The organism is Bacteroides luti (genome assembly GCF_900128905.1).
GTDB lineage: Bacteria > Bacteroidota > Bacteroidia > Bacteroidales > Bacteroidaceae > Bacteroides > Bacteroides luti.
On record NZ_FQTV01000013.1, the window covers coordinates 1 to 115,343 of the forward strand.

A 115,343-nucleotide genomic window follows, 5' to 3' on the forward strand; every position below is an offset into this window, starting at 1 on the left:
ATTATATTATACAAAAAACTTGAAGAAGTTTTGTTTTATCAGAGTTCTTTAGGAACTATAACGATACGTCCTTTCAACTAAATTGCAAAAGAACCGATTGGGTTTACAGTTTCTGTGGATATTACTAGAACTGATTTACAATATTATTCTTATTCCTAAGCCAACTTGATATTTACTATTCACCAATATTTAATATTTATTGGCCTATGAATCTGATCCATTGGTCAATGGATTTTGATTGTTGGTGAATAATAGCTTGCCAATATAAAATGATATATAGGCTAAAAACAGATCAGGGAACTGTGTTTGAATTATTTCAACGCAGTTCCCTGATAATCTTTAGATTAACCTTATGAGGTTATTCAGGACAATATGTTTAATATTAATATCCTGGATTTTGCTCTAATTTACCATCTTTGTTTAAGTCAATTTCTGTCTTTGGAATAGGCCAGAGATTTTGTATTTTATCCGTGTTGCTAATAGCATAACTAGCTTCAAGTGATGCATTAGATAATGGATTGTTTGTCGCAATAAAGTCTTTATTCATAGCGGCACGTTTTTGTAATTGTCCGGTACGCATTAAAGTATAACGACGATTTTCTTCTCCGATTAATTCACGTGCACGTTCATCAAGAATAAAATCAATGTTTATTTGTGAAGCAGAAACCTGTCCCAGAGTAGGGCTTCCAAAGGCACGGGTACGAAGTACGTTGATTGCAGCAGCAGCTTCAGCTGTTTTATTTAGACCCAAATAAGCTTCAGCTAATAATAGATATGTTTCGCCAAAACGCATCATAGGAACATCGTGTATTGCTGTATAACCAAATGTATCATTTGGATCAAAGCAATTCCACTTAGTACAGTAAGGAGGTAATTTAAAGATAGAGTCGTTTACTGCATCTGTTCCTTTAAACTTTACACCGTTTACATAAAAATCGCGGTGAATATTTGCCTGAGAGTTACGAATATCCCCTGCCTGGTAAAGATTCAACATTCGGCTGCTCAAACGCATACGAGCCAAACCACGTCCACCTAAAGAATCACATAATACTAGACCTTTACTTGAATATTGATAATAAGCAGCAACCCAGCAACGGCGTTGTTGGAAAGAGCCAGACTGGCCACCAGTTACAGTATTGTTATTCTCACTTTCATAATTCCAGATGATTTCCTTATTACCTTGCTTACGGCGCATATATCCCTGAACAAACATGTCATGATAGAAATCGCTATAACTTAATCCTGAACGTAGAGATGTATTTAAGGCAAATTTACCAGAGCTTATAATTGTGTTGCAAGCATCAACTGCTTTTTGGTATTCTTTAGTACGAATATAAACTTCTGCTAATAATTGATTAGCTGAATACTTATTTACGCGACTGCCATTTTTAACAGCATCAGGTTCAGGTAAATTTGTTGTTGCATAAGTTAAATCTGCAACAATCTGTGCATTAACTTCGTTTAAAGTGGCACGGGTGTAATCTACTTTAGCTGTAGTTACAGGCTTTAATGACAATGGAACACCCCCAAAGAATACGGCTAACTGATCGTAACACCAAGCACGCATAAAGCATGCTTCTGCTTTATAGAGCGTATTATCGCTCTCACTTGCAGTTGAAATTCCAGATTCTACATTATCTATAATTACGTTAGTAGCATTAATAATATTATATAATTGTCTCCAGTATACTTGTGGAGCAGAAGCATCAGCTGTAAGTTTTTCATATTTGTACATTGGTAGTTCTATTCCCTGATATTGTGCCGGATCGCAAACATCAGTACCAACCTGGAATACGCATGGAAATCCTTGATCGTTGCTGTATGATTGGATTAAACTGAAATCGTAATACATACCAAGTGCCAAGGCATTCATACCTTTTGAATCAGTTAATGTTGCAGCTGTATAATTAGACATTGGAGTTTCGTCCAGATAGTCACTGCTACATGATGTAACAGCCATCATTGTTAAACCGGCCAATGCTAGTGATATATAATTCTTTTTCATAGTTTTTTTATTATTTAAGTGTCACGTTAATACCAATTACAAAACTCTTAGTTAGAGGGTAGTTATCTTCCCAGGTTCCGGAACCACGATTTGAGAAACTAGCTTCAGGATCCCAACCTACCCATGATGTCCAAGTATGAAGGTTACGTCCACTTCCATAAATAGTTAGTGATCCTAAACCAAATTTGCTGATTGCACTTTCATTGAAAGTATAACTTAATGTGATATCTTTTAAACGTGTATAACTGGCTTTGCGTGAGTAGCCATATCCGTAAGTATTAGTATATGTCAGACGAGGATATTCATTATTCATGTTTTCTGATGTCCAGTAACCGAATATGGCAGGAGTATTAATACGCCATGTTTCATCATAAGTTCTGATGTCAGTATTGCTCTTCATCATACCTTGAGCTGTTTGTACAAACACGCTCAGTGACCAGTTTTTATATGTAAATTTGTTGGTTAACCCACCTGTCCACTTCGGATCTCTTTGTCCTAGAATCTGTTTATCATCTGAAGTGATTTTACCATCTTTATTTGTATCTTCAAATTTAATATCACCAGCAACTGCAGTGTTATCCCAACCTTTGTTTAATCCGGCTTTAATTTCACTTTCTTGCCAGATACCTAGCATTTTATAGTCGTAAGAAACGTAAATTGGATGACCAATAAACTTAGCATTACCTATATCGTCTTTTTTATCTCCATAAAGGTCAATTATCTTGTTTTTATTAGTTGCAAAGATGAATGAAGTTTCCCAATTGAAATCTTTAGTTACAATATTACGTGTAGTCACTGTTGCTTCTAAACCAATATTCTGAGTTTTACCTAAATTTTGATATACGCTTGAATAACCAGTAACTTTAGGCAAGTTGCGCTCTAAAAGTAATCCAGAAGTATTTGACTTATAAAATTCAAGATTACCAGAAATTCTGCTCTTTAAGAATCCAAAATCCAAACCTATATTTGCACTTTTTGTTGTTTCCCATTCCAAATCACCATTTCCTAATGTGTTAGGATATATAGCTGTTAATGTTTTACCATCCATTGCTATACTTGCTGCGTTATTTTTTGATATTGTTCTATAAATAGGGATAGCTTCGTTACCAGACTTACCATAAGAAAGGCGTAGTTTCAAATTATCCAGCCAATAAAATTTCTTCATAAATTGTTCATTGGCAATATTCCAGCCTAACGCAACAGAAGGGAATGTACCATATTTAGATGTGTTTGCCCCAAATACAGATGAACCGTCGCGACGTACTGTAAATGTGAATAAATAGCGACTGTCATAAGAATAGTTCAAACGTCCCATGTAGCTGGTTGCAGCATAACGATCTGCATATGAAGAAGTTGTTTGAGTTGTTCCTCCATCTAAATAATTATATCCCAGTAAATCATTTACAAAACCTACTGCCTTAGCTGTTGTAGTCAGATAATTTCTGCTTTGTGCACTATACAAACCTGTTAAATCAAAATGATGCCTGTTGATATCTTTAGAATAAGTAAAGATGTTTTCAATAGTATAAGCATTTGTTTCAGTATTAGTTGTATATGCTGTACCATTCTTATCGTAAGATGCCAAACCTGCATAGCTTGAAGTTCTGGTTGGAAGGTAGTTATAACCAATATTTAAACGATATTTTAAACCATTAAGTGGCTTGAATATTTTGCCGAAGTTTAATTCTACATAACCATTCCCGTTTATGTTAACACTACGTCTTACGGCTTTTTTATTGTATTGGCAGAAAGGAGATGTGTACATTTCCTCTGGAGACATTGGTAATGTATTGTAAGTACCATCCTCATTATATTCCTGACCGTAAGGACTCATTGCAATACCATACAAAAAGTTAACACGGCCGCCATCTTTATTATGAGCTGCCAAATAAGCATTTGTTCCGATAGTTAAGTAGTCTGTTACATTAACATCAAAGTTCATACGGAAACTGTAGCGTTTGTATTGGTAACCTTTTAATATACCTTTCTGGTTTAGGTATTCACCTGATACGAAATACTTCATATTGTCAGTACCACCACTTAAACTTACATTGTGATCCTGATTAATACCTGTTTGTGAAATTTCGTCTAGCCAGTCAGTTTCTTTTCCTGCATTATAATTAGCAACTTCAGCCTGATTAGGAACTGGGGTTCCGCTTAATACTGTACCAGTTTTTTGGAACATGTAATCTTTATATTTCTGAACATATTCCTCACCTGTACGCATATTCAACTTATGAGCGTAATCTTCGATACCTGCATAACCATTATAACGAATAGTGGGTTTGCCTGTTTTACCACGTTTGGTTGTAATCAAGATAACACCATTTGCACCATTAGTACCATAAATTGCTACAGCCGATGCATCTTTCAATATTTCCATTCTTTCAATATCGTTCGGGTTGATATCTGATAGAGAACCACCACTTTTACTGATAGGCACACCATCAACAACAACATAAGGATCTGTGTTTGCATTGATGGAGTTTTTACCACGAATAACAGTTGAAGGACCATCACCCGGTATAGATGAACCTTGAGTTACAATAACACCAGCCGTTGCACCTTCCAATGCTTGCATTATATTAGATACCGGAAGTTTTGATAATCGGTCTTTGTTTACAGAAGTTACAGAACCTGTAACATCCGACTTTTTCTGAGTACCGTAACCTACTACAACAACTTCTTCTAATTCTCTGGAATTTTCATCCATAAGAACTACAAGGTCGGTTTGGTTACCTACAGCTAGTTCTTTTCCGTTATACCCTACAAAAGAAAATACAAGAGTTGCGTTTTTACCAATGCTAAGTGAAAATTCACCATTTAAATCTGTTATTGATCCTGTTGAGGAGCCCTTTACTAAAACAGAACATCCGATGAGCGGATCATTCGTTTTACTGTCTTTTACTACTCCTTTGATGGTCCGGTTCTGTGCCATAAGGCTAAACGGAGTTAGCAACATCAAAACGAGTAAGACAAGAATAGACTTTGACAGTCTGTCTTTACTAAGATAAACTTGATACATGTTTCTCATTTTTTAATTGATTTTTGGTTATTAAAGTCTGATGACTTGATGCAAATGTATTCTGAATTGTTAATTTCTGTATCCACAATTCAGCCAAATAACTCTATTTTTAGTGCAAAACCGATATTTTTGCCCTAAAATGATAATTAATTTAACATTTTGGCTGTGGGATTAGTAATTTATTGCATGATCTTTTGGAAAATCATTTCCGCTCCATGCTCGCTTTGAAGTCCAGTCCATAGGTGCGTCACTCCAGAATGGGTGAGAAGCCGGTAAACCTAAAGGTAAGAAAGCAAGTGAAGTAATATACATACTTCCATTGTTTGTATACCAGTCGGCTATGTTAGGCTGACTTTGAGTGAAACCAATACGTAGATATCCTTTTTCATTGAAATTTTTTCCGGAATCGAACATGTTGTGCATAACTGCTGTGAGTGCAGCACGAACTTGTCCGTTGCTTAATTCTGCCGGCAGTTGTTCTTTCCATGCCAATTGTGCTAATGGTTGGAATACTCCCATACGATAAGGTATTGAACGTCCAAAAACAGGGTAGGTACCTTCCGGAGAAATTAATCTTTCAAGTATCTGACTGTATTTCTGCATTCTCTTTAGTGCTATTTCGTATTGCTGAGTCGTTGCAATATTATTCTTTTTTAAATCGAGCATTACTTTTAAGCAGTCTACATACATCGGTTGAATTACGTAGCTATTGTAATAATCGAAAGCAAAGCTTGTTCCGTCACTATACCAGCTATCGCCTACATACCATTCTTCTATTTTTCTAAGAGCAGAATGGATACGGTAATAATCTGGCTGAGCATTTGCTTTGGCTAAAAAGCATTCTATAGTAGAAGAGAATAATAACCAGTTTGTGTATGGTGGATCTACACGGCGCAATTGTTGGAATTCTGCAATATAGCGTTGCTTGGTTGTTTCATCCAATGGTAGCCATAATTGATCGTAAGCACGTAGAAAACTTTGAGCCACATAGGCAGCATCAACTAAAGGCTGTCCTTCTTTTCTCCATAACAAGTAGTCAGCACTTTGAGGATCAACAGCATTTTTGTAACTAGCCAAAGCCCATTCACGTAATTGCTTGCGTCGCTGTCCTTCTGTTGTATTATCATCTGGCAGTGACAGCCATGGAGCAACTCCGGCCATCAGTCGTCCGAAACACTCCATATAAGTAACTCTCTTATCTCTGCCATCCCAGGTTGGGCTGACTTCGACCTGCATTTCTTCACTTAACTTTCCATTACTCATAGCCTTTAATACAGGCGATGCTATTTTATATAAGGTATTAGCCCAATATTCGCGATCGTGATTTACACCTAAATATCTGGCCATTTCACAAGAAGCCAATAAGAATGCTCCGACTCCGAAGTTGGAGGTAGAGTTTTTATCAACGACTTGTCCCGGAATTGCTCTGTCACCAATAGGTTGAACATATCCAATCTTTCCATTCGATTGCATAGCTACTTTTGATAAATAATTCCAGGCTTTTTTGCAAACAGGGCCAAAGGTGTCATTATCTAAATATCCGTTATTAATACCCCATAGCAATCCGTAAGTCATTAATGCAGTGCCACTGGTTTCTGGTCCCGGAGCAAAACTTGCATCGTATAAACTACGTGTCCAGTAACCTTCAGGTTGTTGGCATGCAGCTAAGGAAGAAGCCATTTTTTTGAATTTCTTTACGAAGAAATCGTGATGTTTATAGTCTTTTGGTAAATCTTTCAGCACTTTTGCCAGTCCGGCTATAACCCAGCCATCTCCACGTGCCCAGAAATCTTTTTTATCATTACCACTTTTATGTTTTGGATATACATAACGAGCGTCGCGATAGTAAAGTCCTTCTTTTTCATCATACATTAATGAATCGCAATAAAGCGTATATTCATATAGCTTATCAAGATATTGTTTATTATTGGTTATTCTATATAATTTTGTCATAACCGGCATTACCATATAAAGACCATCTGCCCACCACCAATAATCTTTTCTGGCAGTGCTCATTTCATATTCCATGACCTGTCTTGCTCTGGCTATTTTTCTAGGATCGGGATCTGCTGTATAAAGGTCACAGAATGTTTGAAAACAAACCTGATAATCGCCAAATAATACATATTCATTGCTTTCTCCATAAGTCAACTTCCATTCTGATTTATTATCAGATTTAGCACCTTTCCATTCATTGTGCTGAGCCCAGGCTTCTGAATAATTTTTGTATTCAGCAGTTCCGGTAAGAAAGTAAGCTTCCATATTTCCGGTATGATAAACTGCATTATCCCAAAAAGCTCGACCATGTTCCGGATTCTGTTTTTGCCAGTAACGGTTTACTTTGTGAATGATTTTAATAACTTCTTCTTGTTCCGTAGTTTTGTTGGTAAATGAAACTAGTAGTAACGCGGCGAACGGTAATACCAATTTAAACAATTTATTCATAGTATATAATTTAATAAATTTCATTAGATGCAAAGTTGCGCTTATAATTATTAAAGGAAGGAGAAAATACACTCATTTTGGTCTAAAAAGATTTCATTGGTACTTTTTTATACCTAAAATAATTGTTTGAAAGAAGGTATAATGTTTACTTTGCTACAAAGAATCTTTTAGCATGAAAACATCTAGTTACTTTAGTATCTCATTATTGGTAATCTTTTTATTTCTCTCTCTAAGTGTATTTTCACAGAAGGAATCAAAGACCGTTTTATCATTTGCACAAATATCAACCACACAAGGATTGCCAACCAATGAAGTGCATTGTATCTATCAAGATAAGCAAGGCTTTATTTGGATAGGAACAAATAGTGGTCTTTGCCAGTATGATGGAGCACAGTTAAAGGTTGTAAAAGATAATCTTTCCAATCCAGGATTACCTATTAATAATTATATAAGATGTATTGTTGAAGATGATCAGCAACAATTATGGATAGGAACAAATGATGGTATTACAATTCTGCATAAACGTACTGGTATAATAGAAAAACTAAAACTTGAGAATTTTAATAATGTTGTAGTAACGCGTATATTGATAACAAGCAATAAACGCTATTTAATAGGTACCGAACAAGGATTGTACGAATATATACCTTCGAATAAGCAGCTAATTCATTTGAACAGACTGCGTACTGGAAATGTGTTTGCTAATGGATTGTCTGTTATGGATTTAATGGAAGATTCTAAGAAGAATGTTTGGATTGGAACTTGGGGAAATGGGTATTATCGTTTAAGTTTATCTACCAATAGATTCTTTTCATATCCTCAGTTAAATGCCAGAAATTCAGCTTTTTCTATTTTTGAGGATAGCAAGCATCGTATATGGATTGGTTCATGGGGATATGGTCTTTTTCTATTACAGAATCCATATGATTCACAAAAAACTAAAAGTATAAATTTTAGTGCTACAGGAACATCTGATGCAATTTGCAGTAACTCAATCTATGACATAGGTGAAGATAAAAATAATCATGAAGTTTGGTTAGCTACCAGAAATGGGCTGAGCGTAATTCATGAGGTGGGTAAAAAGTTCTATTTTCAAAATTATTCTCCTAATAATACAGCTACATCTATATCATATAATGATATAAGCACAATTCTTTGTGACGGTGAAGGAATGATGTGGCTGGGAACGCAAGGAGGAGGAATTAATACAACAGTAACACAGACTTCGCCTTTTGCATATCATAAAATAGAAACTGAAAAAAGTAGTTTTTCTTCCATTCGCTGTTTGTTTGTTGATAAAAAAGGTATTATATGGATGGGATTAGGTAGTGCAGGTTTTTATCAATATAATAGGAATACGGGCGTTTATACACATAACCGTCAGTTGCCGGATTTTAAAATGTTGAATGAAATACCGACTGTAAATTCAATTGTACAATCAAAAAGAGATGGGTCAATATGGATTGGAACTCACGGAACAGGAGTCATAATATACTATCCTAATAAGCCTTCAGGGCAACGCATTATTAATTATAATCAAAATAACCTCAGCACCCTTCCGCACGGATGTGTTTTTTCAATGTTGGAAGATAAAAGTTATAACTTTTGGTTAGGGACTAAGGGGGGATTATGTATATGTACTCCAAACGGAAAAAGTGTTGGATTTGCTTCTACTAAAATAGATAATATACCTCTTAATACATTTGCTATTGTTTCAATTATTCAAAGACGTTCCGGGGAAATATGGCTTGGAACAAGTAATGGTGGAATTTTGAGAGCTATTGGTAGTTTAAAACAATTAGATAAGTTGCGTTTTATAAATTATACTCCCGTAAAAAAGAACTTGAATAATATTTCAATTCTTTGCCTTTTTGAAGATAGTAAACGAAGACTTTGGGCTGGAACAGATGGGGGAGGATTGAGCTTATTTGATGAGAAGAAGAATATGTTTATACCGGTTCATGATACCTTTAATTTACCAGGTGATGCTATTTTTAGTATTCAAGAGGATAAACAGCATAATTTGTGGATGAGTTCTAACGCCGGATTGATAAAACTGATTGTTCCAGATAATCTTAATGAAGTTAGTTATCGATTGTACACCAGACATGATGGATTGCAGGATAATCTTTTTAATCGGAATGCATCATTTGTAACAGGTAATGGAGAAATGTTTTTTGGCGGAAATCGTGGATTTAATAGTTTCTTTCCCGAGCAAGTTACAGTGAAAGAATATTTCCCGTCTTTTGTTATTAAGGATATTAAGTTATTGAATGTATCGTGGGCTTCTTTGCCTGAAAAAGAACGTTATAAGATTTCATCAATAGCTCCATCTTATACTAAGAAAATTCAATTGAATTATAAACAAAATGATTTTAGTATAGAATTTGCCACACTAGGTTTCACTGATTCACCAAGTTTTAAATATTCCTATAAATTGGAAGGATATGATTCTAAATGGCAGTATACAGAAAATCAAAATTTTGCCCACTACAATAATTTACCTTCTGGTACTTACCATTTTAAACTCAGATCAACTAATGCAAATGGTATTTGGAATAAAGAGGTAAAAACACTTGAGATTGAAATATTACCGGCTCCCTGGGAAACATGGTGGGCTTATTGTCTCTATATTCTCTTTGCTGCTTTTATTGCTTATCGAATTATCAGTCAATTAAATAAGCGGATTCGTGATAAGAATGTTGCTGAGTTGAAAGAACTGGAACGTGCTAAGATGGAAGAATTAAATCATTCCAAACTTCAGTTCTTTACTAATATTACCCATGAATTACTTACACCATTAACGGTTATTTCTGCTGCTGTAGACGAATTGAAGCTATCTATGCCTAAAGGAGAGGAGACTTATCAGGTTATTACAAATAATACAAACCGATTGATCAGATTGATTCAGCAGATTCTTGAATTTAGAAAAGCAGAATCAGGAAACTTGAAACTAAAGGTTCAGCAAGGAGATCTTGCTCTATTTATTACAAATAATGTGAATAGTTTTTTCCCGTTGATGAAAAAGAAAAAGATTCATTGTTCTGTAATATGTACTCCAGAACATCTGAATGGCTATTTTGACTGTGATAAGTTGGATAAGATAATTTATAATCTTCTTTCTAATGCAGCAAAATATAATCAACCAGGAAAAACAGTACTTGTTGAATTGACTTATAAACCTGAAATTCAACATGCGGTTATATCTGTTAAGGATAATGGAGATGGAATAAGCCCGGATAAAGTCAACCAATTATTTAAACGCTTTTATGAAGGTGATTATCGTAAATTTAATACCATAGGTACTGGAATTGGATTATCGCTCACTAAAGATTTGGTTCAATTACATGAAGGAACTATATCTGTAAGTAGCGAGGAAGGAAAAGGTTGTGAATTTATTGTTTCAATTCCGATTTGCCGGGACGCTTATAAGGAACATCAGATTGATGACTCTACTACTATTTATACAGCTCCACCAATGGAAGCTGATAAAGAAGATGAAAGCATTGTGGAAGAGAAAACAAGAGATTATTCTTTATTGCTGATTGAAGATGACGAAGATTTATTGAACCTTATGGTTAAGCTATTGAGCGTTAGCTATAATGTATACACAGCAATGTCTGGGAAAGAAGGGCTTAATATGCTCGAACAAGAGAATATTGATTTGGTGGTTTCTGACATTATGATGCCGGAAATGGATGGAATTGAGTTTTGTAAAGCTGTAAAAACTAATTTGAACACATCACATATTCCCATTATTATATTGACAGCCAAAACAAGGGAAGAGGATCGTGTGCTTGCTTATGAATCGGGTGCGAATGGATTTATAACCAAACCTTTCTCTCTGAGTGTGCTTCATGCTAAAATAAAGAACTTGCTTAAGGATAAGGAACGCGCAAATTATGATTTTAAAAAGCAACTGGTTTTTGAAGTGAAAGAACTGAATTATACAGATATTGATGAAAAATTTCTGAGTGAAGCTGTGGAATGTGTAAATAAGCATTTGGACAATCCGGATTTTGATCAGGAGCAGTTTGCAATTGCAATGAATGTAAGTAAATCTACCCTTTACCGTAAATTGAAATCTCTTACAGGGCTCAATACAACTGCATTTATCAGAAATATTCGTATTAAAGCTGCTTGTAGAATTATGGATGAAAAAAAGAATATACGTATTTCTGATTTAGCTTATGCAGTAGGTTATAATGATCCAAAATATTTTGCAGTTTGTTTTAAAAAGGAATTTGGAATGCAGCCTTCAGAATATATGGAAAAATATATTTCTCCAACAGTTTAAAGATTGCTCTGTATTCTAAAAACTAATTGGCATATTGACTATGTTCAATATGCTTCATTTAAATGTTGGGATGAAGATAAATGGCTGCCAGATTAAGATATGTAGAAAAGAAAATCCCCCAGAAATTAATATTCCTGAGGGATCTTTTAATGCTTTATCGAATAAATAAAGTCGGCTGATTACTCAGCAGCAGGAGCTTCTTCTACAGCAGGAGCAGCTTCTTCAGCAGCTGGTGCAGCAGCGGCAGCTTCAGCAGCAAGTTCTGCAGCTTTCTTTTCTGCTAATACTTGAGCTTTTGCTTCATTGATTTTCTTTTCAGCATCTAAGCGTGCTTTAGCTTCAGCTTTAGCAGCTTCATCGTTCTTAGCTTTCAATGCAGCAAGACCGTTTTCTTTGTTGCCTTTCCAAGCTTCGAATTTAGCATCAGCTTCAGCTTCACCAAATGCGCCCTTAGCAACACCACCAAGTAGGTGCTTTTTCATGTAAACTCCTTCACGAGAAAGAATATTACGAACTGTGTCAGTAGGTTGAGCTCCTGTAAGAACCCAATATAATGCACGGTCGAAATCCAAATCTATTGTTGCAGGATCGGTGTTAGGGTTGTAAGAACCGATTTTTTCAATAAACTTACCATCACGTGGTGCTCTGCTGTCCGCAATAACAATCTGATAGAACGCGTAGCTCTTGCGACCGCGTCTTTGCAATCTGATCTTTGTTGCCATTTTAAATAATGTTTTTTAATTAATGATTTGAATTAATGCTAGTATCTCGTACTAGCGGGCGCAAAGTTAACTCTTTTGTTTTGAATGACAAAGAGTTCGAAAAAAATAATCACCAAAAAGAATAAATCCTTTTGGTGATTATTATGTATAAATACCGATTGTGATATTAAATCAAACGTTCGATATTAGTTTTATAACTCACGAAGCCATTTTTCCAATTCTTCAGTCCACTGACGTTTGTATTTGAAGTTATCACGGAATCCCCATCCATGACCTCCAATAGGATAAATATGCATTGAGGCAGAAACTTTGTTCTTTAAGAGTGCAAGATAGTAGTTTACTCCATTTTGTGGAGGAACTGCTCCATCATCATTCGAAAGAGCTATAAAAGCTTTAGGAGTTTCGGGAGTTACTTGCAATTCATTTGAATATAATGTTTCCAACTCTTTGCTCGGATTCTTTCCTATCAGATTTTCACGTGACCCTCCATGAGTGTATGTTTTATCCATTGTAATAACAGGATAAAGCAATATTTGAAAATCCGGGCGAGTCTCAGCAGTGAAGTGTGTAGCTAAAGTAGAAGCTAAATGACCACCTGCAGAAGCTCCCATAATTCCTACTTTATGGGTGTCTATGCCCCATTCTGAAGCATGTTGGCGAACAATAGTAATAGCTTGTTTTGCATCCGAGATAGGTACTTCATTGTGACCATTAGGCATACGATACTTTAAAACTATATATGTTATTCCCTGAGCATTAAACCACGGAGCCATGTCATGTCCTTCGTGATCCATAGCTAAGCGAGAGTAACCACCTCCAGGACACATAATAATGGCTTTGCCATTACCATTTTTTGCCTGATAAACAGTAATAGTAGGAGAGACTACGTTGCTAATACGGTTTTTTTCATTTTCCTGTTCAGTCCCTTTTAACTCATTAGAATTTGGTGCGCCATTTGGCCATAGTGGTAACTCTATTGGTTTTTGAGCAAAGAGAGCTGTTGTTGCAGTCAGCATCACTGTCAATAGTAGTTTTTTCATGTTTATTTTAAATTTGAAGATTTGTGCATTGTAGCTTTTACAAAATAAACGATCAATACAAAATAAGCGATGATAGAAACAACTTCCGACCATGAATTAGACAGCCATTCTTCATTTACAAGGTTTACTCCGCAGAAACGGATACCTGCGCTGATAACTCCCATTAAAGCACCACCGGCTATGAATCCGGAAGCAAGAAGAGTTCCTTTTTCTCTGCGTTCTGAATTTATAGCATCATCATTTGAACGAGTTGTAACATACCAATTGATAGCTCCACCTACTAAAAGTGGAATATTCAATTCTAATGGAATAAACATACCTAATGCAAATGCTAGTGCTGGTATTCCGCAAAGTGTAAGAACAATAGCAAGAACTGCTCCAATTCCGTAAAGTATCCATGGAGCACCAACGCCATTCATTAATGGTTCAATCACTGCAGCCATAGCGTTAGCTTGTGGAGCTGCAAGCTGACCGCTTGAGAATCCATAAGTTTTATTCAATATAATCATTACACCACCTACAGTTGCAGCGGATACGATTGTTCCTAAAAACTTCCATGTTTCTTGTTTTGCAGGAGTTGTTCCAAGCCAGTAACCAATTTTTAAGTCCGTAATAAAACCACCGGCCATAGACAATGCGGTACAAACTACACCACCCATAACTAAAGCAGCAACCATACCCGAAGGACCTTTTAAACCAACAGCAACCATTACTACAGAGGCTAAGATAAGAGTCATCAATGTCATTCCTGAAACAGGGTTTGTTCCAACAATAGCAATAGCATTAGCTGCTACTGTAGTGAAAAGGAAAGTAATTCCTGCTACAAGAAGAATGGCGACTATACATTGATAAATATTTCCTTGCATTACGTCAAAGAAGAAAAATAAAAAGACTAAAGCTATTGTGAGAATAGAGCCAATAGCAATAACCTTCATTGACAAATCGCGTTGTGTACGGGGAATGTTTGCTTCTACGTCACTGTTTCCACCCATTTCTTTAGCAGCAAGTCCTACAGCACTTTTAATAATTCCCCATGATCTGATTATTCCTATAATTCCAGCCATAGCGATACCACCAATACCAATGCTTTTTGCATAGTATTTAAAGATTAGTTCAGGACTCATCATTCCTACAGTTGTAGTAATATCAGGATTCCACATATTAAGAACACTATCTCCCCATATTAAAGAAATACCAGGTATAATAACCCACCAAACAGCAAGTGAACCAAAACAAATGATTGCAGCATACTTTAGTCCGATTATATAACCTAAACCAAGTACGGCTGCACCGGTATTAACCTTAAATACCAATTTGGCCTTATCGGCAATCATTTCACCAAAACCAGTAACACGAGTCGTGAAGTTTTCGTTCCACCATCCGAAAGTAGCAACAATAAAGTCGTATAATCCACCTACCAAACTGGCTATCAAAAGAGGTTTAGCCTGGTTACCACTTTTCTCTCCTGAAACAAGAACCTGAGTAGTAGCAGTTGCTTCCGGAAAAGGATATTTTCCATGCATCTCTTGTACGAAATATTTTCGGAATGGAATTAGGAATAAGATTCCAAGTACGCCTCCTAAAAGAGAACTGACAAAAACTTGAAGAAAACTAACAGACATTTCAGGGTATTTTGCCTGAAGTATATATAATGCAGGCAGAGTAAAAATTGCGCCGGCTACAATAACTCCGGAACTGGCTCCGATAGATTGAATAATCACATTTTCACCTAAAGCATTTTTCCTTTTTGCAGCACTTGAAACTCCAACAGCAATAATAGCAATTGGAATAGCAGCTTCAAATACCTGTCCAACTTTAAGCCCAAGATAGGCCGCTGCAGCTGAAAAGAGAATAGCCATGGCAACACCCCACATCACTGACCATGGAGTAACTTCCTTATACTGTTTATCAGGAGACATTAATGGGTTGTAAACTTCACCCGATTTAAGTTCTCTGAATGCATTTTCGGGCAATCCCGTTAATTTTTCGTCTTCTTCGTGTTTCATATTTAATAAATTGTTTTTTTATTGAACTTCAAAGAAACAAAAAATATCAATTATATGCAATTCTGAGTTTAACTAAAGTGTATTTAAATACAAAAAGAGGCCACTACTGTTTTGTATCGTAGTAACCTCTTTTCATTTACAAATTATAAATAGTCAGACTAGTCTATTTTATCTCAATAACTCGTTGAGCTTTCTTTTCTTCCTCTGGAGTTCTTTTCGGTATATTAATCGTTAGTACCCCATTATCCATTGCTGCTCCGATTTTATCTTTTACAACATTGTCAGGAAGATACATTGTTTGTTGGAATTTAGTGTAAGAGAATTCTCGTCTCAGATAACGGCTTTCCTTGTTTTCTTCTTTGTTTTCTTGCTTCTTCTCCATGGAAACAATCAGCTGATTGTCTTCATCTATTCTGATGTTGAAATCTTCTTTTGTCATTCCTGGAGCAGCAACTTCTACTTTGTATTCGCTCTCAGTCTCAATTACATTGATAGCGGGAGCAGTAGCGCTTGATTTGACCATCCAGTTGTTGTCGAATAAGTCATTAAATACGTCAGGTAACCAATTTTGAGATCTTCTAACAGGCATCATAATTTTAATCTCCTATCTTTTAAAAGTTAAACATTAAATCTATAATGAACTGGGTTTTTTTTGAACTCAATTTCACTAAATAAATAACAATGTTCATGCCAAGATGGTTTACTGCATATTTGTCTCTTTACGCTGACAAAATTTCTTTTCAAACTGGCTTCTAATGTCAATTTTTCCTATTGTTTAAAAGATAGGAATCTCAAGAACCTGGTTCGCGAGAATAAGTAATTTAGGAGTAATGGAACTGTTAAGCCGATAATAGAATAAAAGATCCAGAAAATATTATTTCGCCAGGATATTACCGGATGGCATCCAATCAATAATGGGTCAAGGCCATAATATGCTATTTTTATATAACTGACAATTTTATAACTCAGAATACTGAGTACTATAATGGGCATTGTGTTGTTTCCCAGATATAAAAGAGATTTCTTTATAGTTAAATACGCAATGTTGTTACTCTTTCTGCAATCAAACCATGACGAAAATTTGTATGTCATAACCCATCCCAGAATTGCGGGTATAAATGTTCCTAAGTACAACTTTAATTTGGGATTAGACGCTAATGAAGTAGGATTTATATATGAGATTATACAAACTAGAAAAAATGACGATATTAATATTGCATTATCATATTTTAGATTCTCATTTATTCTAGAATTACGAAATATAAAACCTACTCCAAAATAGAATATACCATATATCTCTCTGATTCCGCCTTGAGGTATGTATGGAAGCTTAATTCTCCATAAAGACATTATAAATCCGGATATAAATGCAATTAAGCAAATCAATAGAGCTGTATTCGTATTCCTCAAATTAAATAGCTTTTTGATAAGATAAAAAAGAAGGCAAAATAAGATGCTTGATATAAACAATGCACGTAAGAACCAAAATGTGCCTAAAAATGTTTGTTCATAGTCGCCCATGCTGGTTATTATGTTGAACGCCTTCTTTAGAATATCCTCAAAACTAAATAATTCTGAACGACCAAAACGAGCATTTAAAATATTTGCTTTAAAAAATATGTTATGCAAGAAAAGAAATATCAGGCTCCATTTTACAAATGGTAAATACAACCCTTTAAACCTCTTTTTAATAAATAGGAATTTATCATCTGTATACTTTGTAGAAAAGAAATAGCCAGAAGCAATAAAGAATAAAGGCATATGAAAGCTATAAATAAAACGGCCCATAAAAGCAGGACAAGCTGAATGCCCTATTACCATTAATATTATACCAATACCTTTACAAATACTGATTGTATTGTTTTTCATCCCTGTTCTTTAAAAGGTAATGATATTATTTTCTGTCAAGCTTAAATCTGATTCTAAATTTACCTTCTGAATAATCTGTGCTAATTATTTTAAACGTTCCAATTTCAGATGTATTTTCTACGTGAAGACCAATGCAGGCACAAATGTCATAGTCGCCAACATATACTAATCTTAATGTTTCGCTCGCATCTTCGGGTAATTTGCTCAGGTCTACACATGCCGGAACCTCCTGACGAGATACAAAAACACTTGTAATTGGAAGATTTTGATTTATGACTTCATTTACTCTCTTTTCTATTTCATCAATTTTATCAGCAGTAGGAGCTTCATTTAAAAAATAATCGCACTTACTTTTTTTCTTTTCTATATGGTTGGTTCTTGACCTTTCGCAGCCAAACATTCTTATCATTGTTTGATTTAGTATATGCTCTGCAGAATGCATTGGCGGAAATTCGGTTTTGTTATGCTCGTTTAATATTGATTCTTCCATTTCTAATATTGTTTTTGCAAAGATACTATTTTTTAGGAATGGAGAATGGAACTTTAAAGTACTTCTTATTTTTCAAATGCAAAGTCCTTTAATGCTTCAAGTTCTTTTGCAATTTGAGTTTCCCATTCTTTTTGTTTAATTGGGTTACAGCCAGAATTGGTATCTAATGTATACTCACTTTTTCGATTGACGAATTTAGTCATAAGTTGGTGATCTAACTCTTTTATTGCTTCTGTTCCGGAAATTATTGTCTTTCGGTTATCCCGCAAGGCTTTTCTGAATTCACGAGCGTAGATTTCGCATAAATCGAATAGTGTTTGCTGAAATATCAAAGTTTCTTTTATATTTGCTGTTGTATCAATCTGAGATGCTGATTTTATCATATAGTTAAGAACTCTTTTATTGAAGTTCTTAGTAAGGAAATTAAATCCGTTTATGTGATATTCTGTTGAGAATTGAGCCGAACTAACTTCTTTTCCACTACTCTTTATGCCAAAATCATCCACCGTAAGTTTCTTTGTAGCACTCCAGTATATTAAGTTTTTGTCTGTTGATTTTTGAGCAAATGTTATACTTGAGTATGTAAATAATAAAATTAGTGTAAATAGCTTGTTGGTATTAATGTTTTTCATTCTGATATATAATTAAAAAGTAGTCTTTATTCAGAAGAACAAAATTAGTAAAATAATGTATCATTTTTTATTTTTAAGCTATAAAAATCTATGGTATTATTATTTCGGCCTGGTGAAGCTAATAGAAAAATATTAGAAAAAACATTTTTATCTGCTACATCTACCACTAAAATTCTTGAAACTATTATAAGCAGGACTTTTCAGCTAGTGGCAGATGTTTTGATGAGCATTGTTATCTGCTACTAGCATCTTTTGTTTACCACCATTTTCAGTGAACTTTGATTTTAAAGATTATAGGCTATTGTTGGGGGAGATTTGAAGAATATGCAAAAAAAAAAGGAGTCACGCCTGACTCCAACCTTTGTTAACCTTAAATCTAATACTATGAAAAACACACTGCAAATGTACGGAGTTTTGCGATATCTCCAAAAGTTTAGGCTATAAAAGTATGTTTTATAACACGATTTAATATTTCTATTCTAAAATGTTAATAAGAAACTACCCAAATGAACAAGATTACATGCGTTTTGAACGGAAATAATAGTGAATATCCATAATAAATATTTTTCTTTGTAGCTGCAAAAACGACTAATATATAGTCAGATATTATATTTAAAAGTAAAACAACTGTTAACCGATGAAAATAAAACTACTTATCACTTTGTGTTTATGCATCTCTTTTATGTCGTTTATAACTCTTCATGGCGAAAATAGATATAAAGCTATCTATAGCGGCATTCCTTTGTTTGACCAAAATAACAAAGAAGTGAATGCTCATGGAGCCTGTATTGTGAAGGAAGGAAATAAATATTATTTATTTGGAGAATATCATACCGATACTAGTAATGCATTTACCGGTTTTAGTTGTTATTCATCCTCCAATTTAACGGATTGGAAATTCGAAAAGATAGTTTTGCCATTGCAGGCAGATGGTTTGTTGGGACCTGATAGAATAGGAGAACGTGTTAAAGTAATGAGATGTCCTTCTACGGGAGAATACGTAATGTTCATGCATACGGATAATCTGAAATACAGTGATCCTCATGTGGGATATGCCACTTGTAAAACAATCAATGGCAACTATGAATTTAAAGGAGAATTGTTACATAATGGCAAATATCTGAAGAAATGGGATTTAGGAACTTTTCAGGATAATGATGGAAAAGGATACTTGCTTACTCACGAAGGATTTATTTATGAATTAGCTTCTGATTATAAATCGGTAAATCAGATTGTTGTATCTGAAGCTATTCATGGAGGAGAAGCTCCGGCTATGTTTAAAAAGAATGGAACCTATTTCTGGCTTTTTTCAGATAAAACCAGTTGGGAACGGAATGATAATTACTATTTAACGGCTCAATCAATTAAAGGTCCATGGATAAAAAGAGGATTCTTTGCACCAAAAGGTTCATTAACGTGGAATTCTCAGTCTACCTTTGTATTACCTATCGTTTATGGAAACGATACTTTACACTTATATATGGGCGATCGCTGGTCGTTTCCAAAACAAGGTTCTGCGGCGACTTATGTTTGGCAACCCATCTCTATATGCGGCGACGAAATTTCTATACCTGCATTTCGTGAAAGCTGGCAAATGGATAAGTCTATGCCCGGTTGGTCTGCGATTGATATTAAAAGAAAGTCGATAAAAGAAAAATGTATTGTTGAGCAAGGCATCTGGAAAGCGATCAATGGTTGTCAAAAATCAAAAGAAAAAGGTGCAATAATTAGTTATTCTTTTAAAGGAAAACAGATTGGTATAAAGGCACTATCAGGTAAAACAAGTGGTTACGCAAGAATTTCAATTAAGAACGATAAAAACAAAGAAATTATAAATTCCATTATTGATTTTTATAGCAAGTACGAATATTCATCACAGAAATTTTTAAGTCCGATATTGAAGTCAGGGAATTATACCCTCAGTATTGAAGTTTTGGGAGAGCATCCGGCATGGAGCGATAAAAGAAAGGCTGATTATGGAAGTACAGATAATTATGTTATGATTGAAGATGTTTACACGATAGACTAAAAATTACTAATTATGAAAAAACTAATATTATTTGTTTCATGGCTTGCAATTTTTAATAGCCTGCATGCTGCAGACAATGAAGTGTATGTGGCTAAATACAAGAATGATAAAGCTTGTGCCATAAGTTATACTTTTGATGATGGACTAAAGGAGCATTATACACTAGCTGCTCCTGGCTTGGAAAAACTGGGCTTTAGAGGAACTTTTTGGGTAAATGGATTAAGTGTTGAAACAAATGGTGACACAGATAATTCTAATGTTTCCTGGGAAGAATTAAAAGAGATGAGTAAAAAGGGACATGAAATATCTAATCATGGATGGTCTCACAAAAATCTGACGAAAATAACTTTAGAGGAAGCTGCAGTCGAAATAGAGAAAAATGATAGTATAATTAGTGCTAATTTAGGTTTTGTACCACGTACTTTTTGTTATCCTTATAATGCCCGAAATGAAGAAGTATTAGAGATAGCCTCTAAAAACAGAGTTGACACTCGTACAAAACAGATTGCTGTTGGTGGACATTCTACTCCCGAAAAACTGGATCAATGGATAAATGAATTGTTGAATACCGGCGAGTGGGGTGTGGGCATGACGCATGGTATTACTTATGGTTATGATGCATTTAATGATTCAATAGTTTTGTGGAATCATCTCAGAAAGGTGAAATCTATGGAAGATAGAATCTGGGTAGGAACTTTTCTTGAAGTTGCTTCATACATTAAAGAGAGAGACAATATAAAAATAAAGGTATTGGAGGGGAAGAAACAACTGCAAATTATCCCTGAACTGCAAATGGATAAGAACTTATTTACAGAATCGCTGACTTTGGTTGTAAAAAGAGAGGGACTAAAGAGTGTTGAAGTGAAGCAAGGTAAGAAAAAGCTTTCAGCCCATATATTTCCTGATAAAGTGATGTTTGATTTTAATCCATATTCAGGACCAATACAAGTGAAATTTAAAATATAACCAGAGTTTAAATTATTATTGTTATGCCTCCTTTATCAAAAGTCTATTTGATAAGGGAGGCTTTTTTTATGATATGATTGTTTGCTACATAGAATCTATTTAGGTGTAATTTGAGTATGTGCAAAAAAAAAGGAGTCACGCCTGACTCCAACCTTTGTTAACCTTAAATCTAATACTATGAAAAACACGTTGCAAAGATACGGCTTTTGAGGAAAACTCCAAGCGGTTTTGCTTTAAAAGTATGTTTTATAACATGATTTAATACTTCTATGCGTAAATGTTTAATAGTGCAAACAGGTATAATATACATTTAAATATTGCATTACCTTTTATAAGTCCTTCCATTTTAGATAACAAAAATACTATCTTTGTTTTATAAGTTTTTCTGATACATTAATTTAAATAATATGGGTATGAGTAAATTGAAAGTATTAAATGTTGTTTTAGCGGTTGTATTATTAATATTAATCATTCTAACACTTTTTTGTATGAAGCAGGATGGGAAAACAGAAGCAAGTGCCTCTGGTAGTAGAAAGTCGGCAATTGAAATTATTCATAAGCGAACCAGTGTAAGAGACTATACAGAGAAAAAAGTTACTAGAGATCAGTTGGAAACTCTTGTTCGTGCCGGTATGGCTGCTCCAACGGCTATGAATAAACAGCCATGGTTGTTTGTTGCAATAGACGATAAAGAGCTTCTAAATTCTTTGGGTGCAGTGTTGCCTTACGGTAAAATGCTTTTAAAATCTACTGCTGCTATTATTGTTTGCGGAGATATGAATAAAGTACTAGATGGTCATGGTAAAGAGATGTGGATACAAGACTGTTCTGCTGCATCTGAAAATATTTTGTTGGCTGCAACAGATTTGGGCCTTGGTGCTGTTTGGACGGGAGTTTATCCTTCTGAAGATCGTGTTTCTGCCGTAAAAAAGGTGCTAAATTTATCTGAAAATCTTATCCCTTTAAATGTTATTCCTGTTGGATATCCTGCCGGAGATACAAATCCTAAAGATAAATGGAAAACTGAAAATTTACATTGGAATAAATGGTAATTAATTTCTCTGAAGGTGTTTTTGGAATATATGCAAAAAAAAAGGAGTCACGCCTGACTCCAACCTTTGTTAACCTTAAATCTAATACTATGAAAAACACATTGCAAATGTACGGCTTTTCAGATAATCTCCAAATAATTCTGCTATAAAAGTATGCTTAATAACATGATTTGATATTTGGGTATTCTAAATGTTTAATTAAGTGAAATTTTAGAACTTCTCCGGATTATAATATTATGTTGTACAAAACAATTAATTCTTCTGTACAAAAGAATTAATTGTTTTGTACAGAAGATTGCATTCTTTTGTACAAGGATTTAATAATGTATAACCGGTGGTTAAAATAGAGAATAGGGAAATTAGCAGATTATATCTATCTTTGCAAAAAAGTAACCGCTTTTATTAGTCAGTATTTACCTCAAAAAACAAAATTTAGAATGTCATTTGAAGCAACCAAAAGAGAGTGGAGCGAACTCTATACCTTTTTTCGCCTCCTTAGTGATGGGCAGGTTTTTGCCGGTTCACCACAAGTGAAAAAGAGAGAGGACGCGTGTCTTCCTATTGCATTAATTCAACGTGAGGAACATGATGGTACCCGGAAATATTTTATAGACAATGAAGATATTCACATCGTTGGAGAAAAAATAGATAAGGTAATTCCTCGTGAAACGTTTGGAGGTGTTGCTAATGCTATATTAGACGGTATGAAAACTTCTTCTGAAGATCTTGTTACATCCCCCGATGGAGTGGAGGAGTTTCTGGATGGAGTATCTATTTTTGATTTAGAAGCTCGTACAGACGATCGTACTGATTTCTATATTGCCTTCTATCACGTTGATTCTCCTTTGGTTGGTTTCAATGTTCGTTCGCGAATGAGCATTATGAATCCAATTTTGGATGGAGGACGGACGGCCAATTTGAAATTTGAGCAAACGGGAATTAAGTTTGCTAACCCGATGATTAATAATGTGAATGCGCTGGAAACGCCGAATGTTGTTGCCGATAGAATGTTGCTTATTGAGCGTTTGGGCGGTGTTTTAAAATATGCAGACGTGGCCGATAAAGTGTTTCGCTGTAATCTCTTGATGATTGATCTTCATTTTCCTAGAATGATTGCCGAAATGCTTCGTATTATGCAGATTGAGGGTATTACAAAGGTTTCTGAATTGGTTGATTGTATCAAGGAGATTAATCCTTTGAAAATAAAAGAGGACTTAATTGTAAAAAATGGCTTTTATGAATACAAAATGAAGCAATTCCTTGTGGCTTTGGCTTTAGGCATGCGTCCTGCTAAGATTTATACCGGAGAAGATTCTGCAGTATCAGGAATTTTACTTGTTACCGGGAGTGGAGAGGTGCTTTGTTATCAAAAGTCGGATAAAAAGGTCTTTGAAGATTTTCTGTATCTTAATTCCCGATTGGAAAAAGGATCCACTGAAAAGGATAAATATGGTTTTATGGAAAAAGAAAATGGCCTTGTTTACTTTAAACTAAATCTCAAGATTGGATTAACAAAACGATAAACTGATTTTATCATCTAACTAACTTGTATTAGGTGATCTTAGCATAAAAATGCTGCCTTTAAATTATTTTTCCGATGGGGAATTAGTTAAAGGCAGCATTTCTTTATTTTATTCTGAGTTGAGATAGGATTGCTTATAGAATGAATTTTAATATCTTTCCGCTCATCCCATCTACAAACGTTTCTGTTGGTTGGTAGGGGAGAAGACTTAGTTTTTCTTCTTTTCCTGAAAGTAATTCATTGGCTACGTATATGTCTTTCTGAGGAATCTGCAGAAAATCAAAAGCGTGACTTGGAATATTAATAGAAACTTTAGCTGATTGCTTATCGAAATTGGCTATAATCAACAAAAGTTCATTATCCTGCTTCCTGAAAAAAACATATTGTTTATGCACGTTGAAGTCTGGTTTTCCAAAGTTTACATACATAAGATCAAAGAATTGTCCTTGATAAATAGCTTTTTCCTGGTTACACAGATTTAATAACTTGCTATAAAAAGATTGCAATTGCTTTTGTTTGTTTGTGAGAAACTCACCGTCAAACTTATCATTGTTTCTCCATTTTCTTATAGTCTCAATGCTCCAGTAATCAAAAATAGAAGTTCTTCCGTCTTTTCCGCTGAATCCTTCCTCGTCCATTCCGTGCTCACCCAATTCTTGTCCGAAGTAGATCATTACAGGATTGGTATTCATACATGCAGCAACCATCATGGCCGGAATTCCTTTAAAGCCATCTCCTGCAAGGAAGTTGGAGGCCAGTCGTTGTTCGTCATGGTTTTCCATGAAATTAAGCATCTGCTTTTCTATACCTCCCAGGTTTTGCCAGCAGCGGGTAATATCAGATGCCGATTTGTAACCACATGCTACATCACGAAGTGTTTCGTAAAGACCAACTTTATCGTATAGATAGTTAAACCCTCCGTTAAAAAGGTAGTTATGATACTCCCATGGATTATAGACTTCCGCAATAAAGATAATTGAAGGATATTTGTATCTGACTTGAGCAATAGCCCATTTCCAGAATTCTACCGGCACCATCTCTGCCATGTCGCAGCGAAACCCATCAATTCCTTTAGATGCCCAGAATAAAAGAATATCCAACATTTTTATCCAGGTATCGGGTACGGGATAAAAATGTTTGGTTCCTCCGTTGGCATAGTCAATGCCATAATTTAATTTCACTGTCTCGTACCAGTCGTTACTACCGGGGTATGCATCAAACTTATCATTCCCGGTTGCTTTAGCTGGAAATTCATAATAAGCTTTCGAAGCACCATCTTTCAGATCGAACTGACCACTGAATACAGTTTGAGGCATATAATAAAAATTATTATATGGACTAAATGCATTCTCCGTGTTATCTTTTTCTCCTAAATCCTGTACATGCTTAGGCTTTGCATCAGAGTGATATTGTCTGGCTACATGATTAGGAACGAAATCAATAATAAATTTCAGATTAGCCTGATGAGTGCGTTTAACCAATGCTTCAAATTCTTTCATGCGGTTAGGTACATCATCTGCCAAATCCGGATCTACATCATAATAATCCTTTATTGCATAGGGAGAGCCTGCTTTGCCCTTTACAACTGCCGGATGGTCGGGGTGGATATTGAATTTGCTATAATCGGTTTTAGTGGCATGTTCAATAATTCCTGTATACCAGATATGGGTTATTCCCAACTTCTTTATTTCGCTTAATGCTTTATCTGTAAAATCAGAGAATTTTCCACATCCATTTTCTTCAATGGATCCGTTTTTGATGCAATGACTGTTATTGTTGCCGAATAAGCGAGAGAATATTTGATAAATTATTATTTTATTTCTTTCGTTTTCCATATTGTTCCTTTTTCTTGAATGAACTTATTCAGGACTTCGTTTCCTACAGCATATCCCTGTTTGAATATCTCTTCTGCTTTTTCTAATTCACGGTTGCTATATCCTTTCAGGCCATAAGGTTCAATCAATAAATCGCTGTTTTCTCTATCAGGAAAAGTATTTGCCCTAAACATGAAGTGATACGACCGTAGGGCTATATTTACAATGTTCATTTTATATTTCCCTGCAATCAGAGGGCTGACATTGATTGCGATAACCTTTTCACACTCTTTGCGAATAGTAGAAACCGGCAGATTTTTTAAAACTCCTCCGTCTACATAATTAATTCCATCGATATTGACGGGGGCAAACATAACAGGCATGCAACAAGATGCAGCAACCAATTCGGCAATATTTCCTTTGCGGAATTGCACACTTTTGCCATGGTCTAAATCTGTAGCTGTAATGACAAGTGGTATTTCCATATCTTCCAGCCTTTTATGTTTTAGATTTGTATTTAGAAAGTCTTTGAAATCATCTAATTTGAAGAATCCGTTGATAGTTAAGGCCCAACTGGTTAAATCCATAAATTTGTAACCATTAAATTTTTCAACGGCTTGGTAAGGTTCGTATCCATCAGCGTAGAAGACTCCGGCAAGTGACCCTGCACTAACGCCTGAAATAATATCAGGTTTTATATCGTGTTCCAGCAAAGCTTGCATAACTCCCAAATGAGCGAACCCTTTTATAAATCCACCACTGAGGGCATAACCTATCCTGTGCGGCTTATTAGTCTGGAAATTATTATATTCTGCCATCTCTTTGTCTTGCTAAATAAGTTGCTACGAAATTACTAAATAATTTGATTGCTATATACGAAAAGAGGCCGGATTTTTTCAAGTCCGGCCTCTTTCTTATAATTTAAATTTGTTATGCTAATCCGTGAGCATTAACTGATGGTTCAATTTTTTTGATTAATCCTTGAAGAACAGCTCCTGGGCCGCATTCTGTGAAATCGGTTGCGCCGTCTGCTACCATGTTCTTTACAGTCTGTGTCCAACGTACCGGAGCAGTAAGTTGTGCAATCAGATTTTCTTTAATCTGTGCAGGATCTGTCTGTGGAAGAGCGTTCACATTTTGGTAAACAGGACAAGTAGGAGTGTGGAAATCTGTACTGTTGATTGCAGCTGCAAGTTCAACTTTAGCAGGATTCATCAGAGGAGAGTGGAATGCACCACCAACCTTTAATGGAAGAGCACGTTTAGCTCCGGCTGCTTTCATTAATTCGCAAGCTTTTTCGATACCAGCAATTGAACCTGAAATTACAATCTGTCCAGGACAATTATAGTTTGCCGCAACACATACTTCGTCTTCAATTGAAGCACAAATTTCTTCAACCTTTTCATCAGCCAATGCAATGATAGCAGCCATTGTTGATGGAGCAGCTTCGCAAGCTTTTTGCATAGCCATTGCACGAGCGTAAACCAATTTAACGCCATCTTCGAAAGAAAGAGCGCCAGCTACAACTAATGCAGAAAATTCTCCAAGTGAATGACCGGCTGTCATTTCAGGTTTTGTATCATCGTTTTTGCATAATGCAGAGATGACAGAATGAAGGAAAACTGCCGGTTGAGTAACTTTTGTCTGACGAAGATCTTCATCAGTTCCTTCAAACATAATATCCGTAATGCGATATCCCAGGATATCATTTGCTTTTTCAAAAAGTTCTTTAGCTAATGCTGAGCTTTCATATAGGTCTTTTCCCATGCCCACAAATTGAGCACCCTGACCTGGAAATACAAATGCTTTCATACTATTTTTGTTTTATGTTTATGAATAACGGCCGCAAAGGTAATGATAATTTTGGTTATAAATGAAACTATTCTCTTATTTTCATTCTGATTGTGAGTGAATAAGTTACTTTACCCCGAATAGTATTTCTTGAAATATTGTTTGTTTCTATATGACAATAGATTTGCCTTTATTTTATTAAAGTGAGTAATGATGAAGAATATAGCTCAGATTTAGTAGCAGATGGTTGAGAAATGGTGGTAGATAAACCGTTGATTATTTTTATCTGCTACAATTCAATTCGTTAGTTATCAGTGTTATAATTCAATTTAGTGGCAGATGTGGAGATCTTTTTGAAAAAGAAGTTTTTATTCAGCTCTGAATTTATCAAAAGGTGGTCTTCTCTTGGATGATATAAATTAAAAAAGGTAGATAAAGTCTATGCTTTATCTACCTTTAGTATATTTTTTAGTTGAAATTATGCTTTTGGAAGAGCTTCTTTAACAACCATCTGACGGCCTTCAAATTCAGCACCGTTTAATTCTTTAATAACGTTTTCAGCTTCAGCTTGATCAGGCATTTCTGCGAAAGCAAAACCTTTAGATCTGCGAGTTTCGCGATCGATGATCAATTTAACTGAGTTTACTGTTCCATACTCTTCTAATACTTGACTAAGATCTGATTCTTTAACCTTGTAGTTTAGGTTACCAATGTAAATATTCATACGAATAAAAATTAAAATAAATAAATTAAAAATTGAAACAATGTAAGTTTTGAAAGATCCGTTTCGTCATTTAAAAATACCCGTAAATAAACGTGATAATTAATAATAGAAGAATGAGAACAATGCAAACTATCTCTTGTTTGTGGGTACAAAGGAAAGAATTTATTTTTAATATCAAACTATAAATGTAGCTTTTTTTTCAAACAAGTTTGGTTTTATATTATTTTAACAATAATAAGCTGAAATGGAAATTGTTTAATTATGAAAAATATAAATTTGATAGATTGAGTAACGACTCCTTTGTTAAATTAAAAAAGGTAGATAAAGCATTACGCAATATCTACCTTTAGTATATTAATGTAGCTGTTATGCTCTTGGGAGAGCTTCTTTAACAACCATTTGACGACCTTCGTATTCTGCGCCGTTTAATTCCTTAATAACGTTTTCAGCTTCAGCTTGGTTTTCCATTTCAGCAAAAGCGAAACCTTTAGATCTGCGAGTGTCGCGATCGATGATTAGCTTAACTGAATTAACTGTTCCATACTCTTCTAAGACTTGATTAAGATCTGATTCTTTAACCTTATAACTAAGGTTGCCAATGTAAATATTCATACGAATAAAAATTAAAATAAATAAATTAAAAATTGAAACGATGTAAGTTTTAAAAGATCTGTTTCGTCATTAGAATATGCCTGAGAATATCAGGTAAATTTTATAGAAGATTGAGAACGATATCAACTTTGTATTGTTTATGTGTGCAAAGTAACGCATTTATTTCTGAAAACAAACTATGAATGTGTTTTTATTTTTCAAAAAAAGGAGTTTTTGTGTTCTATTCACAAATCTTATAAGAAAGACAAATAAAAATTTGCCTTTCTTATGTTTTAGTTCTAATTCGATATTTCCATTATTATTGATCTGATCTTAAAATACAATAAGTATTCCTTTTGAATAGATTTAGTAGATCGTTGGAAGTCTTTATTTATGGGAGTAGATAGTAAATCGTACAATATACAATTACTATAGGTGAAATACATATTGTAATTATTACAATAAAGTTATTTTTCATATTGTATTTATTATGATATTTACAATGCTGATAAATAAATGGTTATGAAGCATTGAAAATTTTATAAATTAGTTTGGAAGAATAAAAAATAGCCTTATATTTGCAACGCTTAAATAAATATTATGGAACGCGATATTGATATAGATAAGTTAGTAAATCCACATGTCTCAGTAGACTGTGTATTGATAGGGTTTGATGGAGAACAACTAAAAGTCTTGTTAGTAAAACAAGTAGGGCAGGAGTCTGTAAATGGATATACAGATATGAAACTTCCCGGTAGCTTGATTTATGAAGACGAAGACTTAGATGAAGCTGCTCAGCGTGTTCTTTATGAATTGACAGGACTTAAAAATGTTAATTTACTTCAATTTAGAGCTTTTGGCTCAAAAAACAGAACACATAATCCTAAAGATGTTAGATGGCTGGAACGCTTTCATCAATTAAAAAGTAAGATTGAACGCATTGTTACAATTGCTTATCTTTCTATGGTTAAGATTGATAAGAAACTCGAAAATCTTTCAGATAAATATCAGGCAGAATGGATGGAAATAAAGGATCTTAAAATTCTTGCTTTTGACCATAATCAGATAATCTCTGAAGCTATAACTTTTATTCGTCAGTACGTGGAAGCAAATCCATCTGTATTGTTTGATTTGTTACCTCGTAAATTTACTGCATCCGAACTACGTGTTTTATATGAACTCGTATATGATAAAACATTTGATGTTCGGAATTTCCATAAGAAGATTGCAATGATGGAATACGTTGTTCCACTTCAGGAACGTCAGACTGGTGTTCCTCACAGAGCAGCACGTTATTATAAGTTTGATCGGAAAATTTATAATAAACTTCATGTTACAACAAAGTCTTTTAGTAAGTAATTACCTTAATATATTAATACTTTATAATTATGTTTTTATTAGGATATGACATTGGAAGCTCGTCTGTAAAGGCTAGTTTAGTAAATGCAGAAACTGGAAAATGTGTTTCTACTGCTTTTTACCCAAAAACAGAGATGAATATTATAGCTGTTAAAGCTGGTTGGGCGGAACAAGATCCTCAGGCTTGGTGGGAAAATCTGAAATTAGCTACCAAAACTATTATGGATGAATCCGGAATTAGTGCCGCTGAAATTAAAGCTATTGGTATTTCTTATCAGATGCATGGGCTGGTTTGTGTAGATAAAGATCAGAATGTATTGCGCCCAGCGATTATTTGGTGTGATTCTCGTGCAGTTCCTTATGGACAAAAAGCTTTTGAAGTATTAGGAGAGGAGAAATGTCTTTCTCATTTGCTTAATTCACCGGGCAATTTTACAGCTTCTAAATTGGCTTGGATCAAAGCTAACGAACCAAAAATATATGAGCAGATTTACAAAATAATGCTTCCAGGTGATTATATTGCTATGAAGCTGAGTGGAGAAATTTGCACTACGGTTTCAGGCCTTTCTGAAGGTATGTTCTGGGATTTCAAGCAAAATAGTATTGCTGGCTTCCTGATGGATTATTATGGTTTTGATTCTTCTTTAATTGCAGATATCAAGCCTACTTTCTCAAATCAAGGAGAAGTGAATGCAGTTGCAGCTAAAGAACTTGGATTGAAAGAAGGAACTCCAATTACATATCGTGCCGGAGATCAACCTAATAATGCACTTTCTCTGAATGTCTTTAATCCGGGCGAGATTGCCTCAACAGCTGGAACCTCAGGTGTTGTATATGGCGTTAATGGAGAGGTTAACTATGATCCACAATCTCGTGTAAATACATTTGCTCATGTAAATCACACTGAAGAACAAACTCGTTTAGGGGTATTGCTTTGTATTAACGGAACCGGAATTCTCAATTCATGGGTGAAAAAGAATATAGCTCCCGAAGGTATTTCGTATAATGAAATGAATGTTTTGGCGTCGAAAGCTCCAATTGGGAGTGGAGGTATAAGTATTCTTCCTTTTGGAAACGGTGCTGAACGTATGCTGGGCAATAAGGAAATAGGCTGTTCAATCCGTGGGTTAAACTTTAATACACATGGCAAACATCATATAGCTCGTGCTGCTCAGGAAGGAATTGTTTTTTCTTTTAAATATGGTATTGAGATTATGGAAAAGATGGGTATTCCTGTTAAGAAGATCCATGCAGGTCATGCCAATATGTTCTTAAGTTCTATCTTCCGCGATACACTTGCCGGAGTAACCGGTGCTACAATTGAATTATATGATACAGATGGTTCGGTAGGTGCAGCTAAGGGTGCCGGTATTGGAGCAGGTATCTATAAAGATAATAATGAAGCTTTTGCAACTCTTGATAAACTGGATGTAATTGAACCTAATATTGCAAAAAGTCAGGAATATGCAGATGCATATAATCAATGGAAATACAGACTTGAAAAGTCTATGTCTAAATAATAATATAAAAACAACAAAAATTTTAAATCAAGAGTATTATGGCAACTAAAGAGTATTTTCCTGGTATAGGAAAGATTAAATTTGAAGGTAAAGAAAGTAAAAATCCAATGGCATTCCGTTATTATGATGCTGAAAAAGTAGTTAACGGAAAGAAAATGAAAGACTGGTTAAAGTTTGCTATGGCTTGGTGGCATACACTTTGTGCAGAAGGTGGCGACCAGTTTGGTGGTGGAACAAAGCAATTCCCTTGGAATGGTGCTTCTTCTGCAGTTGAAGCTGCAAAGTATAAATTAGATGCTGGTTTTGAATTTATGCAGAAATGCGGTATTGAATATTACTGTTTTCACGATACTGACTTAGTTGATCCTAGTGATGATATTGCTGAATATGAGGCAAATATGAAAGCTATTGTTGCTTACGCAAAAGAAAAACAAGCTGAAACTGGTATCAAACTATTGTGGGGTACTGCTAATGTATTCTCTCATGCACGTTATATGAATGGTGCTGCTACAAATCCTAACTTTGACGTTGTAGCTCGTGCTGCTGTTCAGATTAAAAATGCTATTGATGCAACTATCGAATTAGGTGGTACAAATTATGTATTCTGGGGAGGACGTGAAGGTTACATGTCTTTACTGAATACTGATCAAAAACGTGAAAAAGAGCATTTGGCAATGATGTTGACTAAAGCTCGTGACTATGCTCGTGCTAAAGGCTTCAAAGGTACATTCCTAATCGAACCAAAACCAATGGAACCAATGAAGCATCAATATGATGTTGATACAGAAACTGTTATTGGATTCTTGAAGGCTCATGGATTGGAAAATGATTTCAAAGTAAATATTGAAGTTAACCACGCTACATTGGCTGGTCATACTTTTGAACACGAATTGGCTTGCGCTGTAGATGCTGGCATGTTAGGTTCAATTGATGCTAACCGCGGTGATGCTCAGAATGGTTGGGATACTGACCAATTCCCAATTGATAACTTTGAATTGATTCAGGCTATGATGCAGATTATCCGTAATGGTGGTCTTGGTAATGGTGGAACAAACTTCGATGCTAAAACTCGTCGTAACTCTACAGACTTGGAAGATATCTTTATTGCTCACATCAGCGGTATGGATGCTTTTGCTCGTGCACTTGAAAATGCATCAGCTTTATTAAATGAATCTCCTATCTGTAACATGGTTAAAGAACGTTATGCTTCTTTTGATGGTGGCAAAGGTAAAGAATTCGAAGCTGGTAACCTTTCTTTGGAAGATCTTCATGCTTATGCTGTTGCTAAAGGTGAACCTACACAGGTTAGTGGAAAACAAGAATTGTATGAAGCAATCGTAAATATGTATTGCTAGTATTTTTTGCTCATAAAAAATAATATTCCGGTATGCTGGAGGACGCTTTTCTCTGGCATATCGGTTCTCTCATTTTAGGTTAATTTATTTCTAATTCTATTATAATAAAAAACATATGTCATCAAAAACAAAGCAAACAGGGATATATCTTGCGCTGCTAACCTTGGTAGCAACACTTGGCGGTTTGTTGTTCGGTTATGATACTGCTGTAGTTAATGGAGCCGAAAAATCATTAGTTGATTTCTTCATCAGCAAAATTACAACCGATCATGCATACGCAGTGAGCATGATTACTCAGTATAAATTATTGGTAAGTACTGTTGTTGTACTGGTACTTGCTATTCTTTCCTCGCAAATATTAAAACTAGTCGGCAAAACTAAAGGAGGTATTACTGTTGCTGTTCTTTTTGTTGCAGCAATAATCTGGATTATTAATTATGTATCTGAAGCTGTACCAACAGATGCTGCTCTTCTTCAGGATACTGCAGATTCTATTAAAGGATTTGTAATCTCCAGTGCATTAGTAGGCTGTATTATCGGAGGTTCTATTTCCGGATTTGTGTCTAATTCATTGGGACGTAAAAAAGGTCTTTTTATTTGTGCATTAGCTTTCTGTGTTTCTGCAATTGGTGCATGGAATCCTGACGGATTTAATTTTTTCTTTATACAGGATGCTTATTCATTTGTGATTTATCGTATTATCGGAGGTCTGGGTGTAGGTCTGGCTTCTGCTCTTTCTCCAATGTACATAGCAGAAATAGCTCCGGCTGAAAGTCGTGGTAAATTGGTTTCTTTCAACCAGTTCGCTATTATCTTTGGTATGTTGGTTATTTATTTTGTAAATTACTTTATTGCTAAATCTGGCGATGCTCAATGGTTAACTGAAACAGGCTGGCGCTGGATGTTCTTCTCTGGAGTAATTCCTGCTGGTATTTTCTTTATCTTGTTATTCTTCGTTCCGGAAACTCCACGTTTCCTTATTATGAAAGGAAAAGATGAAAAAGCTCTTGCTGTTTTGTCTAATATTGTAGGTGAAGAAAAAGCGATAGCTGAAATTGCTGAAATTAAAGAAACTCTTCATGAAAAGAGTTCTCCATGGTTATCTTACGGTTGGGCTGTGATTGTTATTGGCATATTACTTTCTGTATTCCAACAGTTTGTAGGTATTAACGTGGTTCTTTATTATGCAGGTAACATTTTCCGTAACATGGGATTTGATACTAGCTCTTCTTTATTGCAAACAATTGTTGTTGGTGTTGTGAACCTGACCTTTACTTGTGTAGCAATTGTTAAGGTTGACAAGTTTGGTCGTAAACCATTAATGATTATTGGTGCCTTAGGCATGGCTATAAGTATGATTCTTCTTGGAATGACTTTCTATTTCCAGACAGTTGGCCTGGTTTCATTGATTCTGATGCTTATCTATACAGCTGCTTTTGCAATGAGCTGGGGACCTGTAACATGGGTATTATTATCTGAAATATTCCCTAATTCCATTCGTGGTGCTATGTCTATAGCTGTAGCAGCACAATGGTTGGCTAACCTTATTGTTTCATGGACATTTCCGATATTGAACGATAACAAAGGTCTTACAGAAATGTTCCACCAGGGATTTGCTTACTGGATTTATGGTATAATGGGATTATTGGCTGCATTCTTTGTTTGGAAGTTTTTACCTGAAACAAAAGGAAAGACTTTGGAAGAAATTGAAAAGTTCTGGAAAAAATAATATTTCTTCTACTATAACCTATTGGGCGAGGCAATTAAATATTGCTTCGCCTTTTTTATAGTAGTTAATATTCGAGGATTTTTTCTAAAATAGTTTTACCTTTGCGTAACGATTAAAAGACATCACTTAAGATTATGACAAAGAAGATTGTATTACTCGGTTCCGGAGAGTTAGGAAAAGAGTTTGTAATTTCAGCTCAGCGCAAAGGACAATATATTGTGGCTTGCGATTCGTATGCCGGAGCACCAGCTATGCAGGTAGCCGACGAGTGTGAAGTATTTGATATGCTTGATGGAGATGCATTGGAGCGTGTTATCAAGAAGCATCAACCAGATATTATTGTTCCGGAAATTGAAGCTATTCGAACTGAACGTCTTTATGATTTCGAGAAACAAGGAATACAGGTTGTTCCTAGTGCTCGCGCTGTAAACTTTACAATGAACCGTAAGGCAATCCGTGATTTAGCAGCAAAAGAACTTGGTTTGAAAACAGCTAAGTATTTCTACGCAACTACTTTGGAAGAGCTTAAAGAAGCAGCTGATAAGATTGGTTTCCCATGCGTGGTTAAACCTCTAATGTCGTCTTCTGGTAAAGGACAGTCTTTGGTTAGATCGACAGAAGAACTCGATCATGCCTGGGAGTATGGTTGCAGTGGAAGCCGCGGTGATATAAAAGAATTAATAATTGAGGAATTTATTAAATTCGATAGTGAAATTACTTTGTTGACTGTTACTCAGAAAAATAGACCAACTCTATTCTGTCCACCAATAGGTCATGTACAGAAAGGTGGCGATTATCGTGAAAGTTTCCAGCCTGCACATATAGATCCAGCTCATTTAAAAGAGGCTGAAGATATGGCTGAGAAAGTAACCAAGGCATTGACCGGTGCCGGACTTTGGGGTGTTGAATTTTTCCTTAGCCATGAGAATGGTGTATATTTCTCCGAATTATCTCCTCGTCCGCATGATACTGGTATGGTAACATTGGCCGGTACACAAAATCTAAATGAATTCGAACTTCACCTCCGTGCTGTACTTGGTCTGCCAATTCCTGGAATTAAGCAGGAAAGAGTGGGGGTAAGTGCTGTTATTCTTTCTCCTATTGCCAGTAAAGAAGCACCTCGATATAAAGGTTTGGAAGATGTAGCGAAAGAAGAAGATACTTATCTTCGTATATTTGGTAAGCCATTTACAAAGGTTAATCGCCGTATGGGAGTAGTGTTATGTTATGCTCCGTTAGGATCTGACTTAGATAAACTTAGAGATAAAGCGAAAGATATTGCTTCCAGAGTAGAAGTATATTAATTTAAACCTGATATATTAAAAATCCCTTGTACAAAAGAATGTAATCTTTTGTACAAGGGATTTATTTCTTTTGTACAGAAGAATTAATTCTTTTGTACAATATATATAAAACCTTCCTTTGTATTTTTTAGATTCTTCTCGTTTTTTATATTTTCTTCTTTTATTGAACATCTTGTCTTTATTTTTTGTTAAATATCAAATGATTATTTAACAATGAAAAGCTATATGACAAATAAATCTGATATAGGATTAATAGGTCTTGCAGTGATGGGAGAAAATCTTGCATTGAACATAGAGAGTAAAGAATGGCGAGTTTCAGTATACAATCGCACGGTAGCGGGTGTGGAAGAAGGTGTTGTTGAAGGCTTTGTATCTGGACGTGCTCATGGGAAAAAGATTATGGGCTTTAATAATATAGAAGATTTTGTGAATTCTATATCTCAGCCTCGCAAAATAATGTTGATGGTGCGTGCCGGTAATCCCGTAGATGAATTAATGGAGCAGCTCTATCCATTTCTTTCTCCGGGAGATATATTGATTGATGGAGGTAATTCTAATTTTGAAGACACTGCAAGAAGAGTCAGAGAATCAGAAGCAAAAGACATTTATTTCATAGGTGCCGGTGTTTCGGGTGGTGAAGAAGGGGCTTTGCATGGTGCATCAATTATGCCTGGAGGGTCAGCCGGTGCCTGGTTTGAGGTAAGACCTATTCTTCAGAGTATAGCAGCAAAAGCCGAAGATGGTTCTCCTTGCTGCGAATGGATTGGGCCGGGCGGTTCTGGACACTTTGTGAAAATGATTCATAATGGCATTGAATATGGCGATATGCAGTTAATTTCCGAAGCATACTTTATAATGAAGCACTTATTAGAGGCTTCAAATGAAGAAATGGCTGCTTATTTTGAAACCTGGAATGAAGGAAAACTCAAGAGCTTCTTAATAGAAATTACATCTAAAATATTAAAATATAAAGATGCTGGTGGTGATTATCTGATCGATAAAATTTTGGATACTGCGGGACAGAAGGGAACAGGAAAATGGTCGGTTATTAATGCCATGGAATTAGAAATGCCACTAAACCTTATTGCGACCGCTGTTTTTGAGAGAAATCTTTCGGCCAGAAAAGAACTTCGTATGGAGGCTTCAAGTATATATCACAGAGAAGCTTCTCAAAAAACATATTTGGCTGAGGAACTGATTAAAGAAATATATAGTTCTCTATATGCATCCAAATTAGTCTCCTATGCTCAAGGATTTAATGTGCTGAAATATGCTTCTGATAAATATGGATGGAGATTGAATTTGGCCTCTATAGCACGGCTTTGGAGAGGAGGATGTATTATTCGTTCTGCATTCTTAAATGAAATTGCCAAAGCATTTGAAGAGGATAGACATCTGTCTAATTTGCTTCTAGCCCCTTATTTCAAAGACGAAATTGTATCGGCGTTACCTTTCTGGAAACGATTGGTTGCAGTAGCTGCTAAAGAAGAATTACCAGTGCCTGCATTTTCATCTGCTCTTAATTACTTTTATTCTTTGACAACCAATAATCTACCTGCAAATTTAGTACAGGCGCAACGAGACTACTTTGGCGCACATACCTTTGAAAGAATAGATTTGCCAAGAGGTGTTTTTATGCATGAGAATTGGATTGGAAAAGCAAACAGTACTAAGTCTGGAAATTATATTATATAATAAATGTTGAGCTATGGATAAACCTAAGAGTATGATAATGGTTATTTTTGGAGCATCAGGTGACTTGACTCGTCGTAAATTGATGCCTGCTCTTTATTTGTTGTATAAACTCAAAAAACTACCAGTAAATTTTGCAGTTTTAGGTGTTGCACGCACTCAATATACGGATGAAGAGTATCGTGAACGTATTAATTTACAGTTGCATCGTTTTTTAAAAGCTGAAGATTTAAATGAATCTCTGATTGATTCTTTTGTTAATATGTTGCATTATTTTTCAATGGATCCGTCTAATCCTAACGACTATTTGCATTTACAACCCAAACTTTTGGAACTTGATACTAAGATCGAAAGTGGAGAGCATTATCTATATTATCTTGCAACTCCACCTTCATTATATGGAGTTATTCCTCAGTATTTAAAGAATGTAGGATTGAATTTGGATAAAGGTGTGAGGGGGAAGAAGCGTATTGTTGTTGAAAAACCTTTTGGATATAATCTTGATTCAGCTCTAGAACTTAATAATGTTTATTATAAGGATGCATTTCGGGAAGATCAAATTTTTCGAATAGATCATTATTTAGGAAAAGAGACTGTACAAAATATTATGGCTCTTCGTTTTGCCAATAGTATTTTCGAACCTGTATGGAATAGAAATTATATTGATCATATTGAAATTACCGCTGTAGAAAATATGGGAGTTGAACAAAGAGGAGGGTATTTTGATGAGACGGGTACTTTACGTGATATGGTTCAAAATCATCTTATTCAACTAGTAGCCATTACTGCTATGGAACCTCCTATGGCTTTTAATGAAGATAGTTTTCGTGATGAGGTGGCTAAAGTATATCAATCTCTAACACCATTAACTGAAAAAGATATGCATGAGCATATTGTTCGTGGACAATACGTAGCTTCAGAAAACAAAAAGGGATATCGTGAAGAAAAGGATGTAGATCCATTATCCAGAACTGAAACTTATGTTGCCATGAAACTGGGTATTAGTAATTGGCGATGGAATAGTGTACCATTTTATATTCGTACAGGAAAGCAAATGCCGACTAAGGTTAGTGAAATCATTGTCCACTTCAAGCCTACTCCTTTTTTGTTATTTAATTGCTCGGATAAACAATGTCCTACAGCGAATCAGTTAATTATTCGTATTTTGCCAGATGAAGGGATAGTACTGAAGTTTACAATGAAAGTACCTGGAGCAGGATTTGAAGTAAAGCAAGTTGCTATGGATTTTAGCTATAAAAGTTTAGGTTCTCTTCCTTCAGAAGATGCTTATGTTCGCCTTATTGAAGATTGTATGATAGGAGATCCAACATTATTTACTCGAAGTGATGCTGTAGAAGCAAGTTGGAGGTTTTTTACACCTGTACTGAATTTTTGGGAAACACATCCTGAAATACCAGTCTATGGTTATCCAGCTGGAACTTGGGGGCCTAAAGAATCTGAAGCTATGATGCAGGAACATGGAGTACAGTGGATTAATCCTTGTAAAAACTTAACAAATACTGATTTGTATTGTGAACTTTAATAATTTGAAATGATAAAAGTAAATAGTTTCTCTTCTTCTCTGGAAGCGGCTCATGCCTTAACAAGAGCTATTTTGTATCAGATAAATATTTCTGGTACAAAAAACTTTCATTTGGCAATATCAGGTGGAACTACTCCTGTTGGGTTGTTTCGACTTTGGGCTGAAGATTATAAAAACACTATACCTTGGAGTAGAATACATCTTTATTGGGTAGATGAACGATGTGTTCCTCCCGAGAGTCCTGATAGCAATTATGGAATGACTAAACGCGTATTACTTGATAAAGTCACAATTCCTATTATGCAAATTCACCCTATTCATGGAGAAGATACTCCTGAAATAGAAGCAAAGCGGTATTCTTTTTTAGTAGAAAATTTATTAATAAAGGAGAATTTGTGTCCAGTTTTTGATTGTATTCTCTTGGGAATAGGTACTGATGGACATACCTCTTCTTTATTTACTGGCCAGAATAATTTATTAAATTCGCCTGAAATTTATGCTGTAAGTATTCATCCTCAAACAAGACAAAAACGCATAGCTTTAACAGGTTTGCCAATTCTTCATGCAAAGAAGGTTTTCTTTTATGCTTTAGGCAAGAATAAATCAGATATTTTAAAAGAGGTAATTAAAGGTAATGATAACTATCCTGCAGGTTATATTGTATCTAGGATAGCTGATTCAGAATTGTTCACAGATATTCTATAACCGTATAAAAAAGAATATTCCCCGTACCTGACCTCTGTCAGACGGGGAATATACAAAAACTAAACTAGACTTAACTAAACTAAACTATTCTATATTGAGTTCTCGCAACTCCTTAACTGAAACGGAAAAATCCGTGTGATTTTTGACGCGTTTTAGAACTAATTCTCCAACTTTTTGTGCGTCTTCCCGGCTTTTAAAAGCTTTCTCTTCAGAAATAGCCGGAATAAATGGTTGATCGATCAATATTCGATTTCCCTCTTTTATTTGATAACCATATCCGCCTTTCACACTTACAACTTCTAATAATATTTCTTTTCGATTCTTAGACGAATCTTTTGATTTAACTATAGAAAAAATAGTAAGAATGGCGAGTATACTTATAATTGTATAAAGAATTATATTCTTAGTCTTCTTCTTTTTCATATGGTAATAATTCCCACATATCGTCAAAATACAGACTGCTACTACCTCCTGTTACAACAAATCCTTTTGTTCCAGTTGAGAATCCAACAGCACCAGCACGAGCCGATCCTTTAAATGGAGTGTAGTCATCGTCGCTATCTCCTGACCAAAGATCTGTAGCAGGATCATAGATCCAATAATCTGTTTTAAGTGAACCAGATGTACCTGTAGTCAAAAAGGCTTTGCCGTCGATGACAAATGTCACAGCTCTTTCACGAGCAATACCTGCATAATTATCATCATAATCTTCTTTATCATTGTTATCAGCAATGTCTCTTAAAGCAGTCCAAGTTCCTTTTGATGGATCAAATTTCCAGAAGTCATCACAGTAAGAACCGTTAGATTGACCACCTACTACATAAGCAATATTGTTAATTACGAATGCACTACCTCCACGGCGTTTTTGTCCACTAAAGCTATTCATTCCGTTAGTGCCATCCATAATTTCCCATTTGTCATTTACAGGATCGTAACGATAAAAATCTTTCAAATAGTTTTTATCATATCCAGTACCTACATAACCATAATTCCCAATTGAGAATGATAATGCATAATATCTGCCCGAACCTGCGAAATCAGCTTTCTGTGTCCATTTATTTGATGTTGGATCATATTCCCATGTATCTTTTAGATATGTATTCCCATTGTATCCAGTGGTAATATAACCTTTACCATTTACAGAAAAACCTACAGCAGCGTTTCTTGCAGCACTTTCAGGTAAACTAGCTCTCTGAGTCCAGCTGTTTGATGATACATTGTATCTCCAAAGGTCGTTTAAACGTTCGTCACCATCGTATCCGCAACAAACATATCCGTCTCCATCAATCATAAATGAAGCGGCATCATTTCTTGCCACGCCATCAAAATCAGAACGTTGTTCCCATACACCTTGAGTATATGTGCTCTCGCTAGTGCAAGAAGAGAAAGTCAAAGCGGCGAAACAACTTATCAATAATAGTTTTTTCATCTTTTTTAAATACAATAATACATTCATAATGTTGTTAATTCTATATTTATTTCTGCGGCCAAAAGTAGTTTCATCGATACTCTTAAACAAAATTAATCGACGAAATGGGAAATTTTATCGTCAAATCGAATAATATTATCGATAAAAGACGTAAATTGCGAACGTTTTCACAAATAGGAATAATTTATACTATTATGGGTGAAATAACCTGTTTGGTCGATTGTATTTTATTTATATAGGTTTTGCTATTTTTTTTGCACTAAAATACTTTTAGAAGTGAATATGAAAAAGATACTTTTTTTGATTTCGTTACTTTCGTTACTGTTTTGTATATCTTGTCGAAATGAGTCATCAACTTTAGGAGAAGAGTGGGTTGACAGTGATTTGAAAAATGTTATGACAGATACTTGTACAGTGAGATTAAGTACAGTTTTCCTGGATTCCATTAATACATCGAATAAGAATGTTGCTCAACTAGGTTATTACAGTGATGACACATGGGGGAAAATATCAGCCTCTGCTTATATTGAATATTCTCCGGCAACTTTTACTCCTAATGAAAAATACACATATAGATTTGACTCTCTTACTATTTCTATGAAATGTAATGGAGATTATTTAGGTGATACACTTTCACAAGTAAAAGTTCATTTGCATGAGTTGACAGAGAACTTGGTTTTAGATACATATACAAAGTATTTATATAGTAATTCTTCTTTCTCTTATAATCCAGAGCCATTTTCTACTATAAAAATACAACCAACTCCTAAAGCAAAGAAGACTTTAGAGTATAGACTTTCTGATGATTTAGGGAAAACGTGGTTTAATAAAATATTATCAAAATCTGATGATTTTAAAAATTCAGATGACTTTAGGCATTATTTTAAAGGTATTGCTTTTGTCCCAGACGAGGCTAGCAATAAGTCTATTATGGGATTTGGAATAAGTGATTCCAGTATGTATATTACTTTATATTATCATGAAATTGGTCAAGAATCAGTTAAGGGCACTGTTAAATTTGTTCCTACTACTCCTAATTTTAATAAAGTAAAGCATGATCGTACAGGTACTCCACTTCAGAATTTTAATCATAAATTAACTGAAATAGTTTCTGACAAAATGTCTAATATGTCTTATGTTCAGGGCTTAACAGGATTATATACGAAAATTGAGTTTCCCTACTTAAATAATTTGTTAGAGGCAGGAAAAATGGTTAGCATTGAATCAGCAAAGCTTTTTTTATACCCTGTAAAGGGATCTTATGGGCTTAATAATCCTTTGCCGTCTTCTTTAGCTCTTTATCAATCTAATGAAAACAATGTTACAGAAGATCAGATAAAAGATTTATTGGGATCTTCAGTTCAAACAGGTAGTCTTATAACTGACGATGCACTTCATGAAAATACATATTATTCTTTTGATGTTACAAGCTTTTTGCAGAGTAATTTAGGAAAGGTTGGTTATAATATAAAGAATCTGCAACTTGTTTTACCTGAAAGTAAGATAAATACATCTTACCAAAGTGTTATCTTTGGCGATATGAAGCATCCTCAAAGTAATGTGAAGTTGTCTGTTCTTTATAAGGTTTATAAAACGAATTAATATTGAATTAATAAAAATGAATACTTCTAGAATACTTTTATTTTCTTTATTTATATCTCTTTTTCTCAATGTCTCTGCGCAAAATAGTACGAATTCTCCTTCTTCGATGTTTGGTATAGGCGATATTACTGTTGGAGAAGCTGGAAAGTATGTTGGTATGGGTGGAGTTGGGATAGCTCTTCGTTCTGATAATTTTCTAAATGGTTTAAATCCGTCTGCTTTAACTGCGATGGATAGTGCAAAGTTTGTTTACGAAGCTGGAGCTAATGTCTCATTTGAAAAATATACAACTAGAGGAAGAAGCTCATCTTCTGTTACCGGTAACATTCGTAATTTGGGTATTGGTTTTAGAGTTATACCTTCATGGTATGCTGCTGCTGGTTTAGCTCCCCTTAGTAGTATGGGATATGCTATTACTGTTGATCAACCAGTTGAAGGAACAGAAGGAACTATTTCTTCTTTGTTTGAAGGAAATGGTGGATTGTCAAAAGTGTACTTATCTAACGCATTTAAATTTTCAAAGAATTTTTCTTTAGGGTTTAATCTTTCTTATATAATGGGTAGCACAACTCAGTCTGAAGTGCAAGGAAATACATCAATTAAAGATATTTCTTACAAAAAAGCATTTTATGCAGATTTCGGTTTGCAATATAATATTGCTTTGAATAAAAAATGGAATATGAACTTTGGTGGTGTGTATGGTTATAAACAACAATTAAGTCTTAATAACGATCGAACTGTAATTAATTCATCGAGTAGTGAGACCTTGACAGAGAAATTACATCCAAAATCTCAATTCTTGCCACAATACTTTGGAGGTGGTATTGCTTTAAATAATAAAAGGTTGACATTATCAGCTGATTATAAATTTACTCAGTGGTCTGTGATGGTATCTGATAATTCATCTGTTTCGTATTGTGATCAGCACGCCCTTAATATAGGAGCAGATTTGCTTTCTGGTGAGTCTTTCACTAACCCATGGCATTATATGATCGGGGCTGGAGTTTCAAATTCCTACGTTGTTCTTAAAAATAAGAAACCTATGAACTATCACGTTAGTGCTGGTTTAGGTATTCCTGTAATGACTGGTAATTTGGTTTCTTTTGGAGTTAAATATGAGAGTCAGGCTGGAGCAGGTACGAATGTTCAAAAGAATCAAATGTTTTCATTCTTCTTAAACTTGACATTTGCAGAGCGAACTCCTCGTTCAAAAATATATTAAAACATAGACTTTAAAGGTCTTTTAATAGAATCGCGCAGTTTTGCATTTTGGCAAAATTGCGCGTTTCTATTAATGTTTGCCAATGATTTTCAAACTCATGATCTTTATCAATCTTAAAATCTTCCGAACCATTAGTGTCTATTCGATTGAGAAGTAGTTCGATATTAATTTTATTTATATCAATTGATGGCTGAAATAAAATATTTTCGCTTTTTGTATCTTCAGCAACCTCATGGATTAGATTTATTTCTTGTAGAAGACTCAGAATTTGATGAGTCAGTTTAATTGGTATTTTATATTCCAAAGATATTTCTTCTGCGCTGTATGGTTTTTCTCCTTTTTCAAACCGCTTACAGATTAATGACATAATAAGTATTGAAATAAAATCTCTATATCTTCTGCTTATATTTTTAGTGTCTTTTTCGAAGTTAAAGTTTTTGATATTTTGACCTGCGTATGTAAGTTCTGCTCCGAAAAGTATAATTGTCCATGAAATCTGAAGCCATAATATAAAGAGCGGTATTGCTGCAAAGCTACCATAAATTGCATTGTATTTTGTTACAGATATCTGTCCGCTAATATATAGAAACTGAAAAGCTTGATAAGCTGTTCCGGCAATAATTCCAGAAAATAGGGCGTGTTTGAATTTAACTTTGGTGTTCGGTATAAAAATAAAAAGCGCTGTAAACATAAGCCAGGTTAGTGCGAATGGAATAGTTCTCACTAAAAACTTTAAAATAGGAGCAAGCATAACAAAGCTTTCCATGCTTTTTAGCATTGTACTCGTAAAAATGGAGAGACCTCCCGATACAACGATTAATATAGGTAAAAGCAAAAACATTGAAAAGTAATCCGTGATTTTTCTATATAATGTTCGTTGTTTTTTTACTTGCCAGATATTATTAAATGTAAGTTCTATATTGGCAGTTAAATTAACAACAGTCCAAAGTAAGAGGACTAAACCTACCCCTACAAATATTCCACTTTTTGTTTGTTTTAAGTAAGAATCAACAAAACCCAGTATAGTTCCAGTTGCTGTTTCCTGACTGCTTAAACTGCTTCTTATCTGTTCCTCCATCATATTGTCAAATCCAAATCCACGGGCTATGGCAAATAAAATAGCTAAAAGAGGAACTATTGAAAGAAGTGTGCTGTATGTTAGTGCAGAAGCTTTGTCGGTTAAACGATCTGTAGTAAAACGACGTACTGCGAGAATTATCGTTTTTACAATATTATAGAGAGAAAATTTTGTATGAGTTACTTCTGCTTCTGAAACCCGCCAGATGTCATAAGTAATAAAATTGAAGAATGCTTTTATTTTCTTATTCATAGCTTTAATCCGTAGTTATCAAAGTTCATAAAAAAGAAAAAAGCAGTCGACCTATAAGCCGAGTTCTGTTCTTTAAATGTAAACAAATAAAGCGTTTGTCATTTATCTGGACTTAATGTCACCATTAAGTTCTAGCGGTCTACCCTCCGGCTGGGGCGAGCAGCCCTCAATAGCGTCGGTTTACATGACCTTACAACTCCTAAGACGTACGGCTCCCGTGTTGCCACAAGGACCGGTAGGCTCTTACCCTGCCTTCTCACCCTTACCTCTCCGAAAAGAGGCGGTTATTTTCTTCTACGTTACTCTACCCTCGCGGACAGCTTTCTGTTAGGAAGTAGGATGCTCTATGTTGCCCGGACTTTCCTCCCGTACAAATAATGTACGTGCGACAAACCGGTCGGCTGCTTTTATTTTGCAAAAATAACGAAAATATTTGAGAAGTCAGCTCTAATCGTTTTATATTTTGCTTCATATTTATTTCTTTTTAATTCATCTCTCACTCCCTTACTGCTATTATTCAATTATTTGTAAATCAGTATTATAGGAGGTGAGGGTAGCATTCTGAACTATTACAAGAACCCTCACCAAATGGTGTTACCCTCACCTTTTCGATCTCTATTAGTCATTTTTAAATGAGAAATTTTGCTGGAATTGCATACCTTGCTCTTATTTTCTTAGTTTTCGAAATGTACGAAACAGCAAAAAATGATTCGAAAAAGTGAGGGATGCTCTGAAAAGTGATGGTTAATTGATGGTAAAGTGAGGGATGAAATTATAGGAATTACTTTTTATGAGTCAATTAATCATTTAGTTACATGCAAAGAAGTGAGGGAGTGATGGACTTTTTAAAAAAAGTCTGGCGTGAGTTTTTAAAACCATTCAAGAATAAATTTCAGCCATTCACTAATGGATTTTATTTATTGGGGAATAATTTGTGTAATTTGCTTTAGATAGATAATTGCAAATTGAATATTATAATTAATCATTTAATATTTTTATTAAGACCCGGGTCTCAATAGAGTTTAGACCCGGATCTAAAACATTTTAGACCCCCATCTAAAAAAGGTTTAGATGGGGGTCTAAATTAAAATGATACATCAAAAATTTAAATCTTAAAAAAACTAATAAAATGTATCTGTTAATAAAAATAATAATACCTTTGTGTATTAAGATAATCTTTTAATGCTTCTTAAAATGAAAAAACGTATACTTCTGTTTCTCATTTTATTTGCTGGAGTTGTAATGTGCAATTACACTTTTGCTAAAGACCTTCCCAAACGTATAAAAAAGGTGATAGAAACCGTTGAACAAAAGTATGCTCCTGATAGGCGGAATGTTGTTTTTGATCTTGAAGTAAAAAAGAAAAGAAAGACACTTACGTTATATGGTTCAACTTCGATACCAGAAGCGAAAGCAGAGCTTATTTCTCTATTACTCGAAAAGAAGTATAAGATTGTAGATAACTTTAGATTGTTGCCCGATAGTATTTTAGGTGATAAGGTATATGGGGTAGTAAATGTATCTGTTGCTAATCTCCGCAAGAAAGTTAGTTTTGCTAGTGAAATGATGACTCAAGCATTATTGGGTACTCCCGTGAAGATACTGCAAGAAGATGAATGGTACAGAGTACAGACTCCTGATAATTATATAACCTGGGTGAACTCATCTAGTATTATTCCTATGAATAAAACAGAGTATAATTCCTGGAATGCATCTAATAAGATTGTTGTAACGTCTCATTATGGGTTTACTTTTGAAAAACCTGATTTGAACTCTCAAACAGTATCTGATGTTGTTAGTGGCAACATGTTAAAATGTGAAGGTGAGGAGAGAGGCTTTTATAAAGTCTCATATCCTGATGGAAGAATAGCCTATTTACCAAAATCTGCAGGAATGCCAGAAAGTCAATGGGTAAATAGAGATAAGATAAATGCTGATAGCATAATAAAAACAGGGATGACATTTATGGGAATTCCTTATATGTGGGGTGGAATGTCTGCCAAAGCAATGGATTGCAGTGGTTTTGTAAAAATGGTTATGTTTCTTAATGGGATTATTCTGCCTCGTGACGCATCTCAAATGGCTTATGTAGGAGAAAGAATAGACATTAGTAATGGATTTGAAAACCTGAAGCCTGGAGATTTATTGTTTTTTGGACGAAAAGCAACCGCGGAACAAAAAGAACGAGTAATACATGTGGCTATATATATAGGTAATCAGAAATTTATTCACTCGCAAGGATATGTACATATAAGCAGCTTCAATCCGGATGATAAAGACTTTGATCAATATAATCTTAATAGATTATTAAGTGCAGGTCGAATTCTTGGTCATATTGGAACAGCGGATATCAGTACTCTTAAATCTAATCCATTTTATCAACCTCAATAATAACCAAGACTTATGAGTCAGGACAGAAGACAATTTATAAAGACAGCCGCATTAGCTGCTATCGGCTCCGGGGTAGCTATGCAAGGTGCACTAGCCGGTGAATCAATTAACTCTATTTTTTCAATTAATAAACATTCTCATTCAGGTAAGATGAAACTAACTTTTCGCCCATATGATTTAAAACTGAAACATGTTTTCACTGTTGCAACTTATTCCCGGACAACTACGCCGGATGTACAAGTAGAGATTGAATATGATGGAGTTATAGGTTACGGTGAAGCATCTATGCCTCCTTATTTGGGAGAGTCTGTAGAGTCTGTTATGGCTTTCCTTAAAAAAGTAAATCTCGAACAGTTTAATGATCCTTTCCAATTGGAAGATATATTGGCTTATGTAGATGGTGTTATGCCGGGAAATACGGCAGCGAAGGCATCTGTTGATATTGCACTTCACGATCTGGTAGGAAAATTATTAAATGCACCATGGTATAAGATATGGGGACTTGATAAAGAGAAAGCGCCTTCTACAACATATACTATTGGCATTGATACCGCAGAAGTTGTTAAAGAAAAGACACTAGAGGTTGCAGATAAATTTAATATCCTTAAAGTTAAGCTTGGACGTGAAAATGATAAAGAGATAATTAATGCTATTCGTTCAGTAAGTCAGTTGCCTATTGCTGTCGATGCAAATCAGGGCTGGAAAGATAAATATCATGCTTTGGATATGATTCAATGGCTGAAAGAACAAGGCATTGTAATGGTTGAGCAACCCATGCCGAAAGCTCAGCTTGATGATATTGCCTGGGTTACTCAACAAAGTCCACTTCCTATCTTTGCAGATGAATCTCTTCAGCGATTGAGTGATGTTGCAAAATTAAAAGGTGTTTTTACCGGTATCAATATAAAATTAATGAAATGTACCGGAATGCGCGAAGCCTGGAAGATGGTTACGTTAGGAAAAGCTTTAGGTATGAGAATTATGGTAGGATGTATGACTGAAACATCTTGTGCTGTTTCGGCAGCTGCGCAATTCTCACCTGCTGTTGATTTTGCAGATTTGGATGGTAATCTTCTTATTTCTAATGATCTCTTTAAAGGGATGGAAGTTGTAAAAGGTAAGATAACCTTAAATGATCTTCCGGGTATTGGAATAAAAAAACTATAGATGTATGAAGAAAGCATGTTGGCTGAGCTTATGTGGTATGTTTTTGTTTACAGGGTGTATTTCATATTCTGAATCTATGGCTGGTTTTGAACAAGAAAAGATGAATCGTACCCGAATTGATTTTTCTAAAAACAGAGATCAGGTCATTGATTATATTCGTAAATATATCCCCAATGTCAGTGATGAACAAATGCTTAAATGGGAAAATGAGAAATCACTTGAGTGTATGACTATTGATGGGAAAAAGATGTATTTCTATAATGCAGCACCAAATCTTTTTCGTATCAATAAAGAAGCTATTGCTATAAAAATTGCAAAAGATGGTATAACGGAAGATGGTAAAGATAGAGTGAATTCATCTCATGTGCCTTTAGTTGTGAGTGCGGTTAAGGCGAAAAAAGAAAATATTGTTCTTCCGGTAAAAATGCATGTAAAATATTCATTGACAGTTCAGTCTAATGCTGTTCCCGAAGGAGAAATAATTCGATGCTGGTTACCTTATCCTCGTACAGATCAGCCTCGCCAAACCAATCTGAAACTATTCAATACTAGTGAAAGTAAATATCTTATAGCTCCTGTTAAGTACAAGCATTCTACAATATACATGGAGAAAAAACAAGAAAAAGATAAGCCTACAACTTTTTCTGTGGAATATGAGTATACTTCATCTGCGGAATGGCATCACTTGAAGCCGGAAGATATATTGCCCTATAAAAAGAATACTTCCATATATAAGAAATATACCAGTGAAAGAGAGAAACATATTCTTTTTACTCCACGTATAAAAGAACTTGCCACACAAATAGTGGGTAATGAACAGAATCCACTTTTGAAAGTCAAGAAGATATATGAGTGGATTAATCAGATTCCATGGGCATCGGCACGGGAATATTCTACTCTTGATAATATTCCGGAATATGTGCTCGATAATAAACACGGTGATTGTGGCCAAGTGAGCTTGCTCTTTATTACCCTGGCCCGTTACTGTGGTATTCCTGCAAAGTTTCAAAGTGGATTTATGATGCATCCTGGGGGTAAGAATATGCACGATTGGGCTCAGGTTTATTTTGAAGGAGTAGGGTGGGTACCTGTTGATCAATCCTTTGGATTATTTCCTTCAAAGAATCAGGATGAAAAATATTTCTTTATGACCGGTATAGATTCATATCGTATGATTGTAAATGATGACTATTCCAATTCACTTTTTCCTGCAAAAAAATACCCTCGAAGCGAAACTGTTGATTTTCAACGTGGAGAGGTTGAGTGGAGGAAAGGTAACCTTTATTTTGATAAATGGAAATGGAATTTAGAAATTGAATATATGAAATAACTTTTGTCATCCTCTTTTTGTCACCTTTCTCATCTAACGAATGTAAATTTGTCAGTCCCTGTCGTTAAGTGCTGTTAAGTGCGTTATTTCTCTGTTAAAAGATAGCAAAAATGCATGACATGTTGAATAATTGACTGATTTTTGTTGTTAATTTAACGTCGATAAAGTTAAACACAAACGAGATATTAACAAATTTAATAGTTAGAATAATATGAAACAGAAAACGAAAAACATCTTAGGTTTAGGACTTGTGATCGCTCTCAGTTCTGGAGTTGCAGCAGTAACAACTTATTCTCTTGTTGCTCCTAAAAAAGCAAACATGGCATTTGAGGAAATGTTTCCGCAGAACCCTAATGTTCATCGTGCCAGCTTCAATGCTTCTGATGCTGCACCAGTCGATTTTACTTTTGCAGCAGAGAATTCGGTTCATGCTGTTGTTCACATAAAATCAACAATCAATGCGAAAACTACAACTGTAGATGTGCAAGATCCTTTTAGTGATTTCTTTGGAGATTTCTTCGGAAATGGTAATGGCGGACGTCAGCAAAGACAAGTGCAACAACCTCCTAAAGTTGGTATTGGTTCTGGTGTAATCATCTCAAACGATGGATATATCGTTACTAATAATCACGTAATAGATAATAGTGATATAATTACAGTGACTCTTAATGATAAACGAGAATTTAAGGCTCGATTGATTGGCGCTGATGCTGCGACAGATTTAGCTTTGATTAAAATTGAAGGAAAAGATTTCCCAACTCTTCCAGTTGGTAATTCTGATGACTTAAAGGTTGGTGAATGGGTGCTTGCTGTAGGCAATCCTTTGAATTTATCTTCTACAGTAACAGCTGGTATTGTTAGTGCAAAAGCTCGCAACCTTGGCATGGGAGGTGGAGGCATTGAATCCTTCATACAGACTGATGCTGCGATTAATCAAGGTAATAGTGGTGGCGCTTTGGTAAATACACGTGGAGAATTAGTGGGAATTAATTCGGCTATTTATTCTCCAACAGGATCTTATGCAGGTTATGGATTTGCTATTCCAACTACAATAATGAAAAAAGTGGTTGCCGACCTTAAAGAATATGGTACGGTTCAACGTGCTTTGTTAGGTGTCAGAGGTGGTGATAATAGTGCAGAACTCGCAAAGGAAAAAGATTTGGGTGTAATTAATGGAGTGTATGTTGATGAAGTTACAGATGGAGGCTCTGCTGCTGATGCTGGTTTGAAAGCAAAAGATGTTATTGTAGCTATCAATGGAAAAGATATAAAATCGATGGCTGAATTGCAGGAAACAATTACGCGTTTCACTCCGGGAACTAATATCAAGGTAAAAGTTGTTAGAGATAAAAAGGAAAAAACATTTGATGTAACTTTGAAGAACTCACAAGGAAATACCAAAGTTGTGAAAAATGCAGATATGGATATTTTGGGTGCAGCTTTCAGAGAATTACCTAATGATTTAAAAGAGCAGCTAAAACTTACTTACGGATTAGAAGTTACAGGTGTACAAGGTGGTAAAATGAAAGATGCAGGGATAACTAAAGGATTCATTATTTTAAAGGTAAATGGTCAGCCAGTTAAAACTACAGCAGAATTTGAAGATTTGTTTAAAGCAGCTACACAGTCGCCAGAGCAAGTGCTCTTTATGACTGGAATGTTTCCTTCAGGAAAGCGTGCTAATTACGCTGTTGATCTATCAACGAAATAGTATAAACTTAAAAATATAGGCTATTTACACAGATTTGAAATGATTTTATTAAATTATGAACAAATCTGTGTAATCTTCGTTTTTATACTATAAAAAAATAAAATAGCTTTATATATTTCGTTAAATATGAATATTTTGTTGTAACTTTGTCCCTCCAAATTTGTTTTATAAGCATGAGACAATTAAAGATTACCAAAAGTATCACTAACAGGGAGAGCGCTTCTCTTGATAAGTATCTTCAGGAAATCGGTCGTGAGGACTTGATTACTGTAGAAGAAGAAGTAGAACTAGCCCAACGTATTCGTAAGGGAGACCGTGTAGCATTAGAAAAACTGACACGAGCAAATCTCCGTTTCGTCGTATCAGTAGCTAAACAGTACCAAAACCAAGGTTTGAGTTTGCCCGACTTAATTAATGAAGGCAATTTAGGACTGATTAAAGCAGCTGAAAAGTTTGATGAAACGCGAGGTTTTAAGTTTATCAGTTATGCTGTGTGGTGGATTCGTCAATCTATTCTTCAGGCTTTAGCTGAACAATCTCGTATTGTTCGTCTTCCTCTTAACCAGGTTGGCTCTCTAAATAAAATTAGTAAAGCCTTCTCTAAGTTTGAGCAAGAAAATGAGCGTAAGCCTTCACCTGAAGAACTGGCAGATGAACTTGATATTCCGGTAGACAAAATCTCAGATACATTGAAAGTGTCAGGAAGACATATTTCTGTAGATGCACCTTTTGTTGAAGGAGAAGATAACAGTCTTTTGGATGTGTTGGTCAATGACGATTCACCTATGGCGGATCGCTCTCTGGTTAATGAATCTCTTGCCAAAGAAATTGATAGAGCACTTTCTACGTTAACCGACAGAGAAAAGGAGATTATCCAAATGTTCTTCGGTATTGAAACGCAGGAAATGACGTTAGAAGAAATCGGCGATAAATTTGGCCTCACACGTGAGCGCGTTCGTCAGATTAAAGAAAAAGCTATTAGACGATTAAGACAGAATTCGCGTAGTAAATTGCTCAAATCCTATTTAGGATAAGTAGAAAAATCAATTTCTGAGAAAAAGTATATAGAGCCGGTTAACCAAAAGGTTGCCCGGCTTTATTTTTATCATATTTTTACTTTGGTGTTTTGTGCTTTTCGTTATCTTTGTGTCGAACAATAATAAAAAAACTTATCTATGAAATTTATAAAAACTGTATTACCTGCAATTTTGTTGCTATGTGTGCTCTCATCGTTCTCTTTATTAAAGAAAACTCAGCCAGTTTATGCATTTGGTATTTCTGCTTCTTTCACAGATTCAATAGTTTACTATACTGAAATTCAGGTCTTGGATAGTGTAAGTCTTACTTCAGAAGGCTTTCTTCCTAAAAGGGAAGCATATAGCTATCAACTTAAAAACTATCTTGAAAATAAAGGAGAAGCAAATCGCACATGTATGATCTATTTTTCGGATAGTCAGAAAAAAATAGCCAGTGAATTTGATAAGATTTCTGGTAAATACAAAAAAAATAAAACAGTTTCTTTCAAGAAAATAGAAAAGAATGACTTTCAATTTAAAAAACCAGAGGAATAATTAATTCTTCATTATATTTGTTATCATGAAAAAGCTGTTTCTACTATTATTAGGCATAATTGTATTTAGTGCTTGTCATCATGATGATGACCCAACTCCTAGTGCGATAAATAATCGTACTGTGTTAGTTTATATGGTTGCAGATAATAACCTTACATCAAATGTTGAAGCTAATATCGACAGTATGATGTCTGGATATAAAACAGCTGAAGTAACAGGAAATCTGTTAATCTATCTTGATGATTCAGGTAAAACTCCTGTTATATATAAACTTAAAAAGAGTAGTAATGGTACTGTAACCAAAGAAACGGTCAAATCTTACTCTGAACAGAATTCATTAGATGTTTCTGTAATGAAAAGTGTTTTATCTGATGTCTATACATCTTATCCAGCTGATAGTTATGGGCTAGTTCTTTGGTCACATGGAAAAAGTTGGGTACCTTCTCAGTATGAGACTATTTCAACTAAGTGGTTTGGTCAGGATCAATCAACAACAACTCAAGGAGATGAAACTAATTATATGGATATTCCTGATTTAGCTGATGCACTGTCTGGAGCCCCTCATCTTGACTTTATCATGTTCGATGCTTGTAATATGAGTTGTGTTGAAGTTGCTTATGAATTGAAGGATCATACAGATTATCTGATAGCTTCTCCTACGGAAGTTATTTCCGATGGTTTTCCTTATGCTCAGATTATAGAACCAATGTTTAGTATAAATAAAAATTATCAAAAGATAGCATCAAGCTTTTATGATTATTACAATGCAATGAGTGGAGAATATAAATCAGCAACCATTGCAATGACTAAATGTAGTGAAATGAATAATCTAGCTACGGCAACAAACAAAATCATTGGAGCTCATGCTTCTGTAGTAAGCACTTTTGTGTCTAGTGGCATTCAGTTATATGATAGAGAAAATAGTGTAAATAATCATTTTGCATACGACTTTGGACATTTTATTGAAAGCATTGCAACTCCTAGCGAGTGGACTGCTTTTCAAAAACAACTAGACGCTACAGTAGTTTATAAAAAAACAACTGATTATTTTATTAATTTAAAAATTGATTCCAATCATTTTAGTGGCATTGGAGCATATATCCCTAAGGCAGCTCAACCTAAAATATATAGTAGTTTTTTTAAATCTCTTTCCTGGTATAATGCGGCTGGTTGGAATCAAGTTAGCTGGTATTGGGAATAAAGTCTGTTGACTTTTTAGATAAAGATTAAATTTAGTATATAATGCAAAAACTTCTTTCACTCCCTCCTAATTTAGTAGATTGTTTTCACGAAATAGAAGGAGCGGATTATAAAGATTGGTTCTGTACATCAGATCCAATTGGAGCTAAATTAGGTTCTGGCGGAGGAACTACCTGGCTATTGACAGAATGCCAAAAGAAGAATGCTCCGGAAGCTAATTTCACTCAGTGGATATCTCAGGAAAAACGTATATTACTTCATGCAGGAGGGCAAAGTCGCCGGTTACCTGGTTATGCTCCTTCTGGTAAAATATTAACTCCAATTCCTGTTTTCAGATGGGAGAGAGGGCAAAAGCTAAAACAAAATCTACTTTCACTTCAATTGCCTCTTTATGAACAAATAATGAAGAAGGCGCCAGATTCTTTGCATACACTAATTGCGAGTGGAGATGTTTATATCCGTTCTGAAAAAACACTGCAACCTATTCCCGAAGCTGATGTAGTTTGTTATGGATTATGGGTTGATCCATCTTTGGCAACTCATCATGGTGTGTTTGTTTCTGACAGAAAGAAACCTGATCAGCTTGATTTTATGCTTCAGAAACCATCACTTGAAGAACTTGGCTCGTTGGCTAAAACGCACATGTTCCTGATGGATATTGGTATCTGGATATTAAGTGACCGCGCTGTTGAATTACTTATGAAACGTTCTTGCACAGCTGACGGTAAAGAACTTAAATATTACGATCTTTATACAGACTTTGGTTTGGCATTGGGTGATAATCCCCGTATAAAAGATGAAGATTTAAATTCTCTTTCTGTGGCTATTCTTCCTCTTCCTGGTGGAGAGTTTTACCACTACGGAACCAGTAAGGAACTTATATCTTCTACTTTGGCTGTTCAGAATCTGGTTCGAGATCAGCGGGAGATTATGCAGCGAAAGGTAAAACCTCATCCTGCCATGTTTGTTCAGAATGCCGGGATTGGAATTCAACTCACTGCCGATAATTCAGAATTGTGGGTCGAAAATAGCCATATTGGTAAACAATGGGCTTTGACTCATCAGCATATAATTACCGGAGTTCCGGAAAATGATTGGGAAATGAAACTCCCTGCTGGTGTTTGTGTTGACGTTGTTCCAATGGGTGAAATAGATTATGCCGCCCGCGCTTATGGATTGAATGATGCATTTAAAGGTGCGCTTGCTAATAAGGAAACCTTATTTATGGGAATTCCATTTATTGAATGGTTATCTGCTAGAGGTATGCAAATTGACGAAGCAACTTTTGGACGGACAGACGATCTTCAGGCTGCTAAGTTATTTCCTGTTTGCCATAACAAAGAAGAACTTGGAAAGGTATTCCGCTGGATGATATTTGAACCTGAATTTGCAGAAGGAAAGCAAATATGGAAACAAGCTCTTAGACTTTCTGCCGACGAACTTTCTGCAAAGGCTAATTTAAAGAGACTTTATGCACAACGCGAGACTTTTAGAAAGAAAAACTGGTCGGCATTAGCTGCTAATTACGATAAAAGTGTATTTTATCAGCTAAATCTGGCAGATGCAGCATCCGAATTTGCAAAACAACAGATTGCTTTACCGGAACTTCTAGGAGAAGATGCTCCATTAATGACACGAATTCATAACCAAATGTTCCGGGCACGTGCATTACAATTACAGAATAAAGAATATAAAGCTGAAGAACAAAGAGCATTTGCTCTGCTTCGTGAAGGGTTAATTGGCTCATTGTCTGAGAAAAAACAGCAGCCAGTTATGAATGTATATCCCGATCAGATTGTATGGAGCCGCAGTCCGGTTCGTATTGATCTGGCAGGCGGTTGGACTGATACACCTCCTTATTGCCTTTATTCAGGAGGAAATGTAGTAAATATTGCCATAGAACTCAATGGACAACCTCCTTTACAGGTTTATGTAAAGCCAAGCAAAGAATATAAAATAATACTTCGTTCAATTGATTTAGGAGCAATGGAAGTTGTTACCACATACGAAGAACTAAATGATTTTGCTAAGGTAGGTTCACCTTTCTCTATTCCTAAAGCAGCCCTTACTTTAGCAGGATTTAGTCCGGTATTTGCTTCTAAAACTTATAAAACATTAGAAGATCAGTTAAAGGAATTCGGATCGGGTATTGAAGTTACTTTGCTTGCTGCCATTCCTGCCGGATCTGGTTTAGGAACAAGTTCCATTCTTGCTTCTACAGTGCTTGGTGCTGTTTCTGATTTCTGCGGACTGGCTTGGGATAAGAATGAAATTTGTAAGCGTACATTGGTTTTGGAGCAATTGCTTACTACCGGTGGTGGTTGGCAAGACCAATACGGAGGAGTGCTTCACGGTGTGAAACTGCTGCAGACTAATAAGGGTTTTGATCAATCTCCTTTAGTTCGTTGGTTGCCCGATTATATATTTAATAATCCGGAATATAAACCCTGTCACTTGCTTTATTATACAGGTATTACCCGTACGGCAAAGGGCATTCTTTCAGAGATTGTTTGCGGTATGTTCCTTAATTCTACTGAGCATCTTACATTGCTTAGTGAAATGAAAGCGCATGCACTCGATACTTATGAAGCTATTCAGAGAGGTAATTTCGAAGAAATGGCTGCGTTAGTTGGCAAGACATGGAACCAGAACAAAGCATTGGATTCTGGTACTAATCCTCCGGCTGTAGAAGCTATTATCAATTTAATAAAGGATTATACTTTAGGATATAAACTTCCCGGAGCTGGAGGTGGTGGCTATCTTTATATTATTGCCAAAGATCCGAAAGCAGCATTGAAGATCCGAGATATTCTCAATGAGCATCAGCCGAATCCGAATGCTAGATTTGTGGAAATGACTCTTTCAAATAAGGGATTGCAGGTTAGCCGCTCTTAATTTGAATTACACTTATTAACGACGAAGAAGCTGTAGGAAAAGCAAAATTAAGTTTCAGAGAACTGAATATTTGAAAATTCATTCAGAAGAGGATTGGAAATAAAGACATAAAAAAATGGGGTGATCACTTTTTGAAGTGCACCCCATTTTTTATTTATATCTTACAGAGATTCCGGAAATAATGAATTTGTGCTTCATTGATTCTGTAAAATGATGCAAGTAATTGCTAAAATTGTATTTTGTTTATCATTTAGTCCTTAATTCTTTTGCAAAGTAAAGCGGTCAATGTCCGGCGCCCAGCCAAAGCTATTTCCCATACGAATAATATTATTGCCAATTTCCAGATTGACCGGAACAGTTACGGAGTTTATTTTATCTGCACTGCCAGCATTCAAATTTCCTATTTCAGTTATCTTTCCATTTACTGAAAGTTCCAGCTTTCTGTTATCTCCGCAACTATAGAAGATAGTCATATCATATTCTCCTCCCTTTTCGCTATAAACATTTCCCCATTCAGCATAGTTCTCTTCGCGTCCGCCAAGTCGGGAAATTTTCATCTTACCGGAACAAGCAGGAGATATGGCATAGAATATTTGTTTTGGGCTTTTTGCCAGATCATCATAGCATAGCAGGTAGGCCCATTCAGCTTCATAAGAGGTTGGTTCCAGGCGTTTTTCAGCTTCCAGTCTCCATATCTTTACACTATGAGGCTGAACAGTTTGCCGTATTTCGTTTTGCATTTTACCTAGATTCTTATATTTAATTACATCTCGAACCTTTACTTTACCTCCTAATTCAAGAGCCTCGAATGGAACAATAAAGTTACGCACACTGTCTGAAGGATTATACAAGGCAACGGCACGCACTGTTCCACGTTTTTGCTCTATATCTTTTACCAGTACATAACTATCATCAGTGTGTTGTACAACGTAAGCCTGCAAACCTAGGGTGTCTTGATTGAGTGCAATCAGCTCTTTATTCTTAAGCAAACTCAATGAAGCGGCAGGAATAGTGCTCATATCACAACCTATCAGTAAAGGAGAGCTCATAATACACCACATACCAAAGTGCACTTCCTCTTCCTCGGGTTTCATTCCGCGACCAATTTCCAGCATGTCCATATCGTTATAATGACCACTGCCGGCGTATGCTGATAAGTATAGATTCTTTTGAATAATACTTTTAACAGATCCCCAACTGGGATTAATATCATGACTTATTCTCCAGGAACGAGCCAGACGTTTTGTCCATGTTCCTGGATACGCCCAACGGCAAATATTTATGGAAACATCTGATCGACCTGTGTTTTTGATGGCCTCACATATTGTTGAATACCGTTTTTCTTCGTCCAAGCCTAATTCTAACGCACCGCAATAATCAATTTTTATAAAGTCGAAGTTCCATTCTTTTAAATATAACTCCATGTCTTTTTGTTCATGGCCATAGAGTCCGGAACCTATGCCATTTATATCTTTATCATAAATTGAACCGCAGGTATTATGTCCGGCATCCGAATAAATTCCGGCTTTTAATCCTAGTGAATGAATATAGTCGGAAATAGGTTTCATCCCGTTAGGAAAACGTTGCGAATGGGCATGCATCTTGCCCGTTTCGTCGCGCCAGCCAAAAAAGCCGTCGTCTACATTAATATACAGATAACCAACATCTTTTAAACCTTGTTGTACCAAAGCATCAGCCTGCTTTTTAATTAAATCCTCGTTGATATTTACACGATAGGTATTCCACGAACTCCAGCCCATTAATGGGGGAAGAGATGTTTTAGAAGATAACTCTTTTGATTTCTGTGCAAAAGAACTTGTAGCAAACAAGGCCATTAGAAGCCCCCATGTTATAAAATGCTTTTTCATATTATATTGATATCGGTAAACTTATTGTATTTTTAAATAAATTAAATATCAACGCAAAGTTAAGAATCTATTTTGTTTTATAACCATAATATTGTATTTATGAATGTATTTTCGTTTTTGTGGAATGGTGACATTTTACTTTTTTGATAGTAGGGCGTGCAAAATAAATTCTTTCACTTTGTATTTGTAAACCTTTGGTTATACATTAATTAATTCTTGTACAAAACAATGCATTCTTTTGTACAGAAGAATTAAATGTTTTGTACAAAAGAATTAAATCTTCTGTACAAGGGAAATAAAATGTCTGGTAAATGATTCCAAAAACCTCGCAGATACATAGAAACAAACTGGAATTAAATACGAAAATCCCGAAATACTCCCGAAAGTGAATTTGTAAATAGCTGATGAATATGCAAGATGCATTTGGTCAACAATAATATGCAGGTGGTCAAAAGAATTTGATCCCTCCATTTATAGAGCCTAGCTTTGCATAGAACTAAAAATGATATAATTATGTATACTTTATGTTGCCTTTTTATTTTGTTGAATTCTTGTCTATGTCTCAATGCTTTTTCTTTAGAGACAAACGCGGTGTTAAGTGGTAAAGTCCTTATAGAAAACAAATCACCGCTGGAAGGTGCTCAGGTTATTTTGTTAGCTCAGAAAGATTCCTCTTTTGTGAAGGGAACTGCTAGCGATAATAATGGAAATTTTGTTTTCAGACAAATAGCTCCGGGAGGTTATTTTGTTAAGGTTTCTATGCTTGGGTATAAAAAGGAATTCAGAAATACTGTTGTAGAAGATGGAAAATCGGTTGTACTTTCGCCTGTATATATGGAAGTGGAAGCTCAGAACCTAAATGCAATTGTAGTAATAGGCAAACGACCACCTATAGAGATTATGGCAGATAAAACAGTCGTTAATATTGAATCGTATTCATTAAGTTCCGGAAATAGTGCATTATCTGTTATGCAAAGTCTTCCGGGTGTAATAGTTGGGAATGATGGCTCTTTCTCTTTGAATGGTAAAGCTGGAACAAAGGTTCTAGTTGATGGAAAGACCTATTACTTGGGAGGAACAGAGTTGGTTAATTACCTCAAATCTACTCCGGCTTCAGCTCTTGATAAAGTAGAATTAATCACAAATCCATCAGCAAAATATGATGCAAGCGGAAATTCGGGTGTTATTAATATCAGGACTAAAAAATCAAAGATGATGGGCTTTAATATGACCCTTAATTCAAGCTTTGAACAAGGTGATTACGGACGGGTTAACAATAATGTATCGTTCAATCATCGAAATGGGAAAATAAATGTTTTTGGAATGTATGGTTATTACACAGGACATGATTTTATTGATTTAAAAGTTATCAGAAAAATGAATAGCTCTTTTTCTCCATCATATACTACATTCGATCAGAATTCGTTTCGCAAAAGAGCTGATGATAATCAATATTTTAATGCAGGGATTCAGTATTATCTGTCGGACATGACTACTTTTGAAATTTCAGCCAATGGATACTCAGCCAAACGTTCGGAGAGAGGAACGATAAATTCAGCTTTTTATAAGTCTGTTGCGAAGAATGATTCTACTCTTAATTCTTTTACCAATAATAATGAGCATCGGAATAATTTCAGTTCAAGCCTGAACATGCTTCATAAATTTAATAATAAAGGTAAAGAGGTGAGTGTTTCTTTGGATTATCTGCACTATTCTCTTGATGAGGATCAGATACATAATGATAGTTTTATGGGATTGAATGGTGTAACAACAGACGAATATTCAAAGGGATTGAAGAACGGAACAATTAATATGTATTCTGGTAGAGCTGATCTTACTTATCCGGTATCTGAGAAATTCTCCTTCGAGGCAGGAATGAAATCTGAATTTGTGGACATCGAGAATGCATCTGCTTATCAAAACAGGGTAGGAGTGAATTGGCTTCCGGATTATGGATTGAGTTATCAGTTCCTTTATCGAGAAAATATAAATGCAGCTTATATCAGCACAAAGTATTCATTAAATAAGTTTCATCTTGAAGGCGGTATTAGATTGGAAAATACAAATGTGAAAGGGCATCAGTTAGGAAATCAGCAACATAATGATTCTTTATTTACCAAGTCGTACACAAATATATTCCCTACAGTTATGTTGAGCTATTCTCTTAACGATATGAGTACTTTTAGTTTCACTTATGGAAGAAGGATAAACAGACCTAATTACAAAGATTTGAATCCATTTACTTATATATTCGATGCTTATACATACGAGCAGGGAAATACAGCATTACAACCACAGTTTTCTGATAATTTTGATCTATCATATGTGCTAAAGAATAATTATCGTATTGGTTTGTTTTATGGTACAACTCAAAAGGCCATAGTGAAATCGTATATCATTGATGATAGCGAAAATAGGGTATATGTTATGCCAACTAATATGTCATCGTATAACTCGTACGGTTTAAAGGTGGGAGTAGGAGATCTTTCATTTGTAAATTTTCTGCATTCAAGCATTAATGCAGGTTTAGTGCGTAATAATTATAACTGGGATTTAGATGCTTATAGCAACAAGAACAGAAAAACAACCATAATTTTTAGTCTGAATAATAGAATAAGCTTACCTAAAGATTGGGCGGCGGAAGTTACCGGATTTTATAATGGTAAAATGGCTTATGGTCAAATATCCGTTTCTCCTATATGGAGACTTTCTGCCGGAATTCAGAAGAAGTTCCTGAAGGGAAATGCTACTTTAGGAATATATTCAAATGATATTTTTAATTCATACAGAGAAAAAGGAAGTGGCATTTTTAATGGAACATGGGCTAGTACCAATGAAAGAAATGACCGATGCGTAATTGGAATTTCTTTAACTTATCGATTCAAAAAAGGGTCTATTTCAAAAGAATATAAGAAAAAAGGAGAATCTTTTGATACAAAAAGAATAAATTTGTAGTATAAGCACCTTAAACAATGAAAACGAAGAAATATAATGTATGGTTCTGGATTGTTCCATTGATTTTTGCAGCTGTTGTAATGACAGGTATTCGTCTGGTAAGTGATACTCCTACAGGTTACAAATTTTGGGAACGACCTTTGCAATGGAACCTTATTGAGTTTGGTTTTGCAATAATAATTGCGTATCTGTGCCAGTTTATTATTAGTTATTTGTTAGAAAGAAATAGTAAACACACTGGGAAACTTACATTTAAGATGTTTCTTTCGGAATATCTTCTAGTTCTGGCTGCAGGAATTATTCTTTTCAATCCTTGTCTGGTGCTAATACATTATCTGATAAATGATCCTTTGGGAATAGATGATATTACTATTGCTAATACTATTTTTCTTTTGGTGCTTATTATCATCTATTCTCTTTTTAGAGGAAATCAGATTCTTAATGCATATATTGATCAGAAACTGCAGACTCAGAAAATAAAAAATATGCAGATTGAAACAGAGCTGAAATTTCTAAAAGCTCAGTTCCATCCTCATTTTTTATTCAATGCATTAAATACAATTTATTTCCAGATTGACGAGAAGAATGAGACTCCAAGAAAAACGATTGAACAGTTGTCGGATTTGCTTCGCTATCAGCTCTATGATGTTAATCAGACAGTAACTATTGAGCAAGAAATTAATTTTTTGCTTACTTATATAAATTTGCAAAAGGTACGGATGAAGGAAAGTCTTAAACTGGATATTTCTTTTGATCCACAGCTAAAAAATCAAAAGATCCATTCTTTGCTTTTGTTTCCATTGGTTGAGAATGCATTGAAATATGTAGGAGGGGAGTACTGGATAAAGATAGATGGTAAACTTGATGGGAATAGACTGTTATTTGAAGTTGTGAATGCAATACCCCAAACTCCTTTTCCCTCTTCTAAAATAGGTGGAATTGGACTTGAAAATCTAAGGAGAAGGCTTGAGTTGTTATATCCCGGCAAGCATAGACTTATGATTTCTAAGACAACAGACTCTTATAAGGCAAATTTGATGATTGAGTTTTAATTTGAAATAATAGCCAGAATGAAAATTAAATGTATTATAACCGATGATGAACCAATAGCAAGAAATGGAATTCAAGGCTATGTTGAAAGACTTGATTTTCTTGAATTAGTGGACGTTTGTGAAGATGCTATACAGTTAAGCAACGCCTTGAAAACACAACAAGTAGATTTGTTGTTTCTGGATATTGAAATGCCATATATGTCGGGTATTGATTTGCTAAACACTTTGGTTAATCCTCCAAAGGTTATTATTACAAGTGCTTACGAACAGTACGCAATAAAAGGATATGACCTGGAAGTTGTAGATTATTTACTTAAACCAATTCCTTTTGAACGATTTCTGAAAGCTGTGAATAAGGCTTATGACGTAATTGTAAATCAAACAGCGCTAAAATCTCCCGATTATTTCTTTGTAAAAGCAAATCAGAAATTGGAAAAAATTTTCTTCAAGGATATATTATATGTTGAAGGAATAGAGAACTATGTGGCTATTCAAACTATTTCTGGAAAGGTTATAACTCATTCAACTCTTAAGCTTATTTTGGAGAATCTTCCTGAACAGCTTTTTATTCAAACGCATAAATCTTTCATTATAAACGTAGAAAAGGTATTGAATATTGAAGGGAATATGCTTGGCATAGATAAATATAAAATCCCAATATCAAGGACTTATAAAGAAAAAGTGCTGGAAGCTATTATTAAAAATAAATTGCTTAGCAGTTGTTGACTCTGTGGTTTAAAATAATAATAGGACATATCACATGCCCTATTATCTTAATCTACTCTATTAATCAACTTAATTTTTTGTTCAGATCGCTCTGAACTCTATCATATGTTTAATTTTTATTTATTTCTATACCAATCGTATATCATTGCAATGCCATCTTCCAATTCAACTTTATGCTTCCAGCCCAGGCTGTGAAGTTTAGAAGGATCAGTAAGCTTACGCATTGTTCCGTCTGGTTTATCGGCATTGAAAACAATGTTTCCTTCGAAGCCAACTTTTTCTGCAACCAGATAAGCAAGTTCTTTGATAGAAAGCTCTTTTCCTGTACCGATGTTAATGTGGCAATTACGTACTTCCTTGCTATTTCCTTTCAGATCTGCAAAATCTACATTTTCCATAATAAAGACACAAGCATCGGCCATATCTTCGCTCCAAAGAAATTCGCGTAGAGGAGCACCTGTGCCCCATATCTCTACATTTACTTTTCCATTTGTAGATTGGGTAATACCATATTTATTTAGTTTTTCAAGAATTGCTTCCTGACTGGCATTCCCATCTATACCCTCCACTGGGGCAGTATTAAAATCCTTGCGGATTTCATCCCAGTTACCGGCCATTAGCTGTTTGCCTAAGTGTGCTTTTCTAATTAAAGCTGGTAATACATGACTACGTTCCAGGTTAAAATTATCATTCGGACCATAAAGATTGGTTGGCATTACTGCTATATAGTTTGTGTTATATTGCAAGTTAAAGCTTTCGCACATTTTCAGTCCGGCAATTTTAGCCAATGCATAAGGCTCGTTGGTGTATTCCAATTCAGAAGTAAGAAGGCAATCTTCTTTCATTGGTTGAGGAGCATTTCCCGGATAAATACAAGTACTGCCAAGAAACAGCAATTTCTTTACTCCGGTACGGAATGAATTGTATATTACATTATTCTGGATTTCCAGATTGCGATAAATAAAATCAGCTCTGTAAAGGCTATTCGCTACAATCCCGCCTACATGTGCGGCAGCCAGAAATACATATTCAGGCTTCTCCTGATCAAAGAATTCAGTAACGGCAGCCTGATTACATAAATCTAATTCCTCATGAGTACGAAGAACGAAATTAGTATATCCTTTTTTCTTTAGATTATTTAGAATAGCCGAACCTACAAGTCCACGGTGTCCTGCTACAAAAATCTTTGCATCTTTTTTCATCATTATTTATTTGCGATCAACTTTCTGACTTTTTCCATATCATGTTGTACCATGATCTTTACCAACTCAGGGAATGATGTTTGTGTAGGATTCCAGCCAAGCAATGTTTTTGCTTTTGTAGGATCTCCTAATAACTGCTCAACCTCAGCCGGACGGAAATATTTAGGATCTACTTCTACTAATACACGACCAGTGGCTACGTCAATACCTTTTTCATCAACTCCTTCACCTTCCCAACGAAGTTCTATATCTGCTTCTTTGAAAGCAAGTGTACAGAATTCCCGAACGGTATGCATTTCTCCTGTAGCAATAACAAAATCTTCTGGAGTGTCATGTTGTAGAATTAACCACATACACTCTACATAATCTTTTGCATATCCCCAGTCACGTTGTGAATCAAGGTTACCCATGTAAAGCTTATCCTGAACACCTTGTTTAATACGGGCAACAGCCAGTGAAATCTTTCTGGTAACGAAAGTTTCTCCACGGCGTTCACTCTCATGGTTAAATAAGATTCCGTTTACAGCAAACATGCCATAAGATTCGCGATAATTCTTTGTAATCCAAAAACCATATTGTTTAGCAACACCGTATGGACTGCGTGGATAAAATGGTGTAGTTTCCTTTTGTGGAACTTCCTGCACCAAACCAAAAAGTTCGGAAGTAGAAGCCTGATATATCTTGGTTTTCTTTTCCAAGCCTAGAATACGAACTGCTTCCAGCATGCGGAGGGTTCCTACAGCATCAGCTTCGGCTGTATATTCAGGAACATCAAAACTTACCTTTACATGACTTTGAGCTGCAAGATTATATATCTCGTCTGGTTGCACTTGTTGGATAATACGTATAAGAGAACTTGAATCGGTCATATCTCCATAATGAAGATTTATGGTTCGTTGTTGTTTCATATCGCGTACCCATTCATCAAAATATAGATGCTCAATGCGTCCTGTATTGAAAGAAGAAGAACGACGAAGTATGCCGTGAACTTCATATCCTTTTTTTAATAGAAATTCAGCTAAGAATGAACCGTCCTGACCGGTTATACCTGAAATTAAGGCTTTTTTCATGTCTGTTGTTATTAGTAAAGTTGTATCGTAATACCTATTTTATGTAAATAATGTTTTTAATTTTGCAAATATAATATGTTTGTTTGTTATATGAAAGAAAATAACCAATAAAAAGAACTTATATAGCCTTGGGGTATCAGTCTTAATTGTATTATAATCATTGATTGTAGGTTGAATTTTGCTCGAAGTATACCATCTATATAACTGAAATTATAATTGAAAAATAGTGAAAAAAGATATTTTTAAAACGTTTGTTTGTTGTTTAAAACTGTATATATTTGTCTGTTATATTTGTACTTAGGTGGTATTATATTCAAAAGAATACTATACTTAACTGTGCTGAAATTATAATGTAAGAATCCCGCTCTGACATTATAAAAATGCGAGAGCGGGATTTCTAGTTTAGATTAAGTCTGTAATATTGTTAATCTCGAAGTTTATTATAATGACATATAAGGAGTTTCCCTTCATTATTGCGAAGATGCATTCCGTTTCCTTCACAATAGCGGAAGTAATTGCACTTGGCACATTTATCTTTTTTCATCCATTCACGGTTACGGAAATTTTCAAATCGGTTATTCCATATTTCCATAAAATTATCACGATATATATTCCCCTGATAAAAATTGCTTCGAATACTTGGGCAGGCAGAGATTGAGCCATCAATCAGAATTGAAGCTACACTAACACCTGCTCCGCACGAATAGAAATTATCTCTTACTTCTCCTTCGTATTTTCCGAGAAAGCCTTCGCATGCGTAGTTTATCTTTATTTTTCCCTCTTTACGACTCATTTTTATAAATTCCATTAAGCCTGTAAATTCTTGATTAGTGAGTAGAAGTTCCGGATCTTCTGCGGCTCGTCCTACCGGAAAGACTGTGAATATTCGCCAGTTTCTTACTCCGATGGATATCAAATAGTTTTTTAATTCTTCTAAATCTTTATAGTTTTTACGGTTTATACACGTAACAACATCCCAATTTAAGTCTTTTTCAGAAGCAACCATTTTAATAGCTTCTGTTGCCCGGGTAAAACTTTCGGGATGTCCTCGCATCCAATTATGCTCTTTTTCAAGTCCATCCAGGCTTATTGTAATAGAATGCATTCCGGAAGCCAGTAATGAGTCAAGACGTTTGCGACTAAGATAAAGCCCGTTTGTTACTATTCCCCAAGGAAAACCTTTATGATAGAGTGCAAGACCACATTCTTCAATATCTGCTCTCATTAATGGCTCACCTCCGGTTATGATAATACATACCTCTGATGGATTAACGTGCGGAGATATAGAATCAATAACAGCAAGGAAATCTGCCAATGGCATATCTTTTTGATATGCTGTTTTTTTGCAATCACTTCCACAGTGCCGGCAATAAAGATTGCATCGTAAAGTACATTCCCAAAATAGTTGGCGAAGGGGATGTAATTTGATTTTGTTATGCCTTATTTTTCGAGCGATTTCTAATGCTAAGAGCTTTTTTAAAGTTATCTCACTTATCATTTTCGGATAATTTTATCGTCACATTTTTTGTAGCTTCTCCTTCAAACCAATCTTTTCCATTGCTTAAGTCGCTTTTTTTAAATTCTACTTCAATAGAGTCATTTTTATATGAACCATTTGTATCTCCATCAATGTCTTTGCAGATAAGTTTATAAGTAGCTTCGGTAAAAGTATGCTCGCTCTTGAAAATGAATTCTCCATTTTGATTGGATAGCAAAGTATCCGGTTTAATCCAGCTATTCTTTGCGTTGCAAATAACTTGAATTCCTTTTATTGCACTTCCGGAATTGTTTTCTACTTTTCCTTTAATAGTATGCAAAGCGTAAGGCGAACCATACATGCATGGGGCTTCTCCGGAACAACCGTTAAATCCTAGTAATACCATCATTCCTGATAGAACTTTATTGGCTAAATTCAGCAATGTTGTGTTTTTCTTTTTCATATCATGAAAATAGTAAAATTATTTATTAGATAAACGAAGTATAAAATGTTATACTGCATTAATATAAAGAAATATGTTCTTTATTATTTTCTATAGTCCTTTTTCGGGAATTAAGGAGATATACAATTTTATTCAAAAGATGAAAAATATATTATAAAATAGACTGGAATGAATGATAGGATATAGTTATTGCTGACCTTTCCTGGATTGAGTTTACAGTTTCTTTGGTTATTACTAGAACTGATTTACAATATTTTTCTTATTCCTAAGCCGGCTTGGCATTAAATATTTTATTTAAAAATTCGGTTTACATTATTTCAATGGATAATGTAGACCGGAAATTCTTTCACGCAAATCTTATTATCCTGATGATGCATCATAACAAAGTAAGCAGATCAGTACCTTCAGCCGATAACATTATAAAAGCATAATAAAAAGGCTCAGATAAATTAGTTTATCTGAGCCTTTATACTTTTCGAAGCTTTATTTTTTAAAGTTGTTCTTCTACATTATCTTCTTCCAGCCCTTCTTGATCAGAATTGATAGCAGTACTATCAGACGCTAATCCGTCAATAGAATCATTCTTTGCAGAAGGATATGAGGATTGACATTGATAGTTTTTGGTGATCGGTTGTTTTGGTTTAGGGAACTTAGCTCTATATTTAGATAATCGAGTATCAGCGAGCACTTTCTCCATGAAATAACCAAATATTGGTAAGGCAGTCTTGCTTCCTTCTCCTAATTTACCTGTTCTAAAGTGAATGCTTCGATGTTCGCCTCCAACCCATGCACCACCTACTAAGTTCGGAGTTACACCAACGAACCATGCATCAGAGTGGTTAGATGATGTACCGGTTTTACCTCCAAAATCAGTGTTGTATTTGAATACATCAAAAGACCATAAATTCTGAGTTGTTCCCATTGGTTCAGTAAGTCCTCCTTGAAGCATTTGCTGCATCAGGAATGCTGTCTCATAAGGAATGGCTTGCTTCTGTTCTGGTGTATAACTATATAGAACTTTACCACTACGATCTTCAATACGTGTTACCAATACAGGATCGTGGGTCATACCATCATTCACAACAGTACAGTAAGAATTAACTAGTTCTAATAAAGAAACGTCTGAAGCTCCCAGACTTGTTGCCGGTATATTGTGCAGTGGAGTTTTAATACCCATTGCATGTGCTGTCTTGATAATTTCGTCAATACCTACTTCTTTTGCAATTTGTACTGCAATACTATTAATAGATCTTGCAAATGCAGCTTTTAGTGTCAATGTCTGACCTGAATAGTTTCCGTTAGCATTACGAGGAGTCCATTTTTTAAGTTCTCCTTTTTCCATTACTTCCCATTCAAGATATTGATCAACCCTTTCGTCGCAAGGTGACATTCCTTTATTGAAAGCAGTAGCATAATCAAATAGTTTGAAAGTAGATCCCGGTTGGCGCTTTGAAAGTACTTTGTCATATTTCCAGGAATTGAAATCAATGTCGCCTACCCAAGCTCTTACGAATCCATTTTGAGGCTCCATAGCCACAAAGCCTGTGTGCATAAACCTTTCCATATAACGGATAGAATCCATTGTACTAATATTCATTTCTTTAGTTCCAGTCTTATAATCGAAGACCTTAACTTTATGAGGTTTGTTAAGATAATAATTAATAGAATCTGGTCTGTTAGGATATTTTTGTTCCAAGATTTTATATGTATCGGTTTTCTTTGCCAAATCTTCAATAAATCCAACGATTTCTTTATGATTCTGATCTTGCCATGGGTTCTCAGTTCCCCAATGGCTGTCAAAGTTACGCTGTACTATACGCATTTGTTTGTCTACAGCTTCTTCAGCGTACTTTTGCATTCTGGTATCTAAAGTTGTGTATATCTTCAGTCCGTCAGAATATAAGTCAATATCATTTTCTTTGCACCAGTTTTTAAGAGATTCAGCGACAGCGTCTCTAAAATAAAGAGCTTGTCCACCATAATTCTGCTCAATGCTATAATTCAGTTTGATTGGAATTCGTTTCAAAGAATCGAACTCAGCTTTACTGATTAAGCGATGAGTTAATAAGTTTTCTAATACTACGTTACGTCTTTTAAGACTGTTTTTTGGATTTAAACGAGGATTATAGGTGGTTGTAGCCTTAAGTAAACCTACCAATGTTGCAGCTTGTTCTATTGTCAGATTTCTAGGAGTTGTATTAAAATAGGTTTTGCAGGCTGTCTTTATTCCATAAGCATTGCTACCAAAATCAACAGTGTTGAGATACATGGTAAGAATCTCTTTTTTGGAATAAAAGATTTCAATTTTAACTGCTGTAATCCATTCTTTCGATTTCATAATAAGCAGTTTAAAACCAGGAATATTCCCTATAAGTCCTCTTGAATATTGGGAGCGCACTTTAAATAAATTTTTCACGAGTTGCTGAGTAATAGTGCTGGCACCTCGTGCATTGCCATGAGCCATATCCTTAACAGCTGCAAAAACTCCTTTTAAGTCGACTCCAAAATGTTCGTAAAAACGTTCATCTTCAGTACTGATAAGTGTCTTAATTAAAATTGGTGAGATTTCTTCATATTCAACAGGAGTTCTATTTTCCCTAAAATATTTACTGATAAGCTTGCCATCTGCGCTATAAATTTCCGAGGCGACACTTTGGTTCGGATTATTTATGCTCGACATACTAGGAGATTTTCCAAACAACCAAAGGAAGTTTATATCTACCATGAATAAATAAAGAGAAAACAAAAGAATTAAGGAACAGAAAACGATTACAATTTTCTTATACCAGGGAGAGTTCTGATAGAAAGATTTGTATTTAGTTCCTAAAAATTTACATTTGGATTTGAAGAAAACAAAGGCGGATTTACCGCGAGAAGCCAAATTTCTGAAATCAAAGTTTGCCATCTAAGTATGATTCAATTGTAACTGTTTATAGGCAAAAGTAAAAGTCTTACTTTTGTCTTTTATTCTCTAAAAAAGATGCGGCAAAAGTACTAAATTTGTTTTGTATAAAATGAATTGTAACGATAAAAATCACATCAAATTAAGGAATCTTATTAAAAACGTTAACATGTTATATTTTAAAGTGTTGATAATTAGAGTTCTCATGCTTGTTTTTATACCATCTAAATTAGAAATAATTAGACTAAATCTATATAACTTAATCTGCAGTTCTTTTTTTTGAAATAATCTGTCGTTTTCAACTTATTTTTATAGCTTTGTTCTATTGAAAAGTATCCCTAATAAATTAATATGTAGCTTGTAATGATTAAAAATGAGAAAAAGAGAGTTGCTTTGCTTTCCGTATTAGCAGCGATATTTTTGACTGGATTTAAGATGATTATCGGTATTCTTACAGGTAGTTTAGGTATACTTTCGGAAGCCTTGCATTCAACTCTAGATCTTATAGCAGCTGTTATTACCTTTTTTTCGGTCAGTATTTCAGATAAACCTGCTGATAAAGAGCATAACTATGGGCATGGTAAGGTAGAGAATTTCTCAGCCTTGATTGAAACTTTATTACTTCTCATCACTTGTGTCTGGATTATCTATGAAGCAGTAAATCGATTGGTTACCGGAGAAACAGAAATAAAAGTAAATATCTGGAGTTATATAGTAGTTATTACAGCAATAATCATTGACGTAACTCGTTCAAGAGCTTTATCAAAGGTTGCTAAGAAACATAACAGTCAGGCTCTGGAAGCAGATGCCTTGCATTTTTCTACTGATGTATGGAGTTCTTCTGTAGTGTTACTTGGACTTATATGCGCTAACTTTGGTTTTTTCTTTGCAGATTCAATAGCTGCACTATTTGTTGCAATACTTGTTGTCTCGGTTTCTTTAAAATTAGGTAAAAAATCTATTGATGTTTTACTTGATACGGCTCCTCAAGACAAAGTTCACATGGTGGAAGTCTTATTATCTGCTACACCTGAAGTAATATCTTATCATGATCTTAAAATTCGTTCTGCTGGAGCAAATACCTTTATTAAAGTCAATGTTCATCTTCAACCAGATTTATCTTTAAAGCAAGTACATGAAATTTGTGATAAGATAGAAATTGAAATTGGTAACCTTATTAAAAGAAGTGAGGTATACATTCATGCGGAGCCAGAAGAGAATGTTCTGGTAAATGTTCAGTAGGTATAAGGAAATACCCTCTGAATTATTTTATAGGAATAAAAATAGTGTTATAAATATTCGTACTCTATCTTTCATTTGTTTTCTTGATCTCTATCTGATCAATTTTCCAGATATTATTTTCTTTTTTTAATGAAACATATAGAAACTTATTCCAGTAAGCTTTATCTTTTGATTCCACATTGCCTCTAAAGAATTTTCCTTTAATTATAACTTTCTCGTCATTGATTTTAAAGGTTTCAATAATATCTATACCATTCATTGGCTCAACATCCATAATCCATCGATATATATTGAAAAAGTCACAACCAATATTTCTGTAATCTTCTAAATTGGGGAATTTATCGTTTAATTCATCAAATTTTATTTTATTGATTTCCTTAATACAAGTTTGATATGAAGCTACTTCATGGATTATAAGACTATCTGAAAAGTTGTACTGCCGTAGGTTCTTAATATATTTATCCATATTAAGAGTTGTCATTCCTAGTGAATCTGCTGCAAATATGGGCTGGTATTCTTCAATTTGTCCACTCTCGATAACATCAAAGTACCATTTGTAGAAATTGATCACAACAGAATCCGGACTTGTTTGTGCAAGTGCTTTTAGTGGAAGTGATAAAAGAACAAATATTAAAAAATAATTCTTCATACAGATTCTTTTTTATATTGCGAATATAATAATTTCTGTTGAAATCTTTATTTGTTTAGCAATTAAAAAGTTAAAGAAATAGTTCCTGTTCCACCACGCATAAGTAATTTGAGTTCTTTACCTGCCTTTTTATCGAATCTGACTGATGCTATAGTACAAACAATAGCAGATGTGAAAAATAAAGTTGCTGCAACCGCACTAATGGCACTTGTATTAATATTGCTGTCTTTTTCATTCCAAAAGTCGAAATTACTGAAAGCAATTAACATAAATCCCATGCTGGCAGCAAACGAACCTAAAGCTCCGTATTCATAATATGCTGATTTTCGCATATAATCACTGGATTTGATTAAAATACTTTTCGTATATACATCCATTTTTGTCTGTATACTGTCCTTGACTTCTACTATTGAATTATTCTTTTCCTCATTATTGGGGTTAATTATCTGTTGAGAGAATATATTAGTAGAAAACAAGAGTAATATTGCTATTAAAGTGTGTTTCATAATCTTTATAGCTTAAATTAATATGTATAGGAAATACAGGCTGAAGTTCCATTTGCAGAGATCTTTAGTTGTTTTCCGGCTTTTAACTTGTAATTGATAGATATAATAGTACATACTATAGATGATGTGAGGAATATACCACTTATTACATAATACAAATCTTTATTATTGTTAGAGTCTGGAGTTTCATTAGAATTTGAACCTGCAGAAGATAGAATAATACTTGCAGCTAACGACCCAAGAGCAAAATATCTATAATTAGCAGATTTTTCTAAGTAAACTCCACATTTATACAAATGGTTTTCAGTTGTTTCAGGTAAAGAAATATTTAGTGAATTACCAATTTCTATGTTAGAATACTTATTAAAAGTGCTTATCTCATTCTCCTTGTTATATATATCCTGGGAGAATATTCTCATTGAGAATACTAACAAAAACATTATTAAGTAAGTTTTCATGATTTGATGTTGTTAATTTGTTATTCTATTGTTAATTAATAACATAAATATGAATGCAATAGTTTTTGCAAAGAGTGTGATTTATAATTCCTAAAATCAAACCTATTTATAAATTTATTTGTTATATTCATATTGTAATATGATAAACTTATATCAGTCTGATTTTACTTAAATATTCTACTTTATTATAAAATGTAAATATGGTTCTACAATTGATTTTTGTGTTAGTTGCTATTCTTGTTGGCGCACGACTAGGAGGTATTGGACTTGGAGTTATGGGAGGAGTGGGGTTAGCTATCCTAACTTTTGTTTTTGGATTACAACCAACAGCACCTCCAATTGATGTGATGTTAATGATTGCTGCAGTAATCTCTGCTGCTTCTTGTATGCAGGCTGCCGGTGGACTTGACTACATGGTGAAAGCTGCTGAACATGTGTTGCGTAAAAATCCATCCAAGGTTGTTTGGCTGAGCCCAATAGTAACTTATCTTTTTACAATTGTAGCAGGAACAGGACACGTTGCATATTCTGTTTTACCTGTTATAGCTGAAGTTGCCACTGAAACCAAAATAAGGCCGGAACGTCCTTTGAGTATTGCAGTTATAGCATCTCAACAAGCTATTACAGCAAGTCCTATTTCAGCGGCTACAGTTGCACTTCTCGGATTATTGTCGGGATATAACATCTCTTTATTTGATATCCTGAAAATAACTATTCCTGCTACTTTAGTAGGGGTGCTTGTTGGTGCATTTTATTCGTTGTATGTAGGCAAAGAGCTTGAAGATGATCCTGAATTTCAGAAAAGAATAGCAGAAGGTGAATTTGAAACAAAAAAGATACATACAAAAGAGGTTGAGAATAACCGAAATGCAATAATCTCTGTTTTGATTTTTATTCTTGCAACACTTTTTATTGTGCTGTTTGGTTCATTTGATGGTCTAAGACCTTCATTTAATGTTGATGGTGAAATGGTAAAACTTAGTATGTCGTCTATCATAGAAATACTAATGTTGTCAGCTGCAGCTTTGATTCTCCTATTTACCAAAACGGATGGTATAAAAGCCACACAGGGATCAGTATTCCCTGCTGGGATGCAGGCTGTAATTGCTATATTTGGTATTGCTTGGATGGGAGATACTTTTTTGGAGGGCAACCTTCCTGAATTGACAGCTTCTATTAAGGATATTGTTACTGCAACTCCATGGCTTTTTGGATTTGCACTTTTTGTAATGTCTATACTTTTATATAGTCAGGCTGCAACAGTCAGAGCACTTATGCCACTTGGTATTGCATTGGCTATTTCACCGTACATGCTTATTGCATTGTTTCCGGCAGTAAATGGTTACTTTTTTATTCCAAATTATCCAACAGTTGTTGCAGCTATTAATTTTGACCGAACAGGAACTACCCGTATCGGTAAATATGTACTGAATCATTCATTTATGATGCCAGGTCTTATTTCTACGGCAGTAGCAGTAGGAATGGGATTGTTGATGATTCAATTCTTTTCCTAAGATTTAATTATTTAATAACTAAATGTTTTATTGTTATGAAAGCAGTTAAAAGATTTCAATTTCTTGTTCTTTGTGTGTTGCTATCAGCAATAAGTGTAATGGCTCAAAAGCCTAACATTCACATTTTAGCAACTGGAGGTACAATTGCGGGAACCGGTACTTCGGGTACCAAAACAAATTATACGGCGGGGCAGGTAGCTATTGGCGCACTACTTGATGCCGTTCCTGATATTAATAATGTAGCTAATGTAACAGGTGAGCAAATTGTAAGAATTGGCTCACAAGATATGTCTGATGATGTGTGGCTTACTCTTGCGAAGCGGATTAATATATTACTTGCCGATAGCAAAGTTGATGGTATTGTAATTACTCACGGAACTGATACCATGGAAGAAACCGCTTATTTCTTAAATCTTGTTGTACATTCTGATAAACCGGTTGTGTTGGTTGGGGCAATGCGTCCTTCTACTGCTATTAGTGCAGATGGACCGTTGAATTTATATAATGCTGTAATTACCGCTTCGGCTAAAGAATCAAAAGGTAAAGGGGTAATGGTAGTTATGAATGGACTGATTCTTGGAGCTGGAGATGTTTTAAAAACAAACACAATAAGCGTTGAGACTTTCCAATCTCCTAATTGTGGTCCATTAGGTTATGTATTTAATAGTAAAGTATTCTTTAATCGTGTTTCTGTAAAAAAGCATACTACAAATTCTGAATTTTCTGTTGATAATCTTAATAAGTTGCCAAAAGTAGGTATTATCTACAGTTATTCAAATGTTGAACCTGAAGCTGTAAATGCATTAATTGCATCTGGATATAAAGGAATTGTTCATGCAGGTGTGGGAAACGGTAATATTCATAAGAATATTTTCCCTGAACTAATCAGAGCCAGAAAAGCAGGTATTCAGGTTGTTCGTTCTTCAAGAGTTCCAACAGGACCAAGCACATTGGATGCAGAAGTAAATGATGCTGAATATGGGTTTGTAGCCTCTCAGGAATTAAATCCTCAGAAATCAAGAGTTCTGTTGATGTTGGCATTAACAAGGACAGATGATTGGAAACAGATCCAAGCTTATTTTAATGAATACTGATATGAAAAAGTATATACTATTCTTGGGAGTCCTGTTATGCATGGCTGGAGTCCGTGCACAACAAGATGGTGATATGCGCTCCTCTAAAAGTTTATTTGAAGAGGTAACTAATATCAAGAAGAAAACAGACAGGTTTAACTTCTTTCTAAATATGAATGGAAGCTTTGATAATCAATTTATTGAGGATACCCATCAGATGAGTAAATTCAATATGAGACAACTGCGTATTGAGGCAAAAGGTAAAATTAACGATTGGCTTTCATATAGATGGCGACAGCGTTTGAATCGACCAAATACCGGTAGTGGTAATATTGATAATTTGCCAACTTCTATTGATGTTGCAGGTATTGGAGTGAAGTTAACAGATAAGTTTTCGATGTTTATCGGAAAACAATGTGCAGCTTACGGAGGTGTTGAATTTGACCTTAATCCGATTGAAATATACGAGTATAGTGATATGATTGAAAATATGAGTAATTTCCTTACTGGAGTAAACTTTGCATATAATTTCAATGATAATCATCAGTTGCAGTTTCAGGTATTAAACAGCTTGAATAATAGCTTTGCAAATACTTACGATGTAGGTACAACCGGAACAGTACAAAGTCAGGCACCGCTTGTATACACGTTGAACTGGAACGGTAGTTTCTTTGATAATGCATTCAAAACCAGATGGTCGGCATCTTTGATGAATGAAGCAAAAGGAAAGAATATGTATTACTACGCGTTAGGAAATGAACTAACTCAAGGCAAATTCAACATGTTTTTCGATTTTATGTATTCCAATGAAGAGCTTGATCGTAATGGAATTATGAGTAAAATTACAAATTCAAGTAGATATGGAAATGCCGTTAATGCGCAATATTTATCATTAGTTACAAAACTGAATTATCGGTTTGCTCCAAAATGGAATGTTTTCCTTGAAGGAATGTACGAAACTGCTTCACTAAAGAAAGATCTGAGATATCAGATGGGACCTGTAGAATTTGCAAAAGGCAAATATCGAACTTCTTACGGTTATTTTGCTGGATTAGAATATTACCCCATGGAATCTAATTTGCATTTCTTCTTAACCTATGTGGGACGTGCGTACGAATATACAAATAGAGCGAGGTCGCTAATGACTACAGGATTTGATGATAATACAAACCGGCTCTCTTTAGGATTTATTTATCAATTACAAATGTTTTAGTAGTAAAATTATCCAATATAAAAACAGAAGAGGCAGCCAAAGTTGACTGTCTCTTCTGTTTTTATATTACCATGTTTGCAATAGGCTTTATATTTCTTATTGATTTAATAAAATCATCTTGTTCTTTTAAAGTTGCTATTTTTACTACATAAGTTTGTTGCTGAACGCTTTCTTTATCTTCTTCATTTATATATTTAATAATGAAAGGGTATTGCAAACATTCGCATGGCAGTAATTTTATAATGAAGTCTTTCTCTGGATTTATTTTTCCATCATTGGGATCTGAAATGCTAACACCTGAATTACTGTCGTATTTTTCCGGATAAGAATAACTGTTCTTGAATGTGCATACAAGTGTATCAGATTTCATTCTATAATCACCAATATCATACCGTACACTGTCTGAGCCCACACATTGAAATTGAAGCAGACTTTTGCCATTTGCTGAAAGAAAAATATATCCCCAGTTGCAATCGCCAGGGAGCATATTCTCCTCATTACAATAACCTTCATTTTTAGCCTCCACAAATTGTACGAATATTCCTGCATACTCTCTTTGTTCTTTATAATAAGAATATGCGTTTTTAACGGGGAATTGTTCTGAATAAGATTTTAGAATGCTGTCTACTAATGATTTTACAGCCTCTTTATCTTTGTAAATAATGTATAGGCTTAAGCTATCTTTAATTATTTTCAAAGTGTTATTTCTAACTTCATTATATTGCTTAATAGAAATCTTCTGATTCCCAATAGAAGATAGCTCAAATTGAAAGATGGCAGAAGGAATTGCCCTGAAAAGTTTCTTTTTAGTAATTTTTGCTGGACTAATTTTTTGCAATGATGAATTCATTGCAGCAACATGTTGATCCATGAACAAATGATAGTTGTTAGCCATCCGACCTTTCACTTCTGTTATATGATTTGTACAGCCACATAACAGAAGTGCTATTATAACAATTGATATTTTGAATATACAATTAGTTTTCATGATAGTATGAAGTTGTACATATTGAATAACAATGTGTTACTCTAAAAAGTTTACTCTCTATTATCATGAGATTAACTTGTTAAAGTTATAATTCATCGTTATCACCTCCTTGGATGATGCGAATTATTATTCTGAGTATTTGGCAGAGGCTCATTGTATGTAGTTAAGCTGGTAACAATGTTATTATCAAACCAAACAATATAATATTGAGTTGAAGTTGTTGTACCTCCAAGGGGATCAATATATCTCCATGATTCTTCTGCTCCCTGGAATTGTCTGTCACTAGGCTCTCCTAAAATCTTTAAAACCTCATTCTTTGTCATTCCTTGTTCTATAAGCATTATATTATGCCCGAAGTTCAGAACTTTGCATGATGATAAAATAATTGTCAAACAAAAGAATAAAATAATTTTTTTCATAATAGTTTGTTTTTAATCTATGTGTAGTTTTTGTAATCTTCTAGAATTCTGCATTTTAAGGCTTAGTTATTGTTGTCAAAATTTAAACGCTAAAAATGCATGACAAAATAAGTAATAATTTCTCAAATAATGAGCAATTATATATAAGTATTTTTCTAGTTATTTTGTTTTAGATATGAGTTTTATAAATTACTCATTCTTAAATATATTATTAGACTTGTTTGTTCGGTAATTTATTTGAAGATGATTTGTTGTTTTGCAAGAGAAGTTCTGAATTTTAGATGTATCTGAATTTGTTTTTGATATACATCTAACCATTGTTTTGATGTACATCTAAGCATTCTTTTAATATACATCTAAATACCCCTTTGATGTATATCAAAATATAATTCTTTCTTGTTTTATTCTTTTTATCTCTTTATTCGTTAGAACTTCAAAAAAAAGTAGTTAGCGTTTAACAATAATCAATACTTGTGTGTTTTATATATAGTTTTATTAATGATTAAATAAAGAACTATGAAAAAAGTATTTTTTCTGTTGGCAGTAGCCATTTTTACTGCAATGAGTTTTGCTCAGGAACGGGAAAAAACTTTAAAGCAGTATGGATATTGGGATAACTGGTTTTTACAGTTGCAGATGGGAGGGCAATATACATTTAGTGAATGCCAGACTTACTCTTCTTTCTCCGGTAAGTTGAGCCCAACGGCAGCTTTAAATGTAGGAAAATTCTTTTCTCCGGAAATTGGTTCTCGTTTTCAAATTGGAGGATGGACTTCGAAGAATAATATTGTCGGAGCTCTTTATAATGTTACTTATATTAATGCAAACTTAGATGTGTTGTTTAATATGAGTAATATATTCAGATCATATAGAGAAAATAGAGGATTCAATCTTGTAGGTATCCTCGGAGTTGGCTTTGTGCATACTTTTAAAAATCAGAATGTATTTGTATCAACGCAGTTCGAACCTCAGCAACATACTTTGAAATCATCGAATAGTGGCTCTATACGGTTAGGATTACAAGCCGACATTCGTCTTAGTGATGCCTGGAGTTTTAATATAGAAGCAAATGGTAACCTACTACGCGATGATTTTAATGGTCAGGAGAAATGGAAAACTTACAATGATGCAACTTTGAATTTCTTGGCAGGCTTTACTTATCGTTTTAAAAATAGAGGTTTTGTCCTGATTGATCCTGCTGATCCCATTTTAATTCAGTCTTTGAATGAACGGAATAATGAGCTGCGAGGAGAGATTCAAATATTGAATAATCAGAATAAAGAGCTTAGAGAACAATTGGAAGGCTATAAGGTGCGCTATGAAAATAAGCAAATTACAGAAACTGAAAAGAATACCTTTGTTGATAATGAATCTGCACTGAAAGATACAGTGCTGATTTCTGTGATTGTATTTCGGACTGGAAAATCTACAATTGAAACAGATCAGGAGTTTAATCTTTATACAGTAGCACAATATATGATGAAATATCGTGAAAAGCAGGTTACAATAGCAAGTTATACAGATGTAAAAGCAAGTACAGCTGATATTAATTTGCAGGTAAGTAAAAAACGTGCTGCAGCTGTTATTAAAGTGTTGAGTGAAAAATATAATATTCCTGCTAATCGTTTTATAATAATAAACTTCAGTGGCAATAAACAATCTGTACCAATTAATAACATCTGGAATAAAATAAGCGTTTATACTTTTAAATAAATAAAAAAGAGCATTAATATTTAATCAAGCTAGCTTAGTTAATCTGAGCTAGCTTGATTTTTATTATATTTGTGTCCTGTAAGAAAATTATTATTGAGAAATATGTTAATGGTTTATTCATTATTACTTGCTGTATATCTACGGCATAAAATAATAATAGATGAAACAATTCCGAAGTAAACTCGGTTCCTGTTAACAACAAGATTTTCAAAGATATTTTTGTATCCTGAAATGCTTAAACTGTATTTATTTAAAAATGAAATATGAAATGAAAAATGCAACTCTACTTTTATTATTCTTCTTTTTAACTTTCTCTGGAAAAGCTGCAATTACTACCAGCAAAAAAGCTAATAATTGCAGTGCTTACCTTTTTGTCTATTTCACTGGCAATAATGGAGATGAAGAATCTGTTCGTTATGCCATTAGTGACGATGGATATAATTACAAAGCTTTGAACAACAATAAGCCAGTAATCAGTTCAAAAACTATCAGTTCTACTGGAGGGGTGCGGGATCCGCATATCTTGCGTGGGGAAGATGGAAAGACTTTTTATATGGTACTTACAGATATGGTGGCAGCTAATGGCTGGAGCTCTAACAGAGCAATGATATTGCTTAAATCTACCGATCTCATTAATTGGAAATCCAATGTAGTTAATATTCAGAAAAAGTATAAAGGACAGGAAGATCTGCTTCGGGTTTGGGCGCCGCAAACTATCTATGATAAAAAGGCTGGTAAGTATATGGTATACTGGTCAATGAAGTATGGCGAGAATCCGGATGTTATTTATTATGCATATGCCAATAAAGATTTTACAGATATTGAAGGAACTCCAAAACCTTTGTTTATTCCCCAAAACAAACTGTCGTGCATCGATGGTGATATTATCTATAAAGATGGATTATATCATTTATTTTATAAAACAGAAGGACACGGCAATGGTATAAAGAAAGCAACAACTTCTTCTCTTACCTCGGGAAAATGGACAGAATCAAGTGATTATAAACAACAGACTAAAGAATCTGTAGAAGGATCCGGAATATTCAAGATGATAAATTCTGATAAATATATTCTCATGTACGATGTGTATATGAAAGGCAAGTATCAGTTTACCGAAAGTACCGATTTAGATCACTTTAAAGTTATTGATAATAATATCTCCATGAATTTTCATCCTCGTCACGGAACCATTATTTCTATAACTAAAAAGGAAAAAGATGCTTTGATTGCAAAATGGGGTATAACGGAAAGTCAACAATCTAATCCTATAATTCCGGGATTCCATGCCGATCCTGAAGTTCTTTATTCACACAAGACAGGTAAATATTATATTTATCCAACAACAGATGGAGTGCCAGGATGGGGTGGACATTCATTTAATGTTTTCTCATCAACAAATTTGAAAGATTGGAAAGATGAAGGTACAATTATTGATGTGAAAACAGATCAGGTAAAGTGGGCTGATGGTAATGCTTGGGCGCCTTGTATTGAAGAGAAACTCATTGGTGGAAAATATAAATACTTCTTTTACTTTAGTGCTAATAGCAAAGAAGCAAATAGAAAACAAATAGGTGTTGCTACGTCTGATTCTCCTACTGGACCTTTCACTGATTTGGGACATCCTATCGTTACAACATCACCTGTAGGAAAAGGTCAGCAAATTGATGTGGATGTATTCACAGATCCAAAATCGGGTAAGAGTTATCTATATTGGGGTAATGGTTATATGGCAGTAGCTGAGCTCAACGATGATATGACATCACTTAAAGAAGGTACTACAAAAGTATTAACTCCTCAAGGTGGAACATTGGAAAATTATGCTTTTCGTGAAGCTTCTTACGTATTTTATAGAAATGGACTTTATTATTTCCTTTGGTCGGTTGATGATACCGGTTCACCTAATTATCATGTAGCGTATGGAACCAGTACTTCACCTACTGGTCCGATAGAGGTGGCTAAAGATCCTATCGTTTTAATACAAGATGCAAAGAATGAAATTTACGGTCCGGCACATAATTCAATTTTAAATATCCCAGGGAGTGACGAATGGTATATAGTTTATCATCGTATCAATAAGAATTATCTGAATAAAGAGAGTGGACCTGGATACCATCGGGAAGTTTGTATTGATAGGCTTATGTTTAATGAAGACGGAACAATAAAGCGTGTAATACCTACTAATTAAGATTGCAAATAAACTTTATTAGGTCTGTTATAAGATATGAAGGAGTTGAACTTATATAAGTTCAACTCCTTTTTTAGTATAATATTTCATCTCTGTGTACTATATTCTATTGTTTACTGAATGGTAGTGATTTACTTTTGTTGAAAGATAACTTACTTTGTTAAACAGTTACTTTACAATGAAAAATAGATTATTTTGGATTCTCAGCTTTTGTTTGGTCCCTTTTATCTCATCGGCTCAAACTAAACAGTTATCGGCTTTAAATGCCAGGCAATTTAATAAATTCTGGAGTGTGGAATCTGAGTCGCCAGATTACAAGATAACTTTCCTGGGCGATACTGTGGAAATTATTTCACCGAAAGGACTTACTCTGTGGCGCAAGGAAAAGATGAATGGTGAAACTACCATAGAATATGATGCATGTGTCATGGATGAAGGTAAAAAAGGAGATCGATTAAGTGACTTGAATTGTTTCTGGATGGCGTCCGATCCTAAATACCCGAATGATATCCTGAAAAGAAAGAGCTGGCGTAATGGTATCTTTATGAATTGCTATTCTTTGCAGCTCTACTATTTGGGATATGGAGGAAATACTAATTCAACAACACGTTTCCGTCGATATAGCGGAGATGAACGGGGTATTAAGGATAAAGCTTTTCAACCGGCCATTTTGCGTGAATATACTGATAGCGAACATTTGCTAAAATCTAATAAATGGTATCATATTAAAATTATGAGCAAAGGCAATAAAGTGAGCTATTATATGAATGGCAAACGTTTGGTTGACATCCGTGATGCTAATCCTCTTACCTCCGGCTGGTTTGGTTTCCGTACAACTTTATCCCGTACTCGTATTACAAATTTCCAGTATACTTGTAATAATGTCGAAAAGGAACCTGTAAGTCTGAAGTGGATAGGCGATGTGCCGTCATTTAATACTCCGGTAAGCTTTGGAGTTCCATTTACTCAAGGTAGTCTCACTCAGAATAAAACTGTCGCTCTTTTTTCTGCTGATGGAAAACAGCTCTCTACAGATATGTGGCCATTGGCTTATTGGCCTGATGGTTCAATAAAGTGGAGTGGGGTATCGGCTGTTATACCTGCTTCAACTAATCAGTTAAAGCTGCAGATTAATGAAGCATCAAAGAAAAAAACTGAGTTAATGCCAGTTGTTAGTAAAAACAATGCTTTAGAGATAAATACAGGTGTAATAAAAGCTGTATTTCCTAAATCTGGTGAATATTTATTAGACGGTCTTTGGTATGGAGATGTTAAGGTAGGAGGTAAAGCATTTCTAATTTGCCAAACGCAGGATAAACCTTTGGCCGAAAATACAGATCAGATTCATTTTACCAACTATAAAAGTGAGATAAAGAAGGTTGATATTGAACAGAATGGTGCTGTACGCATAGTTGTGAAGATAGAAGGAGTGCATAAAACAATAGGTCGTGAATTGTTGCCTTTTACTATTCGTTTTTATCTATATAGAGGCAGTGATCAGATAAAGATGGTGCATACCTTTGTTTATGATGGCGATCAGAATAAAGATTATATTCATACTCTTGGTATACGCTTTGAAGTACCTATGCGTGAAGCCGTGTATAATCGTCATATTGCATTTTCGGGAGCTGAGGGCGGAATATGGAGTGAACCGGTACAACCTTTAGTTGGAAGACGTGTTCTGACTTTAAATGAAGATAATACTCTTCAGCAACAACAGATGGAAGGCAAACGTATTCCTGTATATGAAAAGTTTGATGCTGAGAATCGCGATTTGCTTGATAAATGGGCATCATGGGACGGCTTTCGCTTGTCTCAATTAAATGCTGATGCTTTTAGTATCCGTAAACGTGCTACAGATGATAATCCCTGGATAGGAACTTTCTCCGGAACTCGTTCCAATGGATATGTATTTGCAGGAGATGTTAGCGGTGGGCTAGGAGTTTGCCTGCACGATTTCTGGCAGTCTTATCCATCTTCTCTCGAGGTAGATAATGCACGGAAAGATATAGCAGCAATCACTATGTGGTTTTGGAGTCCTGAAGCAGAAGCTATGGACTTACGTCATTATGATAAAGTTGCTCACGATTTGAATGCGAGTTATGAAGATGTGCAGGAAGGACTAAGTACACCTTATGGTATTGCACGTACACATACGTTAACGATTGTTCCTCAACCGGCATATCCTGGAAAAGCAGGTATTGCAAAAATAGCAAAAGCTCTATCGGCCGATTCACCTTTAATGTGTTCTCCTGAGTATTTGCAACGACAAGAAGCGTTTGGAGTATGGAGTTTACCTGATAATAGTACTCCTTTTCGTGCTAATATTGAAGATAGATTAAATGGATATATTGACTTTTACCAGAAAGCTATAGAACAGAATAAATGGTATGGTTTCTGGAATTACGGAGATGTAATGCATGCTTATGATCCGATTCGGCATGAATGGCGGTATGATGTAGGAGGATTTGCCTGGGATAATACAGAATTAGGCTCTAATATGTGGTTATGGTATAATTTCTTGCGTACCGGACGTGCTGATATTTGGAAGATGGCTAAAGCAATGACACGTCATACTGCCGAGGTTGATGTTTATCATATAGGAGAAAACGCAGGATTAGGAAGTCGTCATAATGTAAGCCACTGGGGATGTGGTGCGAAAGAAGCACGTATTAGTCAGGCTGCATGGAATCGCTTTTACTATTATCTGACAACCGACGAACGTTGCGGTGATTTGATGAAAGAGGTTAAAGATGCTGAGCAGAAACTTTATACTCTTGACCCTATGCGTTTGGCAGAACCTCGTAGTCTTTATCCTTGTACTGCTCCGGCTCGTTTACGAATCGGTCCGGATTGGTTGGCGTATGCAGGCAATTGGATGACAGAGTGGGAGCGTACGCGCAATACTACTTATCGGGATAAGATTCTTACTGGAATGAAAAGTATTGCATCTTTGAAGCATGGACTGTTTACCGGACCGAAAGCGTTAGGGTTCGATCCTGCTACAGGAATGATAACCTATGAAGGTGACTCGGCAATGCAAAATACAAATCATCTGATGACTATAATGGGGGGCTTTGAGATTATGAATGAATTGCAAAGAATGATAAATGTGCCGGAATGGAATAAGGTATGGCTGGATCATGCTGCAAATTATAAGAAAAAAGCGGCAGAGATCAGTAATAATCATTTCCGCATTTCCCGATTGTTAGGTTATGCTGCTTATAATATGCAGAAGCCGGAAATGGGTAAAGAGGCATGGGATGATTTATTGCGTTGGGGAAAGAACAAAACATTACCATCCCTCAAAACTTCCCGCATCTTGCCACCGGAAGTGCCTGCTCCAATAGATGAGATTCCGTATGTGAGTACTAATGAAGTCGCTACATGGAGTTTAGATGCCATTTATTTGTTAGAAACCTGTCCTTTTGATGAGTAAGAGGAACAGCACATCTCTCATAAAAAATAAAAATCTCAAAATAGTCTAGCAGTCTAGCGGGGAGTGTTTAACCTGCTGACTGTTAGTGTTGTATGGGCGCTAGATATACCCGATAAAGTCTAGCGATAGTCTAGCAGTCTAGCACTTTGTTTGTCCCAGAATGAGGAAGATTGGGTAAAAATAAAAATCGCAAATAACTAATAATAAGCTATTTGCGATTTTGCTTTGTGATTCCGAAGCGATTCGAACGCTTGACCCACGCCTTAGAAGGGCGTTGCTCTATCCAGCTGAGCTACGGAACCATCCTTAATTGCGCTGCAAAGGTAAGGCTTTTTGTGAAATATCAAAAGGTTTTGGACACTTTTTTTCGTTTAAAGTGCATTATTTTTTTTAGGTTTGATCGATATTCCAGCAATAATTAAGGCGTAATGAAGCCTAAAATAGCTGTCAATAAATTAGTTAGCTGCTTATTGTTTCTCTGTTTTATGCCTAAGAAAAAAAGTCTTTTTTTGAGCTCTTTTTATATCTTCATATAGTCTGATTTCTTAGATTTTCTTTAATTCGGTCATATCTAGTAGAAGCATATAAAATAAAAAGCAGATTATTCCAATTATAATTTAGGAATAACCTGCTAATATTAATTTTTGCTTGGTTAGCTATTAGTCCTTATCTTTTTCATCATTATCTTTTTCATTTGCCTTCTTAAATGCTTTGTGTTGGAATGCATCAAGATTCAGAACTCTTTTAAAGAATTTCTCATAAACTTCTTTATTTGAATTCTCGCTAATAATTATCTTGCCATTAGTAAGTGAAGCTTTATCAAGGTCGGCTTCTGTGATTCTACCATTGCTTATTGCATTAGACAAGTCTAACTGGAATAATGCAGTGTAATCTGCTGCAGTGTTTAACTGAACACTGTCTTTTGCAGAGGCTTTAAACTTCAAGTCTTTGTTTACAACAATAGCAATAGGAGTTGCAGTTCCTAAAGCATTAGTATAAATACCTGCAAGATAGAATACTGGAGCAGTGCCGGCATCTTTTTTGTCCGATTGAATCTGAATAGATATTTTGTCGTATAATCCAGCCGGAAGAGTTACATCGCCAAGCAATGAATTTGCACTGAACAAATCAGCTAATTTTGAGTTTTTAAATTTTAGATTCAGGCTGAATTCTGTAGCCAATGTATCACCTTGCTCTTTTGTTGCTGTAAGATGAACTCTGGAAACATACATTTGGCAAGTGTCCCATTTTAAGGTAGCTGTTTTCAAAGCTTTGGTACCAATGCCGAATGAATAAGTGTTGTTTACTGCCTGAAGCTGAACTCCAAGTGATTTGCTTACACTTTCAGTCATAATCTCTGAATCATTTTTTTGGCATGAGGAAAGCGAGAGTCCTGCAGCTGCCAGCATTAGCACGAAAATTTTTAAGGTTTTCATAAAAATAAATTTATTTAGTTAAGAATTACACATTCAAGCCTGATGTTTATTGAAGTTATATTTAATTAACTTAACATTAGTTTACAGCTTTTTAATTATTGCAAAAATAGGATTAATTCTTAAAAAACAAAATATTTATCAAAACTTTATTTACTTCTTACACAGTGCTTTAAAGTCGCAAAACTCGCATTTATTTACGAACTTCGTTTGGTTGAATGGCTGCTCGGAATTGAATATATCCGATAGCAATTGGGTTAGCAATTCCCTGAACTCTTCCTCGTATGGAGTAAAATCTTCCACAAAAGTTTTATTGTTCCGCAGACCAATTTCTATGTATGGTTTGTAATCTGCCGATGCTGCCTGATGAATATAGAGTAGAGAAGGAGCAACTTTCTGTTTCTGCTGGCGAGTCATTATGGCAGCGTAGAGAAATGTCTGGAAAATATAATTGGGACGATTCTCTGCCGGAGTGAATAATGCTGCAATATCTGCAGCGGCTTTCGGAAAACCACCGGTTTTGTAATCTACAATTCTTAAAGTGCCGTCTTTGCTGTCCATACGGTCAATGGTTCCTCCTATTCTTGAAAGGATATCTCCTTTAGCTGTTGGAATAGTGATGTCTTCACTGACTTTTTTCTCCATGTCCACTAGGGTAAATGGAGCGTACTCTTTGTCATTGCGTAGCAGTTGGCGAATATAAGAAGCTATAACTTTAGAGTTAACCAACTGCACGCCGTTGTATTCGGGCTTCTCGTCAAGCGGCACCTGGAAGAATTCTTCTTTGAATGCTCTGTCTACATATCCCTGAAGCTTCACATCGTTGTGGAGTAATTGCTCTATCTGTTCTTTGTTTACCACATTACCGTGCGCTTTGAAATCACCATATATAAGTTCTGCCGAACGATGGAAGATGGTTCCGAACATGGCTGAATCTATTTCCGAACTAACTTCTGGCTTCGGTTTCAGTTTGGCAACGTATGTATAGTAGAATTTAAGCTGGCAGTCCATGTAAGTGTTTAGCGCAGAAGGAGAGAATTGTGCCCTCTTATTGCAACGCACATCATAAAAGTTCTGCAGGCGCTTCATTACCTCCGGTGTTTTTACAATGATAATTTCTTTGGCTGTTTGCGGAGATTGTCCCGCTTCCAGATATTCGCGGGCAATTTCGTGCGGCCATTCAATAAGGAATTGCAGCATGAAGCGCGACCACTCGCCACGGTTTAGTCCGTCTGAAGCTGTGTTGTACATCAATGTTATGTTCTCGGCACGTTGCATCAGTCGGTAGAAATAATAAGCGTATACCGCATTTTTGTGTTCAATGGTGGTCATCCCGAATGCTTTGCGCAGATTATATGGGATGAATGACGAATCTCCGCTACCCTTAGGCAGCTGACCTTCGTTTAACGACATCATCACCAGATTTTTAAAGTCGAGGTTACGGGTTTCAAGCACACCCATTACCTGCATACCGATGGCCGGTTCTCCGTGGAAGGGGATGTTTGAGGCAGACAAAACCTTGTTCAGCAAACGCTTGAAAGTTCCTGTCTGAACAATCAGGTCACCTTTGTCAATCATACTGCCAAGGCGGTTGATTAGCGTATATGCTTTGAAAAGTGATTCACGGTAAAGCTGATTAAATACATCATCACTCTCTTTTTCCTTGTTGTATATGGTAGCAACTTCTTTGAGCGCATCGGAAAGATAACGGCACAAATCCATATTGCTTAGTTGTGGAGTGAATAGCATTCCCAGAAAATCGTCCTGCTTTAACTCGGAAGGAAGAGGATAAAAACGATTCTTTTCAGTAAGATCCTTTTCCAGCTCATTGGCTTTGGACGATAGCTGACGAGTATATGGGTGTTTTAGTACGGCCTGAACGGCAGCGTAGGCATATCTTCCCGTGTCTGTTCGGAAACCTTCAGTCTGCAACTCCAGCAGAGCTGTGATGAAACTGTGCACGGGTGTCTGAGCCAAAGGAAATCCCATGGTAATGTTCACATGCTGCACGCTGTCGGGTATGGAATGTAGCACGGGAAGTAGCAGTGCTTCGTTGCAAAGAACCACAGCACTTTCCGATTCTTTTCCGGTAACATTACCGCGTATCCATTCCGGCAGGAAGCGCGCCTGAGCGTTTTCGGTAGAAGATGCAACAAAGCGCACCTTCTTTGGCTGAATCATTTTATTGAAAGTCACTCCGCTAAGGGCAGAAGGAAACTCTTTCAGGTTACGACGGATGAATTCTCCCGCTTCATGATTTTTCTCATTGGTGTAGAATTCATCGTAATCCCAATAAAAAAGAGCTTTGCCGGCGTCGCGAAGTAATTGGAAGAACTTTGTCTCTACCTTATTCAGCACGTTGAATCCCACAAACACATAAGTATCATATTTCATTTGCGACGCATCAAGCTGCTCAATAACCGAACGGTAGAGCATTCCTTCATAGGCAATTTGCTGATTAGCCAGTTCTTCTTTATATCGGTGGTAGATATTTCCGAGCACGTCCCACAGAGAGATAAATTTCTCTTTCAAGGCAGTACGCTTCTCGATGGAGAAGTTCTGAAAAAACTGACGGATGGCTGCTTCCTGATCCTCATTAAGAAAATCGAAATCGTCCATTATGTTCTTTAAGTCCTGCAGGTTGCTGAATAGCTTATCAGCATCCACCAGATTTTTATCTGCATCGTCAAAGTCGCTAATAAGCAGTTCTCCCCAGAAATAGAAATCGTCCAGCGTTTCCTCGCTCTTAGTCTCCTCGCGGAATATTTTATAAAGTTCGCAAACAAGCTTAATGGAGTTGCCAAGCTTCAAAGGATTCTCACTTCTTTGTGCCGATAACTGCTGAAACAGTTCGCTGATGCTGAGATAAGCCGGCGACCAAATGGGGCGGTTTGCCTCTTCGGCGAGGTGTTCATTGAAAAATAATCCGGCGCGCTTGTTTGGGAAAATAACTGCCACGCGGGAGAGATCTGCTCCATGCCTTTTATATAAGTCTTTTGCGACGATACTTAAGAATGTTTCCATTGTTTGCTTCTTTGTTTGCTCTACACTTTTTCTATATAAAGTGTAGACTATTTAGTTATAAGGTGTACACCTTATTTTGTTTTGCTCTACTATTAATTTAGAATCTCCGGTGAAACTTTTGTTTAGCTTTCACCGGACTTTACCTTAACTCCCGCTTCAATAATGTTTATAATGCTCTTGTGCGGAAGCTGGGGGATTCGAACCCCCGAAAAATGTTCGTGAACAGTGCGGGTTTTTAGTCCGCTTTTATCACTATTTCATTAAGATTTACCCAACCTTTTCCAGTTCCTCATCATACACATACCAAAGGTATCCGATGATGTTCTTATAACCCATCTCGGCAAGTAAGGAGATATATCCTTTTACTTGCTCGTTGTATTTCTTGTTCTTTTTACCAAATTTGAAATCTACCACCACAACCTCGTCGTCATTCATCATAACACGGTCGGGACGGCGCACTTCTAGCGTGCCTTTTTCTTTGTAGATGATGGCACATTCGTTGAACAATTGGTAAGCTCCCGAGTACCATTCCTGAACCATTGGGTGAGAGAGAGCCTTCTCTGCTGTTTTACGAATCTCTTTCTCCGTTTTGCTGTCGGGTATTACTCCTTCAAAGAGCAGTCGCTCAATGGCAGGCTGTACGTCTTCTCTGGTTTCAATGGCAGAGAAAAGTGTATGAAACAGTTGTCCCTGGTTGATGTATTTACTGTCGCCTTCGCCCGTATCTTCTCCTTTGATGAAGTCTGCCGAACGGTTCGACTGCCGGAACTCGATATTGTGCAAGTGCGACTCAATCTGTACCGGAACGCTGCTAGGGGGAGTAGTAAGCTTGTTGGTGGTAGCTTTCTGCTCCTTGACTTCCGACGGACAAAGTGTGCCGAATTCGTAAGGCGAGTCCTCGTTCCACTCAATGGATTCTGCTACTGCGACCGATCGTAATGCTCTGCCCAGCAATTCGGACACAGTATTCTTCAGATCTTTCTTTCCCCATACAATCAGATTCGTTTCCGCACGGGTAAAGGCTACATAAAGCAGGTTCAGGTTATCTACCCAAAGCTGAAGGCGTTCGTTCAGATAATCTTCTTTATAGATAGATTCCGCCATAGCCGAAGAATAGTTCACCGGAACCAGATCGAGCTCGTTGAATGGCGGTACGGTGGGTGAGCACCACACCAGCTGATTATTCGTTTCGTTTTCCAGTTTCCAATCGCAGAACGGAAGCAGCACGGTGTGAAACTCCAATCCTTTGGATTTATGGATAGACATGATTCGTATCCCTTCAATTTCGCCCGACGGAATAGTCTTGCCGCACAGGCGTTCTTCCCAGAAAGTAATGAAAGAATCGGGGTCGGACGAGTTGTTTTGCAGGTATTCCACTACCGCATCGTAGAACGAGAACAGGTAAGCATCCTGATTCTCTATCTTTTCCATCTCGAAAATGCGGAACAGTTCTTCTATCAGTTCGTAAAGAGGCATCAAAGGCAATGCTTCTCTTCCGGAAACGAATTCCGCAGGCAGATAATTGTCTATCTCGCTAAGCAGCAAAGTATTCAGATCTACTCCTTGTTTCAAAACCTCATTCTGATAAGAAGCCGCCAGCTGTGCTTTCGCGATGGTATTCTCCGGATTGGAAAGATAGCGTAGCGCATCAAGTATCATGCATATAGCCAGCGAAGCATCCAGTCGGAAAGCCTCATCGGACACAATGCGATAGGGGAGATTCTCCTCAAAGAAGCTTGCTATCTGAGGGATAGTCTTGTTCTTGCGCACAAGAATGGTAATATCATTTAGTTTCACTCCTTGCTCTATGAGGTCGTTCACCTCTTCGGCAAGAGATTCCATGGTGTATTGCACGTAATCTTTCCTCTCCTCCGGCGGAGTATCTTTATCATCACCGGCAAGGAACGAGATTTTTACGTAGCCTTTATCTTCTTTCTTGGGAGATTCCTGCTTAACGTCGCAATATGCATCTTTCAGACTGTAGCATTCTTCGTTCTGTTGCTCCCAATAAACATCGCACAGATAGTTACATGCTGCGGTAAACAGACTATTGTTAAACCGGATTATGTTCGCTTCACTACGGCGATTTGTTGTAAGTGTCTTCACACGAACCGGGAAACTATCCATCTTATCACGCAATCCGTTCAGGATACCCCAGTCGCCGTTGCGCCAGCGGTAAATAGATTGCTTAACATCTCCCACGATGAGGCTGTCTGATCCTTGAGAAAGACCTTCGAGCAACAATAACTTGAAATTATCCCACTGCATACGCGAAGTATCCTGGAATTCGTCAATCATCACATTGCGAATGCTTGTCCCAATCTTCTCGAAAACGAAAGATGAATCGCCGTCTTGTACCAAACGATGAAGCAATGCATTGGTATCCGACAGCAGGAAACGGTTGTTTTCCTTATTTAGAGAACGCACTTCCTCGTCAATGTTTGCCAGAAGTCGCACTTTATTTACGTGTTGCAAGGAGAGGCGGCAAGAGTTCACAATGGTACTATTCTTTACGCGATACTCTTCTGCAGCCTGTAATAGAGGAATAAGCTCTTCATGGGCCAGTTCAATAATAAGATTTTTTTGGGGTGAAGTTTTGGTTGCCCAGTTATCCTCGCTCTCCAAACACTTCTCTACAGTTATGTTACGCACATCATTGCTCAAAACGCCATTATTAATCTTATTGAAATAGCTGCCAATTCCTCGCGCACCGTTCTTTAAGTCGAGAGGGGTAAGCCCATGCTCTTCGAGTAATCCGTTAAACTGATCGGCAAAACCTTTCATCTGATCCAAAGCCTCCTCTTGAATAGCCTGAAGCTCTTTTTTGTAATTGCCTATATAATTAGGATTTTTTAGTTTGGCTCGCAAACCACTTCCTTTTTCAATATATCCTTCATCGAAAATGTTTCGACCGAAGTTCTTTACTTCGCCCGAAACATTCCAACGCTTATCGTCTTTTATACGTTCATCAATATAATCGAGCAGCCACGCAAGTACTTCCGAAGTGGGTTTAAGCTTCTCAATCATGGAATCGACAGCATCGCTAAGCACTTCTGTATTGTTTAGCTCAATATTCAGATTCGGACTAAGTTCCAGTTCCCTCGCTAGATTGCGCATAACCGACTGGAAAAATGAGTCGATAGTCTCAACCCTGAACCGGCTATAGTCGTGAATCATATAGTTAAGCGCCGTACCTGCTGCTTTTCTCACTTCAGCCTCGGGCATATTCAGCTCTGTGCAAACCTTATCAAGGTAAGCGGCAGAATCTTTATCGGCAGTCCATATACCGTAAAGCTGGCTAAGGATACGTTCTTTCATTTCAGAAGTAGCCTTATTGGTAAATGTAACTGCAAGAATCTGCTGATAAGCCCTTGGATTTTGTATCAGCAATTTAATATATTCCACCGCCAGGGTAAACGTTTTCCCCGATCCGGCAGAGGCTTTATATACTAGTAGTTCTGGTGAAACACTCATTGTAAATGTTTTTATTTATGCAAATATTAAATATTAGTACTGCATTTAAGAACAAAAATACGACTAAATTAAAATAAATACGAATAAATTAGAACAAATACGACCAAATAAGAATACTAAAAAATATAAATGCTTGACATCTAGTGCTATGAAAAGTCTAAGTGTTCTAATTTAGTGTAACATTAGAACATGTTAATAATGGGAGTAATTGTAAGATGTTATGTTAGTATTCGTGTTTTTTGAATAATAAAATCCTATCAATGATGATGAACTCTCTGAAAAAGAAAAAAAGATTTTAACCAGATCTTCGATTTATCTGGTTAAAATCCTTTGAGATATTAAGAAAATATCTTTTAAACTCTAAAACTATTTTATAGATTTTAATGTTGCTTATCCCTGAATATCCTGATACATAAATCGTTTGATGCTCTTCTTTGCTGTTTTTTCAAACTCTTCAGGATGCAATTTTACTTTGCTTATCTGAGAATAACCCGGTAACTGCTGATTCAATGAAGCACGATTTGTTTCCATCGCTTTTTCGATATCCTCATTGCTTAGTCCGTTGGCAAAAGCATCATCGTAATCAGGATATATTAATGCCACAAGCTTTTCATTTTGCATAACAATAATTGATTCTGAAACATAAGGCATGTTGTTAAGTACAGATTCAATTTCTTCAGGATAGATATTTTGTCCGGAAGCATTCATAAGTAGATTCTTGCAGCGTCCCTTAATGCTAATGTTTCCTTCTTTGTCCATCACAGCCATATCGCCAGTGTGCAGCCAACCGTTCTCGTCGATAACACCTTTTGTAGCCTCTTCATTTTTATAATATCCCAGCATCATATTCTCTCCTTTGCAGATAAGTTCGCCGGGAGTGCTTTCCGGATTTTCAGATACAACGGCAACTTCCATACGCGAAGCAGCTTTTCCGCAACACTTTTGCTTTAATTCAGACCAGTGACTGGATGCTATGATTGGAGCGCATTCCGTCATACCGTATGCAATGGTATATGGGAAATTGATTGTTCTCAGTAAAGATTCAATTCCTCCGTTCAGAGGTGCACCTCCAATGATTATTTCGTCAAAGTTGCCGCCAAAGGCATCCATAGCTTCCTGTCTGATGGATGCTTTAAGCTTCTCGTTTACGATAGGTACCTGAAGCAGGATTTTGTTTACTCTGTTGTCAAATCTTGGAAGAATGTTTTTCTTTATGATCTTTTCTACGATAAGTGGCACACAAGAAATCAGTTTTGGTTTAATTTCCGAGAATGATTGTGCAATAATCTTAGGTGAAGGCATGCGGGTGAGGTAGTATACGTGCGCTCCGGCACAAATACCATAAAGAAAATCGTATACCATTCCAAAGATATGTCCCATTGGCAGAATTCCCACCAAATTATCTCCCGGACCAATCGGGTGTTTTTCCCAGCAATACTCCACGTTTGATGTAAGACTGCGGTATGGTAGCATAACTCCCTTTGAGAAACCTGTCGTGCCTGATGTATAATTGATTACAGCAAGTTCTTCGGGGCTGTCTTTTCGGTAAGATATATCGTGTGGACGGAAATTGCGCGGATATTTTTTGCCGTAAAGGGCATTAAGATGCTCGTGTGCATAGCTTAACTTCTCAGATCGTGAAACAACAAGTTCAAATGTATTGAGCACAATAATACCTTCCAGATTAGGCATAAGCTCTTCATTCAGATTTTCCCATACCTGATCGCCCACAAACATAAAGCGAGCTTCGGAATGGTTAACTATATTGTGTATATTATCTGCCTTGAATTCGTGAAGAACAGGAACGGCAACGCCTCCATAAGTAATTGTTGCTAGTACGGCTACTGCCCAAAAGGAACTGTTTCTACCGCATACGGCAACTTTATCTCCCTTTTTTATACCGGCTTCTTCAAATAGAAGATGGATTTTTGCTATTTTTCTTGCTACGTCTTTATATTGAAATGTCTCTCCGTTGTAGTCTGTCAGGGCGTTTAAATCCCAATTTTTGATGATGCTTTGTTCTATATATTTTATAAAGCAGTCTTGTTGTTTCATAAATCTAGTTGCACAAATGATTTGTTTTTGTGCAAATGTAAGCAGCAGAGCCTTTATAAGGAAAAAAACTAATAAGTTTTAGGGTAAATTAACGAGATTAAGAAACTCAATGAAACTTACCGGATATGTGTTCTATATCTATCTTTATCACCAGAATTCGTGTAATTGCCTGATTGATATATTTTTCCCCGGTTTCCATGTACTCTGGAGAGTATTTTTTCAATAATAACATCATTGCGTAACGAATTTCTTCTTCTGAGCTTACAAAGCTTGCTTTACCAAATGCCATGCTGCTTTTGTAATTTGTAGTGAATTTCTCAGCAATAACTTCGGCATTCTGAACTACGCAAAAGCTCACTTTATTATTTTCTTTTAGGCTACGAAGCTTTTCACCTTCAGTGGCACAATGGAAGTAGATGTGGTTTTCTTCAACAACATAGTTGAGTGGTACGCCATATCCGTAATTGTTTTGCCCGCACATAGATAAAATACCGTATGATCCACTTTCAAGAACTTCTTTAGCTTGTTGCGAATCCATTTCTCTCTCTTTTCTTCTTATTTCAGCAAACATCTTTTTTCTTTTTAGTTAGGCAAAAGTAAATATATAAAGTATTAGAACAAATATCCCGATGCTTAAAATAGCACCGGGATACATAAAAACTGGTTAGGGGATAAAAATTGTTATATTGATTAATTAGAGTATTTTATGCAAGGAATGCTGCAATATCTTCATCAACACTACTAATTCCACCAATTCCAAAGTTTTCTACCAATACTTTTGTTACGTTTGGTGAAAGGAATGCAGGAAGAGTAGGACCAAGGTGAATCTTTTTCACTCCCAAATGAAGCAGTGCAAGCAATACGATAACTGCCTTCTGTTCGTACCATGCGATGTTGTATATGATTGGAAGATCGTTTATATCTTCAAGTTCAAATACTTCTTTCAACTTCATTGCGATTACAGCCAGTGAGTAACTGTCGTTACATTGTCCGGCATCGAGCACGCGAGGAATTCCGTTGATATCACCCAGAGGAAGTTTGTTATAACGATACTTAGCACAACCGGCAGTAAGGATCACTGTGTCTTTAGGTAATTTTTCTGCAAACTCAGTATAGTAACTGCGGCTCTTCATTCTTCCGTCGCAACCTGCCATTACAAAGAATTTGCTGATAGCTCCACTCTTAACTGCATCCACAACTTTATCTGCCAAAGCAAGAACCTGAGCGTGTGCAAATCCACCCACAATCTTTCCACTCTCAATTTCTGTAGGTGGCTGACAGGTTTTAGCGTGTGCAATAATAGCAGAGAAATCTTTTGGCTGACCATTTACACGTGCCGGAATGTGAGTAGCTCCTTCAAGGCCGCTGGCTCCTGTTGTGTAGATACGATCTTTGTATGTAGCATTCTTAGTAGGAGGAACAATACAATTGGTTGTAAACAGTACCGGACCGTTGAATGTTTCGAATTCTTCTTTTTGTTTCCACCATGCATTACCGTAGTTACCTACAAGGTGCTTGTATTTCTTCAATTCAGGATAGTAGTGCGCAGGAAGCATTTCGCTGTGAGTGTACACATCAACGCCTGTTCCTTCAGTTTGTTGAAGTAGTTCTTCAAGATCTTTGAGGTCGTGTCCGCTGATAAGGATACCAGGATTCTTGCCTACGCCGATGTTTACTTCAGATAATTCCGGATTTCCGTAGTGACCGGTGTTGGCTGCATCAAGCTGTGCCATAGCAGTAACACCATATTTTCCTGTTTCCAGAGTTAAAGCGATTAACTCGTTTGCACTGATATCGTTTCTTGTGATTTCTGCAAGGGCGTGTTGCATAAATGCAAAGAGATCTGCATTTTCATTGTCCAGATTCCATGCATGTTCCACGTAAGCAGCCATACCTTTAATACCATAATGTACAAGTTCTTTCAATGAACGGATGTCTTCATCCTGATTACGAAGTACACCTACAGTTTTAGACTTTTCTTCGAATTCACTTTCGTTACCATCCCATGTACATTCATCCGGAGGATTTGGAAGAGAAACCTGCTTAGCCAGCTCTTTCTTTAAAGCAAGTCCGCTCTTTATTTTTTCTATAATAGCCTGCTTGTCGAAGTTTGCATTGGTAATGGTCATAAATAATCCGTCGAATACAAACTTATCGGCTTCAGAAGAAGGAGTGCCAGCCTTGCGCAATTCCTGATTGTAAACCGCAACACCACGTACTACAAACAAAAGAAGGTCTTGCATATTAGCTACTTCGGGAGTTTTACCACAAACACCACTCAAAGTACACCCGGTACCTTTTGAAGCTTCCTGACATTGAAAACAGAACATACTCATAATCTTATTACTTTTAGAAGTTAATTACTAATTTTTGATGTGACAAAGATATGAGGTAGTGTAGAGGAAATTCTGTAACCAATGTTACAACAGTGAAAATTTATTTTTTTATTTCATAGATAAACGATTAATTGTGCTTATCAGATTCTATTAATTCTTTAATTTCGTTGATATGTAAATTAAGATGGTCGAGATAACCGGTAATCATCTCTTGCAATGAAACTTTATTTCCCTCGAAGTCTGTCCAGGAGTTTTTTAAAGCTAAGAAATCAACCTGATTAATAATTTGAATAATGTGCAGGTTGTAGAATTTCCAAAGCTGAATAAGGTTGTGCCAATTGGATTCCTGATAATTCTGAATAGTAATCCAGAGATCATTATCTTGCCTGTAATCAGGAAACACAAGTTCTTTATTATATTGAAGACGTACCATGCGCTGATGATTATTTGAAGCAGAATCTACCAAGTGCCCCAGTATTTGCATAATGTTTCGGTTTTGCTTGTTTCGTCTCTCAGTGATAACTTCTTTTTCCAGAGAAGTTAATTTAGGTTCCCAAATCTCTATGATTTGAGTTATTCCCTTAGTAATTTTAATAAAATCTGTTTTCATACTTTATAGAGATTAAGATGAATGGTTTCTTGTATAACAGATATTTTATTGAATAAGTTTTTTAAGTTTTTCCGGATTAAGAATAGTGATATGTTTCCTGTCAACAGATATAAGTCCTTCGTCCTGCATGTGCGCAAGTTCCCTTGCCAGTGACGGACGAGATACGCCAAAGTAATCGGCCATTTCCTGTTGCGAACGGTCCATTATAATTTTATTGCCAGCCGAAGCAGACAGCCGAAGAATGTAAGAAGCAAGTTTTTGCTTGATACTTTTAAACGAGAGAAAGAATAACTTATCCGAGAGCGTTTTGGCATAATTTGCCGATGTATTCAGATAGTTTTCCAGGAACAGTTTGTTGCGTTGAAAAAGCAACAATACACTTTCCTTGGGAATAAACAAGGCATCGACTTCTTCGTTGGCAGTAACCTCTACCGGGTATTTGTTTTCTGTTCCGAAAAGAAATAAAGGAGCCAAAGCTCGTGGTGCGCCAATATCTTCAATCTTTATCAGTTTACCTGAATAATCAATCATTTCGCCCCTGACACTTCCCTTTAAAAGAATAATCAGCCTGTTACATGGGTCGCCCTGAAAGGCAAGAATATCTCCCTTTTTAAAATTCTTTATATGATAATTTATTCCCTCGAAATTATTTGTGAGTTCCTCAGGAGTAGTTCCTTTGAATAGTGGATTTTTTAGTAGTATGCTGATCATTTGTTTCTTTATAATAATAGTTCTCTGAATGAAAAACTTTACTACAAATATACAAATATTACGCTTGGTTGTACTTTAACCCAACTATTTTTCTCTTTTCTTCTAATATGCTAAACTACGGGCTGCTGATTTTTTGCTACTCTCCTGAAATGATAAACCAATATAAATATGGCTGTAACGAATGCCAGAAAATCTGATGTTACCATGCTCCACCACACTCCAGTTGTTCCAAAAAGCTGAGGGAAAAACAGCAGGCAGGGAAGCAAGTAAAGGAGTTGTCTTGAAAGCGACATAAATATGCTTATTTTTGCCTGTCCTATACTCTGGAAAAAGTTGGAGATTACAATCTGACTTCCCACGAAAGGGAATGCCAGGACAGAGATACGCAAACCGGTTGCAGCAATATGTATCAGTGTCTGTTCGCTTGTAAACATGGAAGATATGGTGTTGGGGAAGAATACACAGGAAATGAAACCTATCATATTGATGGATACTCCCGAAATAATGCCCAACTTTAATGTACGTGTTACTCTATTTTGTAGATTGGCTCCATAATTATATCCAACGATTGGTTGCATACCCATGGTGAGTCCCATAATAATCATCACGAAAAGCATAAGCACGCGATTTATGATGCCATAAGCTCCAATTGCCATGTCGCCGCCGCTTTTTTGCAGGATATTATTTATCACGATAACTATTCCGCATGCACAGACATTCATCAGGAACGGAGCCATACCAATGGAAAAGATATTCTTCACAATCCGGATTCTTACTATGTGAAAGCCTTTCTGGAAGTGAACATAGTTTTCTTTGTTCATGAAGTGGTGAAGCACCCATACCATCCCGATGAATTGTGAGATGATGGTGGCCAGAGCGGCACCACGGATTCCCCAACGGAAATGGAAAATAAAGATGGGAGCTATGATTATATTAGCAACAACGGTAATCATGGACGAAAGCATGGCTTTCTTTGGATAACCGGTGGCACGCATTACGTTATTCAGACTTATCATTGTATATGATATTGGTGTACCCCAAAGGATTACCTGCATAAAGTCGCGTGCATAAGGCAGAGTTGTTGCACTTGCCCCGAAGAATATAAGGATTGGGTCCAGAAACAAAAGGAACAGTCCGCCGAAAAGAACGGAGTTAATAATGCAAAGCATAAGTACAGTTCCCAGCACCTCTGTGGCACCGGCAAGATCTTTCTGCCCAAGACGGATGGAAGAGATGGTTGCTCCTCCGGTTCCCACCAACGTACAGAACGCAATAACAAGGTTCATCAGCGGGAAGGATATGGCAAGCCCTGAGATAGCAATTGCACCCACACCGTGGCCAATGAATATACTGTCTATAATGTTATACAATGAAGTTACCGTCATCCCTATAATAGCGGGGATTGAATATTGAAGCAATAATTTACCAATGCTCTCGGTTCCGAGAATGTGAGGGTTGTTCTTAACAGACATAAACGACTTTACATTTTTTTAAGTGCCGCAAAGGTACGAATTATTTGTCGCATTCAACTATTATTCGGACCTTTGCAACGCAAAAATTATATATAGATAATGAAAGAAAGTAAAACGATTGCAGCTCTTTTTGATTTTGATGGTGTAGTAATGGACACAGAAACTCAGTATAGTATATTCTGGGGTGAACAGGGACGTAAATATCGTCCGGATCTTCCTAACTTCGATCGAATCATTAAAGGACAAACATTGGTTCAGATTTATGATAAGTATTTCGAAGGCATGGAGAAAGAAAAGGAACAGATCAGCAAAGACTTGTTGCTTTTTGAAGAAAATATGGTATACGATTATATTCCCGGAGTACTCGATTTTATTGAAGATCTGAAGAAAAACGATGTTAAGATGGCAGTTGTAACCAGTTCGGATATCAAGAAGATGGAGAATGTGTATCGTGCTCATCCTGAAGTTTTGGATATATTCGATTCTATTGTTACTGCAGATCTCTTTAAACAATCAAAACCAAATCCGGAATGCTTCCTTTTAGGTGCCGAAATTCTTGGATCTACTCCCGAAAATAGTTTTGTTTTCGAGGATTCTTTCCATGGCCTTCAGGCAGGAAATGCTGCCGGATCAACAGTTATCGGACTTGCAACTACAAATCCTCGCGAAGCAATTCAGGATAAAGCCGATTATGTAATTGATGATTTTAAAGGTTTCACCTTCGATAAATTAATGTCTGTAAGAGGATAATTTATTCAAAAGAATCATATTCTTTTTTAGACCCCCATATAAAGGTGCGTTTGATGTACATCTAAGCATGCGTTTGATGTATATCAAACACACCTTTAGATATACATCAAATATATCTTTAGATGTATATCAAACGAAAAATATTCCACCGGTAAATAAAAATCTCTCCCTTTATATTTAATATTGTAGCTCGTAACATTGTTAAATACCCGATTAAATAAAAAATCAACTTGTAACTGCTTTGATTCTTACTTCCTTTTTTATAAAATGAACTTTTAATGTGATAAATGGTTTATTTTAATAGATTTCTTTTCTCTCTTAACTTTTAGCTGTACATTTGCAGCAATTTTTTAAAAATTTATAATTATGGCTGGATATATTAATGAAGATACCAGAAAGGTGACAACTCACCGTCTGATTGAAATGAAACAAAAAGGAGAGAAAATTTCAATGCTTACTGCCTATGACTACACTATGGCTCAGATTGTTGATGGTGCAGGAATGGATGTAATTTTGGTTGGAGACTCCGCTTCAAATACTATGGCCGGTAATGTAACCACTTTACCTATTACATTAGATCAGATGATTTACCATGGTAAATCAGTTGTTCGTGGCGTAAAACGTGCTATGGTTGTTGTCGATATGCCTTTTGGCTCTTATCAAGGTAATTCTTTTGAAGGACTTGCTTCGGCAATTCGTATAATGAAGGAATCTCATGCCGATGCTTTAAAGCTTGAAGGTGGTGAAGAGATTCTTGACTCTGTACATAAAATCCTTTCTGCCGGTATTCCTATTATGGGACACCTGGGATTGATGCCTCAATCAATTAATAAATACGGTACATATACAGTTCGTGCTAAGGATGATTTTGAAGCCGAAAAACTGGTTCGTGATGCTCACTTGCTTGAAGAAGCCGGATGCTTCGCTTTGGTTCTTGAAAAGATTCCTGCTACATTGGCAGAACGAGTAGCTAAAGAATTGACTATTCCTGTTATAGGTATTGGTGCTGGTGGTAAAGTTGATGGTCAGGTGCTTGTAATTCAGGATATGCTGGGAATGAGCAAAGGATTCAGTCCTAAGTTCCTTCGTCGTTATGCTGATCTTCATACAATAATGACCGATGCTATCGGACAATACGTGGCAGACGTAAAGAGTACTGACTTCCCTAACGAAAAAGAACAATACTAAAATTCCTTTTCGTATGTATACAGTTTCTACTGCAAAGTTGTGGACATCAAATTTTGTGTGGGCTTACATCAGTAATTTCCTGCTTTTCGTATCCCTCTACATGTTTCTGCCTATACTTCCCATGTATATGGTGGCAAAGTTTCCTTCTACAACCTTGGGCGAGGCCGGAATAGTGCTGGCTCTTTTTGCCGGAGCAATGTTTCTTGTCGGTCCCTTTTATAGTTATATAATAGATACATATAAGCGCAAAGATGTTTGTATGTTCTCTTTTCTGACTGTAATTGCCATTGTTGGAGGCTATTCATTGATAGGCTGTCTTTTCTGGATGGCTGTACTTAGAATTATACAGGGAGCTTTATTTGGTATAACAACTGCAACAAGCAGTACTGTTGCTATTGATATCACTTCAACAACCCGTAGAAGTGAAGGAAACATTCATTTCAATTGGGCCGGACGCCTGGGAATGGCTTTTGGCCCGATGTTTGGATTGTTACTTTTTAGTTTTTCTGATTTGCAAACAGTTCTTTATGCATCTATAGCTGCTGGTTTTGCCGGATTTCTTTGTATGGCAATAATCAAAGTTCCGTTTCGTGCACCGATAGGAGCTAAAGCTTTTTCTACAGATCGTTTTCTTCTTTCCCGTGGATGGGTAACATCTGGCAATCTGGTTCTGATTTCTATAATCTTCGGAATGCTGATATCTACAATTAATGTGTATGCTGCTTCTATTAATCTGCAGTACGTTACTATTCGTTTCTTCGGTGCAATAGGTTTTGGCTTTATTCTTGCAATGATAGCCAACCGGGTTGTCTTCGTTGAGGCTGATTTCCGTGCAAGGATAGTAAGTGGGCTGATTCTGATAATTCTATCATTGTTATTGCTGATTACTCATTATAATGAGATATCTCTGATAACTTCAGGTGTATTGATTGGATTGGGATTTGGTTTGGCTGCTTCAGACTTTCTGGTATTGTTCGTGAATTTGTCCGAGCATTGTCAGCGTGGAACTGCGAATACAAATTATCTGCTGGCCTGGGAAGTTGGCGTAGGTATAGGAGTTGCCTTAGGATGTAATCTGGTGGAATCAGGCTCTTATATGATTGTATTTCAGGTAGGAATAATCTTTGCTGTAATTGCTTTATTATACTTCTTGCTATTTACAACAAAACACTTTGTAAAAAATAAGAAGAGATAATTATAAAGATACGTATAAGAAATATAAGTTAGGAATAGAACTATAAAAAGATAAATAAAAAAACCGCGGAGTTAATTCTTCGCGGTTTTTGTTGTTTTAGGAGTCATTTCGCCTTTGATGTATAGTCTTACTAACTCAACTTTGGCGTTACTTCTAACTGTAATACTTTTCCTGAATTCGCCAGGATATTTACCTGCGCCGTTATAAGTTACCAGAATAGTACCTTTTTTGCCCGGCATAATTGGTTCCTTGGTGTAATCAGGGATTGTACATCCGCATGAAGCTACAGCCTGGTTAATAACTAAAGGTGCATCTCCTGTGTTTGTGAAGGAAAATTCGCATCTTACTTTCGGACTGTCTTCAGAGAATGTACCGAAATCATGAGTTGTTTTGTCGAACGTAATCTCTGCCTGCTTTTGAGCAGAAGCATACGTAACCCCTACAAATAGGAGCATCAGTAAAAATAATGTCTTTTTCATCCTTGAATTTCATTTTTATGACATGCAAATTTAATAGTTATTCATCAATAATTACTATGTTTGTACATGAATTAACAAACTTAAAAACTATATAGCAGTGGTATACAAAAAAATAATACTTTCGTTGCTTGCAGTCTTTACACTTCTTACAGCTTGTAAATGTCATCAAGAGTTGTCACTTTCGGGACTTCGGTGCAAAGATTTCGATGCAAACGTAAATGGGCAGATTACGAAACTGTATGTTTTAAAAAACACTCATGGCATGGAAGTATGTATCACTAATTATGGTGCAAGAGTTGTTTCTATTATGGCCCCAGATAGGAACGGGAGAATGGAAGACGTGGTATGTGGTTTCTCAAACATAAAAGACTATATTTCTCAGAAACAAAATTTTGGAGCAACTATTGGTCGTTATGCAGGCCGCATTCTTAATTCTACTTTCAAAATTGATTCGGTTCAATACAAATTAAAACCAAATACCGGCATTCATTCTGCTCATGGTGGCGATCCTGGCTTTGCTGCAAAAATCTGGCAAGCAGAACAAGTTGCCGGAAATGTGCTTCGTCTTAAATATCTGTCAGTAAACGGTGAAAATGGTTTCCCCGGAAATCTTAATGTTAAAGTTATTTATACCTTGACTAATAATAACGAACTTGATATTGATTATACTGCAACAGTTACTGATAGCCCTACAGTTGTGAATCTTACCCATCATTCTTTTTTCAATATTTCCGGTAACCTGAATACTACTGTAGAAAAACAACTACTTTATGTTAATGCAAATGGTTATACTCCATATGATTCACTGAAATGTGTTACAGGAGAAATAGCTCCTGTTGCCGGTACTCCATTCGACTTTACTTCTCCACATTCTATAGGCGAGCGCATTAATGCAAATAACTCTCAACTTCAAGTAACAGGTGGATACGATCATACCTTTGTACTTAATACTCATGGGAAAGATACTTGCCTTGCTGCTAAATTAAAAGATCCTCAAAGTGGGAGAGTGCTTGAAGTTTATACAGACGAACCGGGATTACATGTATATACTGCCAATGGATTAAAAGGAAAACTTGTTGGTAAAGGTGGTATAGCTTATCAAACTAGAAATTCAATCTGTCTGGAAACGCTTCATTTTGCAGATAGTCCCAATAAACCTCAATTCCCAACTACAGTGCTTCGTCCTGGCCAGAAATATCGAAGCCATTGTATTTATCGCTTTATTGCTGAGTAGGTAAAAAATGATTAAAATTGAATGTTTATTCACTTATTGGTTAATAAATATTAAATTAAGACGTTTTACTTATAAGTATTAAAATATTTAACATACATTTGTTCACGGTGATTGTTATAAATAGTAATAACTAAAATTATTATTTTAATAAATACTTTTAAATTATAACTAAAATTGGTATATTTTTAATTATCAATAAGTTATAAGTTTCTTTTTTTGTATTAACTAAACTTGAATTTTTGATAAGCTTATATCTTTTGTTTTTTAACAGTTTTAAATAAAAAGCAAAGAAATGAAACCTACAGAGGATTTAAAACATGATCATCAGGCTATTGAAACTGTTCTCAGAATTTTAACAAAAATATCTGATAATGCAAAGAATGCTCATAAACCTGAATTAGATGATTTAGATAAAATCATAGACTTCCTTCGATTATTTGCCGATAAATTTCATCATGGAAAAGAAGAGACTATTTACTTCCCAGCTCTTGTAGAAGAGGGAATGTCTAATGAAAATAGTCCGGTCGCAGTAATGCGATTTGAACATGAAGTTGGCAGAGGATATATTAAAGATATTGCTTCAGCAATTGAATTGATGAAAAGCGGTGATGAGTCAGCTGTGAACAAGTTTATAGAATCTGTAGAGAATTACGTAACATTAATGGAAAATCATATTCAAAAGGAAAATAATATTCTTTTTCCAATGGGTGATAAGTTGATACCTTCTGTTAAACAACCCTTTCTATACAAAGACTTTGTTTTTATGGAAGGAAAATTATTTGGTCAGGATGCTCACAAATATTATCACGACTTATTGCGCCAATTTGAAAATAAGTATTTAACCTGAATTTATTGGTAAACTTTCATCGAAACATCTAATTCAATCTTATAACTTTTAAATTATTATTATGAAGAAAACAGTCAAAAACAATGTCTATTGGGTTGGCAAAAATGATTGGGAAATGCGTAAGTATCCGGGTTACGAGTATTCTACTTACAGAGGAACCAGGTATAACTCTTTTTTAATTAAGGAAGAAAAAACTGTTTTAATAGATACGGTAATAATGTCTTATAGCAGTGAATTTATTAATAATTTGGCAAAAGAAATAGATTTGACGTCTATAGATTATATTGTTTGTACTCAAGCGGAAGGTGATCATAGTGGTGCACTACCTGAATTAATGAAGCTAATTCCTAATACTCCTATTTATTGCACTCAGAATGGAAAAGATGCACTTGTAGGTCATTATTTTCAGGATTGGAATTTTGTGACAGTTAAAACTGGTGACAGCTTACCCATTGGTAATGGAAAAGAATTGCTATTTGTTGATTTTCCTATTTCTTCTTATCCTGATACCATGTTTTGCTATCTGACTAAAGATCATATACTTTTTAGCAGCGGCTTGTTTGGACAACATTTTAGTTCGGAAGTTTTGTTTAATGATTTGGTAGATCAATGTGAATTGAACTTCGAGACCATTAAATTCTTTGCCAATACACTTACACCATTTAGTAAAGTGATTACATCTAAGATTAATGACTATATAAGAAAAAATATACCTCTTGAAATGATTTGTCCTAGTCATGGTATTATCTGGAGAGATAACCCTTTGCAGATAGTTACAAAATATTTAATGTGGGCAAATAGTTATAATGAAAACCAGATAACGATTATTTATGATACTATGTATAATGCCACCAGATCTGTGGCAGAAAAGATTGCAGAAGGAATCTATTCTGCTGATACGCATGTGAATGTTAAACTATTTAATGCTTCAGTAAATAACAGATGTGATTTGGTTACGGAAGTATTCCGTTCTAAGGGGATATTGATAGGTTCGCCTTGTCTTAACAATGGTATTCTTCCATCTGTATCAGGATTCCTTGATGAAATGAAAGGTTTAAAATTTAAGAATAAAAAGGCAGCTGCTTTTGGTTGCTATGGTTTGAAAGGATCTTCTATTAAAATTATAGATAGTAAATTAAAAGAGGCTGGCTTTGATACCATAATGGATCCGATAAATTTTAAATGGTCTCTTACTGAAGAAGCTTTAGAAGCAAGCAGAAATTACGGTTGGCTTTATTGGGATTTATTAAGTAGATTTGACTAAACCCAATTATAAAACAAACAAGGCTGCCTTAAAGATAAAATGCAATCAGACAGATGGCAAATTATTTTTAAGACGGCCTTGTTTTTATTAGTATTACTGCTTAATCAGCTTTATCTTTTTGAGAAATCAGGATTCTTTTTCTTTCCGCTTTTTGATATCAGGAGAACAGGGAATACATACTCTGCCATCCATGATTCTGAATATCCAAGTTTCTCTCTGTACTTTCTAACGCTTCTACATGCATTGTAAACTTCATCCTTTTTCCAGTCATCCTTAGTCAGAATCTTGTGAATGGTTTGTTGTGTTACAGTATAAAGTGCTTTTCTAAGGAAATTAGGCATAGCAATCTTAAATTTCATCTGATCACTGATCACCACTAACAAGTCATTTGAAAAGCCTTGAAAAGTAAAAAGAAATGATTGTGCATCATTTTGTTTTTTACAGTTAGCTTTCAAAGATGCATCGACTTCTTTAAAGAATTGCTCACTTAAACCATAGCCCTGCATTAACATTTTACGGGATTGCGATCTTTCTGCAACTCCCAGACGTCCGTTTTGTGTCTGGATTTTTAATGTTCGTTTAAACATAGCCATATCTGGTAATGCATTGATATTGGTAATTCCCAGATTGATAGCCATTGTTGACTGATAATACACACGAATAAGTGTAAAATAGTATTCAATTCTAGACTGAACAAGTTCTGTTTGTTCTTCTTTCGATTTTTTTAAATTTGGAAAAAATTTCATAGGTCAATTTTAATTTGGGAACTAAGATAAGCAGAACGTACTTATTAATAACTATTTTCACTATTATTTTTTCAAATTTTATGTTTTTTGCTTTAGGGATTACTCTAGTTTGTTAGATATAAGTTCTTTATTTGATTTAATCTTTAGAGTAATCCCTTAGTAATTTTATCTGAACTTATCTGTTTGTTAAGTTTGATTCTTTACAAAAAAAATCAGAAGCTTAATTTTGCTCCAACAAAATAGCTCCTTGGAAAGATGGGCCCATACACAAAATCAGAATCGCGATTTTTTCCTTTATCCTGGTCGGACTGGTATGCATCGAAAATATTTTGTACACCTGCATTTACCTGAAGCGCTATTTGCTGATAAACCGGGAATGTATAACTAAGCTTGATGTTCATATCAAAGAAATCGGGTGTAGAAACATTTATGTCTTTTTCAATATATCCGGCTGCATGAGGCACTAGCATACTTCCTGTATAAGTGCCAGAAAGTGCCATTTCAAATCTTTTTATAGGAGTTAATTTTGCCGTGAAGTAACCATAAGTATCGGGTGTGCGGAGCATTTTCTTTGAGCCTAAATCCTCTGTTGCACTCCAATTCTCCACTTCTTTGTATCTACTTCTCTGAAAAGTAGCACTTGCCTCTACTTGAAGTAAAGACGAAAAAGCAAGTTCACCTTCTGCAGTAAATCCCATCACTTTTGCTCCCTCTCCGTTAGTTCTTTCTTTCAAGATTGTTCCTTCCTCGTTTGTTCCTATGTCATTGAGAACGAAAACGTTTTTTAGATTTGTATAGAATCCTTCAATTCTGAAGTTTACGGGAGTTTCTCCTAATGTGTGATACAAATCCATTGAAGCGCTTAAGCTTTGTGACTTTTCCGGCTTTAAATCAGGATCTGAGCTTATAACAGATATCTCACCGCCAACAGCTGAAACATGTAAATCTTCATCGTAAACTTGTGGGGCTCGGAATCCGGTTGAATAACTTAGGCGGAAATTTATGTCTTTTACCGGATTGTATCTCAAGGTAATGCGGGGACTGAATATGGCATTATCTATCATGTTGTGTTTATCTAATCGTCCGCCAATTAAGAAACTCCACATATCATTCTTCCATTCATTCTGCATAAAGAGGCTTTCAGTATGTACTGTTTGTTTTATATTACGATTATATCCAAGAATCTCGTCATGTAGTTTGTCGTATGTGTATTCTGTTCCTCCGGTGAATTGTGCAGGCATGAACAGACACTTTTCCCAATTATAAGTATATTGTCCACCAGCCATGTAAGTAAAATCGTTCGTATTGCCATATCCCCGCAAATCTTTACCGGTACCAGAATAACTTGTTCTGATAATGCTTTGCATGGAAGTGTAAATGTTCAGCTTATGTTTGTAATTGGGTGAAAATAAATCATAATTAATGCCGCCACCATTTATTGAATGGCTGGCCATTTCTGCAACTTCGGCTTCGTGAGGCTGAAGATCAAGATTATCTCCGCCTCGTCGATGATCAGTAATGTTATGATATTCCAATGACAATTTTGAATAATTACTTGTTTTAAGATACGTACGCATGCCGATCGTTTTATTACTCATCTCGGTAAGATCAGTAAAACCATCGCCATCATGATCATATCCGTCGCGATACCTGCTTTGTCCAAAGATATATAAGCCTGCTTTATGATCATCGGTAACCAATGATGCATTCAAACTTGTGTTATTATCGAATGCATTTGTTCCACCTATAGATGTGAAATCATGAGAGAACTCTGCTGAATTTCGGGTAGGCTCTTTTGTGATAATGTTTATTGTTCCGGCTATAGCTGATGAACCAAAAAGTGCAGAACCGCCTCCTTTAGATACTTCAACACGTTCTATCATGTTCTGAGGAATCTGTTCCAGTCCGTATACCCCGGCCAATGAACTGTAAATAGGTCGCGAGTCGATCAATATTTGTGTATAAGAACCCTCCATACCATTGATTCTAACTTGCTCGGAACCACAGGTATGACAATTGTTCTCTACGCGTACGCCAGATTGAAAACTTAATCCCTGAGCCAGGCAGACGGAATGTGTATCTTCAAACAATTTTGTATTCAGGATATTCACCAAGGAAGGTGCAAGACGTTTTGTAGTTTCGTTTCTGTTACTGCTTATCACGACTTCGTCAAGCGAAATTAAATCCGGAGTCAATGCAACGTCCATCTCAATAGTTTTTTTCTTTATAACGGACACTTCTTTTGTTACAGTCTTGTAACCAACCGACTTAAACTCTAGAGTCCAATTGCCTTCGGGCAAATTCTCTAGTAGGAAATGACCCGAAACATCGGATGTTGTTCCTATTGTAGTACCTTTTATTAATATATTTATATATGGTATATGTTCTTTGCTTTTCGCATCAGTGATATGCCCAAAGATGCTTGCATCAGTAGGCGTTCCTGTTGGCTCCATACCCATACATGGCAGTAGGGTACAGATAAAACAGGGAATTAATAATAGATATCCTTTCATTATAATTTCTTATTTTAAAATGTACAAAATGAGAGTAGCACACCTTGAATGGGTGCGCATAATTTGTTCCTATTTTAAAATATGTATGGCGGTGCCCGTAAAGAGTAGGAGTAGAGGGCTACTTTTCTAACCTTAAAGATTCTGGCTACAGTTTCGCACGGACGAACAATTTGGTGAACCGTAAGATGAAAAACAGACGTCTCAATAAAGGGTAGAATATGAAACTGGCAGATAGCACAATCACATGAGGAGTCACTGCAATGATGGGTAGCACTGATTTCTCCCTTTTCATGAGTATGGAAACTCTTCACAATTCCCATCGGAGCAATTGTGAAAAGTAACAGCCATGCAATGATTGCTTGTCTTCTCAGATACAATTTCATGTTGCAAAACTAGTTAAAAAAGATCTACTACAGATACATAATGTAAGTTATTTATGGATAGTAATTAGCCATTTAGTTTATTTTATACAATTCTAATAGTGATTTAAATAATCTCTCAGATTATTCACCAATGGATTTATTTTATTGGCCATTCATCTGAATTTATTGGCCAATGATTTTTATTTATTGGTCAATAAAAAGTGAGAGATACTGGGGGTATGACCAAAACCAAGACGAGAAAAGGTGCTAGATCGCTAGATCACTGCTAGATCAAATTTGATTTGATCTAGCGGTTTTATTTTGTTTATTTTTAGGTAGTTATATGGGTGGTGCTAGATTGCTAGATCAATTTTGTATTTTAATATATTGTAGTGGCGATTATACATAAAAAACCGACCGGTAATGCAGAAACATTCCGGTCGGCCATCACATTACAAATTGAAAATTTAACTGGTTAGGTTTTATATTTATAAAATGCGATATGTGTTTGCAATGCTTAAATTGAGTTTGATTCTTATCTATTCGAACATAGATTTGGCAATACCCATTTCAAGTCCGCGTAATTCTGCCAATCCTCTAAGGCGACCGATGCAAGAATATCCCGGATTAGTTTTCTTTTTCAGGTCATCAATCATCTGATGTCCATGATCCGGTCTCATTGCGATAGAAACCTTACGTTCTTGTTCAAGTTCAAGTAATGCTTTCATAACGTGATACATGTCTACATTACCCTCCAGGTGATTTGCTTCATAGAAGTTTCCTTCCTCATCACGTTGAGTGCTACGGAAATGCACAAAGTTTACACGATCTCCGAAACGTTTCATAATTCCTACTAAATCATTATGAGCAGCTACACCAAAAGAACCGGTACATAAACATAGGCCGTTTGATTTGTTTGGAACAGCATCAATCAGCTTCTGGAAATCATCGCCTGTGCTAAGAATACGAGGTAAACCAAGAATAGATTGAGGAGGATCGTCTGGGTGAATAACCAGATAAACCCCGGCTTCATCTGCTACAGGAGTAATTTCTCTTAAGAAATAGATTAAGTTTTCACGAAGTTTCTCTGCATCAATGTCTTTATAGCGGTCGAGTGCTTCCTGGAATTGTGCAAGTGTAAAGCTCTCTTCAGAACCCGGTAAACCAGCTATAATATTACGTTCCAATGTATGTTTGTCTTCATCGGTCATCTCTTCGAAACGTGCTTTAGCTTTTGCTTTTTCTTCTGCTGAATATTCATTTTCAGCACCAGGACGTTTCAAAAGGAACAAGTCGAAAGCAACAAAAGCAGCTCTTTCGAAGCGAAGTGCTTTTGATCCATCTGGCATAGTGTAAGCCAAATCGGTACGAGTCCAGTCGAGTACCGGCATGAAATTGTAAGTAACAATGTTGATGCCACACTTGCCTAAATTGCGAAGAGACTCTTTATAATTATCAATGTATTTCTGAAAATCTCCAGTCTGCGTCTTTATGTGTTCGTGCACAGGAACACTCTCAACAACAGACCAAGTAAGGCCTACAGATTCAATAAGTTCCTTGCGCTTCATAATTTCCTCTACAGTCCATACTTCTCCGTTAGGAATATGGTGTAAAGCATTCACTATTCCGGTAGCTCCGGCCTGTTTGATATCCCAGAGGGAAACTGGATCGTTAGGACCGTACCAACGCCATGTTTGTTCGCATAAATACATAATTTCAGTATTTTAAAGTTTAAATTATATTAGATGGTAAAAGCATTAAATCCACCATCAACAACAGCTACTGTTCCGGTTACGAATTTAGAAGCATCGCTGATAAGGTAGTGCACGGTTCCGAATAAATCTTCCGGTTCACCAAAACGGTTAAAAGGAGTATGTGCCATTACGCTTTTAGCACGATCAGAAAGAGATCCATCAGGATTAAGCATCAATGCTCTGTTTTGATTGGTTAGGAAAAATCCTGGAGCTACAGCATTCATGCGGATACCATTTCCAAATTTGATAGCAAGTTCTCCGGCCATATACTGAGTGAAGTTGTTTACTGCAGCTTTTGCTACACCATATCCGGCAACTCTGGTAAGTGGACGCAGTGAAGATTCTGAAGAGAAGTTTAGGATTACTCCTTCTTTTTGCTTTGCCATCTCGTCTGCAAATACCATAGTAGGCAATACAGTACCAAACAGATTAAGGTCTACCACTGTTTTCATTGCATCTATATTCAGATCAAAGATTGTTTGGCTAGGAGCAATTGTGGCGCCTGGCATATTACCTCCGGCTGCATTTATTAAAATATCAATTTTACCGTAATTTTTTAGAACCTGTTTCTTGCAATCTTCTAACATTGCTTTATCTGTAACATCAGCCTGCGCAAACATTGCCTGTCCGCCTTGCTTCTTTATTTCGCTAACCAGTGCATCGCCTTCTTCCTGGCTTCTGCCAATAATCACGATTTTAGCTCCTTG

General features: G+C 35.7%; 83 protein-coding genes, 2 tRNA genes and 1 other RNA gene (1 of these 86 running past the window's edge). 39 read left to right on the top strand and 47 right to left on the bottom strand.

Features of this window, described 5'->3' with window-relative positions:
* Positions 1-382 precede the first annotated feature (382 nt).
* The 3 genes from BUC21_RS11995 to BUC21_RS12005 all read right to left on the bottom strand — a co-directional run bounded on the left by BUC21_RS11995 (position 383) and on the right by BUC21_RS12005 (position 7,475).
* Positions 383-2,005: a RagB/SusD family nutrient uptake outer membrane protein gene (locus tag BUC21_RS11995; protein WP_073402730.1), complete on the bottom strand. Its 1,623-nt coding sequence runs from the start codon at positions 2,003-2,005 to the stop codon at positions 383-385.
* A 10-nt stretch (positions 2,006-2,015) separates the two neighbouring features.
* Positions 2,016-5,039, bottom strand: coding sequence for a SusC/RagA family TonB-linked outer membrane protein (locus BUC21_RS12000; RefSeq protein WP_245797106.1), 3,024 nt, complete (start codon positions 5,037-5,039; stop codon positions 2,016-2,018).
* 162 nt (positions 5,040-5,201) lie between these two features.
* Positions 5,202-7,475, bottom strand: a complete 2,274-nt coding sequence (locus BUC21_RS12005) for a DUF2264 domain-containing protein (RefSeq protein WP_073402913.1) — start codon at positions 7,473-7,475, stop codon at positions 5,202-5,204.
* A 172-nt stretch (positions 7,476-7,647) separates the two neighbouring features.
* On the opposite strand from BUC21_RS12005, the gene BUC21_RS12010 reads away from it, so the two are divergent.
* On the top strand, positions 7,648-11,772 hold the full coding sequence (locus BUC21_RS12010) for a hybrid sensor histidine kinase/response regulator transcription factor (RefSeq protein WP_073402732.1): 4,125 nt from the start codon (positions 7,648-7,650) through the stop codon (positions 11,770-11,772).
* A gap of 179 nt (positions 11,773-11,951) precedes the next feature.
* Here BUC21_RS12010 and BUC21_RS12015 read toward each other — a convergent pair whose 3' ends face one another.
* The 7 genes from BUC21_RS12015 to BUC21_RS12045 form a co-directional block, all read right to left on the bottom strand.
* The gene (locus tag BUC21_RS12015) at positions 11,952-12,494 is read right to left on the bottom strand and encodes a 30S ribosomal protein S16 (RefSeq protein ID WP_073402734.1); all 543 of its coding nucleotides are present in this window, start codon (positions 12,492-12,494) and stop codon (positions 11,952-11,954) included.
* 191 nt (positions 12,495-12,685) lie between these two features.
* On the bottom strand, positions 12,686-13,534 hold the full coding sequence (locus BUC21_RS12020; protein WP_073402735.1) for an alpha/beta hydrolase: 849 nt from the start codon (positions 13,532-13,534) through the stop codon (positions 12,686-12,688).
* 2 nt (positions 13,535-13,536) lie between these two features.
* The gene (locus BUC21_RS12025) at positions 13,537-15,540 is read right to left on the bottom strand and encodes an OPT family oligopeptide transporter (RefSeq protein ID WP_073402737.1); all 2,004 of its coding nucleotides are present in this window, start codon (positions 15,538-15,540) and stop codon (positions 13,537-13,539) included.
* Positions 15,541-15,703: 163 nt separating this feature from the next.
* A complete protein-coding gene (locus BUC21_RS12030; protein WP_073402739.1) occupies positions 15,704-16,132 on the bottom strand; it encodes an Hsp20/alpha crystallin family protein in 429 nt (142 codons plus the stop codon).
* Positions 16,133-16,308: 176 nt separating this feature from the next.
* Positions 16,309-17,409 carry an acyltransferase family protein gene (locus BUC21_RS16775; RefSeq protein WP_083547697.1) on the bottom strand — a complete coding sequence of 367 codons (1,101 nt, stop codon included), beginning with the start codon at positions 17,407-17,409 and terminating at the stop codon, positions 16,309-16,311.
* Between the two features lie 25 nt (positions 17,410-17,434).
* Positions 17,435-17,899, bottom strand: coding sequence for an alanyl-tRNA editing protein (locus tag BUC21_RS12040; protein ID WP_073402743.1), 465 nt, complete (start codon positions 17,897-17,899; stop codon positions 17,435-17,437).
* A 65-nt stretch (positions 17,900-17,964) separates the two neighbouring features.
* Complete coding sequence (locus tag BUC21_RS12045) at positions 17,965-18,531, bottom strand: hypothetical protein (protein ID WP_073402744.1); 567 nt, start codon at positions 18,529-18,531, stop codon at positions 17,965-17,967.
* Between the two features lie 637 nt (positions 18,532-19,168).
* Between BUC21_RS12045 and BUC21_RS12050 the strand changes: the two genes are divergently transcribed.
* The 4 genes from BUC21_RS12050 (at position 19,169) to BUC21_RS12065 (ending at position 24,101) form a co-directional block, all read left to right on the top strand.
* Positions 19,169-20,560: a family 43 glycosylhydrolase gene (locus tag BUC21_RS12050; protein ID WP_073402746.1), complete on the top strand. Its 1,392-nt coding sequence runs from the start codon at positions 19,169-19,171 to the stop codon at positions 20,558-20,560.
* 12 nt (positions 20,561-20,572) lie between these two features.
* Positions 20,573-21,526 (top strand): polysaccharide deacetylase family protein, encoded by a 954-nt coding sequence (locus tag BUC21_RS12055; protein ID WP_073402747.1) that lies wholly within the window; start codon positions 20,573-20,575, stop codon positions 21,524-21,526.
* A 413-nt stretch (positions 21,527-21,939) separates the two neighbouring features.
* Positions 21,940-22,578 (top strand): nitroreductase family protein, encoded by a 639-nt coding sequence (locus BUC21_RS12060; protein WP_073402915.1) that lies wholly within the window; start codon positions 21,940-21,942, stop codon positions 22,576-22,578.
* A 437-nt stretch (positions 22,579-23,015) separates the two neighbouring features.
* Positions 23,016-24,101 carry an HpaII family restriction endonuclease gene (locus BUC21_RS12065; protein ID WP_073402749.1) on the top strand — a complete coding sequence of 362 codons (1,086 nt, stop codon included), beginning with the start codon at positions 23,016-23,018 and terminating at the stop codon, positions 24,099-24,101.
* 133 nt (positions 24,102-24,234) lie between these two features.
* On the opposite strand, the gene BUC21_RS12070 is transcribed toward BUC21_RS12065, so the two are convergent.
* The 5 genes from BUC21_RS12070 to BUC21_RS12090 form a co-directional block, all read right to left on the bottom strand.
* Positions 24,235-25,935, bottom strand: coding sequence for an alpha-amylase family protein (locus BUC21_RS12070; protein WP_073402752.1), 1,701 nt, complete (start codon positions 25,933-25,935; stop codon positions 24,235-24,237).
* Positions 25,911-26,732: a patatin-like phospholipase family protein gene (locus tag BUC21_RS12075; RefSeq protein WP_073402754.1), complete on the bottom strand. Its 822-nt coding sequence runs from the start codon at positions 26,730-26,732 to the stop codon at positions 25,911-25,913. The genes BUC21_RS12070 and BUC21_RS12075 overlap by 25 nt, the downstream gene beginning before the upstream one ends.
* 112 nt (positions 26,733-26,844) lie before the next feature.
* The gene (gene fabD / locus BUC21_RS12080) at positions 26,845-27,726 is read right to left on the bottom strand and encodes an ACP S-malonyltransferase (protein WP_073402756.1); all 882 of its coding nucleotides are present in this window, start codon (positions 27,724-27,726) and stop codon (positions 26,845-26,847) included.
* A gap of 457 nt (positions 27,727-28,183) precedes the next feature.
* Positions 28,184-28,429, bottom strand: a complete 246-nt coding sequence (locus BUC21_RS12085; RefSeq protein ID WP_073402758.1) for an RNA recognition motif domain-containing protein — start codon at positions 28,427-28,429, stop codon at positions 28,184-28,186.
* 366 nt (positions 28,430-28,795) lie between these two features.
* Positions 28,796-29,041 carry an RNA recognition motif domain-containing protein gene (locus BUC21_RS12090; protein ID WP_073402760.1) on the bottom strand — a complete coding sequence of 82 codons (246 nt, stop codon included), beginning with the start codon at positions 29,039-29,041 and terminating at the stop codon, positions 28,796-28,798.
* A gap of 579 nt (positions 29,042-29,620) precedes the next feature.
* Between BUC21_RS12090 and BUC21_RS12095 the strand changes: the two genes are divergently transcribed.
* The 8 genes from BUC21_RS12095 to pgl all read left to right on the top strand — a co-directional run bounded on the left by BUC21_RS12095 (position 29,621) and on the right by pgl (position 40,227).
* A complete protein-coding gene (locus BUC21_RS12095) occupies positions 29,621-30,379 on the top strand; it encodes an NUDIX hydrolase (RefSeq protein ID WP_073402762.1) in 759 nt (252 codons plus the stop codon).
* A 29-nt stretch (positions 30,380-30,408) separates the two neighbouring features.
* Positions 30,409-31,899, top strand: coding sequence for a xylulokinase (locus tag BUC21_RS12100; RefSeq protein ID WP_073402765.1), 1,491 nt, complete (start codon positions 30,409-30,411; stop codon positions 31,897-31,899).
* A gap of 38 nt (positions 31,900-31,937) precedes the next feature.
* Positions 31,938-33,254, top strand: coding sequence for a xylose isomerase (gene xylA, locus BUC21_RS12105; RefSeq protein ID WP_073402767.1), 1,317 nt, complete (start codon positions 31,938-31,940; stop codon positions 33,252-33,254).
* Between the two features lie 115 nt (positions 33,255-33,369).
* Positions 33,370-34,983 carry a D-xylose transporter XylE gene (gene xylE / locus BUC21_RS12110; RefSeq protein ID WP_073402769.1) on the top strand — a complete coding sequence of 538 codons (1,614 nt, stop codon included), beginning with the start codon at positions 33,370-33,372 and terminating at the stop codon, positions 34,981-34,983.
* A 131-nt stretch (positions 34,984-35,114) separates the two neighbouring features.
* Complete coding sequence (gene purT, locus BUC21_RS12115; protein ID WP_317043361.1) at positions 35,115-36,287, top strand: formate-dependent phosphoribosylglycinamide formyltransferase; 1,173 nt, start codon at positions 35,115-35,117, stop codon at positions 36,285-36,287.
* Between the two features lie 213 nt (positions 36,288-36,500).
* Positions 36,501-37,982 (top strand): decarboxylating NADP(+)-dependent phosphogluconate dehydrogenase, encoded by a 1,482-nt coding sequence (gnd, locus tag BUC21_RS12120; protein ID WP_073402773.1) that lies wholly within the window; start codon positions 36,501-36,503, stop codon positions 37,980-37,982.
* 13 nt (positions 37,983-37,995) lie between these two features.
* On the top strand, positions 37,996-39,522 hold the full coding sequence (gene zwf / locus BUC21_RS12125; RefSeq protein WP_073402775.1) for a glucose-6-phosphate dehydrogenase: 1,527 nt from the start codon (positions 37,996-37,998) through the stop codon (positions 39,520-39,522).
* 9 nt (positions 39,523-39,531) lie between these two features.
* Entirely contained in the window at positions 39,532-40,227 is a 696-nt protein-coding gene (pgl, locus tag BUC21_RS12130; protein ID WP_083547698.1) for a 6-phosphogluconolactonase, read from the top strand.
* Between the two features lie 84 nt (positions 40,228-40,311).
* Here pgl and BUC21_RS12135 read toward each other — a convergent pair whose 3' ends face one another.
* Together BUC21_RS12135 and BUC21_RS12140 are read right to left on the bottom strand one after the other, a co-directional pair.
* Positions 40,312-40,650 carry a DUF4907 domain-containing protein gene (locus BUC21_RS12135; RefSeq protein ID WP_073402777.1) on the bottom strand — a complete coding sequence of 113 codons (339 nt, stop codon included), beginning with the start codon at positions 40,648-40,650 and terminating at the stop codon, positions 40,312-40,314.
* The gene (locus BUC21_RS12140) at positions 40,631-41,656 is read right to left on the bottom strand and encodes a Kelch repeat-containing protein (protein ID WP_139261424.1); all 1,026 of its coding nucleotides are present in this window, start codon (positions 41,654-41,656) and stop codon (positions 40,631-40,633) included. The genes BUC21_RS12135 and BUC21_RS12140 overlap by 20 nt, the downstream gene beginning before the upstream one ends.
* Before the next feature lie 282 nt (positions 41,657-41,938).
* Between BUC21_RS12140 and BUC21_RS12145 the strand changes: the two genes are divergently transcribed.
* On the top strand, positions 41,939-43,258 hold the full coding sequence (locus BUC21_RS12145) for a DUF4270 family protein (RefSeq protein ID WP_073402779.1): 1,320 nt from the start codon (positions 41,939-41,941) through the stop codon (positions 43,256-43,258).
* Positions 43,259-43,364: 106 nt separating this feature from the next.
* A complete protein-coding gene (locus tag BUC21_RS12150) occupies positions 43,365-44,480 on the top strand; it encodes a BamG family beta-barrel-assembly machinery protein (protein ID WP_083547699.1) in 1,116 nt (371 codons plus the stop codon).
* Between the two features lie 10 nt (positions 44,481-44,490).
* Here the strand turns inward: BUC21_RS12150 and BUC21_RS12155 are convergent, their stop codons facing one another.
* A complete protein-coding gene (locus BUC21_RS12155; protein WP_073402783.1) occupies positions 44,491-45,810 on the bottom strand; it encodes a YihY/virulence factor BrkB family protein in 1,320 nt (439 codons plus the stop codon).
* A gap of 38 nt (positions 45,811-45,848) precedes the next feature.
* An RNA gene (rnpB, locus tag BUC21_RS12160) (RNase P RNA component class A) lies at positions 45,849-46,215 on the bottom strand.
* A 789-nt stretch (positions 46,216-47,004) separates the two neighbouring features.
* Here rnpB and BUC21_RS12165 point away from each other — a divergent pair.
* From BUC21_RS12165 to BUC21_RS12200, 8 genes are all read left to right on the top strand, one after another.
* Positions 47,005-48,201 (top strand): C40 family peptidase, encoded by a 1,197-nt coding sequence (locus tag BUC21_RS12165; RefSeq protein ID WP_073402921.1) that lies wholly within the window; start codon positions 47,005-47,007, stop codon positions 48,199-48,201.
* A gap of 12 nt (positions 48,202-48,213) precedes the next feature.
* Positions 48,214-49,368 carry a dipeptide epimerase gene (locus BUC21_RS12170; protein WP_073402785.1) on the top strand — a complete coding sequence of 385 codons (1,155 nt, stop codon included), beginning with the start codon at positions 48,214-48,216 and terminating at the stop codon, positions 49,366-49,368.
* A 4-nt stretch (positions 49,369-49,372) separates the two neighbouring features.
* Entirely contained in the window at positions 49,373-50,698 is a 1,326-nt protein-coding gene (locus BUC21_RS12175) for a transglutaminase-like domain-containing protein (RefSeq protein WP_073402788.1), read from the top strand.
* A gap of 211 nt (positions 50,699-50,909) precedes the next feature.
* Positions 50,910-52,409 carry a Do family serine endopeptidase gene (locus tag BUC21_RS12180; RefSeq protein WP_073402790.1) on the top strand — a complete coding sequence of 500 codons (1,500 nt, stop codon included), beginning with the start codon at positions 50,910-50,912 and terminating at the stop codon, positions 52,407-52,409.
* A gap of 173 nt (positions 52,410-52,582) precedes the next feature.
* Positions 52,583-53,443 carry a sigma-70 family RNA polymerase sigma factor gene (locus BUC21_RS12185; protein WP_073402792.1) on the top strand — a complete coding sequence of 287 codons (861 nt, stop codon included), beginning with the start codon at positions 52,583-52,585 and terminating at the stop codon, positions 53,441-53,443.
* A gap of 141 nt (positions 53,444-53,584) precedes the next feature.
* Positions 53,585-53,980, top strand: coding sequence for a hypothetical protein (locus BUC21_RS12190; protein ID WP_073402794.1), 396 nt, complete (start codon positions 53,585-53,587; stop codon positions 53,978-53,980).
* 25 nt (positions 53,981-54,005) lie between these two features.
* The gene (locus BUC21_RS12195) at positions 54,006-55,181 is read left to right on the top strand and encodes a clostripain-related cysteine peptidase (protein ID WP_073402796.1); all 1,176 of its coding nucleotides are present in this window, start codon (positions 54,006-54,008) and stop codon (positions 55,179-55,181) included.
* A gap of 41 nt (positions 55,182-55,222) precedes the next feature.
* Complete coding sequence (locus BUC21_RS12200) at positions 55,223-58,075, top strand: bifunctional fucokinase/fucose-1-phosphate guanylyltransferase (protein ID WP_073402798.1); 2,853 nt, start codon at positions 55,223-55,225, stop codon at positions 58,073-58,075.
* Positions 58,076-58,332: 257 nt separating this feature from the next.
* Here the strand turns inward: BUC21_RS12200 and BUC21_RS12205 are convergent, their stop codons facing one another.
* Positions 58,333-59,943 carry an alpha-galactosidase D gene (locus BUC21_RS12205; protein WP_073402800.1) on the bottom strand — a complete coding sequence of 537 codons (1,611 nt, stop codon included), beginning with the start codon at positions 59,941-59,943 and terminating at the stop codon, positions 58,333-58,335.
* A gap of 513 nt (positions 59,944-60,456) precedes the next feature.
* On the opposite strand from BUC21_RS12205, the gene BUC21_RS12210 reads away from it, so the two are divergent.
* The 3 genes from BUC21_RS12210 to BUC21_RS12220 are packed head-to-tail and all read left to right on the top strand — an operon-like array spanning position 60,457 to position 64,676.
* Entirely contained in the window at positions 60,457-62,898 is a 2,442-nt protein-coding gene (locus tag BUC21_RS12210; protein WP_073402802.1) for a TonB-dependent receptor domain-containing protein, read from the top strand.
* A gap of 17 nt (positions 62,899-62,915) precedes the next feature.
* Entirely contained in the window at positions 62,916-63,950 is a 1,035-nt protein-coding gene (locus BUC21_RS12215; RefSeq protein ID WP_073402804.1) for a sensor histidine kinase, read from the top strand.
* Between the two features lie 18 nt (positions 63,951-63,968).
* On the top strand, positions 63,969-64,676 hold the full coding sequence (locus tag BUC21_RS12220) for a LytR/AlgR family response regulator transcription factor (protein WP_073402806.1): 708 nt from the start codon (positions 63,969-63,971) through the stop codon (positions 64,674-64,676).
* A gap of 116 nt (positions 64,677-64,792) precedes the next feature.
* Here the strand turns inward: BUC21_RS12220 and BUC21_RS12225 are convergent, their stop codons facing one another.
* The 5 genes from BUC21_RS12225 to BUC21_RS12245 all read right to left on the bottom strand — a co-directional run bounded on the left by BUC21_RS12225 (position 64,793) and on the right by BUC21_RS12245 (position 71,793).
* Complete coding sequence (locus BUC21_RS12225; protein WP_073402923.1) at positions 64,793-65,878, bottom strand: GDP-L-fucose synthase family protein; 1,086 nt, start codon at positions 65,876-65,878, stop codon at positions 64,793-64,795.
* Between the two features lie 2 nt (positions 65,879-65,880).
* Positions 65,881-66,948 carry a GDP-mannose 4,6-dehydratase gene (gene gmd / locus BUC21_RS12230; RefSeq protein ID WP_073402808.1) on the bottom strand — a complete coding sequence of 356 codons (1,068 nt, stop codon included), beginning with the start codon at positions 66,946-66,948 and terminating at the stop codon, positions 65,881-65,883.
* A 424-nt stretch (positions 66,949-67,372) separates the two neighbouring features.
* Entirely contained in the window at positions 67,373-68,446 is a 1,074-nt protein-coding gene (locus BUC21_RS12235) for a TIGR04133 family radical SAM/SPASM protein (RefSeq protein WP_073402810.1), read from the bottom strand.
* The gene (locus tag BUC21_RS12240; protein ID WP_073402813.1) at positions 68,436-68,888 is read right to left on the bottom strand and encodes a radical SAM-associated putative lipoprotein; all 453 of its coding nucleotides are present in this window, start codon (positions 68,886-68,888) and stop codon (positions 68,436-68,438) included. Before BUC21_RS12240 ends, BUC21_RS12235 begins: the two co-directional genes overlap by 11 nt.
* Positions 68,889-69,378: 490 nt before the next feature.
* Complete coding sequence (locus tag BUC21_RS12245; protein ID WP_073402816.1) at positions 69,379-71,793, bottom strand: transglycosylase domain-containing protein; 2,415 nt, start codon at positions 71,791-71,793, stop codon at positions 69,379-69,381.
* A 360-nt stretch (positions 71,794-72,153) separates the two neighbouring features.
* On the opposite strand from BUC21_RS12245, the gene BUC21_RS12250 reads away from it, so the two are divergent.
* Positions 72,154-73,032, top strand: a complete 879-nt coding sequence (locus tag BUC21_RS12250; RefSeq protein WP_073402818.1) for a cation diffusion facilitator family transporter — start codon at positions 72,154-72,156, stop codon at positions 73,030-73,032.
* Positions 73,033-73,096: 64 nt separating this feature from the next.
* Here BUC21_RS12250 and BUC21_RS12255 read toward each other — a convergent pair whose 3' ends face one another.
* The 3 genes from BUC21_RS12255 to BUC21_RS12265 all read right to left on the bottom strand — a co-directional run bounded on the left by BUC21_RS12255 (position 73,097) and on the right by BUC21_RS12265 (position 74,645).
* Positions 73,097-73,681 (bottom strand): hypothetical protein, encoded by a 585-nt coding sequence (locus BUC21_RS12255; RefSeq protein WP_073402820.1) that lies wholly within the window; start codon positions 73,679-73,681, stop codon positions 73,097-73,099.
* 62 nt (positions 73,682-73,743) lie between these two features.
* Positions 73,744-74,187, bottom strand: a complete 444-nt coding sequence (locus BUC21_RS12260; protein WP_073402821.1) for a hypothetical protein — start codon at positions 74,185-74,187, stop codon at positions 73,744-73,746.
* A 17-nt stretch (positions 74,188-74,204) separates the two neighbouring features.
* Positions 74,205-74,645 carry a hypothetical protein gene (locus BUC21_RS12265; protein WP_139261426.1) on the bottom strand — a complete coding sequence of 147 codons (441 nt, stop codon included), beginning with the start codon at positions 74,643-74,645 and terminating at the stop codon, positions 74,205-74,207.
* Positions 74,646-74,845: 200 nt separating this feature from the next.
* On the opposite strand from BUC21_RS12265, the gene BUC21_RS12270 reads away from it, so the two are divergent.
* From BUC21_RS12270 to BUC21_RS12280, 3 genes are read left to right on the top strand one after another with little or no spacing between them, the layout of a single operon-like run.
* Complete coding sequence (locus BUC21_RS12270) at positions 74,846-76,159, top strand: anaerobic C4-dicarboxylate transporter family protein (protein WP_073402825.1); 1,314 nt, start codon at positions 74,846-74,848, stop codon at positions 76,157-76,159.
* Positions 76,160-76,194: 35 nt separating this feature from the next.
* Positions 76,195-77,253, top strand: coding sequence for an L-asparaginase 2 (ansB, locus tag BUC21_RS12275; RefSeq protein ID WP_073402827.1), 1,059 nt, complete (start codon positions 76,195-76,197; stop codon positions 77,251-77,253).
* Position 77,254: 1 nt separating this feature from the next.
* The gene (locus tag BUC21_RS12280; protein ID WP_073402925.1) at positions 77,255-78,445 is read left to right on the top strand and encodes a porin; all 1,191 of its coding nucleotides are present in this window, start codon (positions 77,255-77,257) and stop codon (positions 78,443-78,445) included.
* Positions 78,446-78,506: 61 nt separating this feature from the next.
* On the opposite strand, the gene BUC21_RS12285 is transcribed toward BUC21_RS12280, so the two are convergent.
* Both BUC21_RS12285 and bamE read right to left on the bottom strand, forming a co-directional pair.
* Positions 78,507-79,433 carry a hypothetical protein gene (locus BUC21_RS12285; protein WP_073402829.1) on the bottom strand — a complete coding sequence of 309 codons (927 nt, stop codon included), beginning with the start codon at positions 79,431-79,433 and terminating at the stop codon, positions 78,507-78,509.
* A gap of 101 nt (positions 79,434-79,534) precedes the next feature.
* Positions 79,535-79,852 (bottom strand): outer membrane protein assembly factor BamE domain-containing protein, encoded by a 318-nt coding sequence (bamE, locus tag BUC21_RS12290; protein WP_083547700.1) that lies wholly within the window; start codon positions 79,850-79,852, stop codon positions 79,535-79,537.
* A 516-nt stretch (positions 79,853-80,368) separates the two neighbouring features.
* Here bamE and BUC21_RS12295 point away from each other — a divergent pair.
* The 3 genes from BUC21_RS12295 (at position 80,369) to BUC21_RS12305 (ending at position 87,189) form a co-directional block, all read left to right on the top strand.
* Positions 80,369-81,565: an OmpA family protein gene (locus tag BUC21_RS12295; RefSeq protein WP_073402833.1), complete on the top strand. Its 1,197-nt coding sequence runs from the start codon at positions 80,369-80,371 to the stop codon at positions 81,563-81,565.
* A gap of 268 nt (positions 81,566-81,833) precedes the next feature.
* Positions 81,834-83,750, top strand: coding sequence for a glycoside hydrolase family 43 protein (locus BUC21_RS12300; RefSeq protein WP_394332759.1), 1,917 nt, complete (start codon positions 81,834-81,836; stop codon positions 83,748-83,750).
* 178 nt (positions 83,751-83,928) lie between these two features.
* Entirely contained in the window at positions 83,929-87,189 is a 3,261-nt protein-coding gene (locus BUC21_RS12305; RefSeq protein ID WP_073402837.1) for an exo-rhamnogalacturonan lyase family protein, read from the top strand.
* A 228-nt stretch (positions 87,190-87,417) separates the two neighbouring features.
* Here BUC21_RS12305 and BUC21_RS12310 read toward each other — a convergent pair.
* The 11 genes from BUC21_RS12310 to BUC21_RS12355 form a co-directional block, all read right to left on the bottom strand.
* Positions 87,418-87,491: transfer RNA gene (locus tag BUC21_RS12310), tRNA-Arg, on the bottom strand.
* A gap of 357 nt (positions 87,492-87,848) precedes the next feature.
* A complete protein-coding gene (locus BUC21_RS12315) occupies positions 87,849-88,625 on the bottom strand; it encodes a hypothetical protein (protein WP_139261428.1) in 777 nt (258 codons plus the stop codon).
* Between the two features lie 150 nt (positions 88,626-88,775).
* Positions 88,776-91,646 (bottom strand): PD-(D/E)XK nuclease family protein, encoded by a 2,871-nt coding sequence (locus BUC21_RS12320; protein ID WP_073402842.1) that lies wholly within the window; start codon positions 91,644-91,646, stop codon positions 88,776-88,778.
* A gap of 182 nt (positions 91,647-91,828) precedes the next feature.
* Positions 91,829-91,917 (bottom strand) — tRNA-Ser (locus tag BUC21_RS16485).
* On the bottom strand, positions 91,914-95,120 hold the full coding sequence (locus tag BUC21_RS12325) for a UvrD-helicase domain-containing protein (RefSeq protein ID WP_073402844.1): 3,207 nt from the start codon (positions 95,118-95,120) through the stop codon (positions 91,914-91,916). Before BUC21_RS12325 ends, BUC21_RS16485 begins: the two co-directional genes overlap by 4 nt.
* A 390-nt stretch (positions 95,121-95,510) precedes the next feature.
* Positions 95,511-97,175 (bottom strand): AMP-binding protein, encoded by a 1,665-nt coding sequence (locus tag BUC21_RS12330; RefSeq protein ID WP_073402846.1) that lies wholly within the window; start codon positions 97,173-97,175, stop codon positions 95,511-95,513.
* Positions 97,176-97,281: 106 nt separating this feature from the next.
* The gene (locus tag BUC21_RS12335) at positions 97,282-97,746 is read right to left on the bottom strand and encodes a pyridoxamine 5'-phosphate oxidase family protein (RefSeq protein ID WP_073402848.1); all 465 of its coding nucleotides are present in this window, start codon (positions 97,744-97,746) and stop codon (positions 97,282-97,284) included.
* A 133-nt stretch (positions 97,747-97,879) separates the two neighbouring features.
* A complete protein-coding gene (gene hcp, locus BUC21_RS12340; protein ID WP_073402850.1) occupies positions 97,880-99,511 on the bottom strand; it encodes a hydroxylamine reductase in 1,632 nt (543 codons plus the stop codon).
* Positions 99,512-99,638: 127 nt separating this feature from the next.
* Positions 99,639-100,121, bottom strand: coding sequence for a DinB family protein (locus BUC21_RS12345; RefSeq protein WP_073402852.1), 483 nt, complete (start codon positions 100,119-100,121; stop codon positions 99,639-99,641).
* A gap of 45 nt (positions 100,122-100,166) precedes the next feature.
* Positions 100,167-100,832: a Crp/Fnr family transcriptional regulator gene (locus BUC21_RS12350; protein ID WP_175550519.1), complete on the bottom strand. Its 666-nt coding sequence runs from the start codon at positions 100,830-100,832 to the stop codon at positions 100,167-100,169.
* A 110-nt stretch (positions 100,833-100,942) separates the two neighbouring features.
* On the bottom strand, positions 100,943-102,304 hold the full coding sequence (locus BUC21_RS12355; RefSeq protein ID WP_073402854.1) for an MATE family efflux transporter: 1,362 nt from the start codon (positions 102,302-102,304) through the stop codon (positions 100,943-100,945).
* A gap of 99 nt (positions 102,305-102,403) precedes the next feature.
* Here BUC21_RS12355 and BUC21_RS12360 point away from each other — a divergent pair, with 99 nt between their 5' ends.
* The 3 genes from BUC21_RS12360 to BUC21_RS12370 all read left to right on the top strand — a co-directional run bounded on the left by BUC21_RS12360 (position 102,404) and on the right by BUC21_RS12370 (position 105,437).
* Positions 102,404-103,054 (top strand): HAD family hydrolase, encoded by a 651-nt coding sequence (locus BUC21_RS12360; protein WP_073402857.1) that lies wholly within the window; start codon positions 102,404-102,406, stop codon positions 103,052-103,054.
* Between the two features lie 366 nt (positions 103,055-103,420).
* On the top strand, positions 103,421-104,242 hold the full coding sequence (panB, locus tag BUC21_RS12365) for a 3-methyl-2-oxobutanoate hydroxymethyltransferase (RefSeq protein WP_073402859.1): 822 nt from the start codon (positions 103,421-103,423) through the stop codon (positions 104,240-104,242).
* A gap of 13 nt (positions 104,243-104,255) precedes the next feature.
* Positions 104,256-105,437 (top strand): MFS transporter, encoded by a 1,182-nt coding sequence (locus tag BUC21_RS12370; RefSeq protein WP_073402861.1) that lies wholly within the window; start codon positions 104,256-104,258, stop codon positions 105,435-105,437.
* 71 nt (positions 105,438-105,508) lie between these two features.
* Here the strand turns inward: BUC21_RS12370 and BUC21_RS12375 are convergent, their stop codons facing one another.
* The gene (locus tag BUC21_RS12375; protein ID WP_073402863.1) at positions 105,509-105,916 is read right to left on the bottom strand and encodes a DUF1573 domain-containing protein; all 408 of its coding nucleotides are present in this window, start codon (positions 105,914-105,916) and stop codon (positions 105,509-105,511) included.
* 97 nt (positions 105,917-106,013) lie between these two features.
* On the opposite strand from BUC21_RS12375, the gene BUC21_RS12380 reads away from it, so the two are divergent.
* The 3 genes from BUC21_RS12380 (at position 106,014) to BUC21_RS12390 (ending at position 109,261) form a co-directional block, all read left to right on the top strand.
* Positions 106,014-107,150 (top strand): aldose epimerase family protein, encoded by a 1,137-nt coding sequence (locus BUC21_RS12380; RefSeq protein ID WP_245797108.1) that lies wholly within the window; start codon positions 106,014-106,016, stop codon positions 107,148-107,150.
* A 292-nt stretch (positions 107,151-107,442) separates the two neighbouring features.
* Positions 107,443-107,997, top strand: coding sequence for a hemerythrin domain-containing protein (locus BUC21_RS12385; RefSeq protein ID WP_073402865.1), 555 nt, complete (start codon positions 107,443-107,445; stop codon positions 107,995-107,997).
* A gap of 61 nt (positions 107,998-108,058) precedes the next feature.
* Entirely contained in the window at positions 108,059-109,261 is a 1,203-nt protein-coding gene (locus tag BUC21_RS12390) for an oxygen-binding di-iron domain-containing protein (RefSeq protein ID WP_073402867.1), read from the top strand.
* Between the two features lie 110 nt (positions 109,262-109,371).
* Here BUC21_RS12390 and BUC21_RS12395 read toward each other — a convergent pair whose 3' ends face one another.
* The 5 genes from BUC21_RS12395 to BUC21_RS12415 all read right to left on the bottom strand — a co-directional run.
* Positions 109,372-110,007 carry a hypothetical protein gene (locus BUC21_RS12395; RefSeq protein WP_073402869.1) on the bottom strand — a complete coding sequence of 212 codons (636 nt, stop codon included), beginning with the start codon at positions 110,005-110,007 and terminating at the stop codon, positions 109,372-109,374.
* Positions 110,008-110,219: 212 nt separating this feature from the next.
* Positions 110,220-112,520 carry a TonB-dependent receptor gene (locus tag BUC21_RS12400; protein WP_073402871.1) on the bottom strand — a complete coding sequence of 767 codons (2,301 nt, stop codon included), beginning with the start codon at positions 112,518-112,520 and terminating at the stop codon, positions 110,220-110,222.
* Between the two features lie 74 nt (positions 112,521-112,594).
* A complete protein-coding gene (locus BUC21_RS16325) occupies positions 112,595-112,903 on the bottom strand; it encodes a hypothetical protein (RefSeq protein WP_139261430.1) in 309 nt (102 codons plus the stop codon).
* 518 nt (positions 112,904-113,421) lie between these two features.
* Complete coding sequence (uxuA, locus tag BUC21_RS12410; RefSeq protein ID WP_073402873.1) at positions 113,422-114,594, bottom strand: mannonate dehydratase; 1,173 nt, start codon at positions 114,592-114,594, stop codon at positions 113,422-113,424.
* Between the two features lie 29 nt (positions 114,595-114,623).
* Positions 114,624-115,343 carry the 3' portion of an SDR family oxidoreductase gene (locus BUC21_RS12415; RefSeq protein ID WP_073402934.1) on the bottom strand. The gene runs 93 nt beyond the window's last position, so the window shows 720 of its 813 coding nt (coding positions 94-813); the start codon falls outside the window, past its right edge; it ends in the stop codon at positions 114,624-114,626.

Excerpts from the sequence above, each read along its gene's own strand:
- BUC21_RS16775 (WP_083547697.1), bottom strand. The coding sequence starts at position 17,409 with ATGAAAAACAATACAATCAGTATTTGTAAAGGTATTGGTATAATATTA.
- BUC21_RS12330 (WP_073402846.1), bottom strand. The coding sequence starts at position 97,175 with ATGAAACAACAAGACTGCTTTATAAAATATATAGAACAAAGCATCATC.
- BUC21_RS12040 (WP_073402743.1), bottom strand. The coding sequence starts at position 17,899 with ATGGAAGAATCAATATTAAACGAGCATAACAAAACCGAATTTCCGCCA.
- BUC21_RS16325 (WP_139261430.1), bottom strand. The coding sequence starts at position 112,903 with ATGAAATTGTATCTGAGAAGACAAGCAATCATTGCATGGCTGTTACTT.
- BUC21_RS12090 (WP_073402760.1), bottom strand. The coding sequence starts at position 29,041 with ATGAATATTTACATTGGCAACCTTAGTTATAAGGTTAAAGAATCAGAT.
- fabD (WP_073402756.1), bottom strand. The coding sequence starts at position 27,726 with ATGAAAGCATTTGTATTTCCAGGTCAGGGTGCTCAATTTGTGGGCATG.
- zwf (WP_073402775.1), top strand. The coding sequence starts at position 37,996 with ATGGATAAACCTAAGAGTATGATAATGGTTATTTTTGGAGCATCAGGT.
- hcp (WP_073402850.1), bottom strand. The coding sequence starts at position 99,511 with ATGAGTATGTTCTGTTTTCAATGTCAGGAAGCTTCAAAAGGTACCGGG.
- BUC21_RS12325 (WP_073402844.1), bottom strand. The coding sequence starts at position 95,120 with ATGAGTGTTTCACCAGAACTACTAGTATATAAAGCCTCTGCCGGATCG.
- BUC21_RS12155 (WP_073402783.1), bottom strand. The coding sequence starts at position 45,810 with ATGAATAAGAAAATAAAAGCATTCTTCAATTTTATTACTTATGACATC.
- xylE (WP_073402769.1), top strand. The coding sequence starts at position 33,370 with ATGTCATCAAAAACAAAGCAAACAGGGATATATCTTGCGCTGCTAACC.
- BUC21_RS12270 (WP_073402825.1), top strand. The coding sequence starts at position 74,846 with ATGGTTCTACAATTGATTTTTGTGTTAGTTGCTATTCTTGTTGGCGCA.
- BUC21_RS12205 (WP_073402800.1), bottom strand. The coding sequence starts at position 59,943 with ATGAAAAAGCATTTTATAACATGGGGGCTTCTAATGGCCTTGTTTGCT.
- BUC21_RS12075 (WP_073402754.1), bottom strand. The coding sequence starts at position 26,732 with ATGGCAGAATATAATAATTTCCAGACTAATAAGCCGCACAGGATAGGT.
- BUC21_RS12360 (WP_073402857.1), top strand. The coding sequence starts at position 102,404 with ATGAAAGAAAGTAAAACGATTGCAGCTCTTTTTGATTTTGATGGTGTA.
- BUC21_RS12150 (WP_083547699.1), top strand. The coding sequence starts at position 43,365 with ATGTTTGGTATAGGCGATATTACTGTTGGAGAAGCTGGAAAGTATGTT.
- BUC21_RS12170 (WP_073402785.1), top strand. The coding sequence starts at position 48,214 with ATGAGTCAGGACAGAAGACAATTTATAAAGACAGCCGCATTAGCTGCT.
- BUC21_RS12370 (WP_073402861.1), top strand. The coding sequence starts at position 104,256 with ATGTATACAGTTTCTACTGCAAAGTTGTGGACATCAAATTTTGTGTGG.
- gnd (WP_073402773.1), top strand. The coding sequence starts at position 36,501 with ATGAAAAGCTATATGACAAATAAATCTGATATAGGATTAATAGGTCTT.
- BUC21_RS12375 (WP_073402863.1), bottom strand. The coding sequence starts at position 105,916 with ATGAAAAAGACATTATTTTTACTGATGCTCCTATTTGTAGGGGTTACG.
- BUC21_RS12245 (WP_073402816.1), bottom strand. The coding sequence starts at position 71,793 with ATGGCAAACTTTGATTTCAGAAATTTGGCTTCTCGCGGTAAATCCGCC.
- BUC21_RS12135 (WP_073402777.1), bottom strand. The coding sequence starts at position 40,650 with ATGAAAAAGAAGAAGACTAAGAATATAATTCTTTATACAATTATAAGT.
- BUC21_RS12400 (WP_073402871.1), bottom strand. The coding sequence starts at position 112,520 with ATGAAAGGATATCTATTATTAATTCCCTGTTTTATCTGTACCCTACTG.
- BUC21_RS12145 (WP_073402779.1), top strand. The coding sequence starts at position 41,939 with ATGAAAAAGATACTTTTTTTGATTTCGTTACTTTCGTTACTGTTTTGT.
- BUC21_RS12390 (WP_073402867.1), top strand. The coding sequence starts at position 108,059 with ATGAAGAAAACAGTCAAAAACAATGTCTATTGGGTTGGCAAAAATGAT.
- BUC21_RS12335 (WP_073402848.1), bottom strand. The coding sequence starts at position 97,746 with ATGTTTGCTGAAATAAGAAGAAAAGAGAGAGAAATGGATTCGCAACAA.
- BUC21_RS12265 (WP_139261426.1), bottom strand. The coding sequence starts at position 74,645 with ATGAAAACTTACTTAATAATGTTTTTGTTAGTATTCTCAATGAGAATA.
- BUC21_RS12305 (WP_073402837.1), top strand. The coding sequence starts at position 83,929 with ATGAAAAATAGATTATTTTGGATTCTCAGCTTTTGTTTGGTCCCTTTT.
- BUC21_RS12015 (WP_073402734.1), bottom strand. The coding sequence starts at position 12,494 with ATGGCAACAAAGATCAGATTGCAAAGACGCGGTCGCAAGAGCTACGCG.
- BUC21_RS12315 (WP_139261428.1), bottom strand. The coding sequence starts at position 88,625 with ATGAAAACCTTAAAAATTTTCGTGCTAATGCTGGCAGCTGCAGGACTC.
- BUC21_RS12200 (WP_073402798.1), top strand. The coding sequence starts at position 55,223 with ATGCAAAAACTTCTTTCACTCCCTCCTAATTTAGTAGATTGTTTTCAC.
- BUC21_RS12095 (WP_073402762.1), top strand. The coding sequence starts at position 29,621 with ATGGAACGCGATATTGATATAGATAAGTTAGTAAATCCACATGTCTCA.
- xylA (WP_073402767.1), top strand. The coding sequence starts at position 31,938 with ATGGCAACTAAAGAGTATTTTCCTGGTATAGGAAAGATTAAATTTGAA.
- BUC21_RS12320 (WP_073402842.1), bottom strand. The coding sequence starts at position 91,646 with ATGGAAACATTCTTAAGTATCGTCGCAAAAGACTTATATAAAAGGCAT.
- ansB (WP_073402827.1), top strand. The coding sequence starts at position 76,195 with ATGAAAGCAGTTAAAAGATTTCAATTTCTTGTTCTTTGTGTGTTGCTA.
- BUC21_RS12030 (WP_073402739.1), bottom strand. The coding sequence starts at position 16,132 with ATGATGCCTGTTAGAAGATCTCAAAATTGGTTACCTGACGTATTTAAT.
- BUC21_RS12065 (WP_073402749.1), top strand. The coding sequence starts at position 23,016 with ATGTCATTTGAAGCAACCAAAAGAGAGTGGAGCGAACTCTATACCTTT.
- BUC21_RS12395 (WP_073402869.1), bottom strand. The coding sequence starts at position 110,007 with ATGAAATTTTTTCCAAATTTAAAAAAATCGAAAGAAGAACAAACAGAA.
- BUC21_RS12240 (WP_073402813.1), bottom strand. The coding sequence starts at position 68,888 with ATGAAAAAGAAAAACACAACATTGCTGAATTTAGCCAATAAAGTTCTA.
- BUC21_RS12085 (WP_073402758.1), bottom strand. The coding sequence starts at position 28,429 with ATGAATATTTACATTGGTAACCTAAACTACAAGGTTAAAGAATCAGAT.
- BUC21_RS12050 (WP_073402746.1), top strand. The coding sequence starts at position 19,169 with ATGAAAATAAAACTACTTATCACTTTGTGTTTATGCATCTCTTTTATG.
- BUC21_RS11995 (WP_073402730.1), bottom strand. The coding sequence starts at position 2,005 with ATGAAAAAGAATTATATATCACTAGCATTGGCCGGTTTAACAATGATG.
- BUC21_RS12355 (WP_073402854.1), bottom strand. The coding sequence starts at position 102,304 with ATGTCTGTTAAGAACAACCCTCACATTCTCGGAACCGAGAGCATTGGT.
- BUC21_RS12260 (WP_073402821.1), bottom strand. The coding sequence starts at position 74,187 with ATGAAACACACTTTAATAGCAATATTACTCTTGTTTTCTACTAATATA.
- BUC21_RS12070 (WP_073402752.1), bottom strand. The coding sequence starts at position 25,935 with ATGGAAAACGAAAGAAATAAAATAATAATTTATCAAATATTCTCTCGC.
- BUC21_RS12195 (WP_073402796.1), top strand. The coding sequence starts at position 54,006 with ATGAAAAAGCTGTTTCTACTATTATTAGGCATAATTGTATTTAGTGCT.
- BUC21_RS12345 (WP_073402852.1), bottom strand. The coding sequence starts at position 100,121 with ATGAAAACAGATTTTATTAAAATTACTAAGGGAATAACTCAAATCATA.
- BUC21_RS12020 (WP_073402735.1), bottom strand. The coding sequence starts at position 13,534 with ATGAAAAAACTACTATTGACAGTGATGCTGACTGCAACAACAGCTCTC.
- BUC21_RS12250 (WP_073402818.1), top strand. The coding sequence starts at position 72,154 with ATGATTAAAAATGAGAAAAAGAGAGTTGCTTTGCTTTCCGTATTAGCA.
- BUC21_RS12285 (WP_073402829.1), bottom strand. The coding sequence starts at position 79,433 with ATGAAAACTAATTGTATATTCAAAATATCAATTGTTATAATAGCACTT.
- BUC21_RS12215 (WP_073402804.1), top strand. The coding sequence starts at position 62,916 with ATGAAAACGAAGAAATATAATGTATGGTTCTGGATTGTTCCATTGATT.
- BUC21_RS12385 (WP_073402865.1), top strand. The coding sequence starts at position 107,443 with ATGAAACCTACAGAGGATTTAAAACATGATCATCAGGCTATTGAAACT.
- BUC21_RS12220 (WP_073402806.1), top strand. The coding sequence starts at position 63,969 with ATGAAAATTAAATGTATTATAACCGATGATGAACCAATAGCAAGAAAT.
- BUC21_RS12190 (WP_073402794.1), top strand. The coding sequence starts at position 53,585 with ATGAAATTTATAAAAACTGTATTACCTGCAATTTTGTTGCTATGTGTG.
- pgl (WP_083547698.1), top strand. The coding sequence starts at position 39,532 with ATGATAAAAGTAAATAGTTTCTCTTCTTCTCTGGAAGCGGCTCATGCC.
- BUC21_RS12280 (WP_073402925.1), top strand. The coding sequence starts at position 77,255 with ATGAAAAAGTATATACTATTCTTGGGAGTCCTGTTATGCATGGCTGGA.
- BUC21_RS12350 (WP_175550519.1), bottom strand. The coding sequence starts at position 100,832 with ATGATCAGCATACTACTAAAAAATCCACTATTCAAAGGAACTACTCCT.
- BUC21_RS12300 (WP_394332759.1), top strand. The coding sequence starts at position 81,834 with ATGAAAAATGCAACTCTACTTTTATTATTCTTCTTTTTAACTTTCTCT.
- BUC21_RS12180 (WP_073402790.1), top strand. The coding sequence starts at position 50,910 with ATGAAACAGAAAACGAAAAACATCTTAGGTTTAGGACTTGTGATCGCT.
- BUC21_RS12235 (WP_073402810.1), bottom strand. The coding sequence starts at position 68,446 with ATGATAAGTGAGATAACTTTAAAAAAGCTCTTAGCATTAGAAATCGCT.
- BUC21_RS12295 (WP_073402833.1), top strand. The coding sequence starts at position 80,369 with ATGAAAAAAGTATTTTTTCTGTTGGCAGTAGCCATTTTTACTGCAATG.
- uxuA (WP_073402873.1), bottom strand. The coding sequence starts at position 114,594 with ATGTATTTATGCGAACAAACATGGCGTTGGTACGGTCCTAACGATCCA.
- BUC21_RS12210 (WP_073402802.1), top strand. The coding sequence starts at position 60,457 with ATGTATACTTTATGTTGCCTTTTTATTTTGTTGAATTCTTGTCTATGT.
- BUC21_RS12140 (WP_139261424.1), bottom strand. The coding sequence starts at position 41,656 with ATGAAAAAACTATTATTGATAAGTTGTTTCGCCGCTTTGACTTTCTCT.
- BUC21_RS12025 (WP_073402737.1), bottom strand. The coding sequence starts at position 15,540 with ATGAAACACGAAGAAGACGAAAAATTAACGGGATTGCCCGAAAATGCA.
- BUC21_RS12225 (WP_073402923.1), bottom strand. The coding sequence starts at position 65,878 with ATGAAAAAAGATGCAAAGATTTTTGTAGCAGGACACCGTGGACTTGTA.
- BUC21_RS12000 (WP_245797106.1), bottom strand. The coding sequence starts at position 5,039 with ATGAGAAACATGTATCAAGTTTATCTTAGTAAAGACAGACTGTCAAAG.
- BUC21_RS12165 (WP_073402921.1), top strand. The coding sequence starts at position 47,005 with ATGAAAAAACGTATACTTCTGTTTCTCATTTTATTTGCTGGAGTTGTA.
- BUC21_RS12005 (WP_073402913.1), bottom strand. The coding sequence starts at position 7,475 with ATGAATAAATTGTTTAAATTGGTATTACCGTTCGCCGCGTTACTACTA.
- BUC21_RS12045 (WP_073402744.1), bottom strand. The coding sequence starts at position 18,531 with ATGAAAAACATTAATACCAACAAGCTATTTACACTAATTTTATTATTT.
- BUC21_RS12185 (WP_073402792.1), top strand. The coding sequence starts at position 52,583 with ATGAGACAATTAAAGATTACCAAAAGTATCACTAACAGGGAGAGCGCT.
- panB (WP_073402859.1), top strand. The coding sequence starts at position 103,421 with ATGGCTGGATATATTAATGAAGATACCAGAAAGGTGACAACTCACCGT.
- BUC21_RS12010 (WP_073402732.1), top strand. The coding sequence starts at position 7,648 with ATGAAAACATCTAGTTACTTTAGTATCTCATTATTGGTAATCTTTTTA.
- BUC21_RS12255 (WP_073402820.1), bottom strand. The coding sequence starts at position 73,681 with ATGAAGAATTATTTTTTAATATTTGTTCTTTTATCACTTCCACTAAAA.
- BUC21_RS12175 (WP_073402788.1), top strand. The coding sequence starts at position 49,373 with ATGAAGAAAGCATGTTGGCTGAGCTTATGTGGTATGTTTTTGTTTACA.
- BUC21_RS12100 (WP_073402765.1), top strand. The coding sequence starts at position 30,409 with ATGTTTTTATTAGGATATGACATTGGAAGCTCGTCTGTAAAGGCTAGT.
- BUC21_RS12060 (WP_073402915.1), top strand. The coding sequence starts at position 21,940 with ATGAGTAAATTGAAAGTATTAAATGTTGTTTTAGCGGTTGTATTATTA.
- gmd (WP_073402808.1), bottom strand. The coding sequence starts at position 66,948 with ATGAAAAAAGCCTTAATTTCAGGTATAACCGGTCAGGACGGTTCATTC.
- BUC21_RS12055 (WP_073402747.1), top strand. The coding sequence starts at position 20,573 with ATGAAAAAACTAATATTATTTGTTTCATGGCTTGCAATTTTTAATAGC.
- bamE (WP_083547700.1), bottom strand. The coding sequence starts at position 79,852 with ATGAAAAAAATTATTTTATTCTTTTGTTTGACAATTATTTTATCATCA.